Genomic DNA, 112105 nt, shown 5'->3' on the forward strand with positions numbered 1-112105 from the left:
TCCACGGGCTCGACAGCCTCAGATCCGAACACGTTCTCACTGGTCATCGATGCATCTTCCATGATCGGGAGTTACACCGAACGTCTTACAGTCCCGCAACGGTGCCAGTTCCACCAGTGGAACTGGTAATGGTGCAAAGAGCGCTGATGGTTGCTCCTCCTGGGGATTTCTTTCCGGAGTTTGTTCAACAGTCGGAGAAACCTTCTACGGCATAGTGAGCAACGTTCCCCATACTGCAGAGTATTTCGGCTGGATTTTTGATAGCGACTGCCGGAATGGTGGTGAACCCGGAAGTCCCGGCTGTGACTATGGAGCGCAATTTGATAACTGGGTGGCAGGCTATGGCTATGATGTAAATAGCGATAACTATCGCGTTCCGAGTGCACTGGCGGCCATATTTTCCCATAGGCCCGTCTACGGATCGAAGAACAAGCCGTACACGGGTAGCATGGTAGGCCCTTCAAAGGGTGATAGCGCTAAGAAGCCTACTCGCTGGGCTGTAGTTGAGGTGCGCAACGCTAACGGCGAGTTGCAAAATACTTACATGCTTCGCAGCGGCAGTATGACTCCGGAGGAACATTCCCTCGGGTTTCCGAACAACGCGCAGGCGAGTCACACAGAATCTCGAGCTGGCCGTATGTCTGGTGGAAGCGCCACAGTTCCTGTGCCCAACGACCCATACGCAAACCTGGTTCCTGTCAACAAGGGTGATAAAGTGACGGTCTATGGCCTCGATGAGCCTTGCAGTCAATGCCAGGGGGCGATGAGTCGCGCCGCGACTGAGACGGGGACTAGATGGGTTTACCATTGGGGCGATGGTAATGTGTGGATGCCTAAGGAGTGAGTAGATGGTGGAGCGTCTCGATTGGGAAATTTCAGTAGCTTCTTCTGGTGAGAACCTTCCGGACTCATGTTTCATCGTCGGGATTGCTGCAGACGAGTATGGTGACGACGGAAACTTCATCTTCCAATGTAAATTGGAAGAGCCTGACGAGCAGGATCGAAGGCTTGGTATGGATTCTTACTGCGTCGTCAATGATGGAGGTAGAGTCCATTACGGAGGTGTCAGGAAGGTGACTATTTCGCCGGCGAAAATTCAGTTCTGCTTCTCGGATGAAGCGGCCGAGCGATTTAGCTTGACCGATCCTGAAATCGAAATCGGAATCACATCCGAGGTGGACGTCTCGGTCCTTCGGGATGGGCTCCTGCGGGTTCTTTCGTATGGAAATCCGGAGAAAATCCCGGAGATGAATTTTTAGCGGCACTTCGCAGCGTTTAGAAAGCGACTGGTCTGCTTGATCCGCCACATGACGTCCTGCATCGATACCTAGCCTCGAAGTTTCGTGACGGTCCGCCGACGGAGTCGGTGGACCGTTTTCGTGCCGTGGGCGAAGGCTGTGCAGGCCCAGGGCCCGAATGTCGCCTCGGGGCGGCGCCGGGTTCCACTGCTCCGAGCGTTGAGCTGCTGTCGTAGGGACGGGGAATCCGTTGGTCAGCCGGGGTTCGGCAGGAGTGCGAGCCGTTCGAGAGCTGTGGTGATGTGGCTGGTCCAGGGCCAGTGCCGGGCCAGGCGGAGGATCCGCCGACGGCCGGTGGTCACGAGTTGTCCCGCCGTGGTGAAAAGACGGAGCCGCAGTCGGCGGGGCTCCCAGAGCCTGGACTTGCCGGTCAGTGCGAGCATCGGCATCCAGGCCAGCAGGTCCAGTGCGATCTGCACGATCCCCAGTCAGATCCGGTTCTGGGCGGTGCGGTGCAAAGGGAGATTCCGCAGGCTGGTGGCCCGGGCGGCCCGGATACGGTCCTCGGCCCGGGCTCGCAGCCGGTGACGGAGCTCGAGCTCGGCGATCGGCCGGCCGGAGGTGTTGGTGGCGAAACAGGTCAGCCGCATGCCGTCCGCGTCCGTGAGTCTCAACTGTGCTCCAGGGCACCGGCCGTTCCTTCCGGACGATCAGCCGCATGCCCTTCGGCCAGCCGTCCAGGACATCGCCGGTGAGTTCGGCGACCCAGGCGCCGTCACGGATCTCGCCGTCGGCCTCGACGGCGGGCGTCCAGGCCGACGCCGGAACCTTCAGCCTGGAGGCCTTGGTGGGCGGCAGCCGACATCAGTACCGTGCCGCCGTGGCTGTGGGCGAAGGCCGCCTTCAGCCGGCCGCTGCCCTGTGGCCGGTCGACCCACCACCTCAGGGCCTTGCCGACGACGTATCGCTGGTGGTTACGGTCGTTCCCCGACCATTCGAAGCAGTCGTCCCCGTCGTAGAGGCTTCGCCCGACGTTTTCGTGCAGGAGGAAGTCGTGGAAGGTTTTCGTACCCTTTGGCCTCCACCATTGGCCGGTGGGCCCATGGTTCGCCCAGGTGCCGTGGATGATCACCGACTCTAGGGCTCCGCCGGTCGCGCCAGCCCCGCCAAGGGGCTGGGCATTCTGCGCGTCGGCGTCGGACGGGCCCGGCGCAGCGGGGGCTTCGGCATCGGCCGTCAGGGCCTCGTCTGCCTCTGCCAGGCGGGCCAGGGCGTTGCCGGCCATCACGCGGACGTCCTCGGAGTCGGAGGCGGTCCCAGTCTCCAAGGCGCTCATGAGGGCCTGATCGGCGCTGTCCGGCTGGCCCCGGGTCCCGCGGCGCGCGACCGGAAATCCCTGCCAGGTGAGTTCCGATGCGGCAGTGACCCGCAGTAGCTCGCCCTCGTGGACGGAGTGCAGCGCGGCGAGGAGAAAGGCAACGGCCGCGACCTGGTGGCTCCGCTCATCTCCTTACCGGCTCCGAGCCGCCCAGGTCCCTCCACAGGACCCTTCGGGCTTCTCTGTGATCAACGGCAGCCAGCGGCCCGGTCAGAGCACGAGCGATGGAGTCCCCGTACCGATCCCTCACATACACATCGCATTCGACTGGACTGACCCTTCTGTCGCCGAGCTCAGCCACGCGGGGGACTTCCAGCTCCGCCATCAGGCCGCGGTCCGACGCACCCTGCTCCGACACCAGGTCCCGGTGGCCGCTCAGCTGCGCCCCGATGCCGAGGACCTGCATGACCTGGGAGACAGTGTCGACATCAGGAGCGTTCGTACGCTCGAACGCGGACAAACCCGGCCGGGGGACTACCAAGTCATCGGGCACGAAGGCTCCTTGGAGAGTGGACTCCTGCGGAAGGCAAGTCTTCCGGAGGAAGGATCCCTGCACACGCTCTACGCGCCGCTGAGCACCCGGTCGGCCCTGCCGGCAGTTTCGTTAGATCCCGCTCGACCGCCCGGGTCGTCCTCGGCGCCGACCCGGACGCCCGGCCGTGTACGCGGAGGTGCAGGAGACCGGGACGGTGCCGCAGCACCGCACCGGCAACGCTCCCCGCGCGATGGCAGGTCTGCGGAACCTGGCCATCGGCGCCCTCCGGCTGACGGGCTACGACAACATCGCCCTGCACTCCGCCGCCACGCACGCGACACCACCCGACCGCTCACCGCCCTCGCCGCGGTTCGCGCGCCCCGGGCTGCCAGCGGTCCGGACTCCCCTCACAACCAGAGGACGGTAGCTGCCCGCTGGAGCGGGACGTTGTGGAACCGGTGGAGCGCCCGGCCTCAGCTGCTGCTGTTCGACCCCGCTGCCGGACCCCGGTGCGCGCCGCGGTCCGGCAGCGTGCACCCTCCCCGGCCGGGCCTGCCGGGTCCGGCAGCGCCGGTCCGGCCTCAACGGAGCCCTCTGGTGCGCCGACTCGGCCCGTCGTCAAGGTGCGCCCGGCTCTGCCGCTGCTCCATCCGTTCCGGTAGATCAGCCACGCCGCTGCCTCCAGCGGAAGGCCCCGTCCTGCAGGTGCGGAGTGCTCTTTGACGACCTTTCAATCCGCACACTAAAATGAGTCCCAAATCAGATATCAGAGTACGCATGGACGAAGGTGGTGTGCATGCTGTTGACGACCGGCCAGGCAGCCGAAGAACTCGGCTGCGCCATCACAACGTTCCGGCGCCTCGTCCAGGCCGAACTGCTCCCCGGACTCTCCCGCCGCGGAGTACGCGTCATGATCCCCCTCAGAGCCGTACAAGCCCTCAGCGCGCGCCACCACGCCCCCCTGCACCAGCTGGACACCCAAGAGATCGCCGTCCTGCGCGTCGACACCGCCCAGCCCGCCGACGACGCCGACCGCGACTGGATCGGCTTCGCCGCCACCCTCACCCCCGACAGCCTCCTGAAGGCACTGCGCGGCTGGTGGCGGTGCGACGCGGCGAGCGTCGCGGCCGGGGGAGTGCTGCCGGTCACCTTGTCCGGCTACGTGGTGGCCGTACTGACCGGGCTCGAACGCTGGGAGAAGAACACCGAGGGCCGTCACGCCTTCCCCGACGCCCGCCTGGCCGGCTACGTCACCGACCTGGCCACCCCGCACACAGTGATCACCTCCAGCATCGACGGTGACCGCCGACTCGCCGAGCTGCTGCTGGGCACCCGGCTCACCTCCCATTCGGGCGGAGCCATCGCCTACGTCTCCACGCCCTCCTCCGACTGAACCCGGCCCGGACAAGGAAGCCCCGATGGACGCACAGAGCTACAACACAGCGCTCACCGAGCTGCGCACCGTGCGGGACGCGATCAAGAAGGCGCGGACGGAGCTGGCGAAACTGGAAGCCGACCGCAACAAGAAGATCGTCCAGCTGGCCTCCCACGAAAAAGCCAAGGCAGAGCGGATCGCCCCTGCGGCCGGACTGGGTGTAGCCGACGTCGTCGCCCTCGCCCCCGCCCTGGCACCCGACAGCCTCGCCGGAAACGGCGCCCCGCAGCCGTCAGTCCCCGACCCGTCCCCGGCCCGGGCCGCTGCCGACCCCGCACCGCTCGCACCGCAGCCGGGAGCAGCCGCTCCCGCGATGACGGCCACTGCCGCGTTCTCCGCTCCGCCACCGCTCCCAGAGCGAGCTGCGGCCCCCGAACCGCCTGCAGCAATCGACGCCCCCCGGGATCTGCCCGCCATCCCTTCGGGCACCAGCGGCGACGCCTGGTTCGCCCACACCTCAGGCCTGGCCTCTACCCGGCCCAACTTCACCCAGCAGGCCCGCTCCACCGTCTTCCTCGACACCGACACAGGCGTCCTGGTCCACCGCAACCAAACCCACCAGCTCGACCTCGCCAGCCGCTCGGCCGCGGACATCCTCACCGCCGTCTTCCACACCGTTCCCGAAGGCGTGGAGCGCATCTACATCACCGCCGGCGACCCATGGCACCGCGACGCCGACCGCCACCCCTACCTGCGCGACGCCGTCGCCGCCTGGCTCAACGCGCCAGCCCCGGGCTGGCGCACCGACACCGGCCGCGGCCGCGACCGGATGGCCGGCCACTTCGTCCACGCCCGCAACCCCGTCGGCCGCTACCAGCGCGACCAAGGCGACAGCCACGCGGAGATCCGCTCGGTGGGGGAGTGGTTCGACACCGGCGGCGACGAACCGGCCACCGTCCGGGACGCGTTCGTGCTGCTGTGGCAGGCCCTGCGCCGCCACTGGCCCGATGCGGTCATCATGGGCTCCCCGTCACAGACCGGCCGCGACCTGTGGACCCGCACCATCCCCACCCGCGGCCAGTACGCCGACGGCTTCCCCGTCCTCTCGGAAGAACTGCGCGGCCTGCTCCACGCCACCGCAGGCCAGGGCCGCAACGAGCTCATCACCCCGCCCCGCGTGCCCGGACAACTGCCCCAACTCGTCGAATACGACCGCACGATCGCCTACGCCAAGCACACCTGGAAATCCCCCGTCGGCACACCCCGCCGCATCACCGCCGCGACCTTCTCCGCCTGGTCGGAGAAGGAACAGATGCGGGCCCTGTACGGGTGCGGGCACTGGCAGGTCCGCGTGACCGTCCCCGACACCTGGGACCACGTCGGCCTCCTCCCTGCTCCCGCCCCCGGCGACCGCGCCTGGCACTACCCGGCCATCCCCGGCACCACCTTCACCACCTGGGCCGGCGGCCCCGAAATCCACACCGCCCTGACCAACCCCATCACCCCGTGGAGAATTGAAATTCTCGACGGCATCCTGTGGGAGGACGGCAAACCCCTGGACGACTGGGCCAAGAAGCTCAAGGAGACCTGGACCAACCTCTCCGCCCAGGCCCACTTCCAGGGCGATGCCCAGCAGGCCCGCGCCGCCCACCTCGCCTCCCGCGCCGTGCGCTCCATCCTGCTGTACGGCATCGGCTCCTTCGCCCAGCGCCCCCGCATGGTCACCGGCACCACCCCCCGCACCATGGAGCGTGACGTCCCCCCGGACGCCGAGATCATCGGCTTCGACGACAACCTGATCACCTGGCAGAAGCCCACCGGCTTCAGCCGCGACCCCAACGCCCATCCCGAATGGGCCGCCGCCATCTGGTCCGGAGCCCGAGCCGCCCTCCTCACCCAGCGCCACCGCGACGACGACACCTACGCAGGTGCCCTGCACACCCCGCCCGGCACCGTCATCGCCTTCCGCACCGACGCCCTCTACCTCACCCAGCCCCACAACTGGCCCTACCACCACCAGCCCGGCGACTACCTCCTGCGCGGCCACCTGGGCGGCCCCGTCCCCGCGCCCACCACCGAAGAACAGCTCCTCGCCCTGCGCGATGCCGGACGCGCCGCCCTCACCGCCAGCCAGGAGGCATGATGCCGCCACGACGCCGCAGCAACCGCCCCCAGCCGCAACGCGAACTGAACGAGGCAGCCCGCCTCGCCGACCAACTCCAGCACGCCGGCTACACCAAACGCGATATCGCCCGCATCATTGACCGAGACCCGTCCCTGGTCTCGCAGTTCTACACAAAGAACAAAGGTGCGGCCTTCGTCAGCGCCCTGCGCGACGTACTCACCGCCGTCGAAGCCGGCGGCATCACCGACCTGCCCGAACTGACCGCGATCGCTGCTCGCCACATCACCCGCCGCACCACCTCCTCCGGCGCCCCCGCCCGGGTCCGCAGCAAAGCCGTCCTGATCACCCCCACCGGCACCGGCACCGGCCGCGTCGGCACCCAGGCCATCGCCTCCGGCTCCACCCGGCTGCGTCCTCTCATCGCCGAAGCCGCCTCCCATGGACTGCGCCTGGCCTTCACCGTCCGCCTTGCCAAGACCGCCTACGTCCATCCCTCCGGCAGCCGCACCGACTCACCCGGCATCCGCCGCGACGTCACCCAACGCGCAGACCACACAGAAGAACGCTCCTACGGCTCCGCCCAGACCGGAGGCTTCGACGCCGCCGACTTCGCCCGCCGCGTCGACGCAGCAGGCGGAGACGTCACCGCAGCCGTCCACCAATGGCTCACGGAAACAGGACGCATCCAGGCCGATGCCCAGATCATCCACCTCGAGGTTCGCACTTGGCGCCCCCGCTGATTGATGATGCTCTGGATCCACGCATCGCTCTTGGCGATGTTCCAGGGACCAGCGACGAGTCTGCTGTACCCATCGCATGCGGGTCCTGCGCTGGCGGCGCGGCTACAGCAGCACGGCTGCCGCAGCCGTGACGGGCCTGGACGCGAGCAAGGTCCGCTACCTGGTCCTGTCGGCGACAGCGGCCCGCCGCCACGCTGTACGTCATACCTGAGTCCCCGCGCAACTGTCCGCGCGGCCTGACGGACACGCCCGGCCTCGCCCCGGCAGATGCGACCACAGGCCTGCGGGACGGGCCCGGCCCATGCGACGCTCAGCCGCAGCAGCAGCGCATGATGCGGTCGACCAAGAGCGCTCGGGGCATCAGGCGGACTGCTGCGGTGTCTGCTCGCCGGCTTCGGGAGCCGCTGCCTCAGGGGCGGTGTAGAACACGGATGTGCCCTGCTTGGTGCGCTGAGCCTGGTTCTTGGCCACGAGCCCTTCCAGCGTCGTACGCACCACGGTGGTCTTCACTGCGCGCTCGGGATGCTGCTGTCCCAGCGCGGTGGTGACTTCGGCGGCCGAGCGAGGTTCGTCCTGGCCGGCCAGGTGTTCCCGCACGAGGTCCACCAGCTTGGGCAGAGCGGACTGAGGGGACGGCGCCGCGGCGGCGGTCTTCTTGCTGGCCCGCTTCTTCGCCGGGGCGGTCTTCTCGGTCTTCGTCTGCTTGGCCTCAACCGATGCTGCCGCGGCCTTCTTGCGAGGGGCGGGTACCGCCGTGACGGGCTCGGCCGCAGGCGCATCGGGCGCCGCCGGCACACCGAGAGCCTGCTGGAGGTTCACCAGGATGGTGTGATCGTGCCGCACGGCGGCCAGCTGCTGCTGCAGCGCTTCGATCTCACCGCTGAGACGTTCCTGCTCCTTGAGGTTGCGTTCCAGGTCGCCTGCCACCTGAGCGCTGTACTGGGAGGTCAACTCGGTCGTCTGGGCAGTGGTTTCGGACATGATGCTCACACCCTTCCTGGGTGACGCAGCCGATGGGCGGCAAGCCCGTGGCGTACGCGAAGTCGAAGGTTGATGCTGTCCCGCCTGCTGCCGTGGAGGTGGCGGCAGTTACTGACGCACATCCTTGTCGTAGCGATAGTACGGAAGACGGCCGCATAGCTCTCTGCCGTATGGCGAGTCGATGGACGGGTCTTGGCAGGGCAGTGGTCAGGGTGCAGGCCTGTGCGTGTGGCTGAGGGGGAGGCGGTGCTGCGGTGCGGGCTTCCAGTGCACTTCGTCGGTGTCCGGTTGATGGTGCCAGGCCGCCAGGGTGCGGCTTGCCACGAGCCGGTCGAGGAGTTCTCCCGTCTGCCGACGCGAGTGTCCGCACAGGCGGGCAACGACAGCCATGTCAGCAGCGGTGCCGGACAGGTCTGTGTGGGATGCCAGCACCAGGGCCGTCAGACGTTCTGCCGGTGCCGCCTCCGGCGGCGTGGCCAGGGGAGAGGGGTGCAGGGCCCAGTGGGCGGCACGTCGGCGAGCGCTGCGGCCTGGAGCCTGATCCAGGATGGCGTCGTCCAGCAGCCGGACCTGCATGAACGCCGCCCGGGTGGCGGGCAGGCCGAGCCAGCCGTCCCGGGCCAGCTCCTGCCACACCTCGGCGCGCCGGTGCAGGCGCATGCCGCGCAACAGGCCAGCCGGCAGCAGGGCGCAACCGTTGGTGTCGGCGCGCAGGGCGCATTGCAGGGCGAGCAGCCGGGCTGCTGGAGAAGTGACACAACCCAGCGCGGACGCGAGGTAGGTGAGCATCTCCCGCACACGCCGACACTCATCATGGAACTGCCGCCGCACCGGGGGAGGAGAAGCGGCGGGTCGGCGAGGGATGAGCACGGTGTCGGGCACGGCGGCGGTGCGACTGGTCGCCGCGGCACAGGCTTTGCACGCATCGGCCAGCCGCCAGATACGGCCGCTTCGGTCACGGGTGAGCGCGAGCAGCACCGGACCGGCGCACCCGCGGTGCCGCGGGTGCCATGTGCACCCCCGCTCGCGGCACTGGCAGATCCGCAGATGCCGGGGGATGGCGTCAGCGCGGGCATGGCAGGCCAGGTGCGCCAGCGCCGCGGACCGCGCGGAGGAGGCTGTGGGAAGGGGATGGGTGATGCAGTGCGGGCAGACCAGGCGGGGGCCGTCCGCCTGCGCACGCAGCTCCACCGTCCAGATACGCCGCACTGCCTGATGCGCGCCGCCAAGCCTCATCGGCTAGTCGTCCTCCTGTCTGTCTACGCCGCGATGACTGCTGCCCCGGCCGTGGGTGCCGGAGGCCTCCGCACGCTAGTGCAGAGCCCTGCACCGTAAACATCACCCCCACCCGGGCAGATAGTGCAGAAGTCTGCACTGACAGGGCAGGTGTCTGCACCGTCGGATGGTGGAGTGAGGATCTTGCCGCCCGACCCCGACTTCAACGCGCTGCGCATCGAACTCGCGCGCCTGCGGGGCGAACGCGGCTGGACATACGACCAACTCGCCGACCGCAGCGGCCTGGCCAGGCGCACCCTCATCGACCTCGAACACGGCCGCACCACCGGCAGCCTCACCACCTGGCACACCCTCGCCCACACCTTCGACGTCTCACTCGAGCACCTGCTGGGCAGCCTCTGCAGCGACCACACCCCACCCGGCACGCAAACTGCCTGAGCCCTCACGCGATCCGACGGACACGCATCGCAAATCACCCGGACCGGCGAGCGAAATGGAACGCATAACCGACACATAGTCCACGCGTTCGGTACGACTGGTCCGACCGGGCGACACACCCCCACACGCATTGCCTGTTCCCGCACCTCGCCTGGCACGGTCCCCGCATGCGACCCCACCACCCGGCCCACCACCACTGGGACGGCAGCCCCCGCACCCCGCACACCCGCCGCCCGCTGCGGGTATCCGCCACCAGCCCAAGCCGCCTGCTGCGCACCGGGCAAAGCGGCCACTGCCGCCGCTGCGGCAATCGCATCGACACGTACCAGCGCACCGACCAGCAGCCCGTCGCCCTGCATCCCGCTGAACTGGCCACGCACCAAGTCCCCGAACCCTGCCGCTGGCACCTGAGCGGAGGCATCGCCCACCCCCACAGCGACGGCAGCACCTGGTGCCGCATCTCCCACACCGTCATCTGCCCCCGCCACGCCCCGGCCCCGTACCTTGGGCCACACCTGGACACCCTGCGCCGCCGGCTCGCCCTGCGCACCCGCCGTCTCATCGACACCGGCGCCCTCACCCCGGTACCACCCGCCACCGTGCAACCGGACACAGTCACCACACCCCCCGCCCGCCCCATCGTCCAGCTGCTCCTGTGCCGCTACCTCGCCGGCAGCCCCGTCGACGCCATCCAATGTGTGGCCCAGACCCGCCGGCGCCACCGTTGCCCCCGCCCCGTACACGACCCGAGCCTCCCGGCCGGCCGCTGGAGGTTGTTGCCCATCGGCCCCCAGTACGGCCAACTCACCCTGCCCACGCAGCTGGCAGCCATCTACGATCTCGGCCACCTCCCCTACGCCGAACAACTGCGCTGGCGCACCCAGCGCTGCCCGGCCCACACAGCCGCCCCCGGCGCCGCCGACCTCGCCCTGACCGGATGGCATGTCTTCGACCCCCTCCTGCACGCAGCACACATCAACACCCGCCTCCCGCACCCCCTCAGCGGAAGGAGGTGACGATGCCGCACCACGCCCTGGAGATCGTCCTGACCCACCCCCTTGCCCCGGCAGCCCTGCACCGCGCCGCCCGAAGGCTGCCGCTCGCCGCCAACCACGACGCCACCCGCCTCATGGCTCTTGTGCCCGCCAAGACCCCCCACCGAGCCGCCCGTCGGCTGCGCCACCGGCTCGGCGAGCAGCTGCCCATCGACGTGATCACCACGCACTACCCCGACACCGACAACAAGGTGCTGCTCAACGTCGCCTTCCCGCCCACCGTGCACGCCGCTCTCGCAGCCGCAGCCCGCCGCGAGGGCCAGAGCCCCGAACATGTGATGGAACTGGCCGTACACCGGGCCCTGGCCGAACACGCCGACCAGGAAACCCACCGCCTCGACCACGAGGTCCGCCAACTGTTGGCCCACACCACACCCGCCTACCTGCTGTCCGCCGTCGGGCACGTGCTCACCCGCCTCCCCGAAAGCCCCACCCCATGAAGCCCACCGATGAACAGACGGCAGCCGCCGACGCCTTCCACGCCGGCCACCACCTGGCCCTGCAAGCCGGCGCTGGCACCGGAAAAACCACCACCCTCGCCCTCCTCGCCCGCGCCACCCAACGCCGCGGCCGCTACCTCGCCTACAACCGCGCCATCGCCCAGGACGCTGCCACCCGCTTCCCCCGCAACGTGCTGTGCAAGACCGCCCACGCCCTCGCCTACGCGGCCGTCGGACACCGCTACACCCGCCGCCTGGGCGCTCCCCGCCGCCCGGCCTGGCAGACCGGACAAGCCCTGGGCATCACCAAAGCCATCCACATCAGCGAGCGCGAGGTGACACAGAAAGCCCTCTCCAACGCCACCCTGCACACCCTCACCTGCTTCTGCCACACCGCCGACGAAGCCATCACCCCGCACCACGTGCCCCGCCTGCGCGGCCTGGAAGACGCCGACCTCCACACCCAACTCGCCACCCACATCGTGCCGTTCGCCTGCAAAGCCTGGGCCGACCTGCAACATCCCGACGACGGCGCCGTCCGCTTCGACCACGACCACTACCTCAAGATCTGGGCCTCACCCGACCACGCATCGACGCCGACTTCCTGCTGCTGGACGAAGCCCAGGACACCAACCCCGCCGTCGAACAGATCTTCCTCAACCAGCGCGACCACGCCCAACTGGTCATGGTCGGCGACTCCGCCCAGGCCATCTACCACTGGCGCGGCGCCAAAGACGTCATGACCGGCTTCGACGGCAACCAGCTGACCCTGTCACAGTCCTTCCGCTTCGGCCCCGACCTTGCCGCGGAAGCCAACCGCTGGCTCCACCTGGCCGACGCCCCGATCCGCCTCACCGGCACCCCCGCCCTGGTCACCGAACTCGGCCCCGTCACCCACCCCGACGCGGTCCTGTGCCGCACCAACGTCGGCGCCATGGCCCAGGTCATGACCCTCATGAACACCGGACACCAAGTGGCCCTGGCCGGGGGAGGGGACAGCCTGCACGCTCTGGCTCTTGCAGCCCGCGACCTCAAGGAGGGCCGCCGCACCCACCACCCCGAACTGATCCTCTTCCCCACCTGGGGCGACCTGCAGGACTACGCCGCCCATGACCCGGCCGGACGCGACCTCCAGCCCCTGGTCAGCCTCGTCGACACCCATGGCACCGACGCCATTCTTACTGCCGTCGCTCGGCTCGTCCCTGAACTGCACGCCCAGGTCACCGTCTCCACCGCCCACAAGGCCAAGGGGCGGGAATGGCCCCGCGTACTCGTCGCGGACGACTTCGCCCGTGCCAAGGACAACCACGCCGGCACTCAGACGGCCGCCCCGCCACCCCCCGACCCTATCGATGATGCTGAAGCCCGCCTGGCCTACGTGGCCGTCACCCGGACCCGCCAACGCCTCGACCTGGGAGGCCTGTCCTGGATCCACGACCACCCAGACGGCAATCCTGTTCCGTAGCCCGGCACGCCTGAGGAACGGCCACGAACGAACTCCGCAGCCGGACACGGCAGCTCGCTGCGTCGAGTGACAGACCTGCTGGGAGCCGTCAGCCGGGGAAGTTTCGTGGTCGTGATCGGCTGTCCTTCGGCTCTTCGAGCAGCAGGGCGTGTTCCGTGTGCCGGGGAGATCGACGTGCTCGAGGCCTGGACTTGCTGCGCTCGACGGCCGGGGTGGTGCTCGCCTGCACGGAGTGCGGTGTGGCCGTCGCCCTGGACCCGCTGCTGTAGCAGCCTGCGCCGTGCAGGGTGCCGGGCGTGGACTCCGCATTGTTGGAACCCCCGTTCGTAGTTGACCGCCGTGTCGGGCAGGTCTCCACCAGGTGGGTCAGGGCGTCACGCGCGGCAGCGGCCACCGGAGGGGTGCTGCAGGGATCCCGGTCTGCGTGCCGGTCGTTCTTGGTGTGCCGACGAGTGCTGGGCCCGGGTCGGTGTGGTGCTGCGAGACAAGCTTGCACGGGTGCGCCTGGGGTCGCATTTGAGCCAGGAGTGAGCCAGGGGTCAGCTGCGTTGGGTGATGATCCTTGACTCCTTGTGAGCATGCGGTTTGAATGCGGGGACATTTGAAGATTTCGTGACTCTGGGGGCGGGGCTCAGTGTTGTTGGAACGGGGTGGCAGGGAAACTGACTTATGTCATGGGCATGGCTGCTTGTGGAGAGTGAAAGCCGCAGCGGCGGTGTTCGCTGTTCTGGCAACGCTGCTTGTGGTGCCGCAAACCGCTTCTGCGGTTCCCGCAGACCTGGTCCCCACGGGTCCGACCGAAGCTCAACAGGCGTTGGCCGAGGCGCGGGAATCCGGTCAGCGTGTGGAGGTGGTGGGGGAGCGCACGGACCGGACGACGGTTTATGCCAACCTCGACGGTGTCACTTTCACGCTGGAGCAGTCGGTGATTCCGGTACGGGTGGCCAAGCCTGGTGGTGGCTGGCAAGCTCCGGACGCGACCCTGGAGAAGCGATCGGACGGTTCCGTGGGGCCCAAGGCCTCCGCCGTGGCCATCGACTTCTCGGCGGGTGGTGACAAGGAACCCCTGGCCTCGATCGAGGATCAGGGCAGGTCGCTGGAGTTGGAGTGGCCTGGCAAGCTGCCCGCTCCGCGGTTGGACGGCCCGAGCGCTGTGTACGCCGATGTCCTCCCCGGCGTCGACCTTCAGGTGACTGCGACGCCCGAGAGCTTCCAGCCGGTGTTCGTCGTGAAGACGCCTGAGGCGGCGGCGAACGAGGAACTGAAGAAGCTCACCTTCGGACTCAAGGCCCAGGGCCTGGACGTCCATGAGGGCGCGGCGGGCAACCTCCTGGCTGTCGACGGCAGCGGCCTCACGGTGTTCAAGTCGCCGCCGGCGCGGATGTGGGACTCGGCGGGCGGGGCGTCCGGCACGCAGACGCAGGTGATGCGGGCCGAGGTGGTCGCCGGGGATCCGGTGGAGCCCACCGCACCTGCCGACCCTGCCGAGCTGGCGCCGTCCGGCTCGGGTCTGGAGCCCGGCCAGGGGGACAAGGTCGCCAAGATGGACGTCGTCGTCACCAAGGACTCGCTCTCGGTCGTTCCGGACGCGGTGATGCTCGGCAAGACGGATGCCGACGCCTTCCCGCTCTTCATCGACCCGACCGTGACCTGGGGTGAGTCGGAGCGGACGCTGCTGCGCAGCGACGGCTACGAGTCCTACGGCTGGGGCAACGGCGACGACGACCAGGGCAAGGGCGCGGGCAAGTGCGGTGCCTGGAACGGCTACTACTGCGGTCCGGGATACGTGCAGAAGCTGTACTTCGAGTTCTCGCCAGCCAGCCTGAAGGGCAAGCAAGTTCTGGACGCCACGTTCCGTGTGACCGAGCCGTGGGCGTTCCAGTGCGACCCACGCTGGGTGGACCTGGTCCGCACGAACAACGTCTCCTCGGCTACCACCTGGTCGTCGCGGCCCAAGGAACTGGACCTGATGGTGGACCGGAACGTCTCCGCCGGGCGCGGCTCGCTGTGCGATCCGGACTCCCCGAACGCACCGATCGAGTTCAACGACAACCCGGAGGAGACGAACGAGAACCTCACTTCAACGGTGGAGAACTTCGCGGCGGGAGACTTCTCCCGCCTCACACTGGAGCTCAAGGCGCACGACGAGTCGGATGCGGCAGCCTGGAAGCGGTTCCGCAACGATGCCGTGCTCGCCGTGAAGTACGTGGCCCGGCCTGCCTTGCCGACCCAGGTCGGCCTCATCGCCGGCAAGAGCTATGTGTGCTCGACCAAGTCGGGCAGCCCGAGCGTGGTGTCCTCCCCCACCCCGACTGCACAGGGACGGCCGCGTACCGCCGCCGGCGGGGAGTCGGCGGCGTACCTGAGGATCCGGTGGCGTACGGAGAAATACAACGGCTCGACGTGGACCGTCGCTCACACCGATCTCGACAGCCCCACCGCAGGCTTTGACGGGCATCTCTCTTACCAGAAGCGAGTTCTGCCCGCTCTCCAAGAGGGCGTGCTCTATCGCCTGAAGGCGCTGACTCTGTCCTACGACGAGAAGGGCGACAATCGCCTGAACACCGGATACACCACGCCGTGCTACTTCAAAGTCGACCCGACGGCCCCCCAGGCACCACAGGTGACCTTCGGGGCGCCCTACACGGAGTGCGAGACCAACGACTGCGCGGCACATGGAGGTCCGGGCGAGTCAGGCACCTTCACCTTCGCAGCAGCGGAAGCGGACAAGGGCACCGTCGTCGCGTTCCAGTACAAGCTGTCCTCGGAAGACGAGTGGTCGGGTGATGAACCTGTCTCGTCCATGCCGGTGAGGATCACACCTCAACGCTCCGGAACGCACAGTCTGTACGTGCGAGCCAAGGACAACGTCGGTAGTGGCCGCTATGGGGCAGAAACCGTGGCCGATTTCCTGGTGGCCGCCAAAGGGCCGGTCGGGCAGTGGCACTTCGACGAGACGAGTGGTCCGGCGGTGGACTCCGCGTCCGCTGAGGACGGGGCACGTCAAGATGCCACGTTGGGTGCAGGCGCGGCCCGTGACGATCGTGGCCGCAGAGGCCTGATGACTCGGGACGCCCAGGGCCAGCCGCTGGCCACACCGGTGACCGACCAGGGTCTCTCGCTCGACGGCACCGGCGCCTACGCGGCGACGAGCGGTCCAGTTCTGGAAACCCGCTCGGCCTATACCGTCTCGGCCTGGGCCAGGCTGAACAACAAGGACCGCGACAGCGTCGTGCTCTCGCAGGACGGCCAAAACTACAGCGCCTTTCTCATGTGGTACGAGTCGAGTTACGACTCCTGGGTGTTCGGCGTGAAGGAGAAGGACGAAGACACCGGCGCCGCGTACTACGGGGTGGTCGCGAAGGTGCCGGCAACGGCTGGAGCATGGACGCACTTGGCGGGCAGCTACGACCCAGCGACCGGGGCGCTGAAGTTCTACGTGAATGGTGTGCTGCAAGATACGCGCACCGCATCTGCCGTCTGGTCCGCCACGGGTCCGTTCAACATGGGCCGGTATCTGTGGGCCGGGAAGCGTTACTGGGCCTTCAACGGCTCCATCGACGAGGTGACCGCATGGCAGAGCGCGCTGCCTGCTGCAGCCATTGCGGAAGAGGCTCGCCTGCTGACATCGGACACGTACGCGGGCGTGGAGTTGGTCGCCGACTGGTCGGCTGGCCGCGGCAGTGGCACGACGATTGCGGACAAGACCTCCCGCTATGAGAGGTCACTGACTCTCAGCGGAGGCGCATCGCTGGACGGAGAGTCGATCGTGCTGGACGGCGTTGACGACGCGGCCACCGCGGACAGGCCACTCGTGGACGACACCGGGGCGTTCACAGTCACCACTCTGGTGTCCCTGAACGGTGACGAACTGAAGGACAAGAATGTCGGCTACACCGGACAGGTCCTCGGTCAGCGGACGGCGGACGGGTCGTCTTGGGGCTTGTGGTTCCACCTGACGGAGAAGAAGTCCGCATGGGACCCGGAAGCCGAGGAGGAGAAGACCGTGCCGATCGGCTATTGGCTGTTCGGCAGGCTCGACGCGTCCGGAAACTTCAGTGCTGTCTCCTCCAGCAGAGAGGCACGGATGGATGGCTCTGCTCGGCTGACGGGGGTCTTCGACGCCCCGAGAGGAACCATCAGCCTTTATGTGGGCCACGAGCAAAACGGTGATGCCCAAGTCTTCACTGCGAAGGCCGGCTCAGGCGAATTTGCCGTCGGTAGGGGCTTCACCGGCAACACCTGGCAGCACTTTCTGCCTGCTCGGATCGCAGAGATACGCCTCTGGGCCGGCGCGATGGCCGGCCCTGACCAGGTCGAGGAGACCGTGGGCGACTGAACCGGCGGTGGTGGGGGCAGTTGTTGGCGCCGCTACCTCCACTTACGAGCTCTGCAGACACGGCGGTCTGCGCATGACTTGCTGAACGCTTTTTCATGGGACTGGGTGGGGCAGAACATGGTCTTTGGCATAGGCACCTCAAAAGGGCGTCGGGGTGCGACGCGGCGCCGTGCTGGGCGGCTGCTCGTTCAGTTGCTAAGCCTGGCACTTGTCGTGCCCCTGGGAGCGCAGGTCGCGCAGGCCGCCGAACCTGGTGGCCTGGGACGCCCAGACGATCCCACGACCAGAGTGAGCAAGGTCGAAGAGTTCGACGGACCTGGTGCGAAGAAGGCACGGCAGCAGGTTGCCGAGGACAAGAAGGCCAACAAAGCCCAGGCCGAGCGTGCCCGGACGGAGCAGAGGGCCGCCTGGCCCAGCAGGGGCGAGGCAACGCTCGGTCTCGCCGCCGGAAAAGAAGCGGTTGCCCAGCCGGGCGGCATCCCAGTCACCGTTGCTCCGAAGCCTGGTGGCAAGGCCACGGCGGCCGGCAAGGCCCACGTCACGGTGCTCGACCAGAAGACCGCCCGCGCAGCAGGAATCACGGGTGTGCTACTTACTGCCGATGCGGCGACCGCAGGCGACGCAGAAGTGAGCGTCGACTACAGCGCATTCGCCTCGGCGGTGGGCGGTGGCTGGTCCCAGCGCCTGCGACTCGTCCAGCTGCCCGCATGTGCCCTCACAACCCCGGACAAGGACGAGTGCCGCACCCAGCGCCCGCTGGCCTCTGACAATGACCTCGGGCAGCGGACAGTTTCGGCGAGAGCCCACCTTGCCGGGTCTGGCGACGGCCGGTCCGCACAGCTCCTGCCAGAAACGGTGGGCAGCACCACTCCGAGGGTCACCGTGCTCGCTGTCACCGCCACGGCAACCGGGTCCGGACAGTCACCCAAGGGCACCGGAAACCACTCGGCCACGCCCCTGTCCGAGTCCTCGTCCTGGCAGGCGGGTGGCAGCTCGGGCTCCTTCACCTGGTCCTACGACTTCACGATGCCCCCCGCCGCGGCAGGCCCGGTTCCACCGCTGTCGCTGTCATACGACTCGGGCAGCGTCGACGGCCGCACCGCCACGACCAACAATCAGGGCACGTCCGTCGGTGAAGGCTTCACGATCACCGAGTCCTACATCGAACGCACCTATGGCTCATGCGACGACGACGGCCACGACGACGTCTTCGACCTCTGCTGGAAGTACGACAACGCGCGTCTGGTGCTCAACGGAAAGTCCACGCGCCTGGTCAAGGACGGCAACGACGGCCGATGGCGGCTGGAGAACGACGACGCCTCCAAGGTGACGCGGTCCACCGGCGCGGACAACGGTGACGACGACGGTGAGTACTGGACCGTCATCACGGGCAACGGCACCAAGTACGCGTTCGGCCTGAACAAGCTCGACGGAGCGGACACCCAGCGCACCAGCTCCGTCTCCACGGTTCCCGTGTTCGGCGACGACTCGGGCGAGCCCGGCTATTCAGCGGGTGACGCCTTCGGGGACCGGGCCCTCACACAGGGCTGGAGGTGGAACCTCGACTACATCGAAGACACCAACGGCAACGCGGCCACCTACTGGTACGCGAAGGAATCCAACTACTACAAGAAGAACAAGTCGGAGACCGCCAGCACGGCCTACACACGCGGCGGGTACATCGAGCGCATCGAGTACGGTCTGCGCAAGGGAGCGCTGTTCACCGACAAGGCGGACGCCAAGGTCACCTTCGGCTACGCCGAGCGCTGCACCGCTTCAGACTGCTCCAGCCTGACCGAGGACACGTCCGAGAAATGGCCGGATGTCCCCTTCGACGCCATCTGCTCCAAGGACGACGACGAGTGCGACTCGGCCGGCCCGGCCTTCTTCTCCCGCAAGCGACTGACCGGAATCGACACCGTTTCGTACAACGCCACCAGCGGCGCGGACGACGCGGTGGACTCCTGGGACCTGACCGAGGAGTACCTCGACGGCGGAGACATCGGCGACAGCTCCGACCAGGTACTGACCCTGAAGTCGCTCAAAAGGACCGCCAAAGCGGGCGACAACATCGCCATGAACCCGATCTTGTTCACCTACCAGATGCGACCCAACCGCGTTGACGCCACTGACGACATCCTGCCCCTGACCCGGCCCCGGATCAGCAGCATCATCTCGGAGACCGGCGCGATCACCCGGGTGACCTTGTCGGGCGAGGAATGCGTGCGCAGCGAGGTACTGGGCGCGTCCCCAGACACCAACACCCGCTCCTGCTATCCCCAGTTCTGGCACATCAACGGCTCCGCAGACGCCTCGATCGACTGGTTCCACAAGTACCGCGTCCTGGCAGTCGCCGTCTCCGACCCGTCCACCTCCAACGAGTCCGTCGAACATGCCTACTCCTACAGCGGAGCCGCCTGGCACCACAGCGACGACCCGTTCACGAAGAAGGACGAGCGGACCTGGTCCGACTGGCGTGGCTACCGCCAGATCACGGAGTGGACCGGAGCGACGGACGTCACCCGCTCCAGGACCGTCTCCCTCTACCTCCAGGGCATGAACGGCGACAAGAACCAGGACGGCACAGCCAAATCCGTCTCCCTCGCCCCCTTGGCCACGCCCGCCCTCGGAACGGCTTCACTCACCGACAAGGGCGAATACGCGGGACAACTGCGCCAACAGGTCACCTACGACGGCTCCACCGCAATCTCGGCAACCGTGAACGACCCCTGGTCACAGGAGACAGCCCGGCAGACACCACCGGGCGCAGGCGACCACGTCGCCCACTACGCACGCACCGAGAAGACACGCACCTACACCTACCTGACTGCAACCCAGACATGGCGCGAGCGACTGACGAGCACGTCCTTCGACAGCTACGGCATGCCCGTCAGAGTCGAGGACTCCGGCCAGATCGGCAAGGCATCGGACGAGACCTGCACTCGCACCTGGTACGCCCGCAACACCGACCTCGGCCTCACGAGTCTGGTCTCCCGCACCCGAACGGTGGCCCGCACCTGCGCGACCGCAGACTGGGCGACCATTCTGCCCGCGACGATGGATCCGGCCAATCCCACCCGAGGCGACGTACTCGCCGACGTCGGCACGGTCTATGACACTGCGAACGCCACGACGTGGTCGGCCACCCAGAAGCCCACCAAGGGCCGGATCACCTGGACGGGCCGCGCGACCGGCTACGCGACCACTGCCGACGCTGACGGAGAACGGATCCCCAACGGCTGGCAGAAGGCATCTGCCACCAACTACGACGACCTGGGCCGCCCCGTGAGCGTCAGTGACGCCTCGGGCAACCCTCCGACCACCACCACATACACTCCCGCCGACGCGGGCCCACTGACACGGACGATCGTCAGTAACGCCAAGCAGTACAAGACGATCACCTACCTCGAGCCGCGCCGCGGCTTGTCCCTGCGCACCTACGACGCCAACAGCAAGAAGACCGAGCTGACGTACGACGCCCTCGGCCGACTCACTCAGGTCTGGCTGCCGAACCGCTCGAGCGGCAGCCAGGCACCGAACATGAGGTTCGCCTACCGCCTCGAGGACACCAAACCGTCCTGGGTATCAACCGCGACCCTGAAGAAGGACGGCACTACCTACAACACCACCTACGCACTGTACGACTCGCTGCTGCGCCCCTTGCAGACCCAGTCGCCCACCCCTCAAGGCGGGCGAATGCTGACCGACACGCGCTACGACACCCGCGGCCTGGCCTTCGAGACCTACGCCAACATCTTCGACACCAGCAGCACACCCAACCGCACCTACACACGTGCCGAGTTCGGCGAGGCTCCCAGCCAGACCGGAACCGTATTCGACGGCTCAGGCCGGCCCAAGGCCAGCAGCCAGTACGTCTTCGGCGTCAAGAAGTGGACCACCACGACCGAATACACCGGTGACTCAGTTGCCACGACGGCTCTGGACGGTGGCTCCGCCAAGCGCACGATCACCGACGTACGCGGTCAGACGACGGAAACCCGCGAGTACACGAGCACGAGTGCGGCCGACGCCGACTTCGGCACCACTCCTGGTGCTTCATACGCGTCCACCGAATTCGCCTTCACCTTGGACGGCAAGCAGGAAACGATCACCGGACCAGACGGTGCCAAATGGTCCTACAGCTATGACCTGTTCGGCCGCCAGGCCCGCAGCACAGACCCCGACAAGGGGACGTCGGCCACCGAGTTCGACGCCCTGGACCGCCCCGTCAAGACAACGGATGCACAGGGCACCTCGATTCTCACCGCGTACGACGAACTGGGCCGCATCACCGGAACCTGGAAGGGCTCCAGATCGGATGCCACCCAGCTCACCAGCTACGCATACGACAGCCTCCTCAAAGGCCAGCCCACCTCATCCACCCGCTATGTCGACGGCAAAGCAGGCGCGGCGTACACGCAGGCCATCACCGCCTACGACAGCCTCGACCGTGCGACGGGCACCGAGCTGCGACTGCCGGCGAGCGACCCGTTCGTGAAGGCCGGAGCACCGGCCACACTGGCGTACGAGGCCGCCTACAACATCGACGGCACCCAGAACCAGATCCGCGAGCCCGCCATAGGCGGCCTGCCGTCGGAGATCGTCGCCTACGGATACGACGGCCTGGGCGACCTGACCTCCATCGGTGGTGCGACCGGATACCTGCTGGACGTCTCGTACACGGAGCTCGCACAGCCGGGCATACTGACGCTCGGCACGGGAGGCAACGGCAACAAGAGCTTCTACGTCAAGAACGACTACGAAGCGGGCACAGGGCGCCTGACACGCAGTCACGTCACGGATCAGACACATGCGTACATGCTGCAGGACCTCAACTACGCCTACGACCAGACCGGCAACGTCACCGCGATCAGTGACCCAGCCACCCTGGGCGGTGCCAGCTCGGCAGACACCCAGTGCTTCACCTACGACGGTCGCCAGCGTCTCGTGGAAGCGTGGACTCCTTCCTCACAGAAGTGCTCCGACGTAAAGAGCGCGTCCGCGCTCGCCGGACCCGCCCCGTACTGGACGGGCTACGAGTACAGCAAGGCAGGCCAGCGGACCAGCGAAACGGTCCACAAGAGCACCGGCGACACGAAGACGACGTACTGCTACCCCAGCACTCTCACCACCCAGCCACACACACTGACCGGCACCTCGACCAAGGCCGACTGCGCCAACCCTGAGCGCTCCTACACCTACTCCTCGACGGGCAACGCCCGGGAGCGTCCGGGTGAGACCGGCACCCAGACACTGGAGTGGTCGCCCGAAGGCAAGCTGAGCAAGCTCACGGAGAAGGGGACTTCGACCGACTACCTGTACTCCGCCGACGGCGCCCTGCTGATCCGCAACACCCAGAACGGCGAGCGGATTCTGTATTCCGGTGCCACCGAACTCCACCTCCGCGCCGACGGCACCACCTGGGCCCAGCGTCACTACAGAGCCGGCGACATCACGGCCGCGTTCCGTTCCAACGAGGCAGGCACCAACAAGCTCACCTACCTCACCGGCGACCATCACGGCACCTCCACGCTGGCACTCAACCCCGACGCCAATCAGACCTTCACCAAGCGCCGCACAACCCCGTTCGGCGAGGATCGAGGCAATCCGCAGTACGGGCCCTGGCCCGACGACAAGGGCTTCCTGGGTAAGGCGCGGGATACCACTACCGGCCTTACTCATATCGGCGCGCGTGAATACGATCCGGGAATTGGCCAGTTCATCAGTGTCGACCCGATTTTGGACGCTGCAGACCCCCAGACACTTAATGGTTACAGCTATGCCGGCAATAATCCTGTTACTTTCAGCGACCCTAGTGGTGAAATTCGGGTTGAACAGGATGGAAATCAGTGCAGCGGCGGCTGGCAGGAGTGCGGACCGAAGACCACGAGCCCTAGCTTCAATGGGCCGGTCAGTAGTGGTACCTACGGCGGCAGCGGGAACGGCGGGAGCAGCGGGAAGGGCGGGAACGGCGCCGAGGTCAACGGGAAGGGTAAAGGAGACTGTGCTTCCTGGGGTTTCCTGTCCAGTGCCTGTTCTGCTGTCGGTGAAGTGTTTTACGGACTGGTCAGCAACGTTCCGCACACCGCAGAATACGCGGGATGGATTTTCGACGGTGATTGCCGTGGAGGAGGAGGGCCGGGGGCACCTGGGTGTGACTACGGCGCGCAGTTCGATAACTGGGTTGCTGGTTACGGCTACGACGTCACCAGCGACTCCTACCAGGTTCCCAGTTTCATCGCAGCTATGCTCAGCCACGGGGCGGGTTCCGGAGCCAGGGGGAAACCATCTATTGGAGGTCTTCGTGCCTATGGCCCTGGCGTAGGCCCTGCATCGAATAGAAGGGTCGGTGAAAACAGCAACGGGGAAACGGTCTTCGCTGGCCATGGCCGATGGAACTTTTGGAATGGGTGGACCACGGTGCCAGAAGGGACGCAGTTGGTGATGTATTCCAAGCATGGATACACGATATCGGACGGGCTGGGACTCTCCATTGAGCGAGGGAAGCCGTTGCTGCCGCCAGTTCAGATCTATAAGTCCGGGCAGCGCATACCCAACTACACGCTTTATAAATCCGAGAACTTGAGAGTGCTCAGTGGTTCTGTGACCGTGGATCGCGCTCATACGTTGAGTACGCTTCTTCGGCCGAATATGGGAACCTGTCACTGGGCTGCATGCAGAGGGCCTAAGGAGTGAGCTGATTTTGATGTAGAGTTTGCTCGGGCGGAGCTGGCGGGCTCCATTGGAATCGTCTCATTGAGGAGTGAGAGGTTGGCTTACTATCGTGATCTGACGCCCTACTCCTATTCTTTCGAGCGGGTGAGAGGGGCCTCGAGCGAAGAAGTGAGAGGGGCTCTCAATGTGGGCTGGCTGAGTCGGCGCAACCTGTTCTTCTCTCGTGGCCAGATTCCTCTGGCCGCTGTCGATCGCCTGAAGGGACTGGCACTTCAATTTTTTGGGCAGACAAGGGGATATCATTCATGCCCATTCTGTCCCTTTCGCCCCTATGGGGGTATTTCGACTGTGATTGATGGTCAGGAAGTCGTTCTCGGTTCGGCGGAGATTGTTGTCCGATCGAAGCAGGGTGTCACGTATGTGGCGCCCAATTTGATCATCCACTACATTGAGAAGCATTCATATCGGCCTCCGCGAGAATTCTTGGATGCTCTCGAGCTTGACGGTTGAAGAGCATTTCATATCGTCGAGGGTGTTTGGTAAGTCGCGCGGTGTCAGCGGATTGGGGCCACGCACGGAGGCGCGTGAGGATCCGCCCGTGGAGTGCGATATGTGTGGACGGGCGATGTGGCGATGGCCGGCTCTGCCAACTGTGTGGGATGGGGAGAACTGGTCCTGTTCCTGGTGCCATGCCGCCACCCATGTGGGTGGCGAGTGATTCGAGGTCTCGCGGCCGCCGTACTCACGCCTGGAGATGCGCTGGGAGAGGGCCGTCGCGGACGGCCTTCCCGCCGGCATCTGCCACGCACTCGGCGAAGCAGGTCCCTGGACGCCTACACCCAGCTGCCGGCCTCCGAACCTGACGTAGCCCAACGGTGCATGGCGCTGGCGTTGAACCACATGGACGGTCTGCACAAGACGGCCTCCGGGCAGGGTCAGGACTGCCTGTCGGCATCAGGTTGGTGGTTGGGCGTCGAGCCGTGCGGTCGGGCGCGTTCTGGAGGCCGGCTCCAGTCGAGGACGTGAAGGCCGGTACTGAGGACGAGTCCGGCCTCCAGCTCCAGGAGTTGGATGGGGGAGCGGTTGTGGCAGTGCAGCCATGCGAGGCGGCGCTGCTGTTCTACCCAGGGGAGTTCGTGCCAGTGGTCGTAGTGGATACCTGGCGGACCGCCAGGGTTCTCACGGGCCCAGGCCCGGACGACTGCGGCCTCGTCGGGCGTGCTGTGCAGGGTGATCAGTGCCCACGCGGTGTCGTACGGCAGTGTCGCCCCGTGCCGGCGTATGAGCATGCGGGTACGGAGTTGGCGTAGGGGGGCCCAAAGCCAGCGTCTGGTCTGGAGATTCATGGGGGCGTGCTCCCGGTCTCGGACAGGCTGCGGAAGTCGGTGGCGGCGCTCATGAGATCGTGGTGACCCAGCGTGGTGAGGGTCTGGATCAGTGCCGTGAGGAAGAGCTCGCGCTGCTGAGAGGTGTGCAGGTCGGTGACGAGCTGGTCGGTGAAGCGGCGGATGTCACCTCGGATGCCGTCGCTTTCGACCTCATGGGGTGGGGGCAGACCCCTCAGCTTGTCTGCCAGGTCGTCGAGGTCGTTGAAGCGCTCGGGGAACTGGGCGATCCACCACACACGGCGCAGATGCGGGTCGGCGAGTATGTGCTGCAGATGCGCAAGACGGTGCAGTTCCTCGGCATGGGCATGGTCTGCCGCCTGCTGCTGATGAGCGTGGTCTTCTGCCAGCGCGCGGTCGCGGGCGGTGACGTCCAGATGCACCGCACCTGCCGCCTCCAGTTCCGGCCCACTGTCAGGACGGGTCCAGTACCCCAGGGCCGCATCGGCGGCATCCCGGGCGGCAGCGAGCTGGAGCACCGAGTGCTGCCGCAGAACACAGGCAGTCTGTCGGCGCAGGTGCTCTCGCGCGACAGCTGCCGGATTGCCGTGTTCCGGAAACTCGGTTCCCTCTGCCCGCCAGGCGCCGTCGATGCGGACGATGAACGCCACGCCGGGGAGATGGCTGTTCATCCGCTCGTCCCGCAGGACGAACGAATGAACAGGCCGGGCTCCGGCCACGGGAGAACGGGGCGGGGCGACTCTGCGGCGCCGCGGCAGGAAACTCACCTCGCTGTCGGGTCACTCTCGCTGCCTGCAGCAGGAGCGGGCGCGGCGGGGAAGGACGTCTGCTCGCCGATCAGCAGGTCGAGCAGCTTCCTGCGGCGCGTGAGTCCCAGGTCGGAGCTGCTGGAGGAGCCCACCAGGAGCTCGGCGGCCCCGGCCTGGCCGAGATGTCCGCGCAGTACCGCGGCCGCCAGCGGCAGGACCTGGTCGTCCGACAAGCTGGCCGAGTCCAGCCAGGCGGCGAGCTGGGCATGGGCTCGCGCGGACGTCGACGGTTCGTTCAAGGCTGCACGCCAGCCGCGGACGAACAGGTCATCGGCCAGTGTGCTGACGGCGCTGCCGACGGGCTCCTGTTGCGTGGGCAGGGGCAGGAGGCTGTCGCCGCTGATGTCGGTCAGCGCCAGAAACGTGCCAGCTCCAGCCGTGGCCGTCGTGCTGCTGGCGGACTCGGCCCAGTCGACTACTTCTGACAGTACAGGGACGCGCTGCTCGGGTGCGCTGGCCAGTATGTGTACCGCATCGGCGACTGCCTCGCGGGCCAGGCTGTCCTGTCGTGAGGCCAGCACGCGCAGCCGGGTCAGAGCCACACGGGGGTATTCCCTGCCGAGCTGGCCGGCGCAGATCTCAGCGACGGCCGTGAGGAGGTCCTTGCTGCTGGTCTTCTGCTGTGCCCACTCGTACAGCAGCCTGCGGACACCGACACCCGTGTCCGGGTGGAGCGCCATCTTCTCCAGAACCTCGATGGCGAGCTGCCGATGGGCCGAGCGGCCGGTGCCGATCCAGCCGGTCACCACACTGCGCACCGTCGAACCGCCGGGCAGCAGTGACAGCTGCACCAGGCAGTCAGCGATGCGCCGCAAGTGACGCACGGCCGTCCCGTTCGGCGCGCTGATCTGCGAGGCCCACTTCAGCAACATGCCGCGCAGTTGCGGGCGCTGCTGCCACACATAGGCCAGGACTGCCTCTGACAAGCCGTGCCGGTCGGCGTCCAGCGAGATGTGCTCGCCGTCCACCAGCGAAGCCTTGACAGTCAGCAGGCGCTGCTCCAGATCGCGGCCGGCCAGCGGACCGCCGGGCGGCAGCACACCACCGACCTCCGCGAAGAGTCGGTCCGCTGCTTCCAGTACGTCCTGCGCGGGAACCATCTCCAGCACGGCCGCCGACACCAGCAGAGCCCGCTCGCGCACGTCCTCCGGTCCCGAGTGCTGCTTGAACCAGTTCGTCAGATGGTCACGCCAGCCGGTGAACTCCTGCTGCACCGCTTCCCGGTCACCGTCGTCGGCGTGGGTGATCAGCCGGGCCAGCCGGGCAGCGTCGGCTGCCGAGGCACCCTTGGTCAGAAGCGTGTCCAGTGGAGGTGAGGCCAGCCAGTCCACCCGGTCGCCTGCGCGATGACGCAGGTGCGCCTCGGCCACCTGTGTCGCCTGCGGGCGCACCAGGTGCACCACCGGCACGGTTGCTGCCGCGCCGGGGTTCCAGCCGTTGGTGTCGGCCAGGATGATCAGGAAGGTGTCCGTGGCTTCCGCTTCCTTCTGGTAGTCGGCAAGCCCGGTGTAGAAGTCCTCGCTCAGCTCTTGGCTGCCGGCCAGATCCAGGATGAAGCCGTGCCCTTTCGTGGCAGGGATCTGTTCGGTCCGCGGCTGGTCCCAGTCCAGAGACAGCCAACGGAGGCGCTCACGCGCCAGTCCCGCCCGGAGCAGCACATGCAGAGCGGCCGTGCGCCGACCACTGCCTGCCTCGCCGCACAGCACCAGCACATGGCTACGTCCGTACGGACGGGTGAGTTTGCTGACCGCCTGCGCCGCATGCCCGGGGTCGGACGGGTCGACGAAGGCATGCTCTGCCAGGTCCAGTTCGGCCGTGTCCACGCTCGTGCCGTGCAGATACTGCCAGCCCCGCACGTAGCGATGAACGTGTTCCTCGTAGTTGCCGCCGACCTGCGTCACCCGGGCGTTGCCCTGGGCTTCGGCCGTCTGCACGGGCGCTGTCCCGGCGCTCTGGGGTACGCTCATGACTGCTCCGGACCGGTGACGTAGTCACGGCCGACCTGCACCAGTCGTGCCTTGCCGCTGGCCTTGCCCTTCTGCCACACCGGTGGCGGACCTTCCTGCTCGCTGGTCCCGGCGTCCGTGACGTCGGGCTGTATCGCCGTGTCGGCGCCCGTCGGCGACGTCGTGCCGTGCCCGGCGGTGAGATAGGGGCTGATGACGGCCGGGACGAGTCCGGGGACGTGAAGCCAGCACGTCTCCTCGAAACCGGCCTTGCCGTCGACGAGGGCCGTCGCCTGCTGGAAGTGGTGCACATCCAGGGATTTGGTGCGGCCCGCGCGGACAGTGCGGCCGAAGACCGTGTCCGAGACCGCCGCCGCCAGGTACAGCCCGTGATCCAGCGCAGCGGTCATGGCTCGACGGACCGCGTTGCTGTCGACGTAGCGGCAGGCGTCATTGGCGGCGTCCCCACGGTGCGCGGAGGACTCGAGCGGACCGACGTGGACGCTCGCCCGCAGCCGAATGGGCGGCGAGCTGGCCAGCCGGGTCTGCTCGCGGCGCGCCAGCGCCTGCGCGAGGTGGCTGAGGAGCGGATCGACCAGCCGGGCCGCATGCCGGGCGGGAAGGACGAAGATCGCCCCGTCGCCACGGTCTTTCACCGCCCGGTCGAGCCTTGAGACATCACCGATTCCACTGTGCGCGAAGACAGTGGACAGGATGTCGTCCAGGTCGGCCCGGGTGGGCGCCATCTTCGCCTCAGGAATCTGGCTGTAGTCCTTCATATCGACCACCAGCAGTGCATGTTCCGGCGGAACATCGTCAGCATCGGGCAGCAATGCGGAGTTCACGGGTGTCAGCCTTTCCGGCACGAAGGAGCAAGTGAGGCCCCATGCTGGCCGCGCTCCGGACGGCGTGGTGCCCAGCAGTGGGCACAGAATCCGTGCTGTGTGTCACCTCTCGGCATACGCGTGAGACCGGATGGACACGATGTCCCGGACGACCAGCCCGCCGGCGGCCTCCGTCGCGAGCCACCCCCGCTCACGCCAGGGCCTCAGAGCTGCTCCCACGGCATTGCGGGAAGCGCCGATCATCTGCGACAGCTCCGTCTGCGTCAGACGCACGACATACTCGGTGCCTGACACGGACGCAGCCTGCAGCAGCCGGCCCAGCGCTGACGCAAGACGCACCGCCACCGGCGCAGTAGCCATCTCCAGACGCACGGTTTCCGCCTCCCGCACACGGGCGATGGCATGCCGCAACAGGACCGCCAGCAGATCGTGCTTGTCCACGAAGGCCAGGAAGTCAGGAGCCGGAATGATGCGCACACAGCAGGCCTCCGCCGCGATGGCCGACGCCGTGCGCGGCTGGGAGTCCAGCACCGCAAGCTCACCCAGCAACTCACCCGCACCCCGCACCGCCAGCAGCGTCCGCTCCCCGCCTTCACCCGTCAGCGTGACGAGCGTCGACCCGGAATCCAGCAGAATCACATGCGTCCCTGGATCCCCCTGACGCAGCAACACGCTCCGCGCCGGCCGAACTCTCTGCGGAGCGAGGTCCCGCAGTTGCGACCACAACTCCCCACCCATCACCGTGACGTGCGGCTGATACACAGACCCCCCCGATAAAGTGCCCGCCCCGCCCGAATGGTCTCAAGTCAGCATGTAAAGGATCAACAACCCCATTCCAGCCACCGTAAGGGCGGTTGCCACCAGATCCACCGCCACCTGAATTGCCCTAAATTTCCTCCGCGCAAGACCCGCCAGCACCGCCAGCCGCTCCCACTCCACGCGCAACTGCTCCTCGACACCCATTTCAGACAACGACGCAACCAACCGCACCGTCCGCGTTGCCCGATCAGTCGAGAGCAACACCTCCGGCGATTCCGACCGCGGAAGCACCGGCCTAAGAGCCCACAAGGCCGCCCCCACAGCGGCTCCCATCACCACGGAAGCCGAAAGCAGAGTCGCAACCACCACCGCCGGAGCCGTGCCCATGCCAACGACCGTCGCCACACCGGCCGCAAGAAGCCCCCCTGCGACCCCACACACTGCAGTCGCCTTGGCGTCCGCCCGCTGCAGCTCCACGAGCATGTCCGTCACCATGGCCCGCGTCCGCAACATCTGCTGCTCTGCCCCTGCCGCGTCGTCCACTGCCCGCTCCCCTGATTGCCCATGGCCGCGCATGTTCTCTCAGCAGCGACTGTGCCTCGCTTCAGTCGACAGGCGTGCCCACCAACGGGCACTGCACAGGCGTCGTGCGTCACCCACCAGCAACGGGCTGCGGCGGTCGTCGGCAAGGTCCGGCTCGGAGCTGACCAGTTCCTCGTATCGGGTCGGCCATCTGCTTCCGCAGCAGCGCGCTACCGAATCCTGCAACTGCGGCCCGCAACCGGAGCAGCCGCAAGCGCCGGGGGAGCGGCGACCGGTGGGCTGGCGTCCGGCGCCGCACCCCCTCCCGGCCGCCGACCTCCCCAGGACGTCCCTCCTCCGATACCGTTCCCGAGCCCGCCCCGGCCGCCTGGTCTTCACGCCCCAGTCGCCGCAGCTCCTTGACCCGATCCGCCCCCACCCCCAGCCGGCGCCTGCACCCGGCCACCATCTCTCCGGCCTCACCCATTGCCCACACCACCCGCGCCGCATCGATCCGCACCCGCCCTCGCTCCCGCACCCGCCGCACCTCCTCCTCCACCGCGGCGGCCACCGCCCGCTCGTCCTCCACCGCCAGCTCGAAATCCGCCACCAGCTCGTCGAACGCCCGCCTCCCGCCGCAGCCGCTCCGCCTCCGCAGCCGCCCGCCGCTCCCCGGCCACCCGCTGCGCGGCACGCTCCAACGCCGCCTTCCGCCGCGCCAGCACCCCGCTGCTCTTCCCCCTGCCCCTGGCCCGGCTGTCCGCCACCACAAGCCACCTCCCGCGTCGTCCGGGCACCCTGTCGCGGGCCGCGCCCGGCCAGTCTCAGCCACCCCCACACCCGCCAAGGCGGGTGCGCCGTCCGCGTCCCAGGCCGTAACACCCCCGTCGGCGCACCCGGTCCCGCTCACGGGACGACCGGCCGTGCAGGGCGGGGGAGGGGGCCCACGGACAGGAGCGGGTCCAGGCGAGGGGGAGGGTGCCGAGTCCGGGTGCTGGTGGGTGCCGGTGGTGCGTGGGTGCCGCCGGTGCCGGGTCTGTGGTGAGGGCTGGTGACGGTGCGGGTGCGTGGTCGCCTCCCGGTCGCAGGCCGGTTGCCGTACACCTCTGGCACTTTTGACGCTCGGCCGGCCTCGAGGGCCGTTTCCCTCCCTGCGGGACGAGTTGGAAGATTGATTCTCGAGCCCTGGGAGGCTCACGGTTCCACGCCGGTCTGCGCTCGTCCCGGCCTGTTGGGCGGTGATCTTGTGGCGTCGTGGGGATGACATGCAACGCGATCACGGCGGGGCGGGAGCGCTACTACTGGCGCGACATCGCCCTCGGTGACGGTGCGCAGGGCATGGAGCTGACGGTGTCCTCCAGCGTGCCGGGGGTGCCGCCCGGTGTGTGGCACGGGCAGGCGGCCGCTGCTCTGGGGCTGGCCGGCATCGTGAGCGACGCGCAGATGCGGGCCCTGTTCGGGCTCGGCATGCACCCCGACGCCGAGGCGATCGCGGCCCGGGAGTTGGGTGAGGGGGCCTTGCTGAAGCGGGCCGTGAAGGCGGCCCGGCTCGGGCCGGCCGTGCCCCAGCTCGCCGAAGTCTCCCCGCTCGACCGGGAGATCGAGGAGGTCCTCGCCTACGTCGCCGAGCAGCTGTGCCGTCCGCTGACGAACGCGGAGACGAGAGACGTGCGGATGCGGTGCGCGGCACGCGCCTTCGAAGCGGAGTACCACCGGGCGCCGGCGGACGGCGCCGAACTCGGCCGGTTCCTCACCGCCCGGACCGGCCCCCAGCGCCGTGCGGTGACCGGCTACGACCTGACCTTCTCGAACGAGGAACTGTCGCTGCTGTTCGCCCTCGGCGGGCCCGAGGTACGGCGGACCGTCCTGGCCCTGGCCCAGGCCCGCTCGGAGACTCTGGCATGGCTGGAAACGCGCTCGCGGTACGCACCGGCCCGGGCGGCATCGCGCAGCAGCGGGCCCAGCCCGGCCTGCTCGCCACCGTCTACCTTCACTACGAATCCCGTGCCGGCGACCCGATGCTGCACGACGCGGTCATCTCCCCGCGCGTGAAGGGACCGGACGGCCGCTGGCGCAACCTCGACTCGAGGCTCCTGCTGCGCGATGTCGTGGTGGCCAGCGAACTGTTCAACCAGCGCGCCCTCGAACTCGTCTGCTCCCGTCTGGGTCTTGCCGCCGAGGAGGTCGAAGTCACTCCCGGTCGGCGGCCCGTGATGTGCATCGTCGGCATCGACCGGCGTCTTCGCGCCGCGTTCGCGCAGCGGTCCCATGCTGTGCGCACCATGGCGGACACCCTGTTCGACGACTACCGGCGCCGCCACGGCCGCGAGCCGGGCCTGGGCGAACGCACCCGGCTGCAAGGGCGGGCCGCCCTGATGACCCGCCCGCCCAAACGCACAGCCCGCTCCCTCGACGACCTGCTCACCGCGTGGCGGCGCCGGGCGATCGCGGTCACCGACCGCACCACCGTCGACAGCCTGCTGGCCACCGCGCAGGCCGCCGCCGGCCGCCGGCCCGCCCCGCCCGGCCTCGACCTGGCCGCGGCGGCCGAGGAGGTCCTGGCGGCGGTCGCGGAGCGCCGTACGACGTTCCACCGCCGTCACGTGCTGGCCGAGGCGCGCCGCTACCTGATGCGCACCCTGGCCGGGGCCACCGCGCCGCCCAGGGCGGCCGAGGAGATCACCGAGAAGGTGCTCGCCCACGGCGACTGCCTGGACATCACCCCGCCCGAACTCAACCCGCCCCACCCCGACCTCACGCGTGCGGACGGCACCAGCGTCTACCGGCCGATCGGCTCGCAGACCTACACCACGCACTCCCTGCTGGCGGCCGAGGACCGGCTGCTGGCCGCCGCCCCTCATGCCGCCCGACGCCCCCGCCTCGGTCCTGATCGAAGCCGCCCTCAGCCACCTCGACACACCACCGCCCGCCGACCCCCTGCCCGATCACCCGGCCCTGCGCGACCCCCTCGGCGTCACCCCCCTCTCCCACGGCGCCCTGCACGCCCGGACCGCACGGCGCGCCCTGGCCGCCGTCCTCGCCGGCGAACCCCTGCCCGAATCCTGGATGGAGGACATCACCGCACCGGGACAGGACGACGAGGACGAACAACACGCCTACCTCAAGCTCCTCACCGCCGTCGGCGACTACCGGCGCCGCCACCACCGCGCCGGCCCCGACGCCCTTGGCCCGCGCCCCGCAGGCCTCGACGCAGAGGACTGGGACCACCTCACCGACGCGATCGACCTCTACACTCACGCACGCGTCGTACACCGCCTGGAACAGATGCGGGCCCGCACCGACGCCGAACGCGCCACCCTCCTGCCGTCCACCTCACCCCTGCACCCGCCCCCGCCGGACCCCCACCGACCCGACAGTCAGCGCCCGGCCCGCTGAGGACAACACCCCGGCCGCCGTCCGGCTCCGGCACGGGCACCGACGGCTTTGGCCGCGAAGCCTTCGCTGCGAGGAGCCGCCGCCGTCCGGGAACTGCTGCCCTGCCCGCAGCTCACTTCGGGGCGATGGTCCGGAAGGTACGGACAGCGGCACCGTGCGAGTGCCAAGATCGTGACAGTCATCGACCAGCCAGTCAGGAGAGTTGGGTTCAGTGATGTCCCGGTGGATCGTGCTCGTCAGCCCCGTAGGAGGGATCGGCGCTGAGGCGTCCAGCGTTCGTACTGTGGCCGAGTTCGAAGGTAGTGCGCAGGAGGCGATGACGGAGTTCGCAAAGTGGGTGAACACCTATGACCAGGACGTCACGAAGGTCAAGCGGCGCGAGGTGTTCAGGTGCTCGGACCGGTCCTGCTTCGTCCGGGTCACCGGGCGTCTCTCCCGGTTCGAGTACTTCTTCCAGCTTGCCGAGCTGGTGGCCGACACGAAATCCGCTGATCTTCCCGACGTGATCAGCTAGCGGTTGTCCCGTCACTGGCGTGGCACATGGTGCGTTGCCTGTCATGGGCGGGGTGATCTCAGCGGATGATCCGAAGTGGATCGAGCTGTTCTCCGGGCTGACCGAGGTACCGCTCGGCTCCTCACCGCCGTCGGCGACTACCGGCGCCGCGACCACCGCGCCGGCTGCCCCGACCTCCTCGGCCCCCGCCCGCGAGGCCTCGACGCAGAGGACTGGGACCACCTCACCGACGCGATCGACCTCTACACCCACGCACGCGTCGCACACCGCCTGGAACAGATGCGGGCCCGCACCGACGCCGAACGCGCCACCCTCCTGCCGTCCACCTCACCCCTGCACCCGCCCCCGCCGGACCCCCACCGACCCGACAGTCAGCGCCCGGCCCGCTGAGGACAACACCCCAGCCGCCGTCCGGCCCGGCACGGGCACCGACGGCCTGGTTGCGACGGGCCCAGCAGTAGGCTCCTTATTCATGGCCCTGCCTTCCCGTGACACTCTCGCCGCGCCTGACCCGGAGCCCGGGGCTACGGAGGCGGACGACGACTGGTTGATCGAGAGGCTGCGGGCCCGCGCTTGGGATCCGGGACTTCGTTTCGACAGCGCAACGGTCCCCGCCGCGTGGATAGCCGAGCGCTATGGGCCGGACCACCTGACGAAGATCCGCGCCAACATCGCGGGGTACGGCGATGACGGAACGATCGCGCTCAAGTCACAGACCGACGAAGTGGCCGCCTACTACGCAAACACTCCCCGGGGACCGCTGTTTCCTCCCGTCACGGTGACCGAAGTCGAGGACGTAGAACGCGCCATCGGGCGCCGCCTGCCCGAGTTGCTTCGGCGTATCTATACCGAGGTCGCCAATGGTGGCTTTGGCCCCGACGGCGGACTCGCGCCCCTGACCAACGGCAGCCGCGCATCGGGCGACCTGACCGACTGGCAGTCTGCGGTGAGCATCCACCAAAGCAACCGCGTAGTGGGGCGGCTGCCGGCATCGTGGCTCTACCTCACCTCCGGCGGCTGCACGATGGAATGGCATGTCTCACTGATCGCGGTCGACAACCCGGTTCTGCTGTACGACGCTGACGGCTGGGAGCCCACATGGGGCGAAGACGCACACGACGGCCTTCGCCATGCAACCGCACTACGGCGATGGCTCTGGACCTGGGCTGACGGCGGCAACGTATGGGATGAACACCTCGACCGCCTTTCTGACCAGGAGTGATGTGCCATCCTGCGGCTTTTCATTCTGAAATCTTCAGTGAGAGGTCGTTTCTGGTGGCGGCCGACTCGCGTGTCAGCAGACTCGGATGACCTGCTAGAACCCGGTCATGATCTACAGATTCACTGCCCGTGCGACAGCGGCGGAGGTTGATCCCGTCAACAAGGTGATGACGGCCGGTGTCGCCGAGGACGAGGACGCCGAGGGCTTCATCCTGTTGCTGATGAGCGGCATCGACGAACCGTCCCGTCAGGATGTCTCGCTCGGGTTCGACACCCACTGCGTAGTGACGCAGGACCAGGGAACGGCCCACGGCTGTGTCCGCGAGGTGTCCCTACGGGACAGGGTGCTCACCGTGTTCTTGGATCCAGGTGCACTGGAGAAACTGGGCCTGGGGGACGCTCGGATAGAGGCCGAACTTGAGGTGCCTGATGAGGACATCGAGCGGATGCGAACCGTGCTCGGCCAGGTGCTGGCCTTCGGACGGGAAGAAGCCCGCCCACAGCACGTGGATCTGTAGGTGCCCATCCAACGGCACCGTCTGGCTTCGATCACTTCTTGCGACAGCGTTTGTTAACGAGTTTTGGGTTCTGGCACAGATCTTGGGGAGCCGTCGCGGAGCGTGACATCGCTGTTCGATTGCGAGGGCCCAGCTCGTACGAGACGGCGTACGCCTTGTCGCCTGACGGCCGGAAGTGACGCTCCCTCAGGTCCATTCCGTTCGCTGCTGTGGTCAGCGGTGGACCGTGATGGTGCTGGTCATGCAGACCGACGCGCTCTTCTGGGACTTGCTGGTGTTCGAGGGGATCGACGAGGTGGAGGTCGAGGCGGTTACGGCCGCGTTCGGCACGGTCGAGGTGGTGGCGAGAGGTCGCGCGGTCGCGGTGGTATGTCCGGACTGCGGCCTCTTCTCGGATCGAGTCCACGATCGTTACCAGCGCAGGCTGAAGGACCTCCCGCTCGCTGATCAGTGCTTTGTGATCCGACTGACGGTCAGGCGTTTCATCTGTGGGTCGGCAGACTGCCCGCCCCGGACGTTCGCCGAGTCGTTCTCCCGGCTGGCCGCCCCGTACGCTCGGTTCACCACGCGGCTCAACCGTGCTCTGGAACGGGTGGGACTCGCCCTGGCGGGGCGGGCCGGAGCTCGGCTGGCGGCCCAGCTCGGCTTCGGTGTGGGGCGGATGACCTTGTTACGCAGGGTCTTGGCACTGCCCGATCCGCAGTTCAGTACTCCACGGGTGCTGGGCGTTGACGACTTCGCGATCCGTCGCGGCCAGACCTACTCCACGGTCTTGACCAGCGTCGAAGACCATCGCGTGGTCGATGTGCTCCCGACCCGCGAGGGTAGACCGCTGGCCGCCTGGCTGATCCGCCACCCGGGGGTGGAGATCATCTGCCGGGACCGGGCGGGCGCCTACGCCGAGGGCGCCCGGCGCGGTGCCCCCGGCGCTCTGCAGGTCGCTGATCGGTTCCATCTGTGGCAGGGCCTCGGCCGGGCCGTGGAGACCTGCGTCGCCGCCCATCGCGACTGCCTGCGCAACGCGATGCCCAGCGGCACGCTGCCGCAGGACACCCCACCGGCTTCCGATCGACCGCAGAACGGCGCGGAGCCGGTCGGCCGGCGAGCCGAGCGGAAGAAGACCGCACATGCCCTGGTCCACGAGATGCTCACCGAGGGTCACTCACGTCGGGCGATCGCCCGGCACCTGGGCTGGGGCCTCAACACCGTGCTCCGATACGCGAACGCCGCACGCTGGCAGGACACCATCCGCGACAACCGGCCCCGGCCCAGCAGACTGGATCCCTACAAGCCCTACCTGGAGCGACGCTTCGCCGAGGGATGCACCAGCGTCACCCAACTCCACAGCGAGCTGGTCGCCGAGCAAGCTCCTGTCACCTACGGCATGGTGCGCGCACACATCGCCACCTTGCGCGCGGTTCCGGCCGAGGCGCCGCCCCGGCCGCCGACGGTGCGGCAGGTGACGGGCTGGCTCACCCGGCACCCCACCGCCCTGACCGAGGAAGTCCGGGCCGGCCTGAAGGACGTCCTGGCCCGCTGCCCCGAACTGGACACAGCCTCCGGACACGTCCGCGACTTCGGCGAGATACTCACCCACCGCCTCGGCTGCACACTCCCCACCTGGATCGACGCGGTCGACGCCAGCCAGCTGCCCGGCCTCACCGGCTTTGCACTCCACCTGCTCCGAGACCTCGACGCCGTGACCGCCGGGCTCACTCTCGACTGGAGCTCCGGCAGCATCGAGGGCGCCGTCAACCGCATCAAGAAGATCAAGAGGCAGCTCTACGGCAGAGCAGGGTTCGAACTACTCCGCAAGATGATCCTGCTTCAGTGACTCTCCGCGACCGCGACCCCAGATGTTGCGCCAGAAACGCCTTCTGACCTCAATCGTCAGAAGCGCGGTCCGACAGTGGGATGTGAGATCAAGGCACGGGCCGCGACTTGCAGTTGTGCTTCCCATGCCGCCTCGTCGAGCCCCAGCGTGTACTCGATGCAGCACGCGCATGGCGGGAGTAGCGCCACGAATGCTTGCTCCGCAGCGGTCTCGACCTCCGTCTCCGACCACTCGTCCGATGCCAACTCGGCAAGATCCACCTCCCCGGCGGTGAATCGCGCGGCCAGCCTGCGCAGCGCGTATCGTCGGGCCAGGTGGTGATCGGGCAGCTTGATCCCCAATTCTTGAAGAGCCTGCTCGAATGTGTCACGGATGTCCCGGGGGTCCGCATGACGCGGCAGACCAGCGAGCTCGCACAGGGCCGGCGTGTCCATTCCGATTGCGACTGCCTGGGCAGCGGTCATCGGCAGGTCTTCCGGACACACCTGATCCGCCTGATACAGCCACGCTGCCTCCAGCAGGGGCGGATAAGCGCTGCTGACAGAGCTGTCAGGCTCAGATGTGTCGTCTATCGCTGCCATGATTCATACGATGCCAGTACGGCTCGCGACAGTGCCCGGAAATTTTGACTGTCCCGGCAAACCGCCCTGCGGGCTGACCCAACTCGTGCCGCCCCGGTGACAATCCGTGACCGCTCCCCAAGATCTGTGCCAGAACCGAGTTTTGACAGCATCGTCCGGTCGGGGGCTTCGCGGATCGTCACGAGTTTTGAAGGCACCTGCTGACGAGTCGGGCCGGCGGGTTGCGACAGGGCTGTCACAAGCTTCGAAGATCGCTTGACCTTGCCCCGGAGGGGGAGACGACAGTGTCTCTGTCGATCACATGAGCGGGCGGTCTGTGCTCGCTGCTCAGGGACAAAGAGGGGGAGCTCGCGTGACTGCGACCTGCGTCATTCTCGACATCGGCGGCGTGCTGGAGGGCATGCCGACGGCGCCGCGGCCGACCATCGCCACGCCGTAGCAGCACCTTCGCCCCACACAGCGGCCTCCATTGAACACCCCCGCCGCGCGCGGGGGTGGTCCGCGGCATGCTCAGCGCAGCGGCTGGAAGTGGTGGGTGAGCGTCCAGACGCCGATGCGGCTGCCGGTCTCACGCCCGGCGGTGTCCGCTGTGCGGAAGTGGATTCCGGCCCAGACACGGGCGTTGATCATGTCCTCGTTGAGCTGCTCGGCGTGATCGTAGTGCCGGGTTGTGCCCGTGGCCTCGGAGGAGATGTTGAGGTCGAGGTGAGGGGTGCCGAGGATCCCGGTCAGGGTCCGGGTCACGGCGCCGGTGACCGCGGCGTGGCCGCTGACGTAGTCGGGGTGCGGTGGCGTGACGAGCAGCGGCTGCCACTGCGGATCGGCTCCGGTCGCGGGGTTGTCGTCGGTGTCGGCCAGTTGGATGGCGGTGATCGGCCGCCAGAATCCGTAGTGGAGTTTGGCGTCCCATGTGGCGACGACGGCGTCGGTCGCCGACGTGTTCGCCGCGGCGAACAACCGTGCTGTCTCGGCGATGCCCAGACGGTGCCGGGCGGTGTAGTCCCGGAACGCCGTCTGGAACTGCACCACCAGATTGCCCCCGAAGAACAGGGCGGTCTCGGTCTGGTGCGCCGTACGGGGCGATCCGGCCCTCGCCCCCATCGTCTTGACCTCGTTCACGTCCTTGGCGTAGCGGGCCGAGGACAGGGCGGGCGGCTCGCCGGGACGGAACTGGGACGGGGAGGTGAGCGCCATCGGACGCATCCTGCCGAGCCAGGTGTCGAGGAAGGGCCGGTAGGCGGGCGGGGTGGGCCGCCAGACGCCGGGCGCGGGTGGAAGGGTGAACTCCACCGGCTCGAACCGGCCGTCGCCTTCCCGCAGGTCGATGATGTGGTCGGCGGCGCGTTCGCCGAAGGCCACGCCCTGCCTCTTCGCGGTGCCGTCGGGGATCTTGGCGAGGGAGTCGGCGTAGGCGGCGTCGAGCGGGCCTTGGGAGGCGGGGAAGTAGGTGACCAGTACGTGGTGGGCGGCGGTCACGGCCGCCGCCTCGGGCGATGCGGTAGAGGGCCCGCGCACCTGCCACTTGTACGGGGCGTAGTCGCCCTCGATGCCGACCACGGCGTTGTAGACGGCAGCCGAGACGAACCCGTGCCAGATGACCGCCTGCCCGGAGGGGTGGGTGGCGCCGAGGTTGGTGCTGATGGTGTCGGTGGCGATGGCGTTCCATTCGCGGATCGCCGCGGGGTCCGCCGAAGGCTTCGAGTGGCTGCCGGCGGTGGCTGTGGGACCGGCCATGGCCGTGACGGTGAGGAGCAGCAGTGATGCGACAGCGCCGATGACGGCCCGTCTCCTCGAGCGAGAGGTATCCATAGCTGACTTAACAGTCAAATAGGTGAACGGTCACGTCGATTGCCGAGGGCGCCGCAGGCTGGTGGAGGGCGCGTGCCCGTGCACGCGCCCTCCGTCTGTGCCTGGGGACTCAGCTGAGCGTCAGCTGACCGCGCACCCCTCCTCCCCGACCTTGAACGCCGTCGGCTTCCCGTTCGTCCCGGACGAGCTGCCGGTGAAGCCGAACGCCACCGACGCCCCGGGCGCCACGTTCGCGTTCCAGCCCACGTCCTTCACCGTCACCGCCGAACCGTCCTGCGTGTGCGACGCGTTCCACATCTGGCTGATCTTCTGACCGTCGGGGAAGGACCAGCCGAGTGACCAGCCGGACCAGGCCTCATCGCCCGTGTTGGTGAGCGTGACGTCCGCCTGGAAGCCGCCCGACCACTCATTGGTGATCTTGTACGTCACGGTGCAGGCACCGTCGGCAGGCGGATCGGTGTCACCGTCACCGTCCCCGTCGCCATCCCCCCAGCACACCCCCAGGCGCCCGGGACGCCGAGCCATCCCCGCCCGGGTACTGCCGAGATGAGCCAGGCCGGTGGTCCCTGGCCTGTGCCGGGCGCCGCGCAGGGACTCCTTCGGAGGCGGTCTCGAAGATCGTCACACGGCCCCGGTCGTGCAGCACCGCCGCAGCCGGCCCGTCATCTCCCAGCGGTGCGTGCGACGAATGCTGCACGCCCCTCTCCCTGCCCGTGGCCCCGCGGTACGCGCCTGTACGGGATCCTGCAGCGCAGCGCCAGATCCGTCAGGCTCTCCAGGAAATAGCGGTCGGCCAGGACGGATCCGGGGGGATGCGCCTCGCGCGCGCTCATCCACTCCATCAGCACCCCAGCCGCGCTCCGCGCCTGACGCGGCTGATCCACGGCCGCCTGTGTTCGCTGCCCTCCGGTTGCTCGCGCCCAGATCTGGTCTCTGCTATCGAGCACATCCGTACGCAAGTCCGCCAGATCCTCGAGGCTGATGCGGGCCAGTCTGTCGATGCGCTCCTCAGGTGACGTCTTTTCCTGGCGAGCCATCTGCGAGACGTGACACGCGGCTGCGTAGTCCCAGACCGCGAGGCAGTCCTCGGCGATGTCGCAGTCGAGATGCAGCGATGCCGCCAGATCGGTCATGAAAGCCTCGTCCGACTCCGGCATTTGCGGCATCTCCAGACCGACCAGTACCCCCAGCAGTCGCGCGTCCACGTCTTCCCGTGACGAGCGAGCAAGGCCAGGCAGGCGGCGGAGATTGACCCGCATCTGGCGTATTGCCCTGCCGTTCTCCGCCAGCGCGATCTTCGCGCTGGCCTCGGCCAACTCATACTCCTGGCCCAATTCGGCGGCCCATTCCGGCGGAACCTGCATCTGTGCGAGATCCACCTGCTCTTCGTGCTGCACACGGCTTTGGAAGTAGGCGCGTGCCAGCGCGGTCTTGAGCGCCATTTCAGGGACCGCTGCCCCCGAGAAGAAGGCGAGCAGAGCCACATCGTCGTAAGAGCGCCCGGGACCGGCATGCCGGCTCAGGCAGCAGACCAGGTCACCCGTCCCTTGCGGATAGACCGCCCGGCTTCCTCCATTTCCTGTGCGGCGAATATCCGGGCGCGGGATCAGGCCGTGACGGCGCCAGCGTTCCAACTGACCGACACTCACCGGGAAGCCGGCCGCCTCCGCCTGGGCCATGAGCTCGAGATCCGCTCGGCTGGGTGCAGTTCGTGGCATGAAGAAAACGCTAGCCAACCCACTGACACGCCTCGACGGCCCAAGCGCGGGGGTGGCCACCACGGCGCGCACGTCCTGTCGGCACCAGCACACAACGCGCAGTGCGACAGCTCAAGAACCCCGAGCGGGCTGAGGAGAGGGCCCCTTCTGTACGTGCCACGCCACGTCCTCGCGGCGTCCGGCACCAGGAACGTGACAACGCGACGGCCCCTCGACGCACTCCGAAGCCGATGCGGCCGGCCAAGATGATGGGGACGCGGACGCCTTGGAGGTGGGTCTAGCGCATCGGCGCGGTCCTTAGGAGCGGGGCACAAGGCGGGGGTGGGTTGGTTCCGTCCCCAGAATAGGGCGGGTGACGTACTGCTCACCTGGGGGTGCACTCGCACCATTGCTCAGAGGGCTGGTGTCGCCAGCACGAGGACCTTCACTTCCCCACCTGCCGCTTCGATGACCTCATCAGCCGGAGAGCTGGCACGGATGTCATAGCCCTCGTGCAAGATGGGAGATTGCCACCATGCCACGGCCTGGCGGCAGTTGGGGGCCGTTGCATTCAAGGGGGCGTACGTGTTCCAGCGTCATCTGCACCGTCATGACGATGCCAATCTGGTGATGTCCGCATTGGGCGACGATCCCCAATGCCTGCCGGTCCTGATCACCTGGGGTGCGGCTCTACGTCGCGACGTGGCTTCGTCTCTGCGGGAGGTCATCGCAACCGGCGCCTGGCAGGACGACGTCCGTGCCGGTGGGGGTTCTGCCCGCTGGCGGGAGAAACCCCGCTTTTCCGCCTTCATCGAGCGCGGACTCGAAAAGCGCCGCAACCTCGGCCCCAAATACGAGCACCTGCACGCCGCCCTGCTGACGTTCCCTGAGACCCGGGCCGCCCTCTACCGGGTGGATGCGGCGCAATGCCCGCAGCACTGCCGCGCACAGACCGGCACCTTCTCCGAGGACCGGTACGTCGATGACTACCGGGAGGCACTGCTCGGCTGGTACGCCGTCATCCAGCACGCCCACGCCTGCGTGGTGCGGGCAGCACAGTGGTTCGCGGACACGGATCTTCACGACTCCCGACGCCCGCCGGCGTTCACCGACTGGCTCCTCCACACCGGATCACGGCACCACCGACGGGCAGGAGGTGAATCACACCGCTTACCGCCCGGGTCGAGGCATGGCGGGAAATCCTCCTGATGATGCAGACCTGGAGCCCTCACACGTTCGAGGCCATTGACGTGGCCTTCCACAAGGCGGACGGAGGACGCGCGTCCCACGCCTGGGGCGGCGGCTTCGAGCCGGCCGGCCGGCCCGAAGCCCAGGCCGCCGCGGAAGCCCTCGCGAGCGTTCTCTCTCCGCAGGAGCGCCAACACGTCCGGGACGTCATCGCCCGCCTCGAACCCGACGAAGGGGACCGGGACATGGACCTGGCGAAGGACAGCACGCTGGCCTGCACCAGCAACCGGCACCGCGCCTACGGTGCCGCCCCGGGCGAGCGCGAGGACTGCGCCAAGGCCCGAGGACGCGTGTACGCAGAGGCCTCCCAGCCCTGGAGCGAGGGCGTCGACCGCGACGCTTCCGCCGCCCGGCTCGCCCGGTTCCTGCTCGGCCCCCAGAGCGACCGGATCCAGGCCGCGCTCGCCACGGCCCGCGCAGCCGTTGCACGGGAGGACACCGAGACCGCCCCACAGGTCTGGCACGACAATGCCGAAACTCTCCGGAAAGCCCGCGAAGCCGCAGGACTCGGCCTCCACGACGCCGCCCGGCATCTGGACATCAAGCCCGCCACACTCCAGCGCTTCGAACAGGCAACCGGCAAGCTCCCCGGGCGCCCCGCCTCACTCGGCTACCTCCAGCTTCTTGCCCTGACCTGCACCCAGGCCGGCATCAGGCCCCCCGCCTGCATCCCAGAGCCCCTCTCCCAGCCGGTGGCCACGCTACCGACCATCGCGTAGTGCGCCACCGCGCCCACACTCCACCACCGTGGGAGGACCCCCCGTGTTCGAAGAGATCCATCACCGGCCCTGCGGGCGCCCCACCAAGTCCGGCGCCCCCTGCCGCGCGCAGTTCTCCGGTCCCGGAATGGCCCTCGTGGATGCCTACCAGCAGGGCCTTCAGACAGGCCGGGCGCAAGAACGAGAGTGGAGACAACGCGCAGGAGCTGCCCAGGTCGAACGTCTTGAGCGGCAGATACGGGGCCTGTGGGAAGAACTCGACGCCATGAACCGCCGCTTCGAGGTCGACGGCGACCAGGTCGTCACCGTCGACGGCTACGGATACCGCTGGAGGGGCCCCGGCGCACTCGTAGTCGGCGACCGTGTGCTCCTGCCCGAAAACTACGTCAGTGCCCTGCGCCACGGCCGGGGACCCTTTCCCGGAACCGTGACCGCGCTGGGCACCACCTACACCGGGCCCCTCAGCACGATCGTCTCCCGAGCCCCCGCCGCCTCACAGCAGAGCGGCTGAAACCACAAGCCACGACGCCGGCACCCGAACCGACCCCCGGAGGTATACGCGTGAAACGCGAGCGCGCCACCACGCTCCTCAACGACATGCTCGACCGCCTGGAGGCGGGAGGTTGGCCGCTGGACCTCGTCGACGAGATCCTCGTCTTCGGATCGTACGCATGCGGCGCACTGAACCCCTCCGACGTCGACATGATCGTGGAACACCGCACCGACGACCGACTCACCTCAGAATTCCTCAGCGCCCTGTCCTACGGCCGCGACCCTTCCGCATCGATGAAGCGCGCACTCAAGGGCAACAGCCGCGGCCTGCAGATCCACTTCGGCGAACGCAAGACCCTCGAAGCGGAAGGCTTCGAACTGACCCTGCTCTGGACCAGGGGCGAGCCCGTCGACGCCGCCCGTGCCCGGCTCGCCGCCATCACCCCCGCCCCCGAGGCAGGCCGCGCCCCGCGCGACCACATGATCGAAGCCTTCGACGGCATCGACCGCTGGGTTCCACGCCCGGTCCGCATCACCCTCACCGACCTCGTCGACCGCGAAGCCGTCACTGTCTAGCAGCTCCAGCTGCCTGACGCCGAACCTGCCCACGCCGCAGCCATCGAGACCCTCACCCCGCTGGACCGACACCAGCCCGCTGCGCCGCGCCGCAGCAGCGGCGCTCGCCCACCTCGAATCACCGCCCGGCCTCTCGACTCCGTCTGCCTCCACGGCGAGCCCGTCATCGGCAGCCGCTACAGCGACACCACATGGCAGACCGGTATCGGATTCGGCTGGCGCCACTACCGCGGCATCACCCACCATCTGCGAGAGGGCGCCGAGTGGTTCGAGATCGTCCGACCCACACGGGCCCAGCCCCTGCACACCCTCCACATCACTGTCCGGAACGGCGTTGTCACGTTGTTGGGTGTGTGACTGCCTGACGGCGCGTGGGGGCAGGGTGGGCTTGGGAGCCGGGTCTGTGCTCAGGCTGCGGTGGTGAGGCCGGCGACGCGGGTGATCTGCTCCCAGATGGCGAAGCGGATGGTCATCTCGGCTCGGTAGTCGCGGGCGGGCATCAGATGGCGGCGGGGCCGGAAGTGGGGCGAGACACCGCTGAACGCGGACAGGAACCGCTGGGCCCCGCCCACGGAGCGGAAGCCCTTCATCGCCCGTTCACGCTGCCGGGTCGGCTGGTGGCTGTTCTCCGCCCGGTTGTTCAGGTACTTCGACTGGCGGTGCTCGACGGAGGGCATGACCTCGCGGCGGGCAGCGCTGTAGGAGCGGAGCTTGTCGGTGACGACCACCCGCGGCACCGCGCCCGTCCTCTTCATCAGCCTGCGGAAGAAACGGCTGGCCGCGGCCTTGTCTCGCCGGTTCTGCATCAGGATGTCCAGGACGTTGCCGTTTTGGTCGACGGCCCGCCACAGGTACTGCAACCGCCCGTTGATCTTGATGAAGACCTCGTCCAGGTGCCACTTGTCCCCGGGCCGGGGCTGCCGTCGGCGCAGCGCGTTGGCGTAGGCCTGCCCGAATTTGGCGCACCAGCGGCGCACCGTTTCGTAGGAGACGGTCACGCCGCGCTCGAGCATGAGCTCCTCGACCTCGCGGAAGCTGAGCGGGAAGCGGTGGTACAGCCACACACAGTGGGAGATGACCTCGACCGGGTACCGGTGTCCCTTGTACGACAGCGACGAGCTCCCCACGGACGACCCTTCCCAGGCTGATCAACCAGAAGATCATCCCACCGGTCCGCCAACGTGACAGTGCCCTCGGTTGCCATCGCCAACGCCCAGCTGAAGGCGAACATGAAACGCGCGCTGGCGCGTCTGGAGCGCGAGCAGCAGGCACTTCGCGCCAGCGAGGCATCCTTCCGGGAAGCCTTCGAGTACGCACCTTCGGGCATGGCGGTGACTGAGCTGCACGACGAACAGCCGGGCAGAGTCGTACGCACGAACGATGCTCTGTGCCACATGCTGGGCAGATCGGCCACGGAAATGCGTCGCTATACGTTCTCCGACCTCGTCCATCCCGAGGATGGGAACGCCTTACTGACTACACCCGCCAGAGGAGGCAGAGCGGAGCTGCGGCTCACCCACCGGGACGGCACGTACGTATGGGTCTCCCTCCGGAACAGCGTCATCCCCGACAACACCTCCGCTCCGGATCTCCTGCTCGTCCACATCCACGACATCGAGGAACCGAACTGGCACCGTTCCCGAGGCCCCGTCGACCTGACGTGATCTCCGGAGCGACGCAAGCGAGGGCGGCCGACCATCGACAGCACCGCATGACTGATGCCGCTGTCGCCACCTGCCAGGGCCGTCACCGCGGCAGCGTCCCGACCGTCGCGGCCGTACTCGTCCTGTTTCTGCTGTTCCCGGGCTTCTGCTGCCGTCGTGCGCCGCCCCGTTCCGAAACCCGCTCGTGCGTGCGCGGGACACGTCCGACTGGGACTGTGTTCTCTCAGGCGGCTGAGAGCATCAGCGAACTTAGCGCAACAGCCCCAGGTGGGGGCACGGCTTCGCTGCTGCGTGGATCTTTGTCAGAGGCCGGTCCCCGGAGCCTGGTCTGGCGAGGACCGCACCGGCGCTCCTCCAGACGGCGCGGCTGCCGACAGCCGCAGTCAGGTGCCCAGCGAGCGTTTTGAACACCGACTGCGCAGGTTCCGGCCGTGCACCTGGCGGAGACGGGCCGGACAGCCCTTTGCACCCGACAGGGCCACGTCACCGTGCCCCTTTATCAGGTCTGTCGGCTGGTGTCTGTCCAGTCAGGTTGAGATCGATGGATTGACCCAAATCGCCGGGTTGTCGCCGACAGCCCCTCTAGGATGACGGCCCGTTACGGGTACTCATCCACCCCACCCGTACAGGCACTCCCGCACGTCACACCCACTCCATACGGAGAGGGAGATTCGGAGCAGTTCGACCGTGTACCTCACCCGTTTCTCCGTGTGCGGCTTCCGTTCGTTAGCGCAGGTGGAGAACATTCCCGTCAGCAGCCCGACGATCCTGGCCGGCCGCAATGACGGGGGCAAGAGTGCTGTGCTCACAGCGCTGGCCTTCCTTCTGGGAGACCACCGGCTGACGGACGAGGACCGTACATATGTCTAGACGGAGGGTGGTGGGGGCGGCCGCTGCTCCCAGACATGGGTCGAGGGCGTCTTCACCCTCGATGCCGGTGAGCAGGCGGCCACTGCCCTGCCGCGGACCGCCCGGATCCGCCGTATTGCCGAAGAGGGGCAGACGGCCCGGTGGGAGTACTTCGGCTCCCGGCCGGCGGACAGCCGTCTCCATGACGTGGGGAGAATGCTGAAGGGCGAACTGGCCGAGCTGGTGGCCGAGTTCTCGCTGAATCCGGCCGGGTCCCTGAAGGACGACCTGGTGCAGGCTCTCAACGCCTACGCGGCCACGGCACCCCAGGTCGAGCAGTGGCAGCCCCTGACCAGGGAACTCCAGGAGAGACTGCCCCGCCTACTGGCGTTCGGGGGCAGGGACGAGAGCCCGGACGCCGCCGTCCGCACCGCGCTGAACAACTGCTACGAGTCGTATCTGGAAGACGAGACCCTGCAAGGGCGTGTGCGGGAGATCGAAGCGGAAGTCACCCAGCGCCTGGAGAAGGAAGCCGACTCCCTGTGCCAGCACATCCGCCGGCACTGCCGTGAATTCGTCGGTGTGCAGGTCAAACCGGAGGTTTCCTTCAAGGGCGGCTTCAAGCGGGCCCCGCTGGAGGTCTCCAGGGCCGACGGGGAACCCGTCGACCTCACGCGCTCCGGCCAGGGCAGCAACCGCCGGATCGCGCTCGCCGTGTGGGAGTGGACCAGCAACCTGCTGGAGAACAGCGAACTGACCGCGGGGGAGAGGAGCGAGCAGGAGCCGACCCAGACCATCGTCGTCTACGACGAGCCCGACACCCACCTCGACTACCGGCACCAGCGCACCGTCATGGACATCATCCGCAAGCAGTGCGCCCTGCCCCACGTCAGTGTCGTGGTCGCCACGCACTCGATGAATCTCATCGACGGTGTCGACATCGCCGACGTGGTCCACCTCCGCCTCGGTGAGAGCGGCCGCACCATCGTCGAGCGCCTGGCGGACGAGTCCCACGACGGAGTCGACTTCCATCTCGGCCAGATCGCCGCCGCGGTGGGGCTGCGCAACTCCGTTCTCCTGCACGAGCGGTGCTTCCTCGCCGTGGAAGGCCCCACCGAACAGCAGCGCCTGCCACTGCTGTTCCGCCTCTCCCAGGGAATCTCCCTCCAGGCGGCCGGCATCGCCCTGTGGGCCTGCGGCAACAACGAGGGAGCCCTGCACCTGGCCGGCTACCTCGTCAAGAACCGCCGTACCGTCATGCTGATGGTCGACGCCGACAGCCGCACCAACAAGCACTTCAAGACAGAACGGCTCATCCGGACCGGGCTCGACCTGGCCACCCAGGTCTCCTACGTCGGTGAGGCCGACGGATTCAACGAGCTCGAGGAACTGTTCACCGATGCCCAGTGGGCCGCGGCCGCCAATACGCACTGGCCTCGGCCCACGGACTCGCAGTGGACCACCGAGCACTTCGCCGCACACCGCGGCGGGAAGTTCAGCGGCCGCGTCCTGACCATGGTCAAAGAGCAGGCGGATCAGACAAGCCCTGACGGCAAGGACGACATGCTCTACGCGCTGGTGACCACCCTCACCAAGGCCGAGGACGTCCCCTCACAGCTGAGGAGTGCCTTCAGGAGCATCCAGGACCTGGCTTCCTGACCGGTTTGCCGGCACGGCGCTGCAGCATGCGTTCCTTGCGCTGCTGCAGCGTCGGAGCCGTCCACGCGTGCCAGCCCGCCTCCGCCACATGCTGCCGGCCGTGACCTCGGGCCTCGATCCCGCACCAGCGGCAACCGTTCGGCGCCGCAGCGGATTCAGCGTTGGTAGAACGCGATAACGACATCACATCCTCCTTCCCCCTACCGAGCATCTTGCCCCCTGCCACTGACAATCACCCGGCAGCGCCGCCCACGCCGGCGACCCACGGCGAGACCGGTGCAGCACCACCCACCACCAGCACCCTGCTCACAGCTGATACAGCATTTATCAGGAAAACAGCCCGCCACCGTCCTCCCGCTGGTTACGGTCTGTGCTCATGCGGTTCCTGCACACTTCGGACTGGCATCTGGGCCGCCGGTTCCACACAGAAGACCTGATCCCCGCCCAGGACGCCTTCCTCGACCACCTGGTCGGCACCGCCCGAACCGAGCACGTCGACGCGATCCTCGTGGCAGGCGACATCTACGACCGGGCCATCCCCAGCCTGGACGCCGTACGCCTGTTCAACCGCGCCCTGCACCAGCTCGCCGACCTCGACGTGCCGATCATCATGATCAGCGGAAACCACGACTCCGCGCACCGCCTCGGCGTCGGATCCGGCCTCCTCGCCCGCGCGGGCATCCACTTGAGGACGGATCCCGGCACCTGCGACGTCCCGGTCGTCCTCGAAGACACCGACGGCCCTGTGGCCGTGTACGGCATTCCCTACCTCGAGCCGTCGATGGTCCGCGACCGCCTGGAAGCCGAAGCCGTCTCCCACCGCGCCGTGCTGACCGCAGCCCTGGACCGCATCCACGCCGACCTCACCAACAACCAGCCAGCCGGCACCCGGTCCGTGGTCCTCGCCCACGCCTTCGTCACTCCCGGCACCGGGCTGCCCGAGGAACGCGATGAGAGCGAGGAGGCCGACAGCGAACGCGAAATCGCCGTGGGCGGTGTCGCCCACGTGGGCGCCGACGTCTTCCACGGGATCGACTACGTGGCCCTGGGCCACCTCCACGGCCCCCAGCGCGTCACCGACCGCATCCACTACAGCGGCTCACCCTTGGCCTACTCCTTCTCCGAAGCCCGCCACACCAAGTCGACCACCCTGGTCGACCTCGCCCCGGGCGCCGTTCCCGCCCTCACCCACCGGCCCTGCCCCGTGCCACGGCGCCTGGAACGCGTGACCGGCTTCATGGAAGACCTCCTGACCAACCCCGCACACGAGCCACTGAAGGACGCCTGGCTCGAGGTCACCCTCACCGACACCGCCCTGCCCTTCGAGGCCATGGCCCGCCTGCGCCGCCGCTTCCCCCACACCGCCAGCCTCAAGCACCAGCCCGCCCTCATCCCCGCCCAGGCCACCGACACCCCCACCTACAGCCAGCGCATCCGCGGCCGCAGCGACCTCGACATCGCCGGCGACTTCATCCACAGCATGCGCGGCACCGACCCCACCCCGGACGAACACAGCCTGCTCCAGCAGGCCGTCGAAGCCTCCCGCCTGAACGAGCAGCAGAAGGAAACCGTCTGACATGCGCCTGCACACCCTGCGCCTGCAGGCATTCGGCCCCTTCGCCGGCACCCACACCATCGACTTCGACGCCCTGTCCCCCGACGGCCTGTTCCTCCTGCACGGCGACACCGGCGCCGGCAAGAGCACCATCTTCGCCGCCATCTGCTTCGCCCTCTACGGCAAACCACCCGGCGACCGCGACCTGCTGCTGCGCAGCCACCACGCTTCTGCCGGCCTCCTGACCGAAGTCACCCTTGAGGTCACCCTCGCAGGGCGCCGCCTGCTCATCCACCGGATCCCCGCCCAGATGCGCCCCAAACGGTCCGGTGAGGGCGAGACCTCGCAGAAGGCCGAAACCCGCCTCAGCGAATGGGCCGTCGACACCGACGGCCAAGGCCGGTGGGAGCCATCCAGCAAATCCCACCAGGAGGCCGCCCTCGAGATCACCGACCTGCTGGGCATGAGCCGGGACCAGTTCTGCCAGGTCGTTCTGCTGCCGCAGAACGAATTCACCAAGTTCCTCCACGCCGACGCCCACGGCAGACGAGACCTCCTCGGCAAACTCTTCCGCACCGGCCGCTTCTCCTTCATCGAACGCTGGCTGAACGAGCACAGCCGCACCACGGAGAAGAACCGCGACGCCGCCCGCGACGACGTGCTGCGCCTGGCCGAACGCATCCACCAGGCCGCCGGAACCGACCTGACAACCCAGTACACGCCACCCACCCCCGACGACCCGCACACCCTCACCGAGCCCGCCCGCACCTGGGCCCAGGATCTCCTCCGCGCCAGCCACACCGACCACGACAAGACGCTCCAGGCAGCCGCAACGGCCAAGGCGAACCTGACCGGGCAGCAGATCCTCGAGACGGCGGCCCGCGAACTCCACCAGCAGCAGGCCACCTACACCAGTGCCCGCCGACAGCTCGACCTGCTCCAGGAACAGACCCCGCACCAGGACGCACTGGCCCAGCGCCGCGACCAGGCCCGCCGTGCCCAGCAAGCAGCACCGCTGCTGCACGCCGCAGACACCGCCGCAGACGACCACACCCGTGCCCAGCAAGCCGAACGCACCGCCCGCGAGCACCTGCTGCCCGAACACAAGGGCCTGGACACCGGCCAGCTGGAAACCACCGAGCAGCGCCTGCGCGCCGAAGCCGCCGTGCTGACCGCCCTCATCCCCGAAGAGGACACCGTCCGCCGGCTGACCGCCGAGCTGGAGCGCACCGACGCCGAACGGCAGGACTTCACCACCCAGCAACGAGCCGCCCAGGACTGGCTCGAAGCAGAGCCCTCCCGGCGCCGCACCCTCGAAACCCGGCGCGAAGCCGCCCGCCAGGCCGAAGAAGAAGGCCGCCGCCACCAGACCGCCCTGGATGGTCTCAAGACCCGCCTCGAAGCCGCCAGACGCCGCGACACCCACCTCGCCAAGATCGCCAAGGCCGAACAGCAGCTGGCCGACGCAGACACAGCCACCGGCCGGACCGGCGACACCTACCTCAACGTCCGCCGTCGGCGCACCGAAGGCATGGCCGCCGAACTCGCCACCACTCTCACCGACGGCACCCCCTGCCCGGTCTGCGGATCCTGCACCCACCCCGCACCCGCCGCTCCCCAGGAAGGGCAGCCCACACGCCAGGACGAACAGGACGCGGAAGCCCTCTACGAGCAGGCCAAGGCCACACAGAAGGCCGCCTCAGCTGTCCTCCACGGGCTTCGCGAACAGGCTGCCACCGCCACCGGGGAAGCCGGCGACACCCCACTGACCGACCTCCAAACCCAGCACACCACACTCACCACAGAGCTGACCGACGCCCTGGACCGCGCTACCGACCAGGGCACCGTCCAAGAAGAACTCCTCACACTCGACAGCGAACACACGGCCCAGACCCAGCAGCACAGCACCGCCACGGCCGGCCTGTCCGCCCGCAACGCCCACTACGACACCCTCACCCAGCAACTCACCGACCTGACCGCCAAGCTCACCGCAGCCCGCGGCACCCATCCCACCGTCGCCGCACACACCGACGACCTCACCCACACCGCCGACCGTCTCAAAGACACCGCCGAGGCCTCCCGCAGCCTCGCCGCCGCCGTCCAGACCCTCACACACCGCACCGACCAGGCCACCCACGCCGCCAAAGACCACGGCTTCGACACCCTGACACTCGCCCAGCAGGCCCTGCTCAGCGACAAAGACCTTCGCGCCATCGAAGAAGAGATCACCCAGTGGCGCGAAGCCTGCGCCACCCACACCGCAGTCCTGGACAACCCCGCACTGCAGCAGGCCGCCGCGCAGCCTTCCGCCGACCCCGACGCCGCCACAGCCGCACGGGCCGCCGCGGATGACCAGCACGCCGACGCGGCCGCCGCCGCCCGTGCCGCCCACACCCGCAGCCAGGCACTCACCGCCCTGGCCGCCGACCTTGACGCCGCCGTCCAGCGCCTGCAACCGCTCGAACAGTCCCACAGCACCGCCCGCCACCTGGCCGAACTCGTCACCGGCAACTCACCCAGCGCCCGGGTCCGCATGCAGCTGGAGGCCTACGTCCTGGCCGCTCGCCTCGAAGAAGTCGTCACCGCCGCCAACACCCGCCTGCACATCATGTCCGAAGGGCGCTACACCCTCTCCCACTCCGACCACCAAGCCGCCCGCGGCGCCCGCTCCGGCCTCGGCCTGCAAATCACCGACTCCTGGACCGGCCGCCCCCGCAAGACCGACACCCTCTCCGGCGGCGAATCCTTCTTCGCCTCGCTCTCCCTCGCCCTCGGCCTGGCCGACGTCGTCACCCACGAAGCCGGCGGCAACCCCCTGGACACCCTCTTCATCGACGAAGGCTTCGGCACCCTCGACGAAGACACCCTCCACAAGGTCCTCGACGTCCTGGACTCCCTGCGCGCCCACGACCGCACCGTCGGCGTCATCAGCCACGTCCCCGAACTGCGCCGCCGGATCACCCACCGTCTGCACGTCCGCAAAGACCCTGCCGGATCGACCCTCGCCCACCTGACCGAAGCAGCCGAATAGCCTGCACTTGGCAGGGGCGAGGCTCCTGCCCCGCCCCTGCCAAGCGCTCAACCGACCCCGGAGCAGCACACCCTCATGGCTTCCGACATCGAACTGCGGCCCCACCAAAGGGAAGCCGTCGCGGCCACGACCGCCATGCTCCGCGACCGCCCCCGCGCGAGCGTGATCGCGGCCTGCGGCACCGGTAAGACGCTCATCGCCGCCCGCACGACCGCCCGCATCGCCCCGCGAGGGAGGGTGCTGGTGCTGCTGCCGACGCTGGACCTGCTGTCCCAGACGATCCGCTCCTGGCATCTGGCCGGCCGCAAGGGCACCACGGTGGCGGTGTGCTCGGCCCGCCAGGCTCTCGACCACGAGCCGCTCGGCGCCGACACCCCCCTGACCACCGACCCTGCCGAACTGACCGCCCTCACCACCACCCCCCGCCCGGGGCCGGTCACCGCCTACGCCACCTACGCCTCCCTGCCCGCGGTGGTCGCCGCCCACCGCGACCACCGCCTGCCTCCCTGGGACCTGGTGGTCGTCGACGAGGCCCACCGCACCGCCGGCCGCCTGGGCAAGGCCTGGGCCGCCGTCCACCACGACGACCAGGTCCCCGCGGCCCGCCGCCTCTACCTGACCGCCACGCCCCGCATCTGGGACCCCGAAGACGACCCGGACGCCGACGGGGCAGAGGCGGTGGCGTCCATGGACGACGAAAACCTCTTCGGCCCCGTCGCCTACCGGCTGACCCTCTCCGACGCCATCGACCTCGGACTGCTCGCCGACTACCAGATCCTCGTCCCCGTCGTCACCGACGAAGACCTGCGCGACTGGTTGGCCACCGGACCCGGCGCCGGCGTCGACGGACTGCGCCTGGCCGGCCGCCAGGTCGCCGCCCTGCGTGCCATCCACGATCACCGGCTGCGGCGCGTCCTGACCTTCCACCACCGCGTCGCCGACGCCCGCGCCTTCGCCACCACCCTGCACGGCACCGCCGCCACCCTCCCCGAGGAACTCCGCCCCAAGGACCTGTGGGCGGACTGGATCAGCGGCCACCACGCCCCCCAGGTCCGCCGACGCCTCCTGCTCGAATTCGCCTCCCACACCACCCCCGACACCCCGGCCGTCCTGTCCAACGCCCGCGTACTGGGGGAGGGCATCGACGTCCCCGCCATCGACGCCGTCGTCTTCGCCGACCCCAAGAACAGCCCCGTCGACACCGTCCAGGCCGTTGGCCGCGCCCTGCGCCAAGCCCCCGGCGCCGGCAAGAAGGCCACCCTCGTCGTCCCCGTCTACCTCACGCCCGACGAAGACCCCGACGACCTCCTCGGCGCCGACGCCTACACCCCCCTGTGGCGCACCATCCAGGCCCTGCGCGCCCACGACAACCGCCTCGAGGCCCGCCTGGCCGACCCGCGCACCCACCGCCCCACCATGCCCCCCGAAGACCCCGAGGCCTGGCTCCGCTTCGACCGGCCCGCGCAGGCCGAGGAAGTCGCCCTCGCCCTCTCCCTGCGTGTCCTGGCTCCCAAGAGCGCCGAATGGCGCCGCGGGCTTGCCGCCGCCCGCCGCTACCACCGTACCCACCACCACCTCGACGTCCCCCAGACTTATGAGGACACCGCCGGCTACCCCTTGGGCCGCTGGCTCACCTGGCAGCGCCACCTGCACACCACCGGTACCCTCGACCCGGCCCGCACCCACGCCCTGGAACGCCTCGGCATCATCTGGGCCCCCCGCCAGCAGGCATTCGAACGCGGCCTCGCCCACGCCACCGCCTACGCGGCCCGCCACGGCCACCTCGCTGTCCCCGTCGACGAGATGCACGACGGCTTTCCTCTCGGCCGCTGGCTCGCCACCCAGCGCACCCGCGCCCACCACCTCACCACCCAGCGCACCGCCGCCCTCACCGCACTCGACCAGTGGTGGAATCCCCCCTGGCCCATCACCTGGCAACGCGCCTACCACGCCGTCCGCCTCGGCCTCGGGGAGCCCGAAGGCGCCGCGAAAGCAGGGGAGTGGCTTGCAAGCCAGCGTGACCAGGCCAACCGCCTCCACCCCGGACAACGCCAACTCCTCGACGACCTCGGAACCGGTCTGCCGCCCGCCACGGCCGTCCCGACGGCACACGACAGCACCGGGACGCCGGCACGAGAGAGGGCCTTCCGGCGCGCCGTGGCCGCCGCACGGGCCTTCAAGGACAGAGAAGGCCATCTCGACGTTCCCCAACGCCACATCGAGAGCATCGAGGGTGAGCCGGTGCGCCTCGGGCAATGGCTGAGCAACCTGCGCCGACGCCGCTCCGGCCTCAGCGCGCAGCGCCAGGCCATGCTTGCCGAACTCGGCCTGTAGCTGTCACCCCCTTACGGCAGTATCTGACGCTGCGCAGCGATATGAGGACCGCCATCTGCAGAGTCTGCCCCGGGAGATCCCCGACCGTGCCGACGGCAGTCGTCCGTGTCCGGCCAGAGCACAGAACACCATCGTGCGCGCGCCTTCTGCGGGGGCTCGGGTCATGGGGTTCCCGTGGCTGTGGTGACCGTCCGGGTCAGAGGATGCGTGCTTCCCAATGCCCGGCGGCAGTCCTCCTGGAGAGCGGCCAGCACGGCCGCAGCTTCCTGCGGTCCCTGTGTGTGGCGTGCGGCCAGGAGTTGGTCGTATCGGGTTGCCAGAGTGCGGGGGTGGTCGGGGCCGTGGAAGCGTTCTTGATCACGCAGCACCTCTGACAGGACTTCCAGGGCACGGTCCGGCTCACCGGTCTGCGCCAGGAGTCTGCCGAGCTGGTGCCGGGTGCTCAGCGTGCGCGAATGCAGGCCGAGAATACGCTCCTGGTCCCCCACAAGAGCCTGCAACTGGCGGATGGCCCTGCGGGGGTCGCCGGAGCGGGCCACAAGAAGTGCCAGCTCGAAGCGGGTGCTGAGCGTATACGGATGCGCCGCGCCCAGGAGACCCTCCTGGTCCTTGAGTACCTCGGTGATACAGGCGAGGGCATCGGAGGTCCGGCCCGCTCGGCCGAGGGTTCGGCCCAACTCCTGACGTGCCAGCAGAACGGCCACGTGATCCGGGCCCAGGACCGCTGTCATGTCGGGAAGCAGTTCTTGAAACAGGCGTAGTGCCTGCGGGGCGTCTCCGCATTCCCGCAGGAACCTGGCTCGGCTGCTGCGGGTCACCAAAGTCGCCGTATGGCGGGGCCCCAGGACGCGCTGCCGGTCCAGGGCGAGGCGGTCCAGGAGAGCGACGGCTTCCGAGAGGCGGCCGCTTCGGCGAGGTATCGGGCTATGTCATGACGGGCAGCGAGCGTGTCGGGGTGATCCGGGCCGAGCTGCGCATCACGCTGCTGGTGCAGCGGACGCAGCAGGCGTACGGCCGGCAGCGGCTGTCCTGCGTTGCCCAGGGCGATGGCGTGCGCATAACCGGCGTCGGGTACCCCATGGCGGCGGGCGGTGTCGAAAGCCGCCAGGGCGACGGACGGCCGCATCAGGTCCACAGCGGCCCAACCGACGTCGAAGGCGTCCTGCGGCGTGACAGCGGCAAGGAGTGCACCCCAGCTGCTCTCGGGTATGGCCGGCAGCCCGGGAAGGTCGATCAAGTAGTCGAACGCCAGATACCCTCCTTGATCAGGCAGCAGAAGACTGCTGGCCCCCTGCACCGGCGCGGTCGCCCACGCCAGCGCGTCCTCAAGGGGCTCCGGACGCAGGACGGCGCCGCCACGAGCAGACAGGTAGGTCTCGTGCAACGGCACCAGCAGCGAGGTGCCCACGGGCCGGTGCAGGCCCATGCGCCGGCAATCGACGGCGGCAGCGACGAGAGCGGCGCCGCGCGGATGCTCATTCGCCTGCCAGGCGTGCATCCAGTCGTTGTGCAGTTCCGGACCTGCGGCCAGCACCTCTGCGATCCCGAACCGGTCGGATGCCTGAGCCGCCGCCTTCAGGCGCGGATCCCGATCCACCCCCTGGGCTCGCCCGATTTCCTGCGGTGACCACAGACGATCCAGCTCCACCGGCTCACCGGCGTGCAGCAGAACCTCGCGGCCGGCCCGCCAGGTCGCCGCGTCGGTGACGTCGCGTTGCCGCGCGCTGTACCGGTCGTACTCCTTGCTGCGCATCGACGCCAGAAGCACCACCTGCCGCTCCGGACCGGTGAGCATTGTCTTGACCATCTCCACAGTGATGCCTCCGGCCCGCAGGAACTGGTCGAACTCGTCGAGCCACACCACACAGCGCCGGGCCGCGCCGACAGCGGAGGACAACGCCTGCAGGTCCTCCGCCGGCCGCGCCTGCAGCAGGAGGAAGTCGGGAACCGCCACCCGCATGGCCTCATAGGCCAGCCGGGACTTGCCGGCCGTCGAGGCCCCCACGATCAGGACGAAGCCGCCCTGCCTGATCCGCCGCACGATGTCGTCGAAGCGGTCGCGTTCGACGAAGGCAGGCACCTGCTCGGACCTTTGGCCGGGATGACGGCGCGACGCCGCGGGATGGACGCCCAGACTGATCGGATCCATCGCATCCCGCACCCGCTGCGTTCGACCGGCCAGCTCTCTCCTACGGGCAGCCGCAGAGTGACGATGCGCCAAGAGCGCGGTCCTCGCCTCGTCGGCGAAGACACCGGTCACTGCAGCGGCAACGGTACCCACGGCAGCCGTCCACCCTGCTGGAAGCCAGACCGAGGCCGCCAGCGCCGCGCCCGCCCCACCCCCCGACACGCCGATCAGGATCACCCAGAGGCGAAGCGACCGCCACACCCTGCCCCCCATCATGGACGGAACAAAGCACCGTCCCCCGTGCACGACGCATACAGAACACGGACGGTCTCACCCGTAAGGGAGGGCGGCAACCGCAGCAGGGCCCGGAAGGCAGAAAATGCCTACGGTGCACAGGACTTGCGCCGTAGGGCGGAGGCTGCGCCCCTCCATCCCAGCATGCCGAGTGCGCTGCACGCCCGTCAGTCGCTCCGCCTGCTCGGCTCGGACAGGACGGCCGGGTACGCGGTCCCGTGTCCGTTCGCACCCCGCACGGGACCGCCAACCCGAGCACGGCTGCATCTGCCAGTGCCAGTGCCAGTGCCAGTCCGGGGCGGGGGAGTGCTGACCCCCGCCCGAACCTGCACTTGGGCCCCGAGCCTGTGGCTCCCGACGCCTCCGGTCCGCAGCGAATGCAGCCGAGAGCACCTGACGGGACGGAGCAAAGGAACCCCGGCCCCAACCACGCCGGCCCCGCCAGGCCCGGCCTCCTCACGCAGTCGTTGCACGCTGCCCGCGCCCGCTTTCGTCGAGTCAGGCCGACAAATAGCGGAAATGGCTGATTCCGCCACCTCTCGCCCGTGGGGACGGGCCCTTACGCGATCGGTGCCCCGGCAGATGCCAGGCAGCCACCGCTGACCGGATCTCCCTGGTGGAACAGCCCCTTTGCGGGTTTGCGGCAGATGCGCTCGACGGGGATGTGTTCTGACCGGACCGGGAGAGCGAGAAGCCGAGAACCTCTCCGAATGCACGGGGCGTGGCCTGAACGCTCACTAAAACCAGGCCAGTTGACGGTTGTGGAGTGACCGGCTGTCAGTGCCGGGCACCAGCATGGCGGCGATGCGGGGAAACACCACCACCAGTTGGAGGATCACATGCCTTTTGTCCGCCCGTACGTGCGCTCCGACGGGACGCCAGTACGCGGACACTCCCGATGGGCGCCGGGCGCGCGCCGGGAGATGACCATCGTCGCGGCCGTCGGCCTGGCCGTGCTCGCTTTCGGCAACGCCCACAACGCCGACGGAACTGACAGCACACAGCCCGATCCGTCAGTCACCTACCCGGTCCGCTTCGACCGCACCGGCAGTGCCCCGAGGACGGCCGTGCCGCGCCCGACCGCGTCCTACCCGATCCGGTTCGACACCCCCATCGCCAAGCGGGTCGTGCCCACGCCGAGCGTGTCGTACCCGATCGACCTCTCCGCCCTGGGCGGTGAGCGATGACCCGGCGTCCGTCGGCCCGGCGACGACCGGCACGGCGCCCCAGCCGACGCCGTCAACAGCAGGAGTCCCAGTTCGCAGGACTGTGCGTGACCGTGGCCGTGGTCGTCTGGCTGGTGGCGACGGCGGTCAACTGGCTTCTCGCGCACTGGTGGCTGCTGCCGGCTGCGGCCGTCCTCGCCGTACTGGGAGGCATCGGCTGGTGGCAGCAGCGGGCCCAACGGGCACAGTGGGAACGCGCTCAGGCACGTGCCCTGCGGTACGGCCTGGCGCGGCTGGACCTGCTGGCCCACCGGCAGTTCGAGTACGCGATCCGGGACCTGATGCGCCGGGACGGCTGCGCCGATGCCGTTCAGGTGGGCGGGCAGGGCGACCTGGGAGCGGACGTGAAGGCGACCGATCCGCTGGGACGGCGCTGGGTGATCCAGTGCAAGCACCGGCGGGCCGGTGAGCGTGGCGCAGCCGTGGGCACGCCGGAACTTCAGGTGCTCAACGGCACGGGCCGCCCGGTCCACAAAGCGGACGTGGTGGTCATGGTCACCAACGGCAGGATCACCCGGCCCGGCCGCGACTTCGCCCGCCAGCAGCGCCTGCACCTCGTGGACCGCGCACTGCTCGGGGCCTGGGCGTCCGGGGCACGCCCGCTGTGGGAACTCCTGCCCGCCCTTCCCCCGCCCCGCAGACCCTCCGCACAGTCCTGAACCCGCTTTCACAGGGCACAGCCGGCGCTTACACCCTGGACACCCCGCCCGTGCAACGCCTTGCTCTCCAGCACACGCTCACTCATGGCCCTCTGCGCCGGAAGGAAGCCATGACTCCAGGGCCAGGCCGCGAGGGCCCGGCCGTCGATCGGCGCGGCTGCGGCCGCGCCCGCAGCCGGCGGGCGGCTCGTCTCCTCGCTGCCGTCGATGGTGAACATGCCAGTCAGCGGCGGAGTCGGGCGGCCGCCACACGGGCTGGGGACATCGCTCGAGGAGCCACGTTGGGTCCCTGTTCTGTCGCAACTTGTGCCTCACGCCCTGGTCGAGTGGGTCACCATGCGCTCTCCGCGGCGCGGACGCCGATTGAACGGGGTGTGGCCCATCTGAAGTCCTGGGGGATCCTCCGCAGGGGTGCAGCCCGAATCGAATGTCGTCAATCACCGCAGCAGCCGTCCTCACCTCGGAGCGGCACCGCTGAAATAGCTCACTGTTCGGTTAAGGGCTGTCCCGTAAATGATCTCTGAGATGTTGGATGACCTGCCCGTTTCTTCGTCACCCGGCGAGGGTGAGGTTGTGCAGGCGGGCGATGCCGAGCATGGCGTGGTGGACGCCGTCGCCTTTGAGGCGGCAGTCGCGGAGGATCTTCCAGGTCTTCATGCGGGCGAAGGCGTGCTCGACGCGGGCGCGGACTTTGCGGTGGGAGGCGTTGTGTTCCTCTTTCCAGGCCGGAAGTTCGCTCTGGCCGGCTTCGCGGCGGTGCGGGATGACCAGGCCGGTGCCCCGATAGCCGCCGTCCGCGATGACCGTGGTCTTTCCGACGGCGGCCTTCGCTCCGGAGAGTTCCCATGCCTTGCAGTCGTTGCGGTTGCCGGGCAGTGGCCGGCCGACGGCGACGACGAGCCGGGTGTCGGCGTCGATGACGACCTGGTGGTTGGTGGAGTACCGGTAGTTTTTGGACTGCGCGGCGATGGTGCGGTCGCGGGTGGGGACCAGGGTGCCGTCCACGATCACCACGGCGTCCTTGCGGAACCGCTTGCGTTGCTGAAGGGCGAGCGCGGGTCCGAGGTGGTTGATGATGCGGTCAGCCGCAGACTTGGACACCCCGAACAACGGCGCCAGTTGGCGCAGGGTCAGGTTAGTCCGCCAGTACGCGGCGACCAGCAGCACGCGATCCTCCAGCGGCAGGCTCCACGGCCGGCCCTTGCGCACCGGATCCGCACCCTCGCGCCGCAACGCGGTGATCAGCTTCCCGAACTGACGCGGGCTCAGCCCGGTAAACGGGGCTATCCAGGACGGCTGCGACGCCGTGATCACACCAGCCACGACAAGATCATCTCACCCGTGACCAGCAGTTACGGGACAACCCTTAAACAGCCTTCAGGCCGCTTCACTCATGGCAAGCGTAATAGCCGTAACGAAAACTTTCGTTACGTGAACCGGTTTGGCACGCGCTCAGTTGGCGCGTTCATCGGCATCTTGTTCATCGGATACGTGCTGATTTCCCGGCCGTCGGTTCAGGTGACGGTCTCCCAGGAGGCCGTATACGCCCTCGGCGGCGTGCTTTCCGGCGCCGCGTTCAGGGTCTTCCGTCTCCGCCGTCACCGGCGCTGACAGGCACAGGGCGGTAGGGGTCCCGAGCCACCGGTAACCCACCGCCTGCCCAAAACGGCCTGAGTCCGCCCGCCAGCGGGCTCAGGCCGCCGCGTGTGACGAAACCCGGGGAAATTCGGCTGTATCAGCGCCGGACACCCCCTTCTGAACCCTTTTCGTTACGGGATGGAAGCACCATGAGTGACACATGTGAGTTCTGCGGTTCCGGTCTCGCCGGAGGGCCGGGAAGAGGCAGGCCCCGGAAGTACTGCGGGGACGCCTGCCGTCAGGCCGCCCACCGGCGCCGGCTGCTCGACCACACCGCACCCCGGTCCGCGACACCGCACCCCGCCCCGGCAGAGACGCCCGCCGAACCGCGGCCGACGCCCCGGAGCTGCCCGGCACCCCGTCCTGCCGCTCCCGGCCCGGCTGCGGGGGAAGTGATCCTCACCGAGATCGCGAAGGACATACAGGACGGTGCGCGCGAGCTCGCGCGGCTTATGCCGTCCTCTGACGGAGAAGAGCCCGTGCGGCGGATCGCCCAGCTGCACGAGCAGCTCGACGGCCTGACGGCGGCGGTCGTCGGACGGGCCCGCTATCGGCGCGTCACGTGGGCCACCATCAGCTCCATCCTGCGCGTCAGCGAGGACACCGCCCGCCACCGCTACACCGAGCGGTACATCCTGCGCCGTCTCGCCCGTTTCAACCGCTCCGAAGCAGCGCTCACCTCCCTCACCAGCCTCTTCAGCGGCGCTGCCGGGCACAGGGCCGACCCCCCGGACGAGGTCGCCTCCGGCGCCGACGCGGCGAGTGAGCCAGGCGATTCAGGCTCCGAACGCGGCCCCGACCAGACCACCCCGAGCGAACCGTCAGGAGCGGCGTTCAACCGTCTCGCCCCGATCCTGTCCATGCTGATCCGCACCGCGCAGCTCACGAACAAAGAGGTGAGCGGCCGGATCGGCTGCTCCGCCTCATATCTGTCTCGGATGCTGTCCGGCGAACGGGTGCCGACCTGGACCCTCACACGCAAGTTCGCCCAGGCCTGCGGGGCCGACCCGGAAGTCCTGCGGACCGTCTGGGAGTCGGAGAAACTCAGTGAGAGAAACCGCGCACCGGCAGCCGCGGACCCCGATGAGCCTCCCCTGCCCGCCGCCGAACAGCTCCGCGCCGCAATCCACACGCTGCACCTGCGCGCGGGACGCCCCGCGCCGAACGACGTGGCGGTCGCCAGCCGCTGGCTGCTGACCACTGGCGCGGTCGCCTCCATCCTCGAGGCCACGGTCCTGCCGCCCCAGGCCGTCCTGGGAACATTCGTGCGCGTCCTCGGAGGCGACGTCGACCGCTTCAACCAGCTCCTGGACAACGCCCGCAGGGAAGCCGCCCAGGATTCAGCGCGCCAGCAGCCCGCCGCACGGCCCCAGCCCCAGCCGTCGCCGGCAGTTGCCCTCCCCGAACGCCACAGCACACGCCAGACGGACCAAGACCCGCACAGCGCCCATCCGATCGGCGCGGACGCCATCATGAAGACGTTCAGCAAGGTGCTCACCGAGGACCGGACCGTCGAGGACGGCCGCGCCCGGCTCCTGCACAAACTCGCCAGACAACACGGCACCCCTGACCCGCTTCCCTCTTCTGGCCAGGGGCGTCGTGGGGCTCACTGAGGGGACGCCGGACTCCCGACCACACCGGGTTCCGGGTGCGGTGACCTCCAACGGCGCCCGGCACCACGGAGAACCCGCGCAAGGGACACCGCAGAGTCACTGAAGATGAACGAAGCCACTGCGGTGCTGGTGTGGCGTTTCTGCAGGTGAACTCCTGCGCCCACCCAGTACGGCGATGCGGGGTCAGCCCGCCGCGGGAGCGCCCGAGTGCGTGGTCGGGCGGCTCGCCTCGGCCTTCGGCCCCTTTTGCGGGCGCCGGCGGCGTGCTGGTGGGCCCGGACGACGGTGGAGTCGACCGACAACGGTCCAGCCGATGTCGTCGGCGGCATTCGCTGCCGAGAGAAGGGCGGCGAGGATCTTCTCCCACGTGCCGTCGACGGCCCACCTGATCAGCCGCTTGTGAGCGGTCTTGAACGAGCCGAGCTCGTCGGGCAGGTCCCGCCAGGGCGAGTTGGTGCGGTACTTCCACGCGATGGCCTCCAGCGTGCGGCGGTGGTCGGCCCACCGCCGTCCGCGGACCGGATTTGCCGGCATCAGCGGCTCGATCCGGTCCCACATCGCATCAGTGATCACTAATCGGACAGGCACACCCGATCAACCGATGAGCCCATCAAAGGGACACGCTCTAGCAGAGCTGGGAGCACAGCGGCCTGCGGACAGGCTTTGTTCTTGGACCAGATCAGCCGATGGCCGTGTGATCAGAGCAGAGCTCGGATGGCGTCGCGCTGCTCTGGCAGGCCGGCTTCCCTGAGCCAGCGGAACTTGTTGCCAATGTTTCCCCAGCAGTTGTCATTGGCAGTGACGGCTTGCAGAAGCTCTCGTTGCGCGGTCGACAGCGGCAGGCCAGGGCTGTAGCCAGTGGGGAAGGCTTTGACGAGCAGCGGACCCCAGTCGCGGTCGACGGTGTAGTCGCTGGCGAGCGGTATCAGGGTCATGGCCGCCGGAGCTAGGTCTTCGAAGGCGTCGATGCGGTCAAGGACGGCCTTCAGGAGGGTGAAGCGGAGCCAGCCGTCGAATTGAGGGAGCGGGTCGGGGAACCAGCGGTCTGCCTCGACGGGGTTTTGCAGGGCTTCGAGCAGGACGGCGGTGGCGCGTGGCATGTGCGCGCATCCAGTGGCCAGAGCGGCGCAGGTGCGCACGGCTGGATCAGGATCGTTGAGGATGCCGGTGGTGTCCTGGCCCCAGGCGCCCATGGCCAGAGCTGCGGAGGAGCGTTCTCGGCGGCTGCCGTCCGCTGCGAGAACGCTACGCAGGCGGTGGGCGGCGCGGGGAACGAGATCGGTGAGGTCAGGTGCCTTCAGAAGCAGGGTGACCGCTCCGAGGGCTGCCTCTCGGGTGTCCGGATGCGGATCGTCGAGGAACGGCTCGACCGCGTCGTAGAGCTCGCGCCGGATACTCCTGCATGCGTGGATCGCTTCGAGCTCGTCTTCGTCCTCGCCGTCGTACTCATCCCCGTACTCGTCCTCGCTGCCGGGGTCCTCGCCGTAGGAGGCCGAGTCGGCGATCTGGCCGAGCCAGTCGAGTAGTGCGGCCCGTAGGGGTCGGGTCCGGTCGTCCCAGGGGAAGAAGCTCTCGTGCTCGGCCAAAGTCTGGGGGTGGGTCAGGATCGCTGCGACGAACAGTGCGGCCGGCGGGGTGGAGCTGTACAGGGATCCTTGATGCAGCACGGACATCTCGAGCATTCCCAGTGCCTCGGCCTGCACCTCGGGATCCTCGTTCAGGAGTTGACACAGGTACGGCGGGGTGTCCTCGGCGCTCCCATATGCATGCTGCAGGGCGCCCCATTCGGTTGCCATGAGCAGCTCCCTGGCCGTCGAAGGCAGTTCAGACCAGGTGGGGACGCCACGTTCCTCGTCTCGATTCGTCACATGCACACTCTGCCGAACAGCACTGACAACCGGTTGCACCGGGTGCCGGGGGTCCCCGCACGCATGTCTCACCTGCTGCCGCCTTTGGGCGGTTCTGTGAACCCCCCTCCACGAAAGCCAGGTCGTCTGAGAACGGTTGCGTCCTGGGAAGTGGTGTACGGTTCGACCTGATCCGGGGGTTTGCTCCGGCTTCTGGCTGATGCCCGCATAGATGAACGGCCACCGGCTGATCTTCGAAGTGTCGAAACCTCGAAGGAGATCAGCACGATGACCGCACCTGACAGTCTGCCCCTGCACGCCCTTGCGGAGGACAACCTCGCCGCGGCGAGTCCCGATCTGCTGCGCGCGATGGTGAAGACGTTCGCCGACGCGCTCATGTCCGCGGAGGCCGACACCCTCTGCGGCGCCGAATACGGGCAGGTCAGCGACGAGAGAGTCAACCACCGCAACGGCTACCGCCCACGCGAGTGGGACACGAGGGCCGGCACCGTCGAACTGGCCGTCCCCAAGCTGCGCCAGGGCAGTTACTTCCCGCACTGGCTCCTCGAACGCCGTCGGCGGGCTGAGCAGGCCCTGATCTCGGTGGTCGCGACCGCCTACCTGCTCGGCGTCTCCACGCGCCGGGTCGAGAAGCTCGCCGAGTCCCTCGGGGTGACCCAGCTGTCTAAGTCCCAGGTCAGCGCGATGGCAAAGCACCTCGACGAGCAGGTCGCCGCCTTCCGCGACCGGCTGCTCGACGCCGGGCCTTATGCGTTCGTCTGGGTGGACGCGCTGACCCAGAAGGTCCGCGAGGGCGGCCGCATCGTCAACGTCCACGCGCTGATCGCCGTCGGCGTCAACGCCGACGGCCACCGCGAGATCCTCGGCATCGACGTCGCCACCGCCGAGGACGGCGCCGGCTGGCTCGCCTTCCTGCGCTCGCTGACCGCACGCGGCCTGAGCGGGGTTCAGCTGGTCGTCTCCGACGCGCACACCGGCCTGGTGAACGCAATCGGTGCCGTTCTGCCAGGGGCTTCCTGGCAGCGCTGTCGAACCCACTACGCCCGAAATTTGATGGCGTCCCGCTTCGTGGTGTAGCCGATCAACGTTGGGGCGTCGCCCCGGGGCGTGTGTCGATAGGGATTCCGCCCCCTGCCCGGCAGGCGGGCCACCATGCAACTCTCGCTGGTGAACGGCCAGTTCAACCAGGAGGTGCATGATGGCCCTGTCCCAGCATGACTTACTTCGGCTGCTGGAGTCACTGCGTTCGGCGGACGGACTCGAACTCGTCCGGTCCGTGGCCGAGCGGATGCTGCAGGAGCTGATCGAGGCCGAGGCGACGTCGAGGATCGGTGCGGAGTGGAACGAGCACACCGAGACACGCACCGCACTGCGCAACGGGCACCGCGACAAGACGCTGACCACGCAGGCCGGTGACCTGGACCTGGCCATACCCAAGCTGCGTTCGGGCAGCTTCTTCCCGAGCCTGCTGGAGCGTCGCCGCCGCATCGATCAGGCCCTGTTCGCCGTCATCATGGAGGCGTACGTCCACGGGGTGTCCACCCGCTCGGTCGACGACCTGGTCAAGGCACTGGGAGCGGACAGCGGGATCTCCAAGAGCGAGGTCTCACGGAGCTGCGCGGACCTGGACACCCAGCTGACCGCGTTCCGCGGCCGGCCCCTGGACCACACCCGCTTCCCCCTACGTCTACCTCGATGCGACCTACTGCAAGGCACGGGTCGCGCATCAGATCGTCTCGCGGGCCGTGGTGATCGCCACCGGCATCACCGAGGACGGCGGCCGCGAGGTGCTGGGAGTGATGGTCGGCGACAGTGAGACCGAGGTGTTCTGGACCCAGTTCCTGCGTCACCTGCGTGAAAGCGGCCTGGGTGGTGTCCGGCTCGTGCTCGGCGATCACCACTCGGGCCTGGTCAAGGCGATCCGGAAGGTCATGATCGGCGCGGCTTACCAGCGCTGCCGGGTTCATTTCCTGCGCAATGTCTTCGGCGTGATCCCCAAGGACGCCGCGGAAATGGTCGCCGCGACCATCCGCACCATCTTCGCCCAGCCCGACCAGGACGCTGTCCGCAACCAGCTCGACACGGTCGCTGACATGCTTGGCGCTCAGTTTCCCCAGGTCAAGCAGATGCTCCTGGACGCCAAGGACGACCTCACCGCCTTCGCCGCGTTCCCGGAACGGCACTGGAAGAAGATTCAGTCCACGAACCCGCTGGAGCGGATCAACCGCGAGATCAAACGCCGCGTCGATGTCGTCCAGGTCTTCCCCAGTGACGACTCGCTGCTGCGGCTGGTCACCGCTGTGCTCTTCGAGATGCACGACGAGTGGATCGCCTTTCCCCGCCGCTATCTACCCGAAGGCAGCATGGACCGGATCTACCCCACCGAGCCCGGCGAAAGCGCCCCCGCACTCCCCAACACCACCGACGATTGATCGCCTACACCACGTCAAGGGACACGACCCGAAATTTGCTCTGCCAGGTCCCGAAATCGGCTCAGCCGTGGGTGGCAACACTGCTGCGGACCGTCTTCGAACAGCCCGATGCCGACGCCGTGAAGGCCCAGATGCGGCACGTCCTGGACGCGTTGGAAGCCAAGTTCCCCAAGGCCGCCGCCCACTTGGACACCGCCCAGCACGAGCTGCTGGCGTTCACCGCCTTCCCGCGCGAGATCTGGCGGCAGATCTGGTCGAACAACCCGCAGGAGCGGCTGAACAAGGAGATCCGCCGCCGCACCCTCGTGGTCGGCATCTTCCCCGACCGCACCGCCCTGATCTGCCTGGTCGGAGCAGTCCTGGCCGAGCAGAACGACGAGTGGACCGAAGCCCGCCGCTACATGGGCATCGAACTCCTCGCCAAAGCCCGCCCCACCCGATCGAGTCAGAAAACGACGAGACCGCCCTGCCCACCGAACTCACCGCATAGCCTCAAAACGAGATCACCGAGTGGCCGTCGATACACCACTCCCGTGGACGTGACCGACAGCCAGAACTGCACCGGCTCGCTCTCACCGGCCGGCCACTCGGCCAGCAGCCAGCGTTCGGGCAGCTCCGGACCGTCGGCGGTCCGGCGGACGCCGCGTCCGGCCGGGCGGATGCGCAGGGCGACGTACCGCGAGTACATGCGCTTGAAGCCGCTGGTCCCTTTGCCCGGCCGGGATCCCTGCCGCCAGGACACCGGCCTGGCGGCCGTCCGGCCGGCCGCGATGACCAGGTCTTTCACGGTCTGCGGCGCATCGGGATACTGCACTTTCGGCGGTCGGCCGGTGCCTGTGCAGGCGGGCTGGACGGGCCGGGCCTGGGCCGGATGGGCGGTGTGGCGGGAGGAGATGCCCACCGCGTAGGGCAGCTTGCGTTCTTCCAGGCCGTGGCGGAAGGCGGCGGCATCGCCGTAGCCGGCGTCCGCGACTACCAGAGGAAGTCGATGCCCCAGGACCGGGTCTCGTCGATCATGTCCAGGGCCAGCTGCCACTTCTCCACATGCCCCACTTGCGCGGGAATGCCGCAACGGGTGCGGCGGGCGACCTTGTCCGGGTCCGCCTCCGGGGAGGCGGGATCCCAGGACGCGGGCAGGAACAGCCTCCAGTTCACCGCGGCCGAGGCACGATCCCGGGCCAGGTGCAGCGACACACCGACCTGGCACTTGGTGACCTTGCCCGCGGTGCCGGTGTACTGCCGCGACACGCACGCCGAAGCGTCCCCGTCCTTGAGGAAACCGGTGTCATCCACGATCAGCGCTTCCAGACCGATCGCCTCGTGCATCCTCCAGGCCAGCCGAGCCCGCACATGCGCCGGATCCCACGGGCTGGAGGTGATGAAATGCGCCAGCGTCTGCCGGTTGCCGTCCTCACCCAGACGGGCCGCCATCGGCTCCACCGACTTGCGCCGCCCGTCCATCAGCAGTCCCCGCAATACGCCTGCCCCCACCGCCGCTGATCCGCACGGAAGAACCCGTCGAACAACCCCGTCGCGAACGCCTCCAGGTCCTCCCGGACCTCGGCCATCTCCTCAGGTGTCACACCATCCCAACGACACCAACAAGCAGACAGACACCCCACTCGCGAGTGAAGATGACCAAGCCCTACTAGAGGTCCACTCGGTGGTGAAGGTCCTCGGTCGGTGTTCCCGCACCTCCGGGGACCGTTCCATACACGATCGCGTACGGAGTGTGATGTCGCGGTCACCGTACAGCATCGATCGCGTAACCCGCCACATCGCGCAGCAAATCCTGCAGCAACCCCGCCTCCACGAACGGCGCTTCGGGCGTCGGCGCCGACTTCTGCTTCAACGGCCAGGTCAACGCGCGCACCCCCGCGACGCATACGGCGTCGAAGTGGACGCCGACGTGACGGAGGCCGCGGCCGGCGGCTGAAATCCTGCCCAGGAAGCCCCTCCGATTGCTGTTGACAACCATCCGCGCACCCCTCCATCATCATTCCACTAATCGAGTAGTGAAATGGTGGTGGTAATCGTGGAGTTCCGCATCAACAGGCGGAACGGAGTCCCCGCCTTCCAGCAGATCGTGCAGCAGACCAAGCAGGCCCTGCGGCTGGGCGTACTGGTGCCGGGCGACCGGCTGCCGACCGCCAAGGACGTCGCCGAGGTCAGCGCGGTCAACCCGAACACCACCCTCAAGGCGTACCGCGAGCTGGAGCGTGAGGGCCTGGTCGAACCGCGACCCGGCCAGGGCACGTTCGTACGCCGCACACTGGCCCGCCCCTCGGCAAGTACCGACTCACCGCTGTACGGGGAGCTGGTGGCGTGGGTGTCCCGGGCGGCCGAGGCGGGTCTGGAGCAGGAGGACGTGGCCGCGTTGGTCGCCTCGGCCATGGAGAAGCAGTACGCCGCCGGTAGTGAGACGGCGGCCACGACAAGTAGGAGCACTGGTGAGTGACGGTATGTACGCGGGGGAGTCGGCACTTGAGGCGCACGGCCTGGGGATGCGCTACCGGCGGGGATGGGCACTGAAGGACTGTTCCTTCCGGCTCCCGGCGGGACGGATCTGCGGGCTGGTCGGCCCCAACGGGGCGGGCAAGACCACGCTGCTGAGCATCATGGCCCACGTCCTGGAGCCGACACAGGGCACGCTCAGCGTGTTAGGCGCGGCACCGGGCTCGGTGGACTCGGGGCGCACCTCGTTCCTCGCCCAGGAGAAGCCCCTGTTCCGCCGGTTCACCGTGGCCGAGACCCTGCGGCTGGGGCAGGAACTGAACCCCGGCTGGGACCAGCGCGCCGCCGAGGACATCGTCCGCGCGGGCAAAGTGCCCTTCGACGCGAAGATCGGCACCCTGTCCGGCGGCCAGCACACCCGCGTCGCCCTCGCCGTCGCCCTCGGCAAGCGCCCCGACCTGCTGCTGCTCGACGAGCCGATGTCGGACCTCGACCCGGTCGCGCGCCAGGAACTGATAGGCACCCTCCTCGCCGAGACTGCCGAGCACGGCACCACCGTCCTGATGTCCACCCATGTCCTGGCCGAACTGGAGAACGTGTGCGACTACCTCGTCGTCCTCTCCGACGGCGGAGTACGCCTCGCCGGAGACGTGGACGAGCTGCTGTCCGTACACACCATGGTCACCGGCGCCAAGGACGGCGAGGGCCTGCCCGCCTCCCTCGCGCACCACCCCCTCGTCGAGTCCCGGATCAGCGGACGGCAGTTCACCGCCCTGATCCGCCCCGATGGCCCGGCCACCGGCCCCTGGGAGACGGACAGCCCGAGCACGGAAGAACTCCTGCTCGCCTATCTCCGCTCACCCGACGCACCACCTCTGATCACCCCCACCGCCCAGGTCCAGGACCAGGCGTACAACACCCGGACGGTGGCAGCATGAGCTCTCTCACCAGCACCTCGACGACGACCAAGTCCACGGCCCCGGGCACCACGGGCACCGGCCGACTCCCCCAACTCCCCCAGCCCCTCAAGGGCATGGCCTGGCTGGTCTGGCGCCAGCACCGGGCCGCGTTCTGGACCATCCTCGGCGCCTCCGCGCTCGCCGTGGCGTGCATCGTCTTCCAGCGCTCCCAGCTGCAGATCGACGGGTACACCCACATATCCACGGGACTCCGGCTGATACCGATCCTGCTCGGTGTCTTCCTCGGTGCCCCGCTGTTCGCCAGCGACCTGGAGAACGGCACCGCCAAGCTGGTTGTCACCCAGTCCGTCAGCCGGACCCGCTGGCTGACCACGAAACTGGCCCTGACCGCGCTGGTGGTCGTGGTGAGCACGGTCGCGCTGTCGGTCGCGTTCGGCTGGTGGTGGAGCCTCTACAAGTCCGAGGTCACGGCCACGGAGTGGATCTCCGAATCCACCTTCAACAACACGGGACCCGTGCCCGTCGCCCTCGCCCTCCTCTCCGTCTTCGGCGGGGTGGCGATCGGTGTGGTGCTGCGCCGCACGCTGATGGCCATGGTGGTCACCCTCGGTTTCACCGTCGTCGTCCAGCTCGTCTGGTCCCACTTCCTGCTGTCGCTCGGCAACGTCGTCACGAGCACGACGAGCAAGGGTGTCATGGCCGAAACCGCGATCCAGACGTTGCCCACAGGCGCGCACCGGATGGACGGGTCGAACCCGTACCTCACCGGCGACGGGAATCTCCTCGGCTGGGGCACCTGTGCGGACGCGCAGACGGAACAGGCACGTGAGCTGTGCCTGCAGAAGGCCGATGTCGTGGGCTGGTCGGTCGACTACCTGCCGATCTCCCAGATGAACGGCATGCAGTGGTTCGGCGCGTCGATCCTGCTGGCCCTGACGGCCGCCGTCACGGTGTTCCTCTTCTTCTGGGGCCGTAAGCGCCTCGCCTGAGACCCGCCCCCGGTCTGTGCGGGAGCTCGGACGGCTCGGGCGTATCGAGAAGTCACCGTGTGGTGGGCTCGCACCACCAGCACCAACGAGTGGACAAGGCAAAGGGCGTTGACGCTCGACGGCGCCGGGCATCGCCGCTCTGCACGGAGGCATCGTGGCCAGGTAGAGCACAGGCGTCCGCCCGGCGCCCACGAGCGGCAACCCTTGCCTTAGAGGCCGTTCTCTTTCCGAACCTCGTGTGACGTTTTCGCTGGTCAGGTATGAAGTAGCTGCTGCCGCGGGAGCCTCGGCTTGTTGCCGGGCGGGATGTCGTGGAGGTGGCGGATGCCGTCGATGCGGGCGGTTCTGGAAACGCGGCAGAAGGCCGCAGCCGCGCAGGTGAAGCAACTCGAAGACGAGTTGGAACGAGTGCGGACGGCTCTGGCGGACGCCGAGGAGGTGCACCGGCGCCGGGTGATCGGCCTCGAGCAGTACTTGGAGGCGCTGGCAGAGGAGGAGACACCCGCCGACGTGACCGGCGAGGTGCCGCGGAGGAAGCCGGTCGGACCGCGCCGGGCGGTGCCTCACCGGCGACACGCGACCGAGGTGAAGGAGTTGTCGCCGGACTACCAGGCGTTGATGACTGCTGCGGCCGATGCGGGAGACGACGGGCTTGGCGCCCGGCGGGCGGCGGTGGTGCTGGGCTGGGACAGTGCGTCCGCCTCCCGCGTCGAGGGAGCCAGGGCACGGCTGAAGCGGCTGGTGGAACGAGGCTGGCTGGTCGAGGCGAAACCGGGCAGGTTCATGCTGCCTCTGCCACTGTCGGAGCAAGACGCTGCTGGTGCCGGGCGGCCAGACGGCGGCTCATGAGCATGGTCATCGACCACAGAATGACGGCTTCACTGGTGTCGGTGCGCCGCTCGTAGTCACGGACCAGGCGTCGGCTGCGCAGGCACCAGGCGAAAGATCTCTCCACGACCCAGCGGCGGGGAAAGACCTGGAAGCCGCGGGTGTCGTCGCTGCGGCGGACGACATCGAGGGCGATGTCGAGCTGTGCCGCACTCCAGTCGACGAGATGGCCGGTGTAACCGCCGTCCGCCCACACCCGTGCCAGCCGCCCGAAACGGCCCCTGGCCATCGTCAGCAGGATGCGGGCGGCGTCCCGGTCGGTGGTCGACGCCGGCGTGACCAGCACGGCCAGCAGCAGACCGAGCGTGTCGGTGAGCAGGTGGCGCTTGTTAGGTCGCCGCGTGGTTCCGCATGAGCTCGTGACCAGCAAGAACAGTACGACGGAGGGGAAAGACTTGATCTACTGCGGCATCGACTGGGCCGAGCGAACGCAGGACGTCGCCCTGGTCGACGACAGCGGCCAGTTACTGGCCAAGCGGCACATCACCGACGACGCGGTCGGCTACAAGATCCTGTTGGACCTGCTCGCCGAGTACGGCGACACCCAGGAGAACCCGGTCCCGGTCGCGATCGAGACCTCCCGCGGACTGCTCGTCGCGGTGCTGCGGACCGGCAAAAGGCAAGTGTTCGCGATCAACCCGATGGCCGCCGCCCGCTACCGTGACCGGCACAGCGTCTCCCGCAAGAAGTCCGACCCCGGAGGCGCCCTGGTCCTGGCCAACATCCTGCGCACCGACATGCACGCCCACCGGCAGCCACTGCCGCAGGACAGCGACCTGGCCCGTGCCCTCGCCGTGCTCGCCAGAGCTCAGCAGGACGCCACGTGGAACCGACAGCAGATCTCCAACCAGCTCCGCTCCCTGATGCGCGAGTACTACCCGTCCGCCCTGACCGCCTTCGAATCGTGGAAGAACGGTCTGTGCCGCCGGGAGGCGCACGAACTCCTCAAGGCGGCACCAACACCGACGCGGGCCGCGAGGCTGACACGCACGCAGCTACAGGCCGCACTCAAGCGCACCGGCCGCAAACGCGGCATCGAAGCCGAGGCCGAACGGCTCCAGGATGTGGGGTCCCAGTAGATCTCGCCGAAAAAACAACGCTAAGGAATGATCCGCAGGTCAGCGCGCGGGTTCCATCGCGGCCTTCTGCTCGTCGTGCTCGCGCAGCATCCGCATCACAGTCGCCGGAGCGGGGTGCTGGCCGCGCTTCTTTCCGGTGCGGATGACGAGGCGGGAGGCGATCTCGCGCAGCGACAGATGTTCCTCATCGCGCAGCCGGAGCGCGGTGGCGAGCATGTCCGCGTCGGAGACCTTCGTACCGCCGATGGCCTTGCCCTTCGACCGGGCGGTCTCCTGGCCTTCGAGGGCCTTGTCGCGGATGTAGTCGCGTTCGGACTCCGCCATGGCGGCGAAGAACGCGAACAGGGCGGCCCCGCGGCTGGCGGGATCGTGCTTGCCTGCCAGCGGGCCGGTGAGAAACTCCAGCTCGATCTCGGCGTCGCGCAGCTCCTCGGCGACCTTGAGCAGCTCCAGGGCGCCGCGCCCCAGCCGCTTCATCTCGTGCACCACGAGCGTGACCTTCGCCCCCAGTGAGCGGTACTCGCGGGCGGCGGCGCGGGTCGCCTTCATCTCCGGGCGCTCGCGCACGCGCGTGCTGATCTGCTCCTGGAACAGCCGATGCACCTGGGAGGCTTCGAGGGCGTCGACCTGTGACTGGATCTCCTGGGTGCGGGTGGAGACACGCGCGTACCCGAGACGGATCTCCATCGGGACGGCGGGCGTCGCGAGTTTCTGCACTGGTAGAGCGGTCCAGGCCGAGCCGGGATGCCGGACGGCGGGGGTGGCCACGTGGAGTTCGGAGCGGAGCGCGGGGACGAGTTGGAAGCGGGCGGTGTGGTACTTGAGCGCGACCTTGCCCGCGGTGGTCCGGCAGGGCGAGCCGGCCGGGGCGGTGCAGGTGGACATCGGGCACTTGTGCGCTTCGACGAGCTTGTGCGGCTCGGTGATCACGCCGAGATTGTTTCCACGAGTGCGTTTCACTGATCAAGAGGAAGGAAACGACCGGTGAAACGTGGCGGCCTGCGGGAACGTCGGTCGGCACGGTGTTGCAACAGGGACCACCTATGAAACGCCCCCGGCCGCCGCGACTGTGCGGCGTCCCACTGGTTCTCATGATCCCTGCTCAGTCCTGCGCGCGGGCCTGGCCGTCTCGGTTATCGCTGGCGCGGCCCGTCGGGCAATAGGTGATGACTGGGCTGATCAGGCACTGCTGGACATCGCTTGGCCGAACCCATGAAGCGTCATCAGGGTGGCGAGGAATAGCTGTGGTTGTGAGCGTCCCGGGTCGGTGTGCTGTCCTCCTGGGATCTGCCCCCGAGCGAGTGCACGAGGTACCCGCGAGAAGTGGCGTCGCTGCGATGACCGCTGGATGCGGTGGCGCGAGTGGCGGCACGAAGACGGAAGGCGACTTGAATGGCCATGTCCACGTTTTTTCCTGATCTGCTCTTCGCGTTCAGACGACGTACTAGACGTGCCACAGGCGGGCAGTGGTCGAGGAACAGCCGGGTTGGGGCGGCAGCGGCCATGGGCGCGGCGCTCGTATTGTTCTGTCCCGGGGTCGCGCTGGCGGCGCCGGGCGACCTGGATCCCACCTTCGGCACCGGCGGCACGGTGACCACCGACTTCGCCGGCGGCAACGACGTTGCCAGAGGGATGGCGCTGCAGGCCGACGGCAAGATCATCGCCGTCGGCGCCGGCGGGGCGGGCGACTTCGTGCTGGCCCGCTACAACATCGACGGCAGCCTGGACACCACCTTCGACACCGACGGCAAGGTGACCACCGACTTCGCCGGCGGCAACGACCGGGCTAACGGGGTGGCGCTGCAGGCCGACGGCAAGATCGTCGTCGCCGGCGGGGCGGGCTTCGACTTCGGGCTGGCCCGCTACAACACCGACGGCAGCCTGGACACCACCTTCGGCACCGGCGGCAAGGTGATCACCGGTTTCTTCGCCGGCGACGAGGCTCTCGGGGTGGCGCTGCAGACCGACGGCAAGATCGTCGCCGCCGGCGGAACGGACACGGGCAGCATCACCAACACCGACTTCGCGCTGGCCCGCTACAACACCAACGGCAGCCTGGACACCACCTTCGACACCGACGGCAAGGTGACCACCGACATCGCCGGCGGCTTCGACCAGGCTCACGGGGTGACAGTGCAGGCCGACGGCAAGATCGTCGCCGCCGGGGAGGGAGAGTCGGCCGGCAACCTCGACTTCGCGCTCGCCCGCTACAACACCAACGGCAGCCTGGACACCTCCTTCGACACTGACGGCAAGGTCACCACCGACTTCGGCGGCACCGAGAGGGCTTTCGGGGTGGCGCTGCAGACCGACGGCAAGATCGTCGCCGCTGGCGGGTCGACCGCCTTCTCGCTGGCCCGCTACAACACCAACGGCAGCCTGGACACCTCCTTCGACACTGACGGCAAGGTCACCACCGCCTTCGCCGGCCAGGCTAACGGGGTGGCGCTGCAGGCCGACGGCAAGATCGTCGCCGCCGGCGGGCCGGGCGACTTCGCGCTCGCCCGCTACAACACCAACGGCAGCCTGGACACCTCCTTCGGCACCGGCGGCACGGTGACCACCGACTTCGGCACATTCGACAATGCTCGGGGGGTGGCGCTGCAGGCAGACGGCAAGATCGTCGCCGCCGGCCAGGCGGGCACTGACTTCGGGCTGGCCCGGTACGAGGGCGTTGGCGCTGCCCCTGTCGGCGTGGACGTGGCCGTCACTAAGACCGGGCCGGCGACCGTCAGCCTGGGCGATCAAGCCTCCTACACCGTGACGGTGACCAACACCAGCACCACCCTGTCGGCCACCGGCGTCACACTGGCCGACACCGTCAGCGGAGCCGGTGCGACCCTGGTGTCGGCCACGCCCAGCCAGGGCACCTGCACCACCACATCCACCAGCGCCACCTGCACCCTGGGCACCATCGCCCCCGGCGCCAGCGCCACGGTGACCATCGTCGTCGAACCCACAGCCACCGGCACCATCTCCGACACCGCCACGGCCAGCGCCACCGAACCCGACCCCGTGCCGGCCAACAACACCGACACCGCGAACACCACCGTGAACAACGCCCACGGCTGCACGATCCTCGGCACCAGCACCGCCAACAACCTCGCCGGCACATCCGGCAACGACGTGATCTGCTCATTCGGCGGCAACGACAACATCAGCGCGGGCAACGGCAACGACACCGTCTACGCCGGATCCGGCAACGACTCGGTCAGTGGTGGCGACGGCGCCGACACGCTCAACGGCGGGCCCGGCAACGACATCCTCAGTGGCGGCAACGGCGCCGACACCCTCAACGGCGGGCCCGGCAACGACATCCTCAGTGGCGGCAACGGCGCCGACACCCTCAACGGCGGGCCCGGAAGCGACACCTGCGCCCCCGGCCCCGGCCCCGGCGACACCGTCACCAGCTGCCCGTAGCGAAGACACGACATACCCGGCGGCGGTCTGGGCGACCGTCCGCTCCCACCCCTCCTGACCCGCCCCGCTGCCCTGCGCCCGCAGTCACAGTGGGGCGATTCACCGCCGATCGGGCTCGGCGCCGCCCGCATGGAGGCGGCGCCGAGGACTACGGCTACTACAGCCCGGCTCGGGGATCGTCGATGGCCACAGTCCGCAGCGGCCGGTGCCCCTGGTCGTCGAGCTGGGCCAATTCGTGCTCGTAGTCGACGGTGATGGAGCCGTAGTAGTTCACCACCGAGCTGCGGGCCGGGGAGATGTGCGCGCCGTGCGCGCCGCGTACCTGGGCGGCCAGTCCATCGCCAGCCTCGCCCGCGAGCACGACGTCAGCCGCGGAGCCATCCGTACGGCCGTCGCCGACCTCATGCCCGAGCACACCGCCGGCCACCAGGGCACCCCGGCCCCTGCGCTGCCGGTCACCCTCGACATGCCGGGTAAGGTCGCCGACTTCCTCTGCGGGGCCGAACTGGACCCCGCAGAGCGCGCCGCGCTCGACCAGGGCGTGACTGTACGGCGCGGCCAGGGCTACACGCTCCGCGTCAGCGCCGTGCCCTCGGTCCACCGCCGACTCCTCGCCCGCTGCCAACCCCTCGACGGCGCCCCGGGCACCTCGGCGATCCCGGCCCAGCGCAAGGCCCGCCGCGAGTACGAGAACCGCGTCAGCGCTCTCTGCCAGTGACCAGGCCCGCGCCCCGGGCGCCCCTCGGCGGGCATCCTCTGCAGCTGCCCTGATTCACCCTCTGAACTGGGCCGCAGCTGCTTAGTACTGCAACGGTCTTTGCCGTGACTGCTGGCCAGCTCGGTCGTTGGTGTGGTTATGGGTGGGAACCTTGCTGATGTCAGGTTGTGGGCGGGGGAACTGGGTGCTCTGCATGAGCGGTTCGTGCACCGGTTCAACCGGGAGGAGCCGCGGCAGTCGGCGCTGGCGTATATGCGTGGGCTGATCGCTCCGTTGCAGCGGAAGAACGGCTGGACGCTGGCGGAGGAGGCCGGGCACACGGGCCCGGATCGCATCCACCGGCTGCTGAACCGGATCGAGTGGGACGCCCACGAGGTCCTGAACGACGTACGCGACTACGTCGTGGAACACCTCGGAGACCGCGAGGCCGTCCTGATCGTCGACGACACCGGGTTTCTGAAGAAGGGCATCCGTTCGGCCGGCGCGCAAAGGCAGTACTCCGGCACTGCGGGACGCACCGAGAACTGCCAGATCGGTGTGTTCCTCGCCTACGCCACGAGCCGCGGACGCACGCTGATCGACCGCCGTCTGTATCTGCCCACCTCCTGGACGGACGACCGGGACCGCTGCCGCCGGGCCGGCATCGATGACAGTGTCGTCTTCGAGACGAAGGTGGCCATGGCCAAGGCGATGGTCCGCCGGGCCATCGCCGACAAGGTCCCGTTCAGCTGGGTCACGGCGGACGCCGCCTATGGCTACAGCAAGGGCTGGCGGTTCGAGCTGGAGCAGGCGGACGTCTTCCACGTCATGGCCACCACCCGGCACGACACCGTCGTCACCCGCTGGTCCATCGACCACCCCGTCCACGACCTGTTTCCCGGGCTGCCGCGGCAGAAATGGAAACGCCGTTCCTGCGGCGAAGGAGCCCATGGCCGGCGGATCTTCGACTGGGCCCGCGTCGAGGTGCGGCCCTGGCACCGCGAGGACCGCCGCCACTGGGTCCTCGCCCGCCGCAGCGTCAGCAGGCCCGAGGAGATCTCCTACTACATCGCCTACTGTCCCGCCGACACGACGCTGGACGAGCTGATCCGCATCGCGGGCAGCCGCTGGGCAGTCGAGGAATGCTTCCAGACCGCCAAGCAGGAATGCGGCCTGGACGACTACCAGGTCCGCCGCTACCCCGGCTGGCACCGCCACATGACCCTGGCCATGGCCGCCCACGCCTGCCTGACCGTCCTGCGGGCCCGACAGCTGGACACGGACAAAGCAGAAACGGATCCTCCCAGCTCATCCACCTCAGCCTCGCCGAGATCAGACGCCTGATCACCCGCCTCACCAACCGCCGACCAGCACCGATCGGGATGGCGCCGACGACGCCAGCACCAAGCCCGCCTGAGTCACTACAAACGACGCGGACACAGCCCCTGAAAACTGCCCAGCACTCAGAACAAGCACCGTTGCAGTACTAGGCGCCTGGGACGGCAGACGACTGGCCGCGAAGCTCTCCGGACACACCCTTCAGCGGATCTTCGCCCTGGTGCTGCTGTCTGTGGCCGCGTTCATGCTGATCGACGCGGTGGCGTGATGTGCCGAAGCCCGCAGGCCCGGCCGAGCCCTACGCCAGCGACAGGAACAGCTTTTCCAGGCGGGCCCGCATCTGTTCGCTGTCCTCGCCGTTCTTGCGACCGGAGTCGATGTCCGCCACGCACTGCTGCAAGCCGGTCGCGATGATCGCGAAGCCGGCCCGGTCGAGCGCGCGCGAGGCGGCGGCGAGCTGCGTGACGACGTCCTCGCAGTCGCGCCCCTCCTCGATCATCCGGATCACGCCGGAGATCTGACCCTGCGCACGGCGCAGCCGGTTCAGTACGGCCTTCAGGTCCGCGCCCTCGAGCTCCAGTTCCACGATCACTCCTCGAAAAATACCCCTAGGGGTACTGTACGTCCCGGTTCGGGACGGCGTCGACCATCAAGGATCACACCTGATATGACCAGTTCTCCCACCCCCGTCGCCCTCGGCACCGACCAGGCCCGCACCCGGCTCCACGAACTCACCGTCATCGACGTGCGCACGCCCGCCGAGTACGCCTCCGGCCACCTGCCCGGTGCCGTCAACATCCCACTGGACCACATCCGGCGGGCCCTGCCGGAGATACGGCATGCCGCCGAGCGCGGTGACGTCCTCGTCGTGTGTGCCTCCGGCGCCCGCTCCGAGAACGCCTGCAAGCTGCTGGCCGTGCAGGGCATCCCCACCGCCACCCTCGCCGGTGGCACCGGCGCCTGGGCCGCCGAGGGGCACGACCTGCACCGCCCGGCGGCCTACGACACCCGTTCCGGGTGGAGCATGGAACGCCAGGTCCGTTTCACGGCCGGCACCGTGGTGCTGCTGGGCCTTGTCCTCGGCCTGCTCGTGCACCCGGCGTTCCAGCTCCTGTCGGCGGGCATCGCGGGTGGGTTGGTCTTCTCCGCGGTCACCGACACGTGTGGCATGGCCGTCGTTCTCGGCAAGCTGCCCCACAACCGTCCCCGCCCGGCCGATCTCGACGCCGTGCTCGCGGCCCTGCGCAGCCGCTGAGCGGGGCACCGCAGGGCGCCCGCGTTCTCCGCGGGCCCCCTGCGGTGTCAGTGCGCCGCCGCCGATCGCGCGGCATGCCGGCGCACATCGTCCATGTCGACGGCCCGGATCCTGCCGATCAGCTCCTTCAGGGTTCCCGAAGACTGTGTCGGGGTGCTGTGCGCCCGCTCTCTCGTGGACGGGGCCGAACATGCGGCACGGTCCGCACCAGGGCGCCCAGAAATCGATCAGCACGATCTCCGAACCGGCGACGGTCTCCTCGAAGTTGTCCTTGGTCGGTTCGATCGTCGCCATGGCCTTCGGTCTCCCCTCCTGCACCTGGTGGGGTATGCGGTTCAATCGTGCGTCGGGCCGGGTTCGTTCCAGGCAGACGGGCGGCAGGGGGAACCAGCGCATGCGCTCGAAGTCGGCCGCCAGACCGGTGGGGCCGTCGTCCAGGCGGTCGGAGCGAGAGGCGAGCACTTCACGGGCGCGGCCGAGTTGACCGGGCAGTGTCTCCTCACCCAGACGGTGGTGGTGGACGGCCGGCGCGGTGATGCCTGCGTCGGCGGTGAAGCGCATGCCGGTCAGCCGCAGTGGGGGATCGGCGGCACCGGCGTGATGGTGCCACTGCCCGGTCGTATGGGCCGTCCAGCACCTCGTCGTCCCCGATGAGCCCACCCCGGATGCGCTCCAGCAAGGCCGACGCGGCCGGCGCGAGGGAGGTGGTGCTCATGGCTCCAGCTCGATGTCGATCTCGGGCGGCTGCCAGAGGGTGTTGTGCACCGTGCAGCGCGAGGCCACGGCGAGCAGGGCCGCGCGGCGCTGCTCGGACAGCCCGGGAGGCGGGGTGATCGTGACGCGCACGTAAGCCACGCGGGCGGGCCGGTCGGTGGCCATGGTGAATTCGGTACGGACTCGCAGTCCGGCCCGGTCCAGGCCGTGGTGGTGGAGGAAACGGCCCGCGTAGAAGGCGACGCAGGTGGCGAGGGAGGCTGCGAACAGTTCGGTGGGGGTGGGTCCGGTGTCCGTGCCGCCCGCCAGGATGGGCTGGTCGACCTGGATGCGGTGGCCGCGAATGTCCACGGTGTAGGCGTCCTGGTCGACGTGGGTGACCTCGAAGCGGTGCACCTCCGCCTCCTGCGGCTGGTTCGTGCTGAGGGTCTGCGATGCGCTGCCGGTCATGGCCGGGCCCTTCTCGCTGGTGGTCGACTGCTGCCGACTTTCAGTGGACCGCGGACGGCGCGGCTGGTCGAGAGGCCGACGGGCTGCGGCGGGGACCGGTTCGGCCCTTGGGCGAGCTGTCGCGGCGGTATACCCTGCCGGGTATTTCATCAGGGCATTGGCACCGGCGGGCAGAGCGCGGGGCCTGGGGCGAAGCGGGCCCCTGCGCAGTAGGCAGCCTGAGCGCGGTGACGTCGGCCGACGTGTCACCGCCGAGCGCGCACGTCGGTGCCTGCCCGGGACGAGACGGCCCGGCGGACCGGAATGGTGCAGGAGTACCTGGGGTACAGCGAGGAACTGTCGGCCGATCCGGCCATCGCCTGTTCCAGTGACCTGGCCGCCGCATCACGTTGCCGAGCAGTGATGAGGAGTACGCGTCGGCGCCTCACCTCGCGTGTACGTGCGGCGGCACTTAACTGTGCGCCCCCCGGTCAGGCCGGAGTGGTGGGCTCGCCGGTGAGATGGGGATCGACGTCCACGACGCCCTCCACTGCGCGTACGAGACGCACGGCGACCGAGATGAGCGAGGTGTCGTGGATGTGCCCGCGCAGGGTGACGACTCCCTCGTGCACGTTCACATGGATGGCGTGGCGGAAGGCCGGGAAGAGATACGCCACCACCGTGCGGCGGACCTCTTCCTCGATGTCCTCGTCCGACCGCAGGAAGACCTTCAGCAGGTCGACACGGCTGACGATGCCCTGGAGCATGCCGATGTCGTCGACCACGGGCAGACGCTTGACGTGCCGGACTGCCATGATCCTGGCCGCCTGGGCCAAGGTGACATCAGGGCGGACCGTGACGGCGGGGGTACTCATGAGCTCCTCCGCCGTCACGGCCCCGGCCTTGACGACGTCGGACAGACGCCCGCGTTGCTCCAAGAGGCTCGGGTCGCTGTCGCGGAACTCCTCCTTGGGCAAAAGGTCGGCTTCGGAGACGACACCGATGACGCGCCCTTCGCCCTCGAGTACCGGCACGGCGCTGACCTTCCACTGCTCCATGGTCTCGACGATCTCCTTGAAGGGCGCGTCGCGTCCGACAGCCACGACCGTCTGACTCATCACATCGCTCACGATGTGCGGGGTCTCCGGCACTTCCCACCACCTCGTCTCACCTCGTCAGGGAACTTCGCCCGCGCCGTGGGGCGCGTACAGGTCGAGCAGTCGCATCCTGGTGGACCTGAGCCGGCGCGCGAGCACGCCGACCGCATAGGTGCACATTTCGTGATCCAGCACCGGGTCCTGCGCGCACATCGCACGGACCGCTGCCGCGTCGAACTCGTAGGCCCGTACCGGGCTGCCGGCCTCGGCCCCCAGATGCCAGTGATGAGGAGGGACCAGCCAGGACCAGCCCAGCAGCCTTCCGGCACCCAGTGTCTCGATGACCGCCGCCTCCCGGCCGGGCACACGAAGATCGAGGGCCACCGTGCCCGTGTGGATGACCCAGAAGCGGTCGGCGTTGCCGCCCTCCTCGAAGATGCGCTCGCCCGTCGCGAACGACACGTCACGAGCGAGCGACATCAGCTGATCGCGATGCTCCTTGGACATGGCGCCGAAAACGCCGACTCTCGCAATCACCATTGGCCTTCCCATCTTCATGGCCTCGAAGGTGGAGGGCGGGCATCGCATCCGGTCACGGGCGTCTCCGCCGCACGGGACCACGGCCTCCGTCGGCTTGAAGGTGGTGTCGGCGACAGGGGTGGCCTCCAGCGACGCGCATCTCCGGGCCGTACGACTTCACTAACTCCACGATCGCCGCAATCCAACGCGGTGCAACCCCGGCCGGGACCGAACGCACCAGAGGGTGTCTTGTGGATCAGGTCGGCTCCCATCAGCGGGGCCCTTTCAGCGCAGCCGAGCGGGGTCTGGTGCGTGCGGCTGTGGGGCCGAGGAGGGCGTCGACGCGACGGGGTCCCTCCCGCGCGAGCGCAGCCGAGCGTGGGGGAGTCGGCCAACGGCGACAACGCGGCTGGGGGTCCCCCTCTGGGGGAGTGCGTGCCAACCCCCGCGGCCCCGCAAGATCCACAAGACACCACCTTGGACCGACCGACCCACTCGCTCGGCGAAAGCCGTCCTGACAGGCTCAGCGCGCGCTGGGACAGGCGAGCGTGCGGGCAGCCCGAGCGTGCGGGCAGCCCGCGCCGCGCCTTCGTCGGCGGGACCACGACGTCACCGTGACTGCCGGGACCGGGCGTGGCCACCCGGTCCCGGCGGGTTCACGCAGAGTCGACGCTCTCGGTGTCGCCTGCGGGCGCCTCCTTCGGCCCTCCTTGTCGGGTGAGGTCGAAGCCGACGTCCACGACGCCCCCGACCGCGCGAACCAGCCGTGCCGCCACCTGCACCAGCGAGGTGTCCCCGGACCCGGCCGACGAGCTTCACGACGCCGTCCCGCACCTCCACACGCACGCTCGCTCCCGGCGTGGGGACCAGGTGGGACACGACCTCGCGCCGGATCTCCTCGGCGATGTCCTCGTCGGTCCGGAGGAACACCTTGAGCAGGTCGGAACGGCTGACGATGCCTTCGAACAGGCCCACGGCGTCGACCACCGGGAGCCGCTTGACCTTCGCCCGGGCCATGGTCCGGGCGGAGACCCACCGGGCGACATCGTTGCCCGGCGCCGCGTCGTCCTGGCACAGGGATCGGAGGGCCGTCACGTCGAACTCGTAGGCCTGTACCGCGCTGTGGTCGCCTCGGCGCCCAGGTGCCGGACGGGCGGGGTGAAGAGCCAGGACCAGCAGACCGGTTCGTTGTGTCAGAGGCTCTCGACGACGGCGGCCCGACGGCCCGGCACGTGCATGTCGAACTCGATCCTGCCGGTACGGGTGATCCACAAGCGGTCGGCGCGTCCACACGACAGCGCCGATGGTCTGCCTCCGCAGCGGGATGTGCCACCCTCCAGGGCCGGCGTGTGCCGGTTACGCGGGGCAGGCCATGGGCCACCCGGCCCATCGATCGCGCCGTACGACATCGTGGCCAGAACAACGGCTGAGTGTCTCCTCGTCACCGCACCCGCCGTCCGTCGGGGACCGGGCGCTGACGGTGTCCCAGGGATGCGTCCTTCGGTGTGCGCCCGCCACGAGTTGGGCCGCACGGGCCTCGGGGATCGGGACCTTCGGGACCCCTGCCGACCCGACCGGCCGCTGCCCTGCTCCGGCGTGGCGCACGAACATCGTTCACGAATCGACTCATCCGCTGCACCCTGCACGAGGAGCACAGCCATGCCCAGGACTTCAGCGACTGGTGACCGAGCGGCGCCCAAGCCCAAGGCGGCGCTGGGCCTTCCGGCCGCGTCCGCGCTGGTGATCGGGAGCATCATCGGCACCGGAATCTTCGCCCTCCCCTCCGCCCTCGCTCCGTACGGCCCGGTCTCGCTGGTCGCCTTCGTAGTCGTGACGCTGGGCGCGCTGGCGCTCGCGCTGACCTTCGGGGCGCTGTCGAAGCGGGTGCCGGCGAGCGGCGGGCCGTACGTCTACGCCCGGGACGCCTTCGGCGAGTTCGCCGGATTCCTCAACGCGTGGTCGTACTGGATCACCGCGTGGGCCGGCAACGCGGCGATCGCCGTGGCGTGGGTCGGCTATGTCGAAGTGTTCGTCAACACGGGTCACAGGACCTGGATCTCCATGAGTCTCGCCCTCGGCGGGCTCTGGGTGGCGGCCGCGATCAACCTCACCGGTGTCCGCAACATCGGCGCGTTCCAGGTGGTCACCACCGTGCTGAAGTTCGTGCCGCTCGTCTTCATGGCGACCATCGGGCTGTTGTTCATCGACCCGGACAACTTCGGCGCCTTCAACGCCAGTGGTCAGTCGGCGCTCGGCGCGATCTCCGCGGCCGCCGCCATCGCCCTGTTCAGCTACCTCGGTCTGGAGGCCGCTTCGGTGGTCGCCGGCCGGGTGCGCGAGCCCGAGCGGAACGTACCGCGCGCCACCGTCTACGGCACACTCCTGTGTGCCGTCATCTACATCCTGGGCACGCTCGCGGTCTTCGGCACCGTCTCGCACGCGACGCTGGGCGACACGACGGCACCGTTCACCGACGCCGCGAACAACATCTTCGGCGGCACCTGGGCGGGAGACGTCGTGGCCGTCGCCGCGATCATCTCCGGCATCGGCGCTCTCAACGGCTGGACCATGCTGTGCGCCGAGATGCCCTACGCCGCCGCCCGCGACGGGCTTTTCCCCGACGCCTTCGCGAAGCTGCGCGGGCACAGCGGCGTCCCGGCCTTCGGGGTCGTCGCCTCCACCGTGCTGGCCTCGCTGATCACGGTGTTCAGCTACACCCGCTTCGAGGACGTCTTCACGAAGATCGTGCTGCTGAGCGTGCTCACCGCGGTGATCCCGTACCTGTTCTCCGCCGCCGCCCAGCTGTACTGGCTGCTGGTGCGCGGCCGGGAGACCCTCAGCCCACGGCGCCTCGCCCGCGACGTCACCGTCGCCGCTCTGGCGCTGGCCTTCTCCTACTGGTCGATCCAGGGCAGCGGCTACCAGACGGTCTACTACGGCCTGTTCGTGCTGCTCCTCGGCGTTCCGGTCTACGTCTGGCTGAAGCGTGGCCAGGGCCGGTACGGCGAAGCGGACCCGGTGATCCCTGCCGCCCGCGCCCCGCGCGAGGAGCGTGCCCCGGAAACTCCGGCACCGCCCAAGCGGCTCCCACGCGGGCTGAGTACCAACCGCGTCGGCGGTCCGCGCAAGCGGAACGCCCACCGCCCTCAGGACTGACCACCTCCCCCTCCCCCCCCTCACGACAGAGGAAGCCACGACGCCATGAGCACGTTCCACGTCGACTCCGAGGCCGGCCGCCTGCGCCAGGTGATCCTGCACCGCCCCGGCATCGAACTCTCCCGTCTCACCCCGCGCAACGTCGACGCCCTCCTCTTCGACGACATCCTGTGGGCCAAGCGTGCTCGCGAGGAACACGACGCCTTCGCCCAGGTGCTGCGCGACCACGGCACCCGCGTGCACTACTTCGCCGACCTGCTCGCCCAGACCCTCGACGGCGACGAGGCCCGCGACTGGCTGCTCGACCGGGTGATCACCCCGGGGACCGTCGGACCGGCGCTGATCGACCCGGTGCGCGAGCTGTGCGCCGGACTCGACGGGGAGACCCTGGCCGGACACTTGATCGGCGGACTCCTCAAGAGCGATCTGCCGCTCGCCAGCCCCCACAGCCTGGTATGGAACGCGCTCGACGCCGACGACTTCGCCCTCGCCCCGCTGCCCAACCACCTCTTCCCGCGCGACAACTCCTGCTGGGTGTACGACCGCCTGTCGGTCAACCCGATGGCCAAGTCCGCCCGGCGGCGCGAGAGCCTGCACGCCGAGGCCATCTACCGCTTCCACCCGATGTTCGCCGGCACCGCCCCCGCACCGATACTCGACGGCGCCGTGGGCACCCTGGAAGGCGGTGACGTCCACGTCCTGGGCAACGGTGCCGTCATGGTCGGCATGGGCGAACGCACGACCGCGCAAGCGGTGGAGAACCTGGCCGCCCGGCTGTTCGCCGACGGCGCGGCACAGCGCCTCATCGCCGTCCAACTCCCCGCCGCACGTGCCTACATGCACCTCGACACCGTGCTGACGATGCTCGACCGCGACACCTTCGTCATCTACCCGGGCCTGGCCGACTCCCTGCGCTCCTGGACGCTCACGCCCAGCGGCACACGCGAGTGCGGCTTCGACGTCGCCCCGAACTCCGACCTGGCGACCGCCCTCGCCGAAGCCCTCGATCTCGACAAGGTCCGGATGCTGTCCGCCCCGCAGGACATCCGCAACGCCGAACGTGAGCAGTGGGACGACGGCAGCAACTTCCTCGCCCTCGCCCCCGGAGTCGTCGTCGGCTACGAGCGCAACGTCACCACCAACACCTACCTGCGCAAGCAGGGTATCGAGATCGTCACCATCGCCGGCGCCGAACTCGGCCGCGGCCGCGGCGGCCCGCGCTGCATGAGCTGCCCCATCGAACGCGACCCGGCCGCCTGAGCCCTGCCGAGAAGAGGACAGGCCATGACCACCACCACGACGAACGTCGACCTGCGAGGCCGCTCCTACCTGAGCGAACTCGACTTCACCGCCGCCGAGATCCACCATCTCCTCGACCTGGCCGCAACCCTCAAGACCGCCAAGCGCGCCGGCACCGAGCGGCCTCGGCTGACCGGCAGGAACCTCGCGCTGATCTTCGAGAAGACCTCCACCCGCACCCGCTGCGCCTTCGAGGTCGCCGCCGCCGACCAGGGCGCCGCCACCACCTACCTGGGCCCCGGCGACACCCACATCGGCGCCAAGGAGTCCATCGCCGACACCGCCCGCGTGCTGGGCCGCATGTTCGACGGCATCGAGTACCGCGGCTCCGCCCAGTCCCTCGTCACCGCACTCGCCGCCCACTCCGGCGTCCCCGTCTACAACGGCCTCACCGACACCGCGCACCCCACCCAGAGCCTGTGCGACGTCCTCACCATGCACGAGCACAGCCTCAAGCCCGTGCCCGACATCGCCTACTGCTACCTCGGCGACGCGCGCAACAACATGGGCAACTCCCTGCTGTCCATGGGCGCGCTGCTCGGCATGGACGTCCGTATCGCCGCGCCCGCGGCCTTGTGGCCCGATTCCGCGCTGGTCATCAAGTGCCGGGAGCTCGCCGAGAGCAGCGGCGCCCGGATCACGCTCACCGAGGACGTCGAGACCGCCGTACGGGGAGCCGACTTCCTGCACACCGACGTCTGGGTCTCGATGGGCGAGCCCGCCGACACCTGGCGGGAGCGCATCGCACTGCTGCTGCCCTACCAGGTCAACGACAAGATCATGGCCGCCACCGGCAACCCGGACGTGAAGTTCATGCACTGCCTGCCGGCGCTGCACGACCGCCGAACCCGCCTCGGCCGGGACCTCTTCGACCGCTATGGCCTGGACGGACTCGAGGTCACCGACGACGTCTTCGACTCACCCGCGTCGATCGTCTTCGACCAGGCCGAGAACCGGCTGCACACCATCAAGGCCGTGCTCGTCGCCACCCTGGAGGACTGAAGCCATGCGTATCGTCGTCGCCCTCGGTGGCAACGCCCTGCTGCACCGCGGTGAACGCCCCGACGCCGCCGTCCAGCAGGCGAACATCGACCGGGTCGCCACCGCGCTGGCCGCTCTCGCCCATGAGCACGAGATCGTCCTCACCCACGGCAACGGCCCCCAGATCGGCCTGCTCGCCATGGAGAGCGCGGCCGACCCCGCCCTCAGCGCCCCCTACCCCCTCCATCTGCTCGGCGCCCAGACCCAGGGCATGATCGGCTCCCTGCTGGCCTGCACGCTGCACGACGCCCTGCCCGGCCGTCACATCGCCACCCTCGTCACCCACACCCTCGTACGGGCAGACGACCCGGCGTTCGCACGGCCCACCAAGTTCGTCGGCCAGGTCTACCCCCGCGAGGTGGCCGGTGCCCTCGCCCGCAAGCGCGGCTGGCACATCGCGCAGGACACCACCGGCTGGCGCCGCGTCGTCCCCTCCCCGGCACCGGAACGGATCCTGGAGACCGACACCGTCCACGAACTGCTCAACAGCGGGACCCTCGTGATCTGCGCGGGCGGCGGAGGCGTTCCCGTCACGGCCGGCCAGGACACCGGCGCGCTGACCGGAGTGGAGGCCGTCATCGACAAGGACCTCACCGCCGCCCTGCTCGCTGAGGACCTGAAGGCCGACTTCCTGCTGATCCTCACCGACGTCCCCTGCGTGTACGAGGACTACGGGACTCCGGCTCAGCGGCCCGTCCTCGACGCCACCCCCGCCGAGTTGGGCCGCAAGGGTTTCCCGGAGGGCTCCATGGGGCCCAAGGCCGAGGCCGCCGCACGGTTCGTGGAGCGGACCGGAGGGCTGGCCGCCATCGGGGCCCTGGACGCGGCGTACGAGATCGGGCACGGCCGCTCGGGCACCCTGATCCGCCCGGATCTCACGGCCGGCTGACGGGCGGGGGCGGCGAGTTGCCGGGCTGTCCGACCCGGCCCTGACGGAGAGCGTCGCGAGCGCTTCAGGGAGCGGGGCGTGCCCGCCTACTGACGGCCGAGCCACGCGCGGTACGCGGCCACGGCGGTCGGGAGCGTCGGGAACATCAGGTCCTTGCCGACGGTGTCCGCGAGGCCGTACGCCTCCAGGTCGTCCAGCAGGTCCTGCTTCACCCGGGCGAGGGCGAACACGACACCGCGGTGGGACAGTTCGCGGCGCAGTGCGTCGACGGCGTCGAGGGCGGTGATGTCGACCTCGACATTGGCCTCGGTGTTGAGGACGAACCAGCGGACCAGGTCGCGCTGTTCGTCGACGGCGGCCAGGGCACGGCGCCGGAAGTCCTCCGCGTTGGCGAAGAACAGCGGGGAGTCGTAACGGTAGACGAGCAGGCCGGGAACCGTGCGGGCCTGCGGATAGTCGTCGACGTCGTGCATGCCGGCCACACCGGGGACCAGCCCCTCGACGGCGTCGTGCGGGCGCGCCACCCGGCTCAGCAGCTCGGCAACGGACAGACCGACGGCCACGATCACCCCGTACAGGATGTCCAGGGCGAGCACCCCGGCGAGACAGCCGAGCGCCAGCAGCAGTTCCCGACGGCGGAAGGACGCCAGCCGCCGGAAACCCGTCAGGTCGATCATGCGGACCGCGGCGTAGACGACGAGCGCGCCCAGCACGGCGGACGGTGTGCGCGTCAGCAGCGGGCTCAAGAAGAGCAGCACCGCGAGCACCACTGCCCCGGCCACCAGCGAGTACGCCTGGCTGCGGGCGCCCGCCGAGGACGCGAGCGCGGTGCGGCTGGCGCTGCTGCTCACCGGGAAGCCGTGCAGCGCACCGGCACCGAGGTTGGCGGCACCCAGGGCGAGGAACTCCTGGTCGGCGTCGAGCCCGGGACGCCCGTCGTCGCGGTCGGCGAACGCCCGCGCGGTGAGGACGCAGTCGGTGTAGGCGACCAGCAGCACGCCGAGCGCGGGCAGCACGAGCCGCGGCAGCTCGCTCAGGTCCGGGACGCCGAGGCTCGGCAGGCCGGACGGGACCTCGCCGATCACCTTCAGCCCGTACCGCCCGTCGAGGTCGAAGACCACGACGGCGGCGGTCCCGAGGACCAGGGCGACCAGCGGGCCGGGCACGGCGTGGGCGTGACGGGCCGTCACGAAGAGGAATACGAGGACCACGGCGGAGAAGACGACCGTCGCCAGGTCCGCGTCGGGCAGATGGGCGAGGAAGGACCACAGCTGGGGGAAGAGCCCCGCGCCCGTCGTCTCCACGCCGGTGAGCTTGGGCAGCTGATCCACCATCATGATGAGCGCCACGCCCGCCAGATAGCCGATCAGGACGGGACGGGACAGCAGGTCCGCGAGGAAGCCCAGCCGCACCGCCCGGGCGACCAGGCAGAGCAGCCCGACCGTGACCGCGAGGGCGGCCGACAGGGACGCGTAGCGCCCGGAGTCCCCGGCAGCGAGCGGCGCGACCACCGCGGCGGTCATGAGGGCGGTCGTGGACTCGGGGCCGACCGACAGCAGCCGCGAGGAACCGAACAGGGCGTACATCGCGAGGGCCGGGAGAATCGCCCACAGACCGGTGACCGGCGGCAGCCCGGCAACGCCCGCGTAGGCCATGACCTGCGGCACGAGGTACGCGGCCACGGTCACCCCGGCGAGCAGGTCACCCGTGAGCCACGCGCGGCGGTAGCCGAGGAGGGAGACGAGGCCGGGCGCCAGCCGACGCCACTTCGGGTCATGTCTGTCCGAACCCTGGGACATCTGCCGCCTTCCGTCGTCTGGCCTCATGATCCACCGGTCGCGAGAGCCACGGCGAGAGCCCCCGTGTCCGGCGTGCCGCACCCGCACCCGGCCCAACGGCCTCTGGGAACAGGGCCGTTCGGTCCCGTGGCGGCGGACCTTCGGCATCCGGCGCCGATCGGCGCGCGCGCCCAGAGTGAGTGGTGTCAGGCACCGACCCGACCGCCCTCGAAGGGAACCATGATCATGGCCGTGCACGAGCATCCTCACCGGAGCTCCGGGTTCCACCTGCCGTCGTTCCGCAGGAACCGGACCGCCTCCGCATCCGAGTCGGCCGTGTCGGCGGGCACCGGCACGCACACCGCGCGGGCCTACGCCTTCGCCTCCCTGCGCCTGCTCACGGGGTTCGTCTTCCTGTGGGCGTTCCTCGACAAGACTTTCGGGCTCGGCTACGCCACGCCCTCCGGCAAGGGCTGGATCGACGGCGGATCGCCGACGAAGGGCTTCCTCGGCTCCGTCGCCGTCGGGCCGATGGAGTCCACCTTCCACTCCTGGGCCGGCGACACCTGGGCGGACTGGCTGTTCATGCTCGGTCTGTTCGGGATCGGCCTCGCCCTGGTCGCCGGTGTCGCGCTGCGCCTCGCCGCCGTCGCCGGCAGCGCCATGATGGCGCTGATGTGGATCGCCGAGTGGCCGCCGGCCAAGCGCCTCTCGGACGGTTCGCCGAGCATGTCGACGAACCCGTTCGTCGACTACCACGTGATCTACGCGATCGCCCTGATCGTCCTGGCCGTTGCCGCCGCCGGCGACACCCTCGGCGCCGGCCGGTTCTGGGCCAAGCTGCCCTTCGTCCGCGACCACAGCTGGCTGCGCTGAGCACCGACGGCGCGGTGGGCCCGACTCGGCCCCCCGCGCCGAGCCCCGCGGGGGCCCGCCGGCTCTGATTCGGGACCAGTGGCCCCTGCACGAGCAACCGCCCGAACCTCAACGGCTACAAGATCGCCAACCCGACGGTGCTGGCCCGGATCCCCGAGCCCGAACTCGACGCACTGCTGCGCGGGTACGGCCACGATCCGATCCACGTGACCGGCGACGACCCGATCCAGGTGCACCGGGCCATGGCGGCGGCGATGGACGACGCCCTGGACCGCATTGCCGTGATGCAGCGGACCGCCCGCGAGGACGGTGTGAGCGAGCGCGTGCACTGGCCGGTGATCGTGCTGCGCACCCCGAAGGGCTGGACCGGTCCCGCCGAGGTGGACGGCGTGCCCGTCGAGGGCACCTGGCGGGCCCATCAGGTGCCGCTGTCCGGCGTTCGTGAGAATCCCGAGCACCTCCGCCAGTTGGAGACCTGGCTGCGCTCGTACAAGCCCCAGGAGCTCTTCGGTCCGGACGGGCGCCCCGCCGCCGACGTCCTGGCCTGTGTCCCCGACGGCGCCAGGCGGCTCGGTGCCACCCCGTACGCCAACGGCGGTCTGCTCGTGCGCGAACTGCCCGTCGCACCGTTGGACGAGTTCGCCGTGCCGGTCGACAAACCTGGCACCACATTGCATGAGCCGACCCGCGTCCTGGGCGACCTCCTGGCCCGGGTGATGAAGGACACGGGTGCACGCCGGGACTTCCGCCTCGTCGGCCCGGACGAGACCGCGTCGAACCGGCTCCAGGCCGTGTTCGACGTCAGCGGAAAGGCGTGGCAGGCCGAACACCTGCCGGTCGACGAGCACCTCGAGCATCACGGCCGGGTGATGGAGATCCTCTCCGAACACACCTGCCAGGGCTGGCTGGAGGGCTATCTCCTCACCGACCGGCACGGACTGTTCTCCTGCTACGAGGCGTTCGTGCACATCGTCGACTCGATGGTCAACCAGCACATCAAATGGCTCAGGACATCACGCGAGCTACCGTGGCGCGCGCCCATCGCCTCTCTCAACTACCTGCTGACCTCGCACGTGTGGCGGCAGGACCACAACGGGTTCTCCCACCAGGACCCCGGCTTCGTCGACCACGTCCTCAACAAGAGCCCGGAAGTCGTGCGCGTGTACCTGCCGCCGGACGCCAACACCCTGCTGTCGGTGGCGGACCACGCCCTGCGCAGCCGGGACTGCGTCAACGTCATCGTCGCGGGCAAGCAGCCCTGCTTCGACTGGCTGTCGATGGACCAGGCCCGGGCGCACTGCGCCCGCGGCGCCGGCGTCTGGGAGTGGGCCGGCACCGAGAACGGCGGCCGCGAGCCCGACGCCGTCCTGGCCTGCGCCGGTGACGTGCCCACCCAGGAGGTGCTGGCCGCCGCGCAGTTGCTCCGTCGTCACCTCCCCGGCCTCGCCGTCCGCGTGGTCAACGTGGTCGACATGACCCGGCTGCTGCCGCGCGAGGAACACCCGCACGGCATGAGCGACTTCGAGTACGACGGACTGTTCACCACCGACAAGCCGGTGGTCTTCGCCTATCACGGCTATCCGTGGCTCATCCACCGGCTCGCCTACCGCCGCACCGGCCACCGCAACCTGCACGTGCGCGGCTACAAGGAGTCCGGCACCACGACCACGCCGTTCGACATGGTCGTGCGCAACGACCTCGACCGCTACCGCCTCGTCATGGACGTCATCGACCGCGTCCCCGGTCTGGCCGTGCGTGCCGCCGCCGTACGGCAGGAGATGGCCGACGCCCGCACGCGCCACCAGGCCTGGATCCGCGAGCACGGCACGGACCTGCTCGAGGTCACCGACTGGACCTGGAACACCTGACCCGCCCTCTCCTTCGGAAGGAACTCACCGCCATGACCGTACGCGTCGGCATCAACGGCTTCGGCCGTATCGGCCGCACCTATCTGCGCGCCGCCCTCGACCGTGCCGAGGAGGGCACCCAGGACGTCGAGGTGGTCGCCATCAACGACATCACCTCACCCGCCACCCTGGCCCACCTGCTGGAGTACGACTCGACGTTCGGACGCATCGGACGCGACGTGGAGCACGACGACAGCTCCATCACCGTCGACGGGCGGCGTATCGCCGTCACCGCCGAACGCGACCCGGCCGCCCTGCACTGGTCCGACTACGGCGCCGGCGTCGTCATCGAGTCCACCGGCCGTTTCCGCGACCGCGACTCCGCGGCTCTGCACCTGAAGGGCGGAGCGCACACCGTGCTGCTGTCGGCGCCCGGCAAGAACGTGGACGCCACCATCGTGATGGGCGTCAACGACCGCGCCTACGACCGGAACCGCGACCGGATCGTCTCCGCCGCCTCCTGCACCACCAACTGCGTCGCCCCCATGGTGAAGGTGCTCGACGACGCCTTCGGAATCGAACGCGGCGTGATGACCACCATCCACGGCTACACCAACGACCAGTCGCTGCTGGACGGCCCGCACAAGGACCTGCGCCGGGCCCGCTCGGCCGCCCTCAGCATCATCCCCACCAGCACCGGCGCCGCCCGTGCCGTGGGACTGGTGGTGCCGGAGCTGGCCGGAGCGCTGGACGGGATCGCGGTCCGGGTGCCCGTGGAGGACGGCTCGCTCACCGACCTCGCCGTGGTCCTCGCCCGCGAAGCGAGTGCGGACGAGATCAACGCCGCGTTCGAGGCGGCCGCGGACGGTCCGCTGAACGGCATCCTGCGCGTCTCCAAGGCCCCGATCGTCTCCCGTGACGTCATCGGCGACCCCTCGTCCTGCGTCTTCGACCCCGCGCTGACCCAGGCCAACGGCACCCTGGCCAAGGTCTTCGGCTGGTACGACAACGAGTGGGGCTACACCAACCGCCTCCTGGACCTGACGGCGCTGGTGGCGGACGACTGACGCGTCCTGACCGCTCGTCGTAACGGTGGAAGCGGGGCCGGTCGGCGGCCACAGGAGGGCCGACCGGTCCTGGGGCGGCCCCGTACAGCCCATGGGCTCATCCTCCGCTCCGCCGGACGATCGAGGTATCGAAAGCCATGGAGGAGATCTGCGATGACGGACGACCTGCTCGACCGGCCCACGGTCCACGCCCTGCTCGCGGACGGCACCACCGTGTGCATCCGGCCGGTGCTGCCGGGCGACCACGGACAGGTGCGGGGGTTCTACGAGGAGATGTCGCCGGAGAACCTCCGCCTGCGGTTCTTCTCCGCGAGCAGGCGGTCGGCCGCCCTGGCCGCCGACCGGGCCTGTGCCCCGGCCCGGCCGGGATACCGGGCCCTCCTTGCCGAGGTGGACGGTCGGGTGATCGGCCTCGCCGAGTACGACACCGGCGGGGAGAAGCACGGCGGGGAGAAGCGGGGAGCGGAGATCTCCGTCGCCGTCGCCGACGGTCTGCATCACCGGGGCGTGGGCACGCTGCTCGTCGAACACCTGGTCTCGGCGGCGCGGGCGGAGGGCGTCACCACCTTCACGGCCGACGCGCTGAGCGAGAACCACGAGGTGTTGCGCCTCTTCGCCGACCTCGGCCTGCGCACCTCCCGCCGCTTCGAGGGACCGGAGGTGCGTTGCACCGTCCACCTCGACCAGGACGACAGCTACCTGTCGGCCGTCGAGGCCCGGGGCCGTGCCGCCGACGTGGCGAGCCTCGAACCGCTGCTGCGGCCGTCCGTGGTCGCCGTCGTCGGGGCCGGACGCACGCCCGGCTCGGTGGGCCGGGCCGTTCTGCACCACCTGCACTCGGGCGGCTTCACCCGTCGTCTCTTCGCGGTGAACCCCCACGTCACCTCGGTGCTGGGCGTGCCGTCCTATCCGTCGGTGGCCGCCCTGCCCAGGACGCCCGACCTGGTGATCGTGGCCGTGCCCGCCGACGCGGTGCCCGCCGTCGCCGAGGAGTGCGGCACAGCCGGGGTGCGCGCGCTCGTCGTCGTCACCGCCGGCCTCGACCACCTCCAGGCGCGGGCACTGCTGGCCGCCTGCCGCACCCACGGCATGCGGCTCGTCGGCCCCAACTGCCTCGGCGTCTCCCACACCGACCCCGAGCTGAACCTCGACGCGACATTCGCCGCCGGGCATCCGCGCCCCGGAACGGCCGGCGTCGCCGTACAGTCCGGCGGCGTCGGCATCGCCCTGCTCGACGGGCTCTCCCGGCTCGGCATCGGGGTGTCGTCCTTCGCCTCGCTCGGCGACAAGTACGACGTCAGCGGCAACGACCTGCTCCAGTGGTGGGAGAGCGACGGCCGCACCGACCTCGCCCTGCTGCACCTGGAGTCGTTCGGCAACCCGCGTGCCTTCTCCCGCACCGCCCGGCGCGTGACGCGCCGCATCCCCGTGCTGACCGTCGACACCGGACGCACGGACGCCGGGCGTCGGGCGGCCGCCTCGCACACCGCGGCCGCCGCCACCCGCACCATGACCCGCCGGGCCCTGTTCACCCAGGCCGGCATCACCGCGACCCGCTCGGTCGGCGAACTCCTCGAAACCGCCGCCCTGCTGCACTCCCAGCCGCTGCCGGAGGGCCCTCGCGTCGCGATCGTCACCAACGCGGGCGGCGCCGGAGTGCTCACCGCCGACGCCTGCGCGGAGGCGGGGCTGGCGCTTCCCCCGTTCACCCCCGCCCTGATCGACGAACTGCTCGCCGCCCTGCCGGACGGCGCCGCCGTCGGCAACCCGGTCGACGCCACCGCCGCCGTATCGGAGGAGCAACTGACGGAATGCGTCGACCGCCTCACCCGGTGCCCCGGCATCGACGCTGTCATCGTGGCCCTCGTGCCCACGGCGGTCGCCGCGGCCACCGGTGACGACCTGGTGCGGGCCGTCACCGCGGCTCCCGGCCGGCGCGCGCGGCCCGTCGTCGCCCTACGCCTGGAGCAGGACCGGTCCGTGCGGCTGCTGCCCGCCGCCGACGGCGGCACGATCCCCTCCTACGCCGATCCGCAGGCGGCGGCCCGTGCGCTGGCCCACGCCGCCGACCGGGCCGCCTGGCTCGCCCGGCCCGTCGGCGTCGTCCCCGACCTCGACGACGTCGAGACCGAGCGCGCCCGCACGGTCGTGGCGGAGTACCTGTCCGAGCACCCCGACGGCGGCTGGCTCGATCCGCGTACCTGCGCCGACCTGCTGGCCTGCTACGGCATCCCGCAGATCCCCTGGGCCTGGGCCGAGACCGAGGACGAGGCCGTGCTCGCCGCCGACCGGCTGCGTGGCTACGACGGCCGGGTGGTCATGAAGGCCCACTGGCCCGGGTTGCTGCACAAATCGCAGCAGCGCGCGGTCCACCTGGACCTGCGCGGTGACGCCCAGGTACGGGCCGCGTTCCGCGACCTGGAGACCCGCTTCGCGGGGCTCATGACCGGCGTGGTCCTGCAACCACTCGCCGCCCGCGGCACCGAACTCTTCGCGGGCGTCGTCCAGGACGAGGTCTTCGGCCCGCTCGTCCTGTTCGGGCTCGGCGGCACCGCCACCGAGGTGCTCGCCGACCATGCTGCCCGTCTCGCCCCGCTCACCGACCGAGATGTCCACGAGCTGATGACCTCGCCGCGGTGCGCCCCGTTGCTGCTGGGCGCGGACGGCAGCGCCCCCGTCGACCTGGAGGAACTGGAACAGCTGCTTCTGCGACTGTCCCGGATGGCGGCGGACCTGCCGCAACTCGCCGAGGCCGACTTCAACCCCGTCCTGGCGCGACCGGACGGCGTCACCGCGCTCGACGCACGGATACGCCTGCTGCCGCGCCGCCCCCAGGACCCGTATCTTCGCCGGCTGCGCTGAGGAAGGAACGGCCATGCGACACGACAAGGTCGGCTCCGTGATGACCAGGGACGTCGTCCGCGCCGAGTACGGCACACCGTTCAAGGAGGTGGCCCGGCTGCTCGTGACCCACGGAATCAGCGGACTTCCGGTGGTGGACGAGGACGACAAGGTCATCGGGGTCCTGTCCGAGACGGACCTGATGATGCACCAGGCGACCACTCCCGACCCGTACGAGCCGAAGCACCGCACGAGGCTCGCCGAGCTGACGCCCGGCGCCAAGCGCCAGGCCGCCAAGGGCAAGGCCCGTACAGCAGGCCGGCTGATGACGGCACCGCCCGTCACCGTCCAAGCCGACGACACCATCGTCCAAGCCGCCCGCACCATGGCCCGGCGGCACGTGGAACGGCTTCCCGTCCTCGACGAAGAGGACCGGCTCGTCGGGATCGTCACCCGACGCGACCTGCTGCAGGTCTTCCTGCGGCCCGACCGGGAGATCCGCAACGAGGTGATCGAGGAAGTCCTGGTGCGCGCGCTGTGGCTGCCGCCGCGCGGCGTCGAGGTCTCCGTGACGGAGGGCGTGGTCACGCTCACCGGACACATGGAACGCAAGAGCGAGACGGAGATCGCCGTGTCCATGACCCGGCGGATCGACGGAGTGGTCGATGTGGTCGGCAACCTCACCTACCGCCTGGACGACGCACGGCAACGCACCGAGGAACAAGCACAGGCGATGCACGGAGTGGCCGACGACTGGCTGCGCCGACTGTGAAAGGAGGCGGACCGCCATGACCGACACCGTATTGGTCACCTACGGAACGACGAACGGATCGACAGCGGAGATCGCCGAAGCCGTCGCCGACGTCCTGCGCAAGGGCGGGCTGACCGTGGAGGTGCTTCCGGCCCGATCCGTGACGAGCGTGACGCGGTACGACGCCGTCGTGGTCGGCGGCGGACTCTACGCGGGGCGCTGGCACAAGGACGCGCGGCGGTTCGTCCGCCGCAACCGCGTCCTCCTCGCGGAGCGCCCGGTGTGGTTCTTCAGCAGCGGACCGCTGGACGCCTCGGCCTCCGAGCGGAACATCCCGCCCGTGCGCGGCGTACAGCGGGCCATGACCCGACTGGACGTCGAGGGGCACGTCACGTTCGGAGGGCGCCTGGAGGAAGGTGCCAAGGGGCGGGTGGCCGGGATGATCCTCCGTTCCGGCAAGGGCGGCGACTTCCGGGACTTCCGCGCGATCGAGAAGTGGGCGGAAGGCGTCGCTGGTGCGCTGACGCACGCATAGGACGAGGAGAGGAGCTGTTCGGCTGCTTCAGACCGGCCCCGACGCTCGGTGCGAACCGGCATCGGGGCCGGCCTCATGGCGTCGTCCGGGTCGGCACCACGGCGACGGGGCAGCCAGCCCCGTGCAGGAGAGCACCGACGACCTCGTCCCGCTCCGCATCGGGCTTTCGGCCCACGACGACCAGTGCGGCGTTCGTGGCGTGGTGCAGGAGCGCTTGAGCCGGAGTGAAGAGCACGACGTCCTGGAGCACCGGCACCTCCGGGTACTTCTCGCGCCACGGACGCAGCACGTCGGCCAGGAGCTGCACCTCGTGGTCCTCCCAGGTCGCGCGCTCCCTCTCCGGCACGCCGAAAGGCCACTCGGCAGCACAGGAAGGAAGCGACCAGGCGTGCACGACGTGCAGGACCGCACCCCTCACCCGGGCACAGTCGAAGGCGAAGGCGATGGCGTCGTCGGAAGGGTTCCGGGCGTCCGTTCCGAGAAGGACCCTTCCGAGGTGGTGTGCGGGCGCGGGTCCGTCCGGAACGAGGATCAACGGACGGTCGTACGCCCGGACGGCAGCCAGAAATCGGGAGCCGAGAGGCCGGCCGGTGGGGTCCGCGCTGTGAGGGACGCCGCACACGACCATTTTCGCCTGGCCCGGGTCCCGTGGTGAGCCGAGGACCGCACGCATCGGCAGACCGAACAGTCGTGCCTCCCGGTCGGCCCAGTCGACCGCGGTACGGCTTGGTGCCGACGGGTCCGTACAGGCAAGGATCACTCGGTTCATCGGTCGACCTTTCCGGCGCAGCGGGACACGTGCCCTTCGCAGTCCAGCCTGCCGCGTGCCTTCGTGCCGGGTGCAGGGGCCGAACGGCCCGCGGAGCCGCGGACCTGGGCCGCCGCGCGCCCGGGACGCACAGGAGGGCTCCGGGCCGCGTACGGCCCGGAGCCCGGAGAAGCTGTGATCTCAGCTGGTCCTGTGACCCCATCGGGGCCCCACCTGATCCCATTGCCTGCCCCACTCCTCGACGCGGCGCCGGTCGAGCTGCCACCGGGCGACCGCTCCGGCACCGAACACCAGGCCGGCAAGGCCGGCCGCGGCCGCGACACCCAGGAAGCCCGACTCGATCGCTGCCTCGGTGGAGCTCGGCGGCGCGGCGGTGAGACGACCGTGGCCGTCCTGCCACACCGTGACCCAGGATCCGGCCTCGAGGCCGGTGTCCACCAGGGTTCGGCCCGTACGGGTCGAACCGTCGGCCGCCGTCCAGCGCACCGTGGTCGTCCGGCGGTCGGAGGTGCCGCCGATCGCGGGTGCGCTGGGGGGGACGTCGTTCAGGAGCACGGCTCGGACGGACTGCCGCTCGGCTCGCTGTCGGGCGAAGACCTCATCCGCGGCATGAGCGGTCACCAACCCGACAAGGGTGCCGCCCACGGCGAGGACCAGCCACACGGCCAGCACGATCCACGCCTCGACGATGTCGTCGTGTCGTCGCAGCGGGTTGCTGCGCCACCGCCACAACCGGTTCCTCGCGCAACTGCCACTGGGCATCGGACCGCACCTCCTTCTCGTCGTCATGGTGGTGACCCTTCCGAAGGTGACAGCCCAGGCGGTGCCGCGGTATGGGCCGATCAGGCGCCGCCGCAGGGCCGTTCGGGACCAACTCCACAGCCAGATTGGGTCGTTCAGCCCTAGGAGGCGCGCGAGGCCCGCCCGGAGCCCCTGTCCGGGACCCTCGCCCCCTGCCCAGGGGTGAGGCGTGGCGCCCATGCTCGTAGGACAGGAACCAGCTGTCCGACGCCCACATGCGAGGAGGGCATCATGGGGAGCACAACGTTCGGTGCCGCGCTCTTGGAGACCTGCGTTGCGTTTCCGCCGCGGTCGCAGCACCCTCGATCCACAACACCCAGCCGTGGCGCTTCGGGCTGGACTCCGAGACCGTGACGTTCGACGTGCGTGCCGATCCCGGAAGGGGCATGCGGTACGCGGACCCCACGGGCCGGGCCCTGCTCGTTTCCGTCGGAGCTTGTGTGTTCAACCTCCGCGTCGCGCTGGCCCACTTCGGCTGGTCACCCGTTACTCGTCTACTGCCCAGCCCCGAAGACCCCGAACTGCTCGCCACCGTGCGGCCCTCCTCGCTCACACGCGACCCGTATGGTGCGGCTGACCGCTGAGGCCGAGCGACGAAACCGCCTCGACCCGGTCCGGGCGGCCGAAGGCCGCCGCTGGGTGCACCGGGACCTGGAACCGGCGCCCTGCACAGGTCTGCCGCGAGCGGCGCTGGGATCGCAGGACGCCTGGGAGAGGATCCCGCTGCGCGACTTCACCGCACAGCGGCATCCCGAGCGGCGCCCGGCCGGCGGACGCTGACCGACCGGGCGCGGGCCGCCACCGCGGATTCACGCCATGTGGGAGTCCTCCGCCACCGTTCCGGGTCCCGCGGCGGTATCCGGACGCCCGCCGCCACCACGCCATGGCGGGGCCGTCGTCCGCTGCCTGCTGTTCCGGGCCTGGGCGGCCTTGTCGGTCTGGCGGCGCAGCCGGTCCTGGAGCCGGTCGACGACCTCCGTGCCCGTCGCCTCCTCGGCCGCCGCGACGACCTGACGACCGCCGATGCACAGGTCGGCCGTGGCCGACCACGGGTGGCCGGCGTGGTGGGCGGCCGCTCGCACGAGGTGGACCTCGCCGGTGACGGCGGGCAGGCCAGCTCTGCTCACGACGGCGTCGATCTTCGTACGGGCGTATGCCAGGGTCTCCTCGTCCACGGCGCCGTCGGAGCGCAGCCGAACCAGGGGAGTCTCCTGGGGGTTGTCGATGGTCATGTGGGGTCCTTTCTCGGATACGGCAGAAGTTGGGATGAGGTTCAGGCCGAGGTATCGGGCAGCTACGAGTCGGGGCCGAAGACCTCGTAGCGGATGCGGCGGGAGGGCACCCCGGCGCTCAGGAGCTGTCCGCGCGCCTCTCGTATGAAGGGCAGCGGGCCGTACAGGAACACCGTGGCGTCCACGGGGAGTTCGGTTCCGCTCAGGTTCATCGGGCCGGTGCGGGCGTCGGGTTCCTCCGGACCGGGGACGTCGTACCAGAAGACGGCGCGGGCACCCGGCAGTTGCCCGACCAGGTCGTGTGGCGTGCCCGGTGACCCGCTTCACGGTGATCCGCCGCAGGTCCCCGCCCGGGTCGGAGGAGAGGCTGTACCGGCGCGGCTGGCGCACCCCGCCGGACATCAGGACCCGGAAGCTCACGTACTGGCTTGCGCGGGCTCGCGGTGTCGGCCCGCCGTCCGCCGGGCGGCGCAGGAAGGACACGATGCCGGGGGGCTCGGTGCGACGTTCGACGACCGTCCACGGCCGCCACATCCAGCCGGGCTGTACGCCCGCGTCCCGGCAGAGGAGTGCCTCCCGGCCGATCAGGGTGCCCGCCATCAGCCGGTAGACCTCGTCCCAGGCGGCCGCCACCTCCGGGGTGACCGCGTCGCCGAGGACCTCGGCGATCGTGCCGAACAGGTACGTGTGCACGGTCATGTACTGGTCGTCCGTGACGCCGACGGCCGCGTGTTCGTGGGCGATCCGGGAGAGCAGCGCGTCCGGCCGCGCGCCGGCGAACCCGGCGATCGAGCCGGCCAATGCGCGGCGCTGGGCACCGTTGGCCTGGTTCCCGCGGTTGAACAGTCCGTCGAGCGGTTCCGGCCGGTCGTGGAACATCATGGCGTAGACGGGTGGTGATCTCGTCGAGCGCTCCGGCCACGGCGGGCAGGGGGCCCGTACGAGGGCGGCGGATTCCGCGGACCGCTTGGAACCTCCTGGGAGGGGCGGGGCGAAGGGTAGGGGGAGGCGAGCGGGCTCGGCCGGTTCGTCTCAGTTCGCCGGAACGGTGCCGCCCTGCACGTCATGGCCGTAATAGGCCGTGCGCATCAGCTCCCGCATGTCGTCGAGCATCGGCATCCGCGGGTTGGCGGGCGCGCACTGGTCCTCGTACGCATTGAGGGCCTGCTGGGGCAGGGCGTCGAGGAAGGCGGACTCGTCGACCCCGAGTGCCTGGAAGGTCGGTTCGATGCCCACGGTGTCCCGGAGCCGCTCCACCGCCGAGGCGAGCGATTCGACGCCCTCGGCCGGGGTGCCGGCGGGCAGGCCGAGGGCGCGGGCGATGTCCTGGAAGCGTTCGGGGGCACGGTAGCTCTCGTACTTGGGCCAGCCGGTGAGCTTCGTGGGGACGGTGCCGTTGTAGCGGATGACGTGCGGCAGCAGCACGGCGTTGGTACGGCCGTGCGCGATGTGGAAGGTGGCGCCGAGGGTGTGGGACATGGCGTGGACGATGCCGAGGAAGGCGTTGCCGAAGGCCATACCGGCGATGGTCCCGGCGTTGTGCATCTTCTCCTGAGCCTCCGGCCGGGCCGCCCGGTCGTTCACCGCGGCCTCGATGTTGTCGAAGATCAGCCGGATCGCGTGCAGGGCCAGGCCGTCGGTGAAGTCGTTGGCGTACACGGACACGTACGACTCGATGGCATGGGTGAGGGCGTCGAAGCCGCTGTCGGCGGCCAGCGCGCGCGGCAGTTCGGTGGTGAGCAGCGGGTCGATGATGGCCACGCTCGGGGTGAGCGCGTAGTCGGCCAGCGGGTACTTCCTGCCGGAGGCGGGGTCGGAGATGACGGCGAACGGGGTCACCTCGGCGCCCGTGCCGGAAGTGGTGGGGACGCACACCAGGCGGGCGTGCCTGCCGAGGACGGGAAAGCGGAAGGCACGCTTGCGGATGTCGGAGAACTTGTGCCGCATGTCGGCGAAGTCGACGTCCTTGCCCTCGGCCTGCTGTTCGTACAGCAGCCACATGACCTTGGCCGCGTCCATGGGGGAGCCACCACCGAGGGCGATGATGGTGTCCGGGCGGAAGTCGCCCATCAGGCGGGCGCCGCGCCGGACCGAGTCGATGCTCGGCTCGGGTTCGACGTTGTCGATGACCTGGATGGTGACCGGTTCCCGGCGACGTCGCAGGACGCGCTCGACCCGGTCGACGAGCCCGAGGCGGGTCATGGTCGCGTCGGTGACGACGGTGACGCGATGGACGTCCGGCATGGAGGCGAGGTATCGGATGGACTGCGGCTCGAAGTAGATCTTCGGCGGGACCTTGAACCACTGCAGGTTGTTGCGGCGCACCGAGACGCGCTTGACGTTCAGCAGCTGGGCGGCGGAGACGTTGTTGGACACCGACGTGCTGCCCCAGGAGCCGCAGCCGAGCGTCAGCGACGGCAGCAGGCTGTTGTAGATGCCGCCGATGGCGCCCTGTGAGGACGGGGCGTTGACGATGATCCGCACGGTCTTCATGTGCCTGCCGTACGCCTCCGCCAGGGCGCGGTCCTCGGTGTGGATGACGGCGCTGTGGCCCTGTCCGTGGAAGGCGACCATGTCGGCGGCCAGGTCGAAGCCCTGCTGATCGGTGTCGGCGCGGAGCACGGCGAGGACCGGGCAGAGCTTCTCACGGGTGAGAGGCTCGTCCGGGCCCACCCGGGTGGCCTCGACCAGGATGAGCGAGGTGTCCTGCGGAACGGAGAATCCGGCCTGCTTCGCGATCCACGCCGGGCTCTGGCCGACGGCTGCGGAGTTGACCTTGGGCTCACAGCCCGCGCCTGCGGTGCCGACGGGGAACAGGAACGTCTCCAGCTTCGCCTTCTCCTCGGCGGTGGCCATGTGGGCGTGCAGGGTACGGAACTCGGCCAGGACCGCGTCGTAGATCTCCGCGTCCAGGATGACGGCCTGTTCGGAGGCACAGATCATGCCGTTGTCGAACGACTTGGACAGCACCAGATCGTTGACGGCCCGGCGCACATCGGCGCTCCGGTGGACATAGGCGGGGACGTTGCCCGCGCCCACGCCCAGGGCGGGCTTGCCGGCCGAGTAGGCGGCCTTGACCATGGCGTTGCCGCCGGTGGCGAGGATCAGGGAGACACCTGGGTGCCGCATCAGGGCACCGGTCGCCTCGACGGACGGGGTCTCGATCCACTGCACGCAGTCCTCCGGCGCACCTGCGGCGACCGCCGCGTCGCGTACGATGCGGGCCGCCCGCGCGCTGCACCGCTGGGCGGAGGGATGGAAGGCGAACACGACCGGGTTGCGGGTCTTCAGGGCCATCAGCGCCTTGAACACGGTCGTGGAGGTCGGGTTGGTGACAGGGGTGATCGCACACACCACGCCGACCGGTTCGGCCACCTCGGTCATGTCGTCGATGTCGTCGCGGGCGATGACACCGACCGTCTTCATCGGGCCCATGCTGTGCGTGACGTACTCGCAGGCGAACATGTTCTTGGCGGCCTTGTCCTCGAAGACGCCGCGTCCGGTCTCGTCCACCGCGAGCCGCGCGAGCTGCGTGTGCTGGTCCAGCGCGGCGACCGAGGCCTTCTTCACGATGTGGTCGACCTGCTCCTGATCGAGGGCCTCGTAGTCGGCCAGTGCCTTGAGCCCGTTCGTCACCAGGCGGTCCACCGCTATGACGATGTCGGACGGCGCCGTGGCGGGGCCGGTGGTCGTGCTGCGGTCGTCGTGGCGGGTCATGGGGGCGAGCCTCCGTCGTCGAGAGGGCGGCGCCGCACGGTTGGCGGCGCGGGGAGGAAGCGGCACCGCGGGGATGGGACCCCTACCGCTCACCCACCCGCAGCGTCCCTCGTCAGGAGTGTCGCGCCCCAGGTCCCGATGGTCCCTTCGCGGGGCCGACCGGCCCCGGAGCGCTACGGACGGTCAGCCTGTTGACGACGCCGATCACGCCGTCCACCCGGTACGTCAGCCGGATCGCGAGCGGAAGGTCTCCGCCGTTTTCCAGTGATCCCCGCAGCGTGACCATGCCGTCCCGGACCGAGACGGTCACGTCATGGGCCGACCGGCCCAGGGCACGGGTCAGCACCTCGTCGAGGACCTCCTGGCGGATCTCGTCGTCCGTGCGCAGGAAGACACGCAGCAGGTCGCGCCGCGTGGCGATGCCGATCAGCCGGTCCTCCTCGTCCACGACCGGGAGGCGTTCGACGCCGTGACGCTCCATCACGCGCGCGGCGTCCGCGATCCGCTGCTCCGGATGGACGGTGATGGCGGGTGTCGACATCAGTTCGTTCGCCGTGGCCGGGTGGGCGACGGTGGCGCCGCGCCGGGCCGACGGAGGCAGCCGGAACCGTCGTGCCCGGGTCGTCGCGGAGCGGGCTGCCTGGCGGCGGATCAGGTCGGTCCGTGAGATCACTCCGACGACCTTGTCGTCGTCGTCCACGACGGGCAGCCCGCTGATCCCATGCCGGTCCAGCAGCCGTACGACGTCCTTGAACGACATCTCCCGGTGTGCCTCGACGACGTCGCGGGTCATCACTTCACCGACGATGCGAGTCATGCCGACCACCTCCTCCGCTCTCTCCTGTCATCTGCTGTCGCTCGTTCCCGGATCGGGGAGCGCGGCCCGGCCGGCCTCCAGCCGCGCGACCGGCACGCGGAACGGCGAGCAGGAGACGTAGTCGAGTCCGGCGGCGTGGAAGAAGTGGACGGACTCGGGGTCGCCGCCGTGTTCGCCGCAGACGCCGATCTTCAGGCCGGGGTGGGCGGCGCGGCCTTCGTCGACCGCGATGCGGACCAGCCGGCCCACTCCGTCGCGGTCGAGGGTCTCGAAGGGGGAGGTGGCGAAGACGCCCTTGTCGAGGTAGGCGGAGAAGAACGCCGCCTCGACGTCGTCGCGGGAGAAACCCCACGTCGTCTGGGTGAGGTCGTTGGTACCGAAGGAGAAGAACTCCGCCTCCTCGGCGATCCGGCCCGCCGTGAGGGCGGCCCGGGGCAGCTCGATCATGGTGCCGACCGGGCAGTGCACGGAGACGCCGGACTCCTCGGAGACCTCGGCCAGGACGCGTTCCACCTCGGCCCGCTCGATGCGCAGTTCCTCGACGGCGCCGACCAGCGGCACCATGATCTCCGCCTCGGGGGCGCCCCCGGCCCGGGTGCGTTCCACGACCGCCTCCGCGATCGCCCGCACCTGCATCGCGACCAGTCCCGGGACGACCAGGCCCAGGCGCACTCCGCGCAGGCCGAGCATCGGGTTCTCCTCGTGCATCCGGTTGACGGCGTCGAGGAGATCGATGTCGTGCGGGGCCGGCACGGTGCCCCGGGCCTCGGCGGTGGCGATGCGCACGGCGAGGGCGGTGCGGTCGGGCAGGAACTCGTGCAGGGGCGGGTCGATGAGCCGGATGGTGACCGGCAGACCGTCCATCGCCTCGAGAATGCCGATGAAGTCCTGCCGCTGGAGCGGCAGCAGCGCGCCCAGCGCCTTCTCGCGCTCGGTCTCGTCACGGGCGAGGATCATCGCCTCGACGAGCTTGCGGCGCTCGCCGAGGAACATGTGCTCGGTGCGGCACAGCCCGACGCCCTGCGCGCCGAACCGCCGGGCACGGGCGGCGTCCTCGGGGGTGTCGGCGTTCGCCCGCACCTCCAGCCGGCGCACGCCGTCCGCGTGTTCCATGGCGCGGGCGACGGCCTCGACCAGGCCGGCGGACTGCTCGCCCGTCTCGAAGTAGCGCATCACCTCCGAGGCGACGAGTGGAGCGGCACCGAGGTACACGGCGCCCTCGGAGCCGTCGACGGAGATGACAGTGCCTTCCTCGACGACGGTGTCACCCACGGTGAACCGGCGGGCCACGGTGTCGACGGTGAGCTCCTCGGCACCGCACACGCACACGGTGCCCATGCCGCGGGCGACCACGGCCGCGTGGCTGGTCTTGCCGCCGCGGCTGGTCAGCACCGCCTGCGCGGCGATCATGCCCGGCAGGTCGTCGGGGGTGGTCTCCTGACGCACGAGGACGACGTTCTCGCCCGCCGCGGCCCGGCGGACCGCTTCCGCCGAATCGAACACCGTCGCGCCGACGGCCGCACCCGGTGAGGCCGGCAGTCCGTGCGCGAGCGCCTTGCCGACGGCCGAGGTGTCGAACCGGGGGAACATGAGCCGCGCGAGGCCGTCCCCGCCGACCCGCGCCAGGCCCTCGTCGGGGGTGATGAGGTCCTCGTCGGCCAGCCCGGCCGCGATGGCGAACGCGGCCTCGGCGGTGCGCTTGCCCACCCGGGTCTGCAGCATCCACAGCCGGCGCCGCTCGATGGTGAACTCGATGTCGCACAGATCCCGGTAGTGCGTCTCCAAAGTGCCCATGTGACCGCGCAGTTGCCCGTACGAGACCGGGTCCAGCTCTTCCAGCGCGGTCAGGGGAACGGTGTTACGGATGCCGGCGACGACATCCTCGCCCTGCGCGTTCGCCAGGTAGTCGCCGTACAGACCGGGCCGTCCCGTGGCCGGGTCGCGGGTGAAGGCGACTCCGCTGCCGGAGTCGGACCCGAGATTGCCGAAGACCATGGTCTGCACATTCACGGCGGTGCCCAGGTCGTCCGGGATGTGCTCGCGGCGGCGGTACAGCCGGGCGCGCTCGCCCTTCCAGGACTCGAAGACGGCGCGGACCGCCCGGCGCAGCTGCTCGGCCGGGGACTGCGGGAAGTCCTCGCCGGTCTCTCCGCGGATGAGGTTCTTGTAGGTCCCGACGAGCCGGGCCAGATCCGCCGCGTTCAACTCCAGGTCGTCCGTCGCCCCCCGCAGTCGCTTGAGGTCGTCCATGGCGTTCTCGAACAGGGAACTGTCGACGCCCATGACAGTGCTGCCGAACATCTGCACGAGGCGACGGTAGGAATCCCAGGCGAATCGATCGCTCCCGGAGGCCTTCGCCAGGCCGAGCACGGAGTCGTCGTCGAGACCGATGTCGAGGATCGTCTCCATCATGCCGGGCATGGAGAACCGCGCCCCGGAGCGGACGGACAGCAGCAGCGGATCGTCGGGTTGCCCCAGCCGCCGTCCAGCGGCCCGCTCCAGGGCGGTGAGGTGTTCCGCGATCTCGCCGGCCAGAGTGTCCGGCTCGGTGCCGGTGGCGAGGTAGGCCCGGCAGGCCTCGGTGGTCACGGTGAAGCCTGGCGGGACCGGCAGACCGAGCCGGGTCATCTCGGCCAGGTTCGCGCCCTTGCCGCCGAGCAGGTCGGCCATGTCACGGCCGCCCGATGCGAAGTCGTACACGTGACGGACCATGACGCGGGTCTCCTCCGATGGGCTTCGGGCCGGATACATCTCCAGCGTCCGACCACCGGGGCCGGAGGGGCAGGTGCTGTCGGTCCCTCTCCACTGGGCCGGTCGGCCTCCACTGGGCCGGTCGGCCCACGGCAGGTACGTCCCCGCCTCGGCGGCGCGCTCGAAGCGGTCCGTCGTGAGGTGCGGCGTGCAGGGGGGCGGTGGTCCAGGACGGGCCGGCCGCCAGCCGCATCGGAACCGATGACAGGCGGCCGACGCCGACCGCGTCCTGTGCCGGGCCTCGGAAGGGGCACCGGAAGCGTCGCGCGACGGGCACGGCACGACAGGGGCGGGAAGGACGCCACCCGCTTCTCGCGGATCCTGATCACGCGGTGCGCGGCCCCCTGCGGCCGCTTCTCCGCGCCTGTGTCGGGTCCTTCCCGCCGTTTCCAGCACACCACCGGGACCACGAGGCCACCAGGGGCTGACCGGCCCCGATCCCGGGGAAACCGGACACTGAGGAGACCCGCGTCATGACCATTGCCACCTCGATGCCAAGGACCGGCCGACGGTACGGCCCCGTCCCGCGCTGCTCACGTTTCTCGGCGCTGTGGGCACGGTCACGGGGAGCAAGTCCCTCGTCGTGAGCGATCACGCCCGCGTGCCCGGGGACTGCGGCCCTTTCCAAGGCTTCGACTGGCGCGGTCCGCCCTGCGACGCCGAGGACATCGAGGCCGTCGTCGTCACCCACGCGCATCTGGACCACGGCGGTTGTCCTGCCCGGGCTGGTGCGCCATGGATTCCGAGGCCGAGTGGTCACGACGCAGTTCACCGCCCGGCTCATGGAGATCGTGGTGCGCGACAAAGCCGAGCTCCAGACGGTGGCAGCCCAGCATGCCGACGAGCACGGCTGGTCGGCGCACCGCCCCGCGCAGCAGCTGTACGAAGACTCCGACGTCGGCCGGACCCTGAATCCCCTCGTCCCTGAATCTCCTCGTCCCTGAATCTCCTCGACCTGGTGTCGACCGGCACGGAGACCGACCGGGGCACCGGTACCCGGCTCGCGCCGCACCCTGCCGGACGCATCCTCGGCTCGGTCTGGGCGCGCCGCACGCCGGAGGATGGACACACCTGACCGGGTGGTCTCTCCGGCCCCGCCCGGACCCATGTGGCCCCCTTGCGCAGGGCCGTTGCGGACTTCTGCGCGGCCCCCTCGGACCATGCGCGCCGCCCCGCGGCGGAGTTGGCTGGAAGCCAGGAGAACGACGACGACCAGGGAGGGCGAGGGCAGTGGGTACCAGTCTCACACCGGAGTTCTGGGAACGGTTCGCGGTGCTGCTCGTGCTGGCCGTGGGTCTGACATGCGTCCTCACGGCGGCCCTCGACGGCCTCGCCGTCCGGCTGCTGCGCCGTCGGCCTCCCAGCACGCCACCACAGGTGCCGCATCGGCCGGTTCGAAAGGACCACCGCACGTCGGTGCCCTGCTGACGTGCTTGACAGGCAGCGCTGTCGGGCCGGGGACCTGCTCCCCGGCCCCTGCCGCTGAGCTCGACACCCGCGCCGTCCTGTGATGGGCACAGCGTCAGTTGCCGTTCCCCGGTGGGCCGATCGGCTCCGCGAGGGGACCTTTGGCCCAGCACGGAGGCTGCCTCGAAGAGCAGGCCGAGCGGGGGCGCGACCGTCCCGTTCGGATGCCGGTGCTCGATGCCCTGCCGCCGACGCTGATGGTCCAGTGCATCCTGAACCGGCACGTGGAGATCGACCGCATGGTCGCTCACCGGCTACCCAGTGAGCGAGATCGCCCGCCGCCTGGGCCTGGACCGCAAGACCGTGCGCCACTACCGCGACACCGACCGCTATGCCCTGCTCGCCTCCGCCCGCGACCGCCGCAGCGTCCCCCTCGACCGCTTCGAGCCCTTCCTGCAGGCCGAGTTCGCCGCCGGCCGCACCAGCGGCACCGAGCTGTTCCAGCACCTCCGTGCACGGGGCTGCCGAGGAGGCTGCTCCACTCTCACCCGCTGCCTCCGCACCGTGCGAGCCGGCACCGCACCACCGGCCCCCGCCGAGATACCCAGCCCGCGCGGGATCACCGGATGGATCACGCAGGCTGCCGAAAGCCTGTCGTCACACGGCGCCGAAGGGCTGGATGACGTGCGACTCGCGTGTCCAGACGTCACCGCGGCTGCCTGCAACTACGCTCGCGCGTTCACCGACCTGCTCCGCCACCAGCCGCGGCTTTCTGCTGAAGGACTGGATACGCCGGGCAGAGCAACCCGCACCGCCGTTCGGTACCGCGCACCGCCGCTCAGTACGGCCGGGCCAGCCGGGCGTACGCCGCCAGGACGGGGCAGCGCGGCAGCGGGGCGCAACCGGTCATGGCCGGTTGCGCCCCGCTCCAGGGGCTAGTAGGGCTTGGTCATCTTCACTCGTGAGTGGCGTGTCTGTTTGCTCGTGGGT

Annotated in this window: 87 protein-coding genes and 15 pseudogenes; 62 read left to right on the top strand and 40 right to left on the bottom strand. The window is 69.2% G+C overall.

The window, feature by feature from the left end; genetic code table 11:
• The first annotated feature begins 448 nt into the window (after positions 1–448).
• Both ACZ6D7_RS38095 and ACZ6D7_RS38100 read left to right on the top strand, forming a co-directional pair.
• Positions 449–844, top strand: coding sequence for a hypothetical protein (locus ACZ6D7_RS38095; protein ID WP_469501061.1), 396 nt, complete (start codon positions 449–451; stop codon positions 842–844).
• Positions 845–848: 4 nt separating this feature from the next.
• Positions 849–1259, top strand: a complete 411-nt coding sequence (locus ACZ6D7_RS38100) for an Imm10 family immunity protein (RefSeq protein ID WP_469500918.1) — start codon at positions 849–851, stop codon at positions 1257–1259.
• A 233-nt stretch (positions 1260–1492) separates the two neighbouring features.
• Here the strand turns inward: ACZ6D7_RS38100 and ACZ6D7_RS38105 are convergent.
• The 3 genes and pseudogenes from ACZ6D7_RS38105 to ACZ6D7_RS38115 form a co-directional block, all read right to left on the bottom strand.
• Positions 1493–2072, bottom strand: a pseudogene (locus ACZ6D7_RS38105) (transposase); the annotation flags it as partial.
• Positions 2014–2523: a hypothetical protein gene (locus tag ACZ6D7_RS38110; protein ID WP_469500920.1), complete on the bottom strand. Its 510-nt coding sequence runs from the start codon at positions 2521–2523 to the stop codon at positions 2014–2016. The pseudogene ACZ6D7_RS38105 and the gene ACZ6D7_RS38110, both read right to left, overlap by 59 nt.
• A 217-nt stretch (positions 2524–2740) precedes the next feature.
• Entirely contained in the window at positions 2741–3109 is a 369-nt protein-coding gene (locus ACZ6D7_RS38115; RefSeq protein WP_469500921.1) for a hypothetical protein, read from the bottom strand.
• 166 nt (positions 3110–3275) lie between these two features.
• Between ACZ6D7_RS38115 and ACZ6D7_RS38120 the strand changes: the two genes are divergently transcribed.
• The 5 genes from ACZ6D7_RS38120 to ACZ6D7_RS38140 all read left to right on the top strand — a co-directional run bounded on the left by ACZ6D7_RS38120 (position 3276) and on the right by ACZ6D7_RS38140 (position 7542).
• Positions 3276–3518 carry a hypothetical protein gene (locus ACZ6D7_RS38120; RefSeq protein WP_469500923.1) on the top strand — a complete coding sequence of 81 codons (243 nt, stop codon included), beginning with the start codon at positions 3276–3278 and terminating at the stop codon, positions 3516–3518.
• A gap of 369 nt (positions 3519–3887) precedes the next feature.
• Entirely contained in the window at positions 3888–4484 is a 597-nt protein-coding gene (locus ACZ6D7_RS38125; RefSeq protein WP_469500925.1) for a helix-turn-helix domain-containing protein, read from the top strand.
• Between the two features lie 25 nt (positions 4485–4509).
• Positions 4510–6609, top strand: coding sequence for a hypothetical protein (locus ACZ6D7_RS38130; RefSeq protein ID WP_469500927.1), 2100 nt, complete (start codon positions 4510–4512; stop codon positions 6607–6609).
• On the top strand, positions 6609–7331 hold the full coding sequence (locus ACZ6D7_RS38135; RefSeq protein WP_469501064.1) for a helix-turn-helix domain containing protein: 723 nt from the start codon (positions 6609–6611) through the stop codon (positions 7329–7331). The genes ACZ6D7_RS38130 and ACZ6D7_RS38135 overlap by 1 nt, the downstream gene beginning before the upstream one ends.
• Before the next feature lie 76 nt (positions 7332–7407).
• Positions 7408–7542 carry a hypothetical protein gene (locus tag ACZ6D7_RS38140; RefSeq protein WP_469500929.1) on the top strand — a complete coding sequence of 45 codons (135 nt, stop codon included), beginning with the start codon at positions 7408–7410 and terminating at the stop codon, positions 7540–7542.
• 149 nt (positions 7543–7691) lie between these two features.
• On the opposite strand, the gene ACZ6D7_RS38145 is transcribed toward ACZ6D7_RS38140, so the two are convergent.
• Both ACZ6D7_RS38145 and ACZ6D7_RS38150 read right to left on the bottom strand, forming a co-directional pair.
• Complete coding sequence (locus ACZ6D7_RS38145) at positions 7692–8312, bottom strand: hypothetical protein (protein ID WP_469501067.1); 621 nt, start codon at positions 8310–8312, stop codon at positions 7692–7694.
• 207 nt (positions 8313–8519) lie between these two features.
• The gene (locus ACZ6D7_RS38150) at positions 8520–9290 is read right to left on the bottom strand and encodes a hypothetical protein (protein ID WP_469500931.1); all 771 of its coding nucleotides are present in this window, start codon (positions 9288–9290) and stop codon (positions 8520–8522) included.
• Positions 9291–9722: 432 nt separating this feature from the next.
• Between ACZ6D7_RS38150 and ACZ6D7_RS38155 the strand changes: the two genes are divergently transcribed.
• The 7 genes and pseudogenes from ACZ6D7_RS38155 to ACZ6D7_RS38185 all read left to right on the top strand — a co-directional run bounded on the left by ACZ6D7_RS38155 (position 9723) and on the right by ACZ6D7_RS38185 (position 24470).
• Positions 9723–9986, top strand: coding sequence for a helix-turn-helix transcriptional regulator (locus ACZ6D7_RS38155; RefSeq protein ID WP_469500933.1), 264 nt, complete (start codon positions 9723–9725; stop codon positions 9984–9986).
• A 167-nt stretch (positions 9987–10153) separates the two neighbouring features.
• A complete protein-coding gene (locus tag ACZ6D7_RS38160; protein WP_469500935.1) occupies positions 10154–11002 on the top strand; it encodes a DUF6083 domain-containing protein in 849 nt (282 codons plus the stop codon).
• A gap of 2 nt (positions 11003–11004) precedes the next feature.
• Positions 11005–11481, top strand: a complete 477-nt coding sequence (locus ACZ6D7_RS38165; RefSeq protein ID WP_469500937.1) for a hypothetical protein — start codon at positions 11005–11007, stop codon at positions 11479–11481.
• Positions 11478–12946: pseudogene (locus tag ACZ6D7_RS38170) on the top strand (UvrD-helicase domain-containing protein). The gene ACZ6D7_RS38165 and the pseudogene ACZ6D7_RS38170 overlap by 4 nt, the downstream one beginning before the upstream one ends.
• 697 nt (positions 12947–13643) lie before the next feature.
• Positions 13644–17285 carry a laminin G domain-containing protein gene (locus ACZ6D7_RS38175; protein WP_469500939.1) on the top strand — a complete coding sequence of 1214 codons (3642 nt, stop codon included), beginning with the start codon at positions 13644–13646 and terminating at the stop codon, positions 17283–17285.
• Between the two features lie 117 nt (positions 17286–17402).
• Positions 17403–23981 (top strand): RHS repeat-associated core domain-containing protein, encoded by a 6579-nt coding sequence (locus tag ACZ6D7_RS38180; protein WP_469501069.1) that lies wholly within the window; start codon positions 17403–17405, stop codon positions 23979–23981.
• A 75-nt stretch (positions 23982–24056) separates the two neighbouring features.
• The gene (locus ACZ6D7_RS38185) at positions 24057–24470 is read left to right on the top strand and encodes a DUF7919 family protein (RefSeq protein ID WP_469500943.1); all 414 of its coding nucleotides are present in this window, start codon (positions 24057–24059) and stop codon (positions 24468–24470) included.
• A 425-nt stretch (positions 24471–24895) separates the two neighbouring features.
• Here the strand turns inward: ACZ6D7_RS38185 and ACZ6D7_RS38190 are convergent, their stop codons facing one another.
• The 6 genes from ACZ6D7_RS38190 to ACZ6D7_RS38215 all read right to left on the bottom strand — a co-directional run bounded on the left by ACZ6D7_RS38190 (position 24896) and on the right by ACZ6D7_RS38215 (position 30208).
• Positions 24896–25249 carry a hypothetical protein gene (locus tag ACZ6D7_RS38190; RefSeq protein ID WP_469500945.1) on the bottom strand — a complete coding sequence of 118 codons (354 nt, stop codon included), beginning with the start codon at positions 25247–25249 and terminating at the stop codon, positions 24896–24898.
• Positions 25250–25302: 53 nt separating this feature from the next.
• Positions 25303–25977, bottom strand: a complete 675-nt coding sequence (locus ACZ6D7_RS38195) for a hypothetical protein (RefSeq protein WP_469500947.1) — start codon at positions 25975–25977, stop codon at positions 25303–25305.
• A 92-nt stretch (positions 25978–26069) separates the two neighbouring features.
• On the bottom strand, positions 26070–28082 hold the full coding sequence (locus ACZ6D7_RS38200) for a hypothetical protein (RefSeq protein ID WP_469500949.1): 2013 nt from the start codon (positions 28080–28082) through the stop codon (positions 26070–26072).
• Complete coding sequence (locus ACZ6D7_RS38205) at positions 28079–28927, bottom strand: hypothetical protein (protein ID WP_469500951.1); 849 nt, start codon at positions 28925–28927, stop codon at positions 28079–28081. The genes ACZ6D7_RS38200 and ACZ6D7_RS38205 overlap by 4 nt, the downstream gene beginning before the upstream one ends.
• A gap of 81 nt (positions 28928–29008) precedes the next feature.
• Positions 29009–29644 (bottom strand): Crp/Fnr family transcriptional regulator, encoded by a 636-nt coding sequence (locus ACZ6D7_RS38210; RefSeq protein ID WP_469501073.1) that lies wholly within the window; start codon positions 29642–29644, stop codon positions 29009–29011.
• 63 nt (positions 29645–29707) lie between these two features.
• Entirely contained in the window at positions 29708–30208 is a 501-nt protein-coding gene (locus tag ACZ6D7_RS38215) for a Pycsar system effector family protein (RefSeq protein ID WP_469500953.1), read from the bottom strand.
• Between the two features lie 1317 nt (positions 30209–31525).
• On the opposite strand from ACZ6D7_RS38215, the pseudogene mobF reads away from it, so the two are divergent.
• The 7 genes and pseudogenes from mobF to ACZ6D7_RS38250 form a co-directional block, all read left to right on the top strand.
• Positions 31526–32574 (top strand): annotated as a pseudogene (mobF, locus tag ACZ6D7_RS38220) (MobF family relaxase); the annotation flags it as partial.
• Positions 32575–33046: 472 nt separating this feature from the next.
• Complete coding sequence (locus ACZ6D7_RS38225; protein ID WP_469501087.1) at positions 33047–33583, top strand: hypothetical protein; 537 nt, start codon at positions 33047–33049, stop codon at positions 33581–33583.
• 316 nt (positions 33584–33899) lie between these two features.
• Positions 33900–34097 (top strand): hypothetical protein, encoded by a 198-nt coding sequence (locus ACZ6D7_RS38230; RefSeq protein WP_469500955.1) that lies wholly within the window; start codon positions 33900–33902, stop codon positions 34095–34097.
• Between the two features lie 75 nt (positions 34098–34172).
• Positions 34173–34487, top strand: a complete 315-nt coding sequence (locus ACZ6D7_RS38235) for a hypothetical protein (RefSeq protein ID WP_469501090.1) — start codon at positions 34173–34175, stop codon at positions 34485–34487.
• A gap of 82 nt (positions 34488–34569) precedes the next feature.
• The gene (locus ACZ6D7_RS38240) at positions 34570–35319 is read left to right on the top strand and encodes an SMI1/KNR4 family protein (RefSeq protein WP_469501075.1); all 750 of its coding nucleotides are present in this window, start codon (positions 34570–34572) and stop codon (positions 35317–35319) included.
• Positions 35320–35425: 106 nt separating this feature from the next.
• Entirely contained in the window at positions 35426–35836 is a 411-nt protein-coding gene (locus ACZ6D7_RS38245; protein WP_469500957.1) for an Imm10 family immunity protein, read from the top strand.
• Between the two features lie 241 nt (positions 35837–36077).
• Positions 36078–37670 (top strand): ISL3 family transposase, encoded by a 1593-nt coding sequence (locus tag ACZ6D7_RS38250; protein ID WP_469500960.1) that lies wholly within the window; start codon positions 36078–36080, stop codon positions 37668–37670.
• Positions 37671–37726: 56 nt separating this feature from the next.
• Here ACZ6D7_RS38250 and ACZ6D7_RS38255 read toward each other — a convergent pair whose 3' ends face one another.
• From ACZ6D7_RS38255 to ACZ6D7_RS38270, 4 genes are all read right to left on the bottom strand, one after another.
• Positions 37727–38251 carry a hypothetical protein gene (locus ACZ6D7_RS38255; protein WP_469500963.1) on the bottom strand — a complete coding sequence of 175 codons (525 nt, stop codon included), beginning with the start codon at positions 38249–38251 and terminating at the stop codon, positions 37727–37729.
• A gap of 510 nt (positions 38252–38761) precedes the next feature.
• Positions 38762–39985, bottom strand: coding sequence for a vanadium-dependent haloperoxidase (locus ACZ6D7_RS38260; RefSeq protein WP_469500965.1), 1224 nt, complete (start codon positions 39983–39985; stop codon positions 38762–38764).
• Between the two features lie 195 nt (positions 39986–40180).
• Positions 40181–40489 (bottom strand): cellulose binding domain-containing protein, encoded by a 309-nt coding sequence (locus tag ACZ6D7_RS38265; RefSeq protein WP_469500967.1) that lies wholly within the window; start codon positions 40487–40489, stop codon positions 40181–40183.
• A 233-nt stretch (positions 40490–40722) separates the two neighbouring features.
• Entirely contained in the window at positions 40723–41739 is a 1017-nt protein-coding gene (locus tag ACZ6D7_RS38270; protein WP_469500969.1) for a hypothetical protein, read from the bottom strand.
• 603 nt (positions 41740–42342) lie between these two features.
• On the opposite strand from ACZ6D7_RS38270, the gene ACZ6D7_RS38275 reads away from it, so the two are divergent.
• The 4 genes from ACZ6D7_RS38275 to ACZ6D7_RS38290 all read left to right on the top strand — a co-directional run bounded on the left by ACZ6D7_RS38275 (position 42343) and on the right by ACZ6D7_RS38290 (position 44792).
• Positions 42343–42966, top strand: coding sequence for a hypothetical protein (locus ACZ6D7_RS38275; RefSeq protein WP_469500971.1), 624 nt, complete (start codon positions 42343–42345; stop codon positions 42964–42966).
• Positions 42966–43724: a helix-turn-helix domain-containing protein gene (locus ACZ6D7_RS38280; protein ID WP_469500973.1), complete on the top strand. Its 759-nt coding sequence runs from the start codon at positions 42966–42968 to the stop codon at positions 43722–43724. Before ACZ6D7_RS38275 ends, ACZ6D7_RS38280 begins: the two co-directional genes overlap by 1 nt.
• Before the next feature lie 265 nt (positions 43725–43989).
• On the top strand, positions 43990–44235 hold the full coding sequence (locus tag ACZ6D7_RS38285) for a hypothetical protein (RefSeq protein WP_469500975.1): 246 nt from the start codon (positions 43990–43992) through the stop codon (positions 44233–44235).
• 50 nt (positions 44236–44285) lie between these two features.
• Positions 44286–44792: a hypothetical protein gene (locus ACZ6D7_RS38290; protein ID WP_469500976.1), complete on the top strand. Its 507-nt coding sequence runs from the start codon at positions 44286–44288 to the stop codon at positions 44790–44792.
• 407 nt (positions 44793–45199) lie between these two features.
• Here the strand turns inward: ACZ6D7_RS38290 and ACZ6D7_RS38295 are convergent, their stop codons facing one another.
• On the bottom strand, positions 45200–45919 hold the full coding sequence (locus ACZ6D7_RS38295; protein WP_469500978.1) for an IS6 family transposase: 720 nt from the start codon (positions 45917–45919) through the stop codon (positions 45200–45202).
• Between the two features lie 66 nt (positions 45920–45985).
• Between ACZ6D7_RS38295 and ACZ6D7_RS38300 the strand changes: the two are divergent.
• The 6 genes and pseudogenes from ACZ6D7_RS38300 to ACZ6D7_RS38325 all read left to right on the top strand — a co-directional run.
• Positions 45986–46426: pseudogene (locus ACZ6D7_RS38300) on the top strand (PAS domain S-box protein); the annotation flags it as partial.
• A 717-nt stretch (positions 46427–47143) separates the two neighbouring features.
• Positions 47144–47326, top strand: coding sequence for an AAA family ATPase (locus ACZ6D7_RS38305; RefSeq protein ID WP_469500979.1), 183 nt, complete (start codon positions 47144–47146; stop codon positions 47324–47326).
• Between the two features lie 195 nt (positions 47327–47521).
• Positions 47522–48964, top strand: a complete 1443-nt coding sequence (locus tag ACZ6D7_RS38310; RefSeq protein ID WP_469500981.1) for an ATP-dependent nuclease — start codon at positions 47522–47524, stop codon at positions 48962–48964.
• A gap of 376 nt (positions 48965–49340) precedes the next feature.
• The gene (locus ACZ6D7_RS38315; protein ID WP_469500983.1) at positions 49341–50540 is read left to right on the top strand and encodes an exonuclease SbcCD subunit D; all 1200 of its coding nucleotides are present in this window, start codon (positions 49341–49343) and stop codon (positions 50538–50540) included.
• A 1-nt stretch (position 50541) separates the two neighbouring features.
• Positions 50542–53550, top strand: a complete 3009-nt coding sequence (locus ACZ6D7_RS38320; protein WP_469500984.1) for an AAA family ATPase — start codon at positions 50542–50544, stop codon at positions 53548–53550.
• A gap of 75 nt (positions 53551–53625) precedes the next feature.
• Positions 53626–55884 carry a helicase associated domain-containing protein gene (locus tag ACZ6D7_RS38325; protein WP_469500985.1) on the top strand — a complete coding sequence of 753 codons (2259 nt, stop codon included), beginning with the start codon at positions 53626–53628 and terminating at the stop codon, positions 55882–55884.
• 161 nt (positions 55885–56045) lie between these two features.
• On the opposite strand, the gene ACZ6D7_RS38330 is transcribed toward ACZ6D7_RS38325, so the two are convergent.
• Together ACZ6D7_RS38330 and ACZ6D7_RS38335 are read right to left on the bottom strand one after the other, a co-directional pair.
• The gene (locus ACZ6D7_RS38330; protein ID WP_469501078.1) at positions 56046–56804 is read right to left on the bottom strand and encodes a tetratricopeptide repeat protein; all 759 of its coding nucleotides are present in this window, start codon (positions 56802–56804) and stop codon (positions 56046–56048) included.
• Complete coding sequence (locus ACZ6D7_RS38335; protein WP_469500987.1) at positions 56699–58033, bottom strand: hypothetical protein; 1335 nt, start codon at positions 58031–58033, stop codon at positions 56699–56701. The genes ACZ6D7_RS38330 and ACZ6D7_RS38335 overlap by 106 nt, the downstream gene beginning before the upstream one ends.
• A 1196-nt stretch (positions 58034–59229) precedes the next feature.
• On the opposite strand from ACZ6D7_RS38335, the gene ACZ6D7_RS38340 reads away from it, so the two are divergent.
• Both ACZ6D7_RS38340 and ACZ6D7_RS38345 read left to right on the top strand, forming a co-directional pair.
• Positions 59230–59493, top strand: a complete 264-nt coding sequence (locus ACZ6D7_RS38340) for a hypothetical protein (RefSeq protein WP_469500988.1) — start codon at positions 59230–59232, stop codon at positions 59491–59493.
• Entirely contained in the window at positions 59490–60191 is a 702-nt protein-coding gene (locus ACZ6D7_RS38345) for a restriction endonuclease (RefSeq protein ID WP_469500990.1), read from the top strand. The genes ACZ6D7_RS38340 and ACZ6D7_RS38345 overlap by 4 nt, the downstream gene beginning before the upstream one ends.
• 8 nt (positions 60192–60199) lie before the next feature.
• Here the strand turns inward: ACZ6D7_RS38345 and ACZ6D7_RS38350 are convergent, their stop codons facing one another.
• Together ACZ6D7_RS38350 and ACZ6D7_RS38355 are read right to left on the bottom strand one after the other, a co-directional pair.
• Complete coding sequence (locus tag ACZ6D7_RS38350; protein WP_469500992.1) at positions 60200–60409, bottom strand: hypothetical protein; 210 nt, start codon at positions 60407–60409, stop codon at positions 60200–60202.
• Between the two features lie 334 nt (positions 60410–60743).
• The gene (locus ACZ6D7_RS38355; RefSeq protein ID WP_469500994.1) at positions 60744–61514 is read right to left on the bottom strand and encodes a transposase; all 771 of its coding nucleotides are present in this window, start codon (positions 61512–61514) and stop codon (positions 60744–60746) included.
• 18 nt (positions 61515–61532) lie between these two features.
• On the opposite strand from ACZ6D7_RS38355, the gene ACZ6D7_RS38360 reads away from it, so the two are divergent.
• Both ACZ6D7_RS38360 and ACZ6D7_RS38365 read left to right on the top strand, forming a co-directional pair.
• Positions 61533–61802, top strand: coding sequence for a hypothetical protein (locus ACZ6D7_RS38360; RefSeq protein WP_469500996.1), 270 nt, complete (start codon positions 61533–61535; stop codon positions 61800–61802).
• A gap of 506 nt (positions 61803–62308) precedes the next feature.
• The gene (locus ACZ6D7_RS38365; protein ID WP_469500998.1) at positions 62309–63442 is read left to right on the top strand and encodes a helix-turn-helix domain-containing protein; all 1134 of its coding nucleotides are present in this window, start codon (positions 62309–62311) and stop codon (positions 63440–63442) included.
• A 181-nt stretch (positions 63443–63623) separates the two neighbouring features.
• On the opposite strand, the pseudogene ACZ6D7_RS38370 reads toward ACZ6D7_RS38365, so the two are convergent.
• Together ACZ6D7_RS38370 and ACZ6D7_RS38375 are read right to left on the bottom strand one after the other, a co-directional pair.
• A pseudogene (locus ACZ6D7_RS38370) lies at positions 63624–64030 on the bottom strand (IS5 family transposase); the annotation flags it as partial.
• A gap of 110 nt (positions 64031–64140) precedes the next feature.
• The gene (locus ACZ6D7_RS38375; protein ID WP_469501000.1) at positions 64141–65238 is read right to left on the bottom strand and encodes a HEAT repeat domain-containing protein; all 1098 of its coding nucleotides are present in this window, start codon (positions 65236–65238) and stop codon (positions 64141–64143) included.
• 339 nt (positions 65239–65577) lie between these two features.
• Between ACZ6D7_RS38375 and ACZ6D7_RS38380 the strand changes: the two are divergent.
• The 3 pseudogenes from ACZ6D7_RS38380 to ACZ6D7_RS38390 all read left to right on the top strand — a co-directional run.
• Positions 65578–66369 (top strand): annotated as a pseudogene (locus ACZ6D7_RS38380) (IS256 family transposase); the annotation flags it as partial.
• Positions 66370–66508: 139 nt separating this feature from the next.
• Positions 66509–67742: pseudogene (locus tag ACZ6D7_RS38385) on the top strand (IS256 family transposase).
• 32 nt (positions 67743–67774) lie between these two features.
• Positions 67775–68200, top strand: a pseudogene (locus ACZ6D7_RS38390) (transposase); the annotation flags it as partial.
• 86 nt (positions 68201–68286) lie between these two features.
• Here ACZ6D7_RS38390 and ACZ6D7_RS38395 read toward each other — a convergent pair.
• Together ACZ6D7_RS38395 and ACZ6D7_RS38400 are read right to left on the bottom strand one after the other, a co-directional pair.
• Positions 68287–69310 (bottom strand): annotated as a pseudogene (locus ACZ6D7_RS38395) (IS701 family transposase); the annotation flags it as partial.
• A 176-nt stretch (positions 69311–69486) separates the two neighbouring features.
• Positions 69487–69720 (bottom strand): hypothetical protein, encoded by a 234-nt coding sequence (locus ACZ6D7_RS38400; RefSeq protein WP_469501001.1) that lies wholly within the window; start codon positions 69718–69720, stop codon positions 69487–69489.
• Positions 69721–69762: 42 nt separating this feature from the next.
• Between ACZ6D7_RS38400 and ACZ6D7_RS38405 the strand changes: the two genes are divergently transcribed.
• The 4 genes from ACZ6D7_RS38405 to ACZ6D7_RS38420 all read left to right on the top strand — a co-directional run bounded on the left by ACZ6D7_RS38405 (position 69763) and on the right by ACZ6D7_RS38420 (position 72954).
• The gene (locus ACZ6D7_RS38405) at positions 69763–70200 is read left to right on the top strand and encodes a GntR family transcriptional regulator (RefSeq protein WP_469501003.1); all 438 of its coding nucleotides are present in this window, start codon (positions 69763–69765) and stop codon (positions 70198–70200) included.
• A gap of 4 nt (positions 70201–70204) precedes the next feature.
• Positions 70205–71134: an ABC transporter ATP-binding protein gene (locus ACZ6D7_RS38410; RefSeq protein ID WP_469501081.1), complete on the top strand. Its 930-nt coding sequence runs from the start codon at positions 70205–70207 to the stop codon at positions 71132–71134.
• On the top strand, positions 71131–72105 hold the full coding sequence (locus ACZ6D7_RS38415) for an ABC transporter permease (RefSeq protein ID WP_469501005.1): 975 nt from the start codon (positions 71131–71133) through the stop codon (positions 72103–72105). Before ACZ6D7_RS38410 ends, ACZ6D7_RS38415 begins: the two co-directional genes overlap by 4 nt.
• A gap of 333 nt (positions 72106–72438) precedes the next feature.
• Positions 72439–72954, top strand: coding sequence for a hypothetical protein (locus ACZ6D7_RS38420; protein WP_469501085.1), 516 nt, complete (start codon positions 72439–72441; stop codon positions 72952–72954).
• Here ACZ6D7_RS38420 and ACZ6D7_RS38425 read toward each other — a convergent pair.
• Positions 72887–73363: a transposase gene (locus ACZ6D7_RS38425; protein WP_469501007.1), complete on the bottom strand. Its 477-nt coding sequence runs from the start codon at positions 73361–73363 to the stop codon at positions 72887–72889. The two genes, ACZ6D7_RS38420 and ACZ6D7_RS38425, sit on opposite strands and share 68 nt — an antisense overlap.
• 25 nt (positions 73364–73388) lie before the next feature.
• Between ACZ6D7_RS38425 and ACZ6D7_RS38430 the strand changes: the two are divergent.
• Positions 73389–74060: pseudogene (locus ACZ6D7_RS38430) on the top strand (IS110 family transposase); the annotation flags it as partial.
• 51 nt (positions 74061–74111) lie between these two features.
• Here the strand turns inward: ACZ6D7_RS38430 and ACZ6D7_RS38435 are convergent.
• Complete coding sequence (locus ACZ6D7_RS38435) at positions 74112–75002, bottom strand: recombinase family protein (RefSeq protein ID WP_469501008.1); 891 nt, start codon at positions 75000–75002, stop codon at positions 74112–74114.
• A 462-nt stretch (positions 75003–75464) separates the two neighbouring features.
• Between ACZ6D7_RS38435 and ACZ6D7_RS38440 the strand changes: the two genes are divergently transcribed.
• From ACZ6D7_RS38440 to ACZ6D7_RS38455, 4 genes and pseudogenes are all read left to right on the top strand, one after another.
• Positions 75465–77492, top strand: a complete 2028-nt coding sequence (locus tag ACZ6D7_RS38440; protein ID WP_469501010.1) for a calcium-binding protein — start codon at positions 75465–75467, stop codon at positions 77490–77492.
• A 307-nt stretch (positions 77493–77799) separates the two neighbouring features.
• On the top strand, positions 77800–78210 hold the full coding sequence (locus ACZ6D7_RS38445; RefSeq protein ID WP_469501012.1) for a resolvase: 411 nt from the start codon (positions 77800–77802) through the stop codon (positions 78208–78210).
• 138 nt (positions 78211–78348) lie between these two features.
• On the top strand, positions 78349–79533 hold the full coding sequence (locus ACZ6D7_RS38450; RefSeq protein ID WP_469501013.1) for an IS701 family transposase: 1185 nt from the start codon (positions 78349–78351) through the stop codon (positions 79531–79533).
• A gap of 136 nt (positions 79534–79669) precedes the next feature.
• Positions 79670–79795: pseudogene (locus tag ACZ6D7_RS38455) on the top strand (sulfite exporter TauE/SafE family protein); the annotation flags it as partial.
• 30 nt (positions 79796–79825) lie between these two features.
• Here the strand turns inward: ACZ6D7_RS38455 and ACZ6D7_RS38460 are convergent.
• Positions 79826–80113, bottom strand: coding sequence for a metal-sensitive transcriptional regulator (locus ACZ6D7_RS38460; protein WP_469501014.1), 288 nt, complete (start codon positions 80111–80113; stop codon positions 79826–79828).
• 81 nt (positions 80114–80194) lie between these two features.
• On the opposite strand from ACZ6D7_RS38460, the gene ACZ6D7_RS38465 reads away from it, so the two are divergent.
• Positions 80195–80782 (top strand): rhodanese-like domain-containing protein, encoded by a 588-nt coding sequence (locus tag ACZ6D7_RS38465; protein ID WP_469501015.1) that lies wholly within the window; start codon positions 80195–80197, stop codon positions 80780–80782.
• A gap of 204 nt (positions 80783–80986) precedes the next feature.
• On the opposite strand, the pseudogene ACZ6D7_RS38470 reads toward ACZ6D7_RS38465, so the two are convergent.
• The 5 genes and pseudogenes from ACZ6D7_RS38470 to ACZ6D7_RS38490 all read right to left on the bottom strand — a co-directional run.
• Positions 80987–81343: pseudogene (locus tag ACZ6D7_RS38470) on the bottom strand (thioredoxin domain-containing protein); the annotation flags it as partial.
• A gap of 150 nt (positions 81344–81493) precedes the next feature.
• Positions 81494–81946 carry an OsmC family protein gene (locus tag ACZ6D7_RS38475; protein WP_469501016.1) on the bottom strand — a complete coding sequence of 151 codons (453 nt, stop codon included), beginning with the start codon at positions 81944–81946 and terminating at the stop codon, positions 81494–81496.
• Between the two features lie 470 nt (positions 81947–82416).
• On the bottom strand, positions 82417–83076 hold the full coding sequence (locus ACZ6D7_RS38480) for a CBS domain-containing protein (protein WP_469501019.1): 660 nt from the start codon (positions 83074–83076) through the stop codon (positions 82417–82419).
• A gap of 24 nt (positions 83077–83100) precedes the next feature.
• A complete protein-coding gene (locus ACZ6D7_RS38485) occupies positions 83101–83580 on the bottom strand; it encodes a Crp/Fnr family transcriptional regulator (protein ID WP_469501021.1) in 480 nt (159 codons plus the stop codon).
• Positions 83581–84197: 617 nt separating this feature from the next.
• Positions 84198–84570 (bottom strand): annotated as a pseudogene (locus ACZ6D7_RS38490) (BON domain-containing protein); the annotation flags it as partial.
• Positions 84571–85200: 630 nt separating this feature from the next.
• Here ACZ6D7_RS38490 and ACZ6D7_RS38495 point away from each other — a divergent pair.
• From ACZ6D7_RS38495 to ACZ6D7_RS38510, 4 genes are read left to right on the top strand one after another with little or no spacing between them, the layout of a single operon-like run.
• Entirely contained in the window at positions 85201–86697 is a 1497-nt protein-coding gene (locus ACZ6D7_RS38495; protein ID WP_469501023.1) for an APC family permease, read from the top strand.
• 45 nt (positions 86698–86742) lie between these two features.
• Complete coding sequence (locus ACZ6D7_RS38500) at positions 86743–87957, top strand: arginine deiminase (protein WP_469501025.1); 1215 nt, start codon at positions 86743–86745, stop codon at positions 87955–87957.
• Between the two features lie 24 nt (positions 87958–87981).
• Positions 87982–88998: an ornithine carbamoyltransferase gene (gene argF, locus ACZ6D7_RS38505; RefSeq protein WP_469501027.1), complete on the top strand. Its 1017-nt coding sequence runs from the start codon at positions 87982–87984 to the stop codon at positions 88996–88998.
• Positions 88999–89002: 4 nt separating this feature from the next.
• The gene (locus tag ACZ6D7_RS38510; RefSeq protein WP_469501029.1) at positions 89003–89926 is read left to right on the top strand and encodes a carbamate kinase; all 924 of its coding nucleotides are present in this window, start codon (positions 89003–89005) and stop codon (positions 89924–89926) included.
• 86 nt (positions 89927–90012) lie between these two features.
• Here the strand turns inward: ACZ6D7_RS38510 and ACZ6D7_RS38515 are convergent, their stop codons facing one another.
• Positions 90013–91725: a SulP family inorganic anion transporter gene (locus tag ACZ6D7_RS38515; RefSeq protein ID WP_469501030.1), complete on the bottom strand. Its 1713-nt coding sequence runs from the start codon at positions 91723–91725 to the stop codon at positions 90013–90015.
• Between the two features lie 225 nt (positions 91726–91950).
• Between ACZ6D7_RS38515 and ACZ6D7_RS38520 the strand changes: the two genes are divergently transcribed.
• From ACZ6D7_RS38520 to ACZ6D7_RS38545, 6 genes and pseudogenes are all read left to right on the top strand, one after another.
• On the top strand, positions 91951–92580 hold the full coding sequence (locus tag ACZ6D7_RS38520; RefSeq protein WP_469501032.1) for a hypothetical protein: 630 nt from the start codon (positions 91951–91953) through the stop codon (positions 92578–92580).
• A gap of 104 nt (positions 92581–92684) precedes the next feature.
• Positions 92685–94448: pseudogene (locus ACZ6D7_RS38525) on the top strand (phosphoketolase); the annotation flags it as partial.
• Between the two features lie 32 nt (positions 94449–94480).
• Complete coding sequence (gap, locus tag ACZ6D7_RS38530) at positions 94481–95494, top strand: type I glyceraldehyde-3-phosphate dehydrogenase (RefSeq protein ID WP_469501034.1); 1014 nt, start codon at positions 94481–94483, stop codon at positions 95492–95494.
• 153 nt (positions 95495–95647) lie between these two features.
• Entirely contained in the window at positions 95648–98356 is a 2709-nt protein-coding gene (locus ACZ6D7_RS38535) for a bifunctional acetate--CoA ligase family protein/GNAT family N-acetyltransferase (protein ID WP_469501036.1), read from the top strand.
• 13 nt (positions 98357–98369) lie between these two features.
• Positions 98370–99107 (top strand): CBS domain-containing protein, encoded by a 738-nt coding sequence (locus ACZ6D7_RS38540; protein ID WP_469501038.1) that lies wholly within the window; start codon positions 98370–98372, stop codon positions 99105–99107.
• A gap of 16 nt (positions 99108–99123) precedes the next feature.
• The gene (locus ACZ6D7_RS38545; RefSeq protein ID WP_469501040.1) at positions 99124–99621 is read left to right on the top strand and encodes a flavodoxin domain-containing protein; all 498 of its coding nucleotides are present in this window, start codon (positions 99124–99126) and stop codon (positions 99619–99621) included.
• A gap of 73 nt (positions 99622–99694) precedes the next feature.
• Here the strand turns inward: ACZ6D7_RS38545 and ACZ6D7_RS38550 are convergent, their stop codons facing one another.
• Positions 99695–100390 carry a universal stress protein gene (locus tag ACZ6D7_RS38550; RefSeq protein ID WP_469501043.1) on the bottom strand — a complete coding sequence of 232 codons (696 nt, stop codon included), beginning with the start codon at positions 100388–100390 and terminating at the stop codon, positions 99695–99697.
• A 180-nt stretch (positions 100391–100570) separates the two neighbouring features.
• Positions 100571–101152: an Rv1733c family protein gene (locus tag ACZ6D7_RS38555; protein ID WP_469501045.1), complete on the bottom strand. Its 582-nt coding sequence runs from the start codon at positions 101150–101152 to the stop codon at positions 100571–100573.
• Positions 101153–101755: 603 nt separating this feature from the next.
• Between ACZ6D7_RS38555 and ACZ6D7_RS38560 the strand changes: the two genes are divergently transcribed.
• On the top strand, positions 101756–101971 hold the full coding sequence (locus ACZ6D7_RS38560) for a hypothetical protein (protein WP_469501047.1): 216 nt from the start codon (positions 101756–101758) through the stop codon (positions 101969–101971).
• A gap of 29 nt (positions 101972–102000) precedes the next feature.
• Here ACZ6D7_RS38560 and ACZ6D7_RS38565 read toward each other — a convergent pair whose 3' ends face one another.
• The 5 genes and pseudogenes from ACZ6D7_RS38565 to ppdK form a co-directional block, all read right to left on the bottom strand.
• Positions 102001–102423: a hypothetical protein gene (locus ACZ6D7_RS38565; RefSeq protein ID WP_469501048.1), complete on the bottom strand. Its 423-nt coding sequence runs from the start codon at positions 102421–102423 to the stop codon at positions 102001–102003.
• A 62-nt stretch (positions 102424–102485) separates the two neighbouring features.
• Positions 102486–103392 (bottom strand): annotated as a pseudogene (locus ACZ6D7_RS38570) (globin domain-containing protein); the annotation flags it as partial.
• Between the two features lie 63 nt (positions 103393–103455).
• Positions 103456–106140 (bottom strand): bifunctional acetaldehyde-CoA/alcohol dehydrogenase, encoded by a 2685-nt coding sequence (adhE, locus tag ACZ6D7_RS38575; RefSeq protein WP_469501050.1) that lies wholly within the window; start codon positions 106138–106140, stop codon positions 103456–103458.
• A 112-nt stretch (positions 106141–106252) separates the two neighbouring features.
• Positions 106253–106957, bottom strand: a complete 705-nt coding sequence (locus tag ACZ6D7_RS38580; RefSeq protein WP_469501052.1) for a CBS domain-containing protein — start codon at positions 106955–106957, stop codon at positions 106253–106255.
• 27 nt (positions 106958–106984) lie between these two features.
• Positions 106985–109669 carry a pyruvate, phosphate dikinase gene (ppdK, locus tag ACZ6D7_RS38585; protein WP_469501054.1) on the bottom strand — a complete coding sequence of 895 codons (2685 nt, stop codon included), beginning with the start codon at positions 109667–109669 and terminating at the stop codon, positions 106985–106987.
• Between the two features lie 791 nt (positions 109670–110460).
• Here ppdK and ACZ6D7_RS38590 point away from each other — a divergent pair.
• The 3 genes from ACZ6D7_RS38590 (at position 110461) to ACZ6D7_RS38600 (ending at position 112054) form a co-directional block, all read left to right on the top strand.
• A complete protein-coding gene (locus tag ACZ6D7_RS38590) occupies positions 110461–110652 on the top strand; it encodes a hypothetical protein (protein WP_469501056.1) in 192 nt (63 codons plus the stop codon).
• A gap of 286 nt (positions 110653–110938) precedes the next feature.
• Positions 110939–111136, top strand: coding sequence for a hypothetical protein (locus ACZ6D7_RS38595; RefSeq protein WP_469501057.1), 198 nt, complete (start codon positions 110939–110941; stop codon positions 111134–111136).
• Positions 111137–111436: 300 nt separating this feature from the next.
• Positions 111437–112054: a hypothetical protein gene (locus tag ACZ6D7_RS38600; RefSeq protein ID WP_469501058.1), complete on the top strand. Its 618-nt coding sequence runs from the start codon at positions 111437–111439 to the stop codon at positions 112052–112054.
• The last annotated feature ends 51 nt before the right edge of the window (positions 112055–112105 follow it).

Source organism: Streptomyces sp. NPDC041784, from assembly GCF_055591025.1.

What these genes read in the sequence shown, in the direction of transcription:
- ACZ6D7_RS38095 (WP_469501061.1), top strand. Translation starts at nt 449, where the DNA reads ATGGTAGGCCCTTCAAAGGGTGATAGCGCTAAGAAGCCTACTCGCTGG.
- ACZ6D7_RS38100 (WP_469500918.1), top strand. Translation starts at nt 849, where the DNA reads ATGGTGGAGCGTCTCGATTGGGAAATTTCAGTAGCTTCTTCTGGTGAG.
- ACZ6D7_RS38110 (WP_469500920.1), bottom strand. Translation starts at nt 2,523, where the DNA reads ATGGCCGGCAACGCCCTGGCCCGCCTGGCAGAGGCAGACGAGGCCCTG.
- ACZ6D7_RS38125 (WP_469500925.1), top strand. Translation starts at nt 3,888, where the DNA reads ATGCTGTTGACGACCGGCCAGGCAGCCGAAGAACTCGGCTGCGCCATC.
- ACZ6D7_RS38130 (WP_469500927.1), top strand. Translation starts at nt 4,510, where the DNA reads ATGGACGCACAGAGCTACAACACAGCGCTCACCGAGCTGCGCACCGTG.
- ACZ6D7_RS38135 (WP_469501064.1), top strand. Translation starts at nt 6,609, where the DNA reads ATGCCGCCACGACGCCGCAGCAACCGCCCCCAGCCGCAACGCGAACTG.
- ACZ6D7_RS38140 (WP_469500929.1), top strand. Translation starts at nt 7,408, where the DNA reads ATGCGGGTCCTGCGCTGGCGGCGCGGCTACAGCAGCACGGCTGCCGCA.
- ACZ6D7_RS38145 (WP_469501067.1), bottom strand. Translation starts at nt 8,312, where the DNA reads ATGTCCGAAACCACTGCCCAGACGACCGAGTTGACCTCCCAGTACAGC.
- ACZ6D7_RS38160 (WP_469500935.1), top strand. Translation starts at nt 10,154, where the DNA reads ATGCGACCCCACCACCCGGCCCACCACCACTGGGACGGCAGCCCCCGC.
- ACZ6D7_RS38165 (WP_469500937.1), top strand. Translation starts at nt 11,005, where the DNA reads ATGCCGCACCACGCCCTGGAGATCGTCCTGACCCACCCCCTTGCCCCG.
- ACZ6D7_RS38180 (WP_469501069.1), top strand. Translation starts at nt 17,403, where the DNA reads ATGGTCTTTGGCATAGGCACCTCAAAAGGGCGTCGGGGTGCGACGCGG.
- ACZ6D7_RS38190 (WP_469500945.1), bottom strand. Translation starts at nt 25,249, where the DNA reads ATGCTCATACGCCGGCACGGGGCGACACTGCCGTACGACACCGCGTGG.
- ACZ6D7_RS38195 (WP_469500947.1), bottom strand. Translation starts at nt 25,977, where the DNA reads ATGAACAGCCATCTCCCCGGCGTGGCGTTCATCGTCCGCATCGACGGC.
- ACZ6D7_RS38200 (WP_469500949.1), bottom strand. Translation starts at nt 28,082, where the DNA reads ATGAGCGTACCCCAGAGCGCCGGGACAGCGCCCGTGCAGACGGCCGAA.
- ACZ6D7_RS38210 (WP_469501073.1), bottom strand. Translation starts at nt 29,644, where the DNA reads ATGGGTGGGGAGTTGTGGTCGCAACTGCGGGACCTCGCTCCGCAGAGA.
- ACZ6D7_RS38225 (WP_469501087.1), top strand. Translation starts at nt 33,047, where the DNA reads ATGCCGCCCGACGCCCCCGCCTCGGTCCTGATCGAAGCCGCCCTCAGC.
- ACZ6D7_RS38230 (WP_469500955.1), top strand. Translation starts at nt 33,900, where the DNA reads ATGACGGAGTTCGCAAAGTGGGTGAACACCTATGACCAGGACGTCACG.
- ACZ6D7_RS38240 (WP_469501075.1), top strand. Translation starts at nt 34,570, where the DNA reads ATGGCCCTGCCTTCCCGTGACACTCTCGCCGCGCCTGACCCGGAGCCC.
- ACZ6D7_RS38245 (WP_469500957.1), top strand. Translation starts at nt 35,426, where the DNA reads ATGATCTACAGATTCACTGCCCGTGCGACAGCGGCGGAGGTTGATCCC.
- ACZ6D7_RS38250 (WP_469500960.1), top strand. Translation starts at nt 36,078, where the DNA reads ATGCAGACCGACGCGCTCTTCTGGGACTTGCTGGTGTTCGAGGGGATC.
- ACZ6D7_RS38255 (WP_469500963.1), bottom strand. Translation starts at nt 38,251, where the DNA reads ATGGCAGCGATAGACGACACATCTGAGCCTGACAGCTCTGTCAGCAGC.
- ACZ6D7_RS38260 (WP_469500965.1), bottom strand. Translation starts at nt 39,985, where the DNA reads ATGGCCGGTCCCACAGCCACCGCCGGCAGCCACTCGAAGCCTTCGGCG.
- ACZ6D7_RS38270 (WP_469500969.1), bottom strand. Translation starts at nt 41,739, where the DNA reads ATGGCCCAGGCGGAGGCGGCCGGCTTCCCGGTGAGTGTCGGTCAGTTG.
- ACZ6D7_RS38280 (WP_469500973.1), top strand. Translation starts at nt 42,966, where the DNA reads ATGATGCAGACCTGGAGCCCTCACACGTTCGAGGCCATTGACGTGGCC.
- ACZ6D7_RS38285 (WP_469500975.1), top strand. Translation starts at nt 43,990, where the DNA reads ATGAACCGCCGCTTCGAGGTCGACGGCGACCAGGTCGTCACCGTCGAC.
- ACZ6D7_RS38310 (WP_469500981.1), top strand. Translation starts at nt 47,522, where the DNA reads ATGCTGAAGGGCGAACTGGCCGAGCTGGTGGCCGAGTTCTCGCTGAAT.
- ACZ6D7_RS38315 (WP_469500983.1), top strand. Translation starts at nt 49,341, where the DNA reads ATGCGGTTCCTGCACACTTCGGACTGGCATCTGGGCCGCCGGTTCCAC.
- ACZ6D7_RS38320 (WP_469500984.1), top strand. Translation starts at nt 50,542, where the DNA reads ATGCGCCTGCACACCCTGCGCCTGCAGGCATTCGGCCCCTTCGCCGGC.
- ACZ6D7_RS38325 (WP_469500985.1), top strand. Translation starts at nt 53,626, where the DNA reads ATGGCTTCCGACATCGAACTGCGGCCCCACCAAAGGGAAGCCGTCGCG.
- ACZ6D7_RS38335 (WP_469500987.1), bottom strand. Translation starts at nt 58,033, where the DNA reads ATGGATCCGATCAGTCTGGGCGTCCATCCCGCGGCGTCGCGCCGTCAT.
- ACZ6D7_RS38340 (WP_469500988.1), top strand. Translation starts at nt 59,230, where the DNA reads ATGACCATCGTCGCGGCCGTCGGCCTGGCCGTGCTCGCTTTCGGCAAC.
- ACZ6D7_RS38345 (WP_469500990.1), top strand. Translation starts at nt 59,490, where the DNA reads ATGACCCGGCGTCCGTCGGCCCGGCGACGACCGGCACGGCGCCCCAGC.
- ACZ6D7_RS38350 (WP_469500992.1), bottom strand. Translation starts at nt 60,409, where the DNA reads ATGTTCACCATCGACGGCAGCGAGGAGACGAGCCGCCCGCCGGCTGCG.
- ACZ6D7_RS38375 (WP_469501000.1), bottom strand. Translation starts at nt 65,238, where the DNA reads ATGGCAACCGAATGGGGCGCCCTGCAGCATGCATATGGGAGCGCCGAG.
- ACZ6D7_RS38400 (WP_469501001.1), bottom strand. Translation starts at nt 69,720, where the DNA reads ATGGTTGTCAACAGCAATCGGAGGGGCTTCCTGGGCAGGATTTCAGCC.
- ACZ6D7_RS38405 (WP_469501003.1), top strand. Translation starts at nt 69,763, where the DNA reads ATGGTGGTGGTAATCGTGGAGTTCCGCATCAACAGGCGGAACGGAGTC.
- ACZ6D7_RS38410 (WP_469501081.1), top strand. Translation starts at nt 70,205, where the DNA reads ATGTACGCGGGGGAGTCGGCACTTGAGGCGCACGGCCTGGGGATGCGC.
- ACZ6D7_RS38415 (WP_469501005.1), top strand. Translation starts at nt 71,131, where the DNA reads ATGAGCTCTCTCACCAGCACCTCGACGACGACCAAGTCCACGGCCCCG.
- ACZ6D7_RS38420 (WP_469501085.1), top strand. Translation starts at nt 72,439, where the DNA reads ATGCGGGCGGTTCTGGAAACGCGGCAGAAGGCCGCAGCCGCGCAGGTG.
- ACZ6D7_RS38440 (WP_469501010.1), top strand. Translation starts at nt 75,465, where the DNA reads ATGGCCATGTCCACGTTTTTTCCTGATCTGCTCTTCGCGTTCAGACGA.
- ACZ6D7_RS38450 (WP_469501013.1), top strand. Translation starts at nt 78,349, where the DNA reads ATGGGTGGGAACCTTGCTGATGTCAGGTTGTGGGCGGGGGAACTGGGT.
- ACZ6D7_RS38465 (WP_469501015.1), top strand. Translation starts at nt 80,195, where the DNA reads ATGACCAGTTCTCCCACCCCCGTCGCCCTCGGCACCGACCAGGCCCGC.
- ACZ6D7_RS38475 (WP_469501016.1), bottom strand. Translation starts at nt 81,946, where the DNA reads ATGACCGGCAGCGCATCGCAGACCCTCAGCACGAACCAGCCGCAGGAG.
- ACZ6D7_RS38485 (WP_469501021.1), bottom strand. Translation starts at nt 83,580, where the DNA reads ATGAAGATGGGAAGGCCAATGGTGATTGCGAGAGTCGGCGTTTTCGGC.
- ACZ6D7_RS38495 (WP_469501023.1), top strand. Translation starts at nt 85,201, where the DNA reads ATGCCCAGGACTTCAGCGACTGGTGACCGAGCGGCGCCCAAGCCCAAG.
- ACZ6D7_RS38500 (WP_469501025.1), top strand. Translation starts at nt 86,743, where the DNA reads ATGAGCACGTTCCACGTCGACTCCGAGGCCGGCCGCCTGCGCCAGGTG.
- argF (WP_469501027.1), top strand. Translation starts at nt 87,982, where the DNA reads ATGACCACCACCACGACGAACGTCGACCTGCGAGGCCGCTCCTACCTG.
- ACZ6D7_RS38510 (WP_469501029.1), top strand. Translation starts at nt 89,003, where the DNA reads ATGCGTATCGTCGTCGCCCTCGGTGGCAACGCCCTGCTGCACCGCGGT.
- ACZ6D7_RS38515 (WP_469501030.1), bottom strand. Translation starts at nt 91,725, where the DNA reads ATGTCCCAGGGTTCGGACAGACATGACCCGAAGTGGCGTCGGCTGGCG.
- ACZ6D7_RS38520 (WP_469501032.1), top strand. Translation starts at nt 91,951, where the DNA reads ATGGCCGTGCACGAGCATCCTCACCGGAGCTCCGGGTTCCACCTGCCG.
- gap (WP_469501034.1), top strand. Translation starts at nt 94,481, where the DNA reads ATGACCGTACGCGTCGGCATCAACGGCTTCGGCCGTATCGGCCGCACC.
- ACZ6D7_RS38535 (WP_469501036.1), top strand. Translation starts at nt 95,648, where the DNA reads ATGACGGACGACCTGCTCGACCGGCCCACGGTCCACGCCCTGCTCGCG.
- ACZ6D7_RS38540 (WP_469501038.1), top strand. Translation starts at nt 98,370, where the DNA reads ATGCGACACGACAAGGTCGGCTCCGTGATGACCAGGGACGTCGTCCGC.
- ACZ6D7_RS38545 (WP_469501040.1), top strand. Translation starts at nt 99,124, where the DNA reads ATGACCGACACCGTATTGGTCACCTACGGAACGACGAACGGATCGACA.
- ACZ6D7_RS38550 (WP_469501043.1), bottom strand. Translation starts at nt 100,390, where the DNA reads ATGAACCGAGTGATCCTTGCCTGTACGGACCCGTCGGCACCAAGCCGT.
- ACZ6D7_RS38555 (WP_469501045.1), bottom strand. Translation starts at nt 101,152, where the DNA reads ATGCCCAGTGGCAGTTGCGCGAGGAACCGGTTGTGGCGGTGGCGCAGC.
- ACZ6D7_RS38560 (WP_469501047.1), top strand. Translation starts at nt 101,756, where the DNA reads ATGGTGCGGCTGACCGCTGAGGCCGAGCGACGAAACCGCCTCGACCCG.
- ACZ6D7_RS38565 (WP_469501048.1), bottom strand. Translation starts at nt 102,423, where the DNA reads ATGACCATCGACAACCCCCAGGAGACTCCCCTGGTTCGGCTGCGCTCC.
- adhE (WP_469501050.1), bottom strand. Translation starts at nt 106,140, where the DNA reads ATGACCCGCCACGACGACCGCAGCACGACCACCGGCCCCGCCACGGCG.
- ACZ6D7_RS38580 (WP_469501052.1), bottom strand. Translation starts at nt 106,957, where the DNA reads ATGACTCGCATCGTCGGTGAAGTGATGACCCGCGACGTCGTCGAGGCA.
- ppdK (WP_469501054.1), bottom strand. Translation starts at nt 109,669, where the DNA reads ATGGTCCGTCACGTGTACGACTTCGCATCGGGCGGCCGTGACATGGCC.